At 51.9% G+C, this 97,080-nt stretch carries 82 protein-coding genes and 1 tRNA gene (1 of these 83 only partly in view); 25 read left to right on the top strand and 58 right to left on the bottom strand.

What is annotated here, in order from left to right; all coding sequences use genetic code 11:
* Positions 1-164, top strand: the 3' portion of a protein-coding gene (gene ttcA / locus ACFO3I_RS05485) for a tRNA 2-thiocytidine(32) synthetase TtcA (protein ID WP_377332393.1). It extends 766 nt beyond the left edge of the window; 164 of the gene's 930 nt are visible here — the last part of the coding sequence; the start codon falls outside the window, past its left edge; it ends in the stop codon at positions 162-164.
* Between the two features lie 5 nt (positions 165-169).
* Here the strand turns inward: ttcA and ACFO3I_RS05490 are convergent, their stop codons facing one another.
* The 3 genes from ACFO3I_RS05490 to ACFO3I_RS05500 are packed head-to-tail and all read right to left on the bottom strand — an operon-like array spanning position 170 to position 2,167.
* A complete protein-coding gene (locus ACFO3I_RS05490) occupies positions 170-655 on the bottom strand; it encodes a DTW domain-containing protein (protein WP_377332394.1) in 486 nt (161 codons plus the stop codon).
* Entirely contained in the window at positions 655-1,299 is a 645-nt protein-coding gene (locus ACFO3I_RS05495; protein ID WP_377332396.1) for a DUF2987 domain-containing protein, read from the bottom strand. The genes ACFO3I_RS05490 and ACFO3I_RS05495 overlap by 1 nt, the downstream gene beginning before the upstream one ends.
* Position 1,300: 1 nt before the next feature.
* Positions 1,301-2,167, bottom strand: a complete 867-nt coding sequence (locus tag ACFO3I_RS05500) for a glucosaminidase domain-containing protein (protein WP_377332398.1) — start codon at positions 2,165-2,167, stop codon at positions 1,301-1,303.
* A gap of 224 nt (positions 2,168-2,391) precedes the next feature.
* Here ACFO3I_RS05500 and ACFO3I_RS05505 point away from each other — a divergent pair, with 224 nt between their 5' ends.
* The 4 genes from ACFO3I_RS05505 (at position 2,392) to yfbR (ending at position 5,344) form a co-directional block, all read left to right on the top strand.
* The gene (locus tag ACFO3I_RS05505) at positions 2,392-3,021 is read left to right on the top strand and encodes a hypothetical protein (RefSeq protein ID WP_377332399.1); all 630 of its coding nucleotides are present in this window, start codon (positions 2,392-2,394) and stop codon (positions 3,019-3,021) included.
* A complete protein-coding gene (locus ACFO3I_RS05510; RefSeq protein ID WP_377332401.1) occupies positions 3,018-3,446 on the top strand; it encodes a C40 family peptidase in 429 nt (142 codons plus the stop codon). Before ACFO3I_RS05505 ends, ACFO3I_RS05510 begins: the two co-directional genes overlap by 4 nt.
* A 96-nt stretch (positions 3,447-3,542) precedes the next feature.
* Positions 3,543-4,757, top strand: a complete 1,215-nt coding sequence (locus ACFO3I_RS05515; RefSeq protein ID WP_377332402.1) for a pyridoxal phosphate-dependent aminotransferase — start codon at positions 3,543-3,545, stop codon at positions 4,755-4,757.
* A complete protein-coding gene (yfbR, locus tag ACFO3I_RS05520) occupies positions 4,754-5,344 on the top strand; it encodes a 5'-deoxynucleotidase (RefSeq protein ID WP_377332404.1) in 591 nt (196 codons plus the stop codon). The genes ACFO3I_RS05515 and yfbR overlap by 4 nt, the downstream gene beginning before the upstream one ends.
* Before the next feature lie 46 nt (positions 5,345-5,390).
* On the opposite strand, the gene ACFO3I_RS05525 is transcribed toward yfbR, so the two are convergent.
* Positions 5,391-6,299, bottom strand: coding sequence for a cation diffusion facilitator family transporter (locus tag ACFO3I_RS05525; protein ID WP_377332406.1), 909 nt, complete (start codon positions 6,297-6,299; stop codon positions 5,391-5,393).
* A 258-nt stretch (positions 6,300-6,557) separates the two neighbouring features.
* Between ACFO3I_RS05525 and ACFO3I_RS05530 the strand changes: the two genes are divergently transcribed.
* Complete coding sequence (locus tag ACFO3I_RS05530; RefSeq protein ID WP_377332408.1) at positions 6,558-7,109, top strand: transglycosylase SLT domain-containing protein; 552 nt, start codon at positions 6,558-6,560, stop codon at positions 7,107-7,109.
* Here the strand turns inward: ACFO3I_RS05530 and ACFO3I_RS05535 are convergent.
* The 7 genes from ACFO3I_RS05535 to ppsA all read right to left on the bottom strand — a co-directional run bounded on the left by ACFO3I_RS05535 (position 7,086) and on the right by ppsA (position 21,136).
* Positions 7,086-8,063, bottom strand: coding sequence for a family 8 glycosyl hydrolase (locus tag ACFO3I_RS05535; protein ID WP_377332410.1), 978 nt, complete (start codon positions 8,061-8,063; stop codon positions 7,086-7,088). The two genes, ACFO3I_RS05530 and ACFO3I_RS05535, sit on opposite strands and share 24 nt — an antisense overlap.
* A gap of 19 nt (positions 8,064-8,082) precedes the next feature.
* The gene (gene bcsD / locus ACFO3I_RS05540; RefSeq protein WP_377332412.1) at positions 8,083-8,595 is read right to left on the bottom strand and encodes a cellulose biosynthesis protein BcsD; all 513 of its coding nucleotides are present in this window, start codon (positions 8,593-8,595) and stop codon (positions 8,083-8,085) included.
* Complete coding sequence (locus ACFO3I_RS05545; RefSeq protein WP_377332413.1) at positions 8,588-12,742, bottom strand: cellulose biosynthesis protein BcsC; 4,155 nt, start codon at positions 12,740-12,742, stop codon at positions 8,588-8,590. The genes bcsD and ACFO3I_RS05545 overlap by 8 nt, the downstream gene beginning before the upstream one ends.
* Positions 12,735-17,117: a UDP-forming cellulose synthase catalytic subunit gene (gene bcsA / locus ACFO3I_RS05550; RefSeq protein WP_377332415.1), complete on the bottom strand. Its 4,383-nt coding sequence runs from the start codon at positions 17,115-17,117 to the stop codon at positions 12,735-12,737. Before bcsA ends, ACFO3I_RS05545 begins: the two co-directional genes overlap by 8 nt.
* 22 nt (positions 17,118-17,139) lie before the next feature.
* Positions 17,140-17,919, bottom strand: a complete 780-nt coding sequence (gene bcsQ, locus ACFO3I_RS05555) for a cellulose biosynthesis protein BcsQ (protein ID WP_377332416.1) — start codon at positions 17,917-17,919, stop codon at positions 17,140-17,142.
* A complete protein-coding gene (locus tag ACFO3I_RS05560; protein ID WP_377332418.1) occupies positions 17,916-18,329 on the bottom strand; it encodes a hypothetical protein in 414 nt (137 codons plus the stop codon). The genes bcsQ and ACFO3I_RS05560 overlap by 4 nt, the downstream gene beginning before the upstream one ends.
* Before the next feature lie 431 nt (positions 18,330-18,760).
* Complete coding sequence (ppsA, locus tag ACFO3I_RS05565) at positions 18,761-21,136, bottom strand: phosphoenolpyruvate synthase (protein WP_377332420.1); 2,376 nt, start codon at positions 21,134-21,136, stop codon at positions 18,761-18,763.
* Between the two features lie 126 nt (positions 21,137-21,262).
* Here ppsA and ppsR point away from each other — a divergent pair, with 126 nt between their 5' ends.
* On the top strand, positions 21,263-22,084 hold the full coding sequence (ppsR, locus tag ACFO3I_RS05570; RefSeq protein ID WP_377332421.1) for a posphoenolpyruvate synthetase regulatory kinase/phosphorylase PpsR: 822 nt from the start codon (positions 21,263-21,265) through the stop codon (positions 22,082-22,084).
* Here the strand turns inward: ppsR and ACFO3I_RS05575 are convergent.
* The 3 genes from ACFO3I_RS05575 to ACFO3I_RS05585 all read right to left on the bottom strand — a co-directional run bounded on the left by ACFO3I_RS05575 (position 22,081) and on the right by ACFO3I_RS05585 (position 24,884).
* The gene (locus tag ACFO3I_RS05575; protein WP_377332422.1) at positions 22,081-23,142 is read right to left on the bottom strand and encodes a 2-dehydropantoate 2-reductase; all 1,062 of its coding nucleotides are present in this window, start codon (positions 23,140-23,142) and stop codon (positions 22,081-22,083) included. The genes ppsR and ACFO3I_RS05575 overlap by 4 nt on opposite strands.
* Positions 23,126-24,475, bottom strand: coding sequence for a class II 3-deoxy-7-phosphoheptulonate synthase (locus ACFO3I_RS05580; RefSeq protein WP_377332424.1), 1,350 nt, complete (start codon positions 24,473-24,475; stop codon positions 23,126-23,128). Before ACFO3I_RS05580 ends, ACFO3I_RS05575 begins: the two co-directional genes overlap by 17 nt.
* A gap of 175 nt (positions 24,476-24,650) precedes the next feature.
* On the bottom strand, positions 24,651-24,884 hold the full coding sequence (locus ACFO3I_RS05585; protein ID WP_377332425.1) for a TIGR02647 family protein: 234 nt from the start codon (positions 24,882-24,884) through the stop codon (positions 24,651-24,653).
* 162 nt (positions 24,885-25,046) lie between these two features.
* On the opposite strand from ACFO3I_RS05585, the gene ACFO3I_RS05590 reads away from it, so the two are divergent.
* Positions 25,047-25,979, top strand: a complete 933-nt coding sequence (locus ACFO3I_RS05590; RefSeq protein WP_377332427.1) for a GGDEF domain-containing protein — start codon at positions 25,047-25,049, stop codon at positions 25,977-25,979.
* Positions 25,980-26,042: 63 nt separating this feature from the next.
* On the opposite strand, the gene htpX is transcribed toward ACFO3I_RS05590, so the two are convergent.
* The 5 genes from htpX to bioB all read right to left on the bottom strand — a co-directional run bounded on the left by htpX (position 26,043) and on the right by bioB (position 30,718).
* Entirely contained in the window at positions 26,043-26,903 is an 861-nt protein-coding gene (gene htpX, locus ACFO3I_RS05595) for a protease HtpX (protein ID WP_377332428.1), read from the bottom strand.
* Positions 26,904-27,061: 158 nt separating this feature from the next.
* Positions 27,062-27,745, bottom strand: coding sequence for a dethiobiotin synthase (gene bioD, locus ACFO3I_RS05600; protein WP_377332430.1), 684 nt, complete (start codon positions 27,743-27,745; stop codon positions 27,062-27,064).
* The gene (locus ACFO3I_RS05605; protein ID WP_377332432.1) at positions 27,742-28,515 is read right to left on the bottom strand and encodes a methyltransferase domain-containing protein; all 774 of its coding nucleotides are present in this window, start codon (positions 28,513-28,515) and stop codon (positions 27,742-27,744) included. Before ACFO3I_RS05605 ends, bioD begins: the two co-directional genes overlap by 4 nt.
* Positions 28,516-28,520: 5 nt before the next feature.
* Positions 28,521-29,672 (bottom strand): aminotransferase class I/II-fold pyridoxal phosphate-dependent enzyme, encoded by a 1,152-nt coding sequence (locus tag ACFO3I_RS05610; RefSeq protein WP_377332433.1) that lies wholly within the window; start codon positions 29,670-29,672, stop codon positions 28,521-28,523.
* The gene (bioB, locus tag ACFO3I_RS05615) at positions 29,672-30,718 is read right to left on the bottom strand and encodes a biotin synthase BioB (protein WP_377332435.1); all 1,047 of its coding nucleotides are present in this window, start codon (positions 30,716-30,718) and stop codon (positions 29,672-29,674) included. Before bioB ends, ACFO3I_RS05610 begins: the two co-directional genes overlap by 1 nt.
* Positions 30,719-30,835: 117 nt before the next feature.
* Here bioB and bioA point away from each other — a divergent pair, with 117 nt between their 5' ends.
* On the top strand, positions 30,836-32,143 hold the full coding sequence (gene bioA / locus ACFO3I_RS05620) for an adenosylmethionine--8-amino-7-oxononanoate transaminase (protein WP_377332436.1): 1,308 nt from the start codon (positions 30,836-30,838) through the stop codon (positions 32,141-32,143).
* On the opposite strand, the gene ACFO3I_RS05625 is transcribed toward bioA, so the two are convergent.
* A complete protein-coding gene (locus ACFO3I_RS05625) occupies positions 32,129-32,509 on the bottom strand; it encodes a hypothetical protein (protein WP_377332438.1) in 381 nt (126 codons plus the stop codon). The genes bioA and ACFO3I_RS05625 overlap by 15 nt on opposite strands.
* Positions 32,510-32,606: 97 nt before the next feature.
* On the opposite strand from ACFO3I_RS05625, the gene asnS reads away from it, so the two are divergent.
* Positions 32,607-34,007 carry an asparagine--tRNA ligase gene (gene asnS, locus ACFO3I_RS05630; RefSeq protein WP_377332439.1) on the top strand — a complete coding sequence of 467 codons (1,401 nt, stop codon included), beginning with the start codon at positions 32,607-32,609 and terminating at the stop codon, positions 34,005-34,007.
* A gap of 158 nt (positions 34,008-34,165) precedes the next feature.
* Positions 34,166-34,519: a hypothetical protein gene (locus ACFO3I_RS05635; RefSeq protein WP_377332441.1), complete on the top strand. Its 354-nt coding sequence runs from the start codon at positions 34,166-34,168 to the stop codon at positions 34,517-34,519.
* Positions 34,520-34,785: 266 nt separating this feature from the next.
* Here ACFO3I_RS05635 and ACFO3I_RS05640 read toward each other — a convergent pair whose 3' ends face one another.
* The 4 genes from ACFO3I_RS05640 to ACFO3I_RS05655 all read right to left on the bottom strand — a co-directional run bounded on the left by ACFO3I_RS05640 (position 34,786) and on the right by ACFO3I_RS05655 (position 40,421).
* Positions 34,786-35,349: an NAD(P)H nitroreductase gene (locus ACFO3I_RS05640; protein WP_377332443.1), complete on the bottom strand. Its 564-nt coding sequence runs from the start codon at positions 35,347-35,349 to the stop codon at positions 34,786-34,788.
* Positions 35,350-35,428: 79 nt separating this feature from the next.
* Positions 35,429-36,859 (bottom strand): glycogen synthase, encoded by a 1,431-nt coding sequence (locus tag ACFO3I_RS05645; RefSeq protein WP_377332444.1) that lies wholly within the window; start codon positions 36,857-36,859, stop codon positions 35,429-35,431.
* Positions 36,859-38,091 (bottom strand): glucose-1-phosphate adenylyltransferase, encoded by a 1,233-nt coding sequence (glgC, locus tag ACFO3I_RS05650; RefSeq protein WP_377332446.1) that lies wholly within the window; start codon positions 38,089-38,091, stop codon positions 36,859-36,861. The genes ACFO3I_RS05645 and glgC overlap by 1 nt, the downstream gene beginning before the upstream one ends.
* 311 nt (positions 38,092-38,402) lie before the next feature.
* A complete protein-coding gene (locus tag ACFO3I_RS05655; RefSeq protein WP_377332448.1) occupies positions 38,403-40,421 on the bottom strand; it encodes an oxidoreductase in 2,019 nt (672 codons plus the stop codon).
* A gap of 193 nt (positions 40,422-40,614) precedes the next feature.
* Between ACFO3I_RS05655 and sppA the strand changes: the two genes are divergently transcribed.
* Positions 40,615-42,498: a signal peptide peptidase SppA gene (gene sppA, locus ACFO3I_RS05660; RefSeq protein WP_377332449.1), complete on the top strand. Its 1,884-nt coding sequence runs from the start codon at positions 40,615-40,617 to the stop codon at positions 42,496-42,498.
* Positions 42,499-42,634: 136 nt separating this feature from the next.
* On the opposite strand, the gene ACFO3I_RS05665 is transcribed toward sppA, so the two are convergent.
* Positions 42,635-42,725 (bottom strand) — tRNA-Ser (locus tag ACFO3I_RS05665).
* 169 nt (positions 42,726-42,894) lie between these two features.
* Here ACFO3I_RS05665 and ACFO3I_RS05670 point away from each other — a divergent pair.
* From ACFO3I_RS05670 to ACFO3I_RS05690, 5 genes are all read left to right on the top strand, one after another.
* A complete protein-coding gene (locus tag ACFO3I_RS05670; protein WP_377332450.1) occupies positions 42,895-43,563 on the top strand; it encodes a Bax inhibitor-1/YccA family protein in 669 nt (222 codons plus the stop codon).
* A 72-nt stretch (positions 43,564-43,635) separates the two neighbouring features.
* The gene (locus tag ACFO3I_RS05675) at positions 43,636-43,980 is read left to right on the top strand and encodes a DsrE/DsrF/TusD sulfur relay family protein (RefSeq protein WP_377332451.1); all 345 of its coding nucleotides are present in this window, start codon (positions 43,636-43,638) and stop codon (positions 43,978-43,980) included.
* Entirely contained in the window at positions 43,980-44,333 is a 354-nt protein-coding gene (gene tusC, locus ACFO3I_RS05680) for a sulfurtransferase complex subunit TusC (protein WP_377332453.1), read from the top strand. Before ACFO3I_RS05675 ends, tusC begins: the two co-directional genes overlap by 1 nt.
* A gap of 1 nt (position 44,334) precedes the next feature.
* Positions 44,335-44,586 carry a DsrH/TusB family sulfur metabolism protein gene (locus ACFO3I_RS05685; protein ID WP_377332454.1) on the top strand — a complete coding sequence of 84 codons (252 nt, stop codon included), beginning with the start codon at positions 44,335-44,337 and terminating at the stop codon, positions 44,584-44,586.
* Positions 44,574-44,909: a TusE/DsrC/DsvC family sulfur relay protein gene (locus tag ACFO3I_RS05690; protein ID WP_377332456.1), complete on the top strand. Its 336-nt coding sequence runs from the start codon at positions 44,574-44,576 to the stop codon at positions 44,907-44,909. Before ACFO3I_RS05685 ends, ACFO3I_RS05690 begins: the two co-directional genes overlap by 13 nt.
* A 146-nt stretch (positions 44,910-45,055) precedes the next feature.
* Here ACFO3I_RS05690 and ACFO3I_RS05695 read toward each other — a convergent pair whose 3' ends face one another.
* From ACFO3I_RS05695 to lrp, 7 genes are all read right to left on the bottom strand, one after another.
* Positions 45,056-45,259 (bottom strand): hypothetical protein, encoded by a 204-nt coding sequence (locus ACFO3I_RS05695; RefSeq protein WP_377332457.1) that lies wholly within the window; start codon positions 45,257-45,259, stop codon positions 45,056-45,058.
* Positions 45,260-45,269: 10 nt separating this feature from the next.
* Positions 45,270-46,565, bottom strand: coding sequence for a serine--tRNA ligase (serS, locus tag ACFO3I_RS05700; RefSeq protein ID WP_377332460.1), 1,296 nt, complete (start codon positions 46,563-46,565; stop codon positions 45,270-45,272).
* 6 nt (positions 46,566-46,571) lie between these two features.
* Complete coding sequence (gene crcB, locus ACFO3I_RS05705) at positions 46,572-46,946, bottom strand: fluoride efflux transporter CrcB (RefSeq protein WP_377332461.1); 375 nt, start codon at positions 46,944-46,946, stop codon at positions 46,572-46,574.
* Positions 46,939-48,270, bottom strand: coding sequence for a replication-associated recombination protein A (locus ACFO3I_RS05710; RefSeq protein ID WP_377332463.1), 1,332 nt, complete (start codon positions 48,268-48,270; stop codon positions 46,939-46,941). Before ACFO3I_RS05710 ends, crcB begins: the two co-directional genes overlap by 8 nt.
* A complete protein-coding gene (gene lolA / locus ACFO3I_RS05715; RefSeq protein ID WP_377332465.1) occupies positions 48,267-48,878 on the bottom strand; it encodes an outer membrane lipoprotein periplasmic chaperone LolA in 612 nt (203 codons plus the stop codon). The genes ACFO3I_RS05710 and lolA overlap by 4 nt, the downstream gene beginning before the upstream one ends.
* Positions 48,879-48,925: 47 nt before the next feature.
* Positions 48,926-51,685, bottom strand: a complete 2,760-nt coding sequence (locus ACFO3I_RS05720) for a DNA translocase FtsK (protein ID WP_377332466.1) — start codon at positions 51,683-51,685, stop codon at positions 48,926-48,928.
* Positions 51,686-51,755: 70 nt separating this feature from the next.
* Positions 51,756-52,241 carry a leucine-responsive transcriptional regulator Lrp gene (gene lrp / locus ACFO3I_RS05725; RefSeq protein WP_377332467.1) on the bottom strand — a complete coding sequence of 162 codons (486 nt, stop codon included), beginning with the start codon at positions 52,239-52,241 and terminating at the stop codon, positions 51,756-51,758.
* Between the two features lie 136 nt (positions 52,242-52,377).
* On the opposite strand from lrp, the gene ald reads away from it, so the two are divergent.
* Together ald and ACFO3I_RS05735 are read left to right on the top strand one after the other, a co-directional pair.
* Positions 52,378-53,499 (top strand): alanine dehydrogenase, encoded by a 1,122-nt coding sequence (gene ald / locus ACFO3I_RS05730; protein ID WP_377332468.1) that lies wholly within the window; start codon positions 52,378-52,380, stop codon positions 53,497-53,499.
* Between the two features lie 65 nt (positions 53,500-53,564).
* Positions 53,565-54,023: a DUF192 domain-containing protein gene (locus ACFO3I_RS05735; RefSeq protein ID WP_377332469.1), complete on the top strand. Its 459-nt coding sequence runs from the start codon at positions 53,565-53,567 to the stop codon at positions 54,021-54,023.
* Here the strand turns inward: ACFO3I_RS05735 and ACFO3I_RS05740 are convergent.
* The 26 genes from ACFO3I_RS05740 to ACFO3I_RS05865 form a co-directional block, all read right to left on the bottom strand.
* Positions 54,014-54,265, bottom strand: a complete 252-nt coding sequence (locus ACFO3I_RS05740) for a DUF2960 family protein (protein ID WP_377332470.1) — start codon at positions 54,263-54,265, stop codon at positions 54,014-54,016. The two genes, ACFO3I_RS05735 and ACFO3I_RS05740, sit on opposite strands and share 10 nt — an antisense overlap.
* Positions 54,243-55,376 (bottom strand): 1-acyl-sn-glycerol-3-phosphate acyltransferase, encoded by a 1,134-nt coding sequence (locus ACFO3I_RS05745; protein ID WP_377332471.1) that lies wholly within the window; start codon positions 55,374-55,376, stop codon positions 54,243-54,245. Before ACFO3I_RS05745 ends, ACFO3I_RS05740 begins: the two co-directional genes overlap by 23 nt.
* A gap of 87 nt (positions 55,377-55,463) precedes the next feature.
* The gene (locus ACFO3I_RS05750) at positions 55,464-55,994 is read right to left on the bottom strand and encodes a hypothetical protein (protein ID WP_377332473.1); all 531 of its coding nucleotides are present in this window, start codon (positions 55,992-55,994) and stop codon (positions 55,464-55,466) included.
* A 101-nt stretch (positions 55,995-56,095) separates the two neighbouring features.
* Positions 56,096-57,106 (bottom strand): quinone-dependent dihydroorotate dehydrogenase, encoded by a 1,011-nt coding sequence (pyrD, locus tag ACFO3I_RS05755; protein ID WP_377332524.1) that lies wholly within the window; start codon positions 57,104-57,106, stop codon positions 56,096-56,098.
* 102 nt (positions 57,107-57,208) lie between these two features.
* On the bottom strand, positions 57,209-62,047 hold the full coding sequence (locus tag ACFO3I_RS05760; protein WP_377332475.1) for an NAD-glutamate dehydrogenase: 4,839 nt from the start codon (positions 62,045-62,047) through the stop codon (positions 57,209-57,211).
* Positions 62,048-62,284: 237 nt separating this feature from the next.
* Complete coding sequence (locus ACFO3I_RS05765) at positions 62,285-64,612, bottom strand: efflux RND transporter permease subunit (RefSeq protein ID WP_377332476.1); 2,328 nt, start codon at positions 64,610-64,612, stop codon at positions 62,285-62,287.
* Complete coding sequence (locus tag ACFO3I_RS05770) at positions 64,609-65,610, bottom strand: WD40/YVTN/BNR-like repeat-containing protein (protein WP_377332478.1); 1,002 nt, start codon at positions 65,608-65,610, stop codon at positions 64,609-64,611. The genes ACFO3I_RS05765 and ACFO3I_RS05770 overlap by 4 nt, the downstream gene beginning before the upstream one ends.
* 108 nt (positions 65,611-65,718) lie before the next feature.
* The gene (locus ACFO3I_RS05775) at positions 65,719-67,080 is read right to left on the bottom strand and encodes a DUF1329 domain-containing protein (RefSeq protein WP_377332480.1); all 1,362 of its coding nucleotides are present in this window, start codon (positions 67,078-67,080) and stop codon (positions 65,719-65,721) included.
* A gap of 19 nt (positions 67,081-67,099) precedes the next feature.
* Entirely contained in the window at positions 67,100-69,232 is a 2,133-nt protein-coding gene (locus tag ACFO3I_RS05780; RefSeq protein WP_377332481.1) for a DUF1302 domain-containing protein, read from the bottom strand.
* 304 nt (positions 69,233-69,536) lie between these two features.
* Positions 69,537-69,758, bottom strand: coding sequence for a DUF2835 family protein (locus ACFO3I_RS05785; protein WP_377332482.1), 222 nt, complete (start codon positions 69,756-69,758; stop codon positions 69,537-69,539).
* The gene (gene pepN, locus ACFO3I_RS05790) at positions 69,759-72,338 is read right to left on the bottom strand and encodes an aminopeptidase N (protein WP_377332484.1); all 2,580 of its coding nucleotides are present in this window, start codon (positions 72,336-72,338) and stop codon (positions 69,759-69,761) included.
* A gap of 88 nt (positions 72,339-72,426) precedes the next feature.
* Positions 72,427-73,908: a Na+/H+ antiporter NhaC gene (gene nhaC, locus ACFO3I_RS05795; protein ID WP_377332486.1), complete on the bottom strand. Its 1,482-nt coding sequence runs from the start codon at positions 73,906-73,908 to the stop codon at positions 72,427-72,429.
* 78 nt (positions 73,909-73,986) lie between these two features.
* Positions 73,987-76,008 carry a carboxy terminal-processing peptidase gene (prc, locus tag ACFO3I_RS05800; RefSeq protein WP_377332487.1) on the bottom strand — a complete coding sequence of 674 codons (2,022 nt, stop codon included), beginning with the start codon at positions 76,006-76,008 and terminating at the stop codon, positions 73,987-73,989.
* A 17-nt stretch (positions 76,009-76,025) separates the two neighbouring features.
* Complete coding sequence (proQ, locus tag ACFO3I_RS05805) at positions 76,026-76,739, bottom strand: RNA chaperone ProQ (RefSeq protein ID WP_377332489.1); 714 nt, start codon at positions 76,737-76,739, stop codon at positions 76,026-76,028.
* 6 nt (positions 76,740-76,745) lie between these two features.
* Positions 76,746-77,063, bottom strand: coding sequence for a hypothetical protein (locus ACFO3I_RS05810; protein ID WP_377332491.1), 318 nt, complete (start codon positions 77,061-77,063; stop codon positions 76,746-76,748).
* Complete coding sequence (locus tag ACFO3I_RS05815) at positions 77,060-77,533, bottom strand: GAF domain-containing protein (protein WP_377332492.1); 474 nt, start codon at positions 77,531-77,533, stop codon at positions 77,060-77,062. The genes ACFO3I_RS05810 and ACFO3I_RS05815 overlap by 4 nt, the downstream gene beginning before the upstream one ends.
* 103 nt (positions 77,534-77,636) lie before the next feature.
* Positions 77,637-78,332 (bottom strand): SIMPL domain-containing protein, encoded by a 696-nt coding sequence (locus tag ACFO3I_RS05820; RefSeq protein ID WP_377332494.1) that lies wholly within the window; start codon positions 78,330-78,332, stop codon positions 77,637-77,639.
* A 62-nt stretch (positions 78,333-78,394) separates the two neighbouring features.
* Complete coding sequence (locus ACFO3I_RS05825) at positions 78,395-80,215, bottom strand: M1 family metallopeptidase (protein ID WP_377332496.1); 1,821 nt, start codon at positions 80,213-80,215, stop codon at positions 78,395-78,397.
* A gap of 2 nt (positions 80,216-80,217) precedes the next feature.
* The gene (locus tag ACFO3I_RS05830) at positions 80,218-82,050 is read right to left on the bottom strand and encodes a protein kinase domain-containing protein (protein ID WP_377332497.1); all 1,833 of its coding nucleotides are present in this window, start codon (positions 82,048-82,050) and stop codon (positions 80,218-80,220) included.
* 77 nt (positions 82,051-82,127) lie between these two features.
* On the bottom strand, positions 82,128-83,666 hold the full coding sequence (locus ACFO3I_RS05835) for a dihydrolipoyllysine-residue acetyltransferase (RefSeq protein ID WP_377332498.1): 1,539 nt from the start codon (positions 83,664-83,666) through the stop codon (positions 82,128-82,130).
* Positions 83,667-83,677: 11 nt separating this feature from the next.
* Positions 83,678-84,655, bottom strand: a complete 978-nt coding sequence (locus ACFO3I_RS05840; RefSeq protein WP_377332499.1) for an alpha-ketoacid dehydrogenase subunit beta — start codon at positions 84,653-84,655, stop codon at positions 83,678-83,680.
* Positions 84,655-85,839: a thiamine pyrophosphate-dependent dehydrogenase E1 component subunit alpha gene (locus tag ACFO3I_RS05845; protein ID WP_377332501.1), complete on the bottom strand. Its 1,185-nt coding sequence runs from the start codon at positions 85,837-85,839 to the stop codon at positions 84,655-84,657. Before ACFO3I_RS05845 ends, ACFO3I_RS05840 begins: the two co-directional genes overlap by 1 nt.
* A gap of 251 nt (positions 85,840-86,090) precedes the next feature.
* The gene (gene astE / locus ACFO3I_RS05850) at positions 86,091-87,167 is read right to left on the bottom strand and encodes a succinylglutamate desuccinylase (RefSeq protein ID WP_377332503.1); all 1,077 of its coding nucleotides are present in this window, start codon (positions 87,165-87,167) and stop codon (positions 86,091-86,093) included.
* 109 nt (positions 87,168-87,276) lie between these two features.
* Positions 87,277-88,155, bottom strand: a complete 879-nt coding sequence (locus ACFO3I_RS05855) for an EamA family transporter (RefSeq protein WP_377332504.1) — start codon at positions 88,153-88,155, stop codon at positions 87,277-87,279.
* Between the two features lie 125 nt (positions 88,156-88,280).
* Positions 88,281-89,549 carry an endonuclease gene (locus ACFO3I_RS05860; protein ID WP_377332506.1) on the bottom strand — a complete coding sequence of 423 codons (1,269 nt, stop codon included), beginning with the start codon at positions 89,547-89,549 and terminating at the stop codon, positions 88,281-88,283.
* A gap of 130 nt (positions 89,550-89,679) precedes the next feature.
* Positions 89,680-90,639, bottom strand: a complete 960-nt coding sequence (locus ACFO3I_RS05865) for a LysR family transcriptional regulator (protein WP_377332507.1) — start codon at positions 90,637-90,639, stop codon at positions 89,680-89,682.
* Between the two features lie 97 nt (positions 90,640-90,736).
* Between ACFO3I_RS05865 and ACFO3I_RS05870 the strand changes: the two genes are divergently transcribed.
* From ACFO3I_RS05870 to ACFO3I_RS05895, 6 genes are all read left to right on the top strand, one after another.
* Positions 90,737-91,675 (top strand): sodium-dependent bicarbonate transport family permease, encoded by a 939-nt coding sequence (locus tag ACFO3I_RS05870; RefSeq protein ID WP_377332508.1) that lies wholly within the window; start codon positions 90,737-90,739, stop codon positions 91,673-91,675.
* Between the two features lie 129 nt (positions 91,676-91,804).
* Positions 91,805-92,797, top strand: coding sequence for an LLM class flavin-dependent oxidoreductase (locus ACFO3I_RS05875; RefSeq protein ID WP_377332509.1), 993 nt, complete (start codon positions 91,805-91,807; stop codon positions 92,795-92,797).
* 894 nt (positions 92,798-93,691) lie between these two features.
* Positions 93,692-95,011 carry a tyrosine-type recombinase/integrase gene (locus ACFO3I_RS05880; protein ID WP_377332510.1) on the top strand — a complete coding sequence of 440 codons (1,320 nt, stop codon included), beginning with the start codon at positions 93,692-93,694 and terminating at the stop codon, positions 95,009-95,011.
* A complete protein-coding gene (locus ACFO3I_RS05885; RefSeq protein WP_377332512.1) occupies positions 95,008-95,388 on the top strand; it encodes a hypothetical protein in 381 nt (126 codons plus the stop codon). Before ACFO3I_RS05880 ends, ACFO3I_RS05885 begins: the two co-directional genes overlap by 4 nt.
* A gap of 88 nt (positions 95,389-95,476) precedes the next feature.
* The gene (locus ACFO3I_RS05890) at positions 95,477-95,653 is read left to right on the top strand and encodes a hypothetical protein (RefSeq protein WP_377332513.1); all 177 of its coding nucleotides are present in this window, start codon (positions 95,477-95,479) and stop codon (positions 95,651-95,653) included.
* Complete coding sequence (locus tag ACFO3I_RS05895; RefSeq protein WP_377332514.1) at positions 95,653-96,285, top strand: hypothetical protein; 633 nt, start codon at positions 95,653-95,655, stop codon at positions 96,283-96,285. Before ACFO3I_RS05890 ends, ACFO3I_RS05895 begins: the two co-directional genes overlap by 1 nt.
* Positions 96,286-97,080 lie beyond the last annotated feature (795 nt).

A 97,080-nucleotide genomic window follows, 5' to 3' on the forward strand; every position in this document is an offset into this window, starting at 1 on the left:
ACCTGTTTGATTTCGCCGCAGTCCGTCGCGGTGCCACCCTAGCAGAGGGTGATCTGGCCTTTGATAAAGTGGATGTGCCAAAAATCCCTGTTGGTTTACTGGACGACGAGGATTATCAGGAGCAACAGCAGAAGGTTCAGATCCAAACAGTGGAACTCAGCTAAAGTCCTTAGCGCTGATTAAATTCGGCAAAGCGCTGCGCCAGCTCAGCGCTTATTTCCTTCTGCCCCGCTCGTTCCAGTAACTGCATCACCACTTCGGCTGTGCATAAAGCGCCCTGCTGCTGATTACGTCTTAGCTGATAAGCTGACGGGCCAGCAGCCAGACTCAGTCGGGGAATACGCTGCAAATAGGGACTTTGCCGCAGCATTTTCTGACTTTCCTGCCAGGTCGCATCCAGCAGTACTAAATGATGCTGCTCCCAGCACAAGGGTGTATCAGCACTCAGACTTGGCACCTGCCCGCTCGCCGGATACAGCAACCAAAGGCGGTTTTTCGCCGCTAGCTCCAGCAACGTCGCGTCAGGCGCTTTGCGTTGCCACAGTATCCTGCTTACCTGCAGTTCACGGCATGAATTTGGGCATTCAAGCACCAGCTGGCCAGTGTTTGTTGCTCTGGCCAGTTCGCGCTCATGTGTGAGCAAATACAGTGGCATCAGGGCCGGACAAGCAAAGGCGTCGCGTACAATGGCGTCTGACTAAACTCTATGATGGCGCCCTCTGGCAAAGCGTGAGTCAGCATCAGCTGGCAGCTTTTCTGTTCACACTGCAGCGCAGCCTGCACCTTGGGGTTGGCAGAGCTCGCCACAACCTCAGCAGCAAAATGAAGCGTCAGTCCCTGCACCTCTGGCAGCCAGTATTTGCTGACACCCGCCAGACTATCCAGCAATTGATCAAACTGGCTGTGCATACGCTGCAGCACTTTCAATTCGGTTTTTTCAGCTATCGGTAACCTGGACCGCAGTTTGAAGTTCAGATCGCACTGTGCTTCGCCAGCGGGCTGGATCAGGCGGATCAGCGCTTTGTTATCATTCAGTACCTGGTCGTAAGGCAGCACCAGCTCGCCATTGGCGGCCTGTGTCAGCGGCGCTTCAGAGATATCAGTGGTGATCAGTGCTTTATCGACTACACAGGGCTCTGTGGTGCCGGCTTTTTGCAGCTCGAAGGCCAGCGTAATATCACTGAACTCGGCCTTTTCGCTTTTTTTCATCCGGGCATAAAAACCGTCGTAGTTAAACAAGGTGTCAGCATGCACCGGCAAGCTACACAAGAGTGCAGTAGCAATCAGTAGAGGTTTCATCTTAGCTCTCAATATGCTGGTCGTTTACCCGCAGCATTTTTTGAATTTCATTGACGTAGGCCTGGCCACGCTCAGAATACTTCAGCAAACCCGCCACCAGATGCTGGCCTTTCACCTCACCTGTGGTGCGCTGTTTAGCCCGTAATTCACGCAGCTCTTCGTATTGATAAAAAGTGTTCAGGTTGTAGAAATAGCTGGTGACCGCGGCCGCGACATGAGGGAACACCGCAACCTCGTGGTATTTTCCGGAACTGCGCTGTGAAGGCACCAGACCACAACCGGCCTTAAAGCACCACTGGCCAAAAAAGTTAAAGGCTTCCAGTGCAAAACGACTGCTGCCCCAGCCGGATTCTTTGGCAGCCTGCACCAGTACCAGCTCGGCCGGAATAACATCCACCCGCTTCAGCAGCTGAGCAAAGCCTGTGGCATCGACTTCCGGATAATCCAGTTTGAACTCGTCATACAAGCTGAACAAAAACGCATACTCTTCAACCGTCAGCTCGCGCTGGCTGAATTGCTGCTCCAGCTCAATGATCTGCCGGCGCAGGTTCAATAGGCGGGCGTTTTCGCGTTCGACAAAAGGCAGCAGATAGCCAAAGAATTTTTTCTTTTTCTTCTCCACTTCTTTCATCGCGGTAAAGTCTGGTACTGCACCGAGTTCAGGCATACTGACAGGATAAGCTAGGCGTTTGAGCAACTTCCGCTGATCGGCTGCGTCCAGCGCATCCAGTTTCGACGGCATTTGCCAGGCTTCCAGCGATACGATGTCCTCTACAGGAGCAGGATTTAAAAATGGATAAGCGGCACAGTACAGCACAAATGCTGCAGCTATGCTTTGCCCAACGCTGCGGATGACCTTATTTGGCATCGCCTCTCCTGTAGAATTCCCCTGCACTGAGTCAGACGAATAACTTGGTTTTACTTCACTGGCGCGTATTTTAACCACTTCAAATGCGTTTTTCGACCATTCTGCGGTGAAAAAGCCCGCTTACAGGTCAGCAACAAACCATAGGTCATTGATTTAAATACAATTAAAAACTGGCAAGTTCTATGCATAGTTACTATTAACGTACAACAATAAGGACAGTCATTATGTTTAAACTCACTTTTATTGCCGCCACAGTGTTATGGGCTGGGGCCAGTTTCGCCGCCGATTCAGTGCAACTGCAAGAGCAACTGGACAGCAAAGATTTGCACCGTGTTGAGCTGGATGTGGCTGTTGGTCAGGTGGATATTCAGGTGGTGGAAGGCACAGATATCAAACTGGATGTCGAACTGGAACCCGATAACAACTGGCTGGGTTTCGGACCCGATTTATCCGATGCCAGGATTGAGATGCGCCAGCAAGGCGACAAAGTGAAAATCCGCATTGAACTGGATGCAGATGACGATGACGTCAAACAAAGCTGGACTATTCAATTGCCGCAGCATTTAGCTCTGGCACTGGATCTGGGCGTCGGCTCTATTGATATTGATGGGATGAAGCAAGATGCCAAAGTCGATGTCGGCGTAGGCGATGTCGATTTTACGCTGGATACCCGCCTCTACCAGAGCATTGAACTGGACGCTGGTGTGGGTGACACAGGCATTAGCGGCGGAGCGGGTCGTTATCAGACCGAACGAGCCATGGTGACCAGTAACAGCAAACTCAGTGGCTCCGGCACCTTCACCCTAAAAGCCAATGTGGGGGTGGGTGATATCAAGGTGAAACATCAGCAGTGAAGCGCAATCTGGCTGCATTCATCGCCACAGTCCCGCCTGGAGCTGTGGTGTGCTGTGAAATCTATCATCTGTTTGAACACAGCGGCATTTATGTCGGGGACGGACAGGTCATTGAGCTCGCAGGCTCAGGCCTGGTCCGGGCCTTGTCGTTACAACGTTTTTTGGACCAGCGCAGTGGCGAAGAACTGCACCTGGCCACAGAGCCGTCCGGTAAAATCATCGGGTCAGCTGCAGCGGCAGAAAGGGCCCTGGTTCAGGTATACAGCTATCAGTCCTACGATTTATTGCGCAATAACTGCCACCGTTTTACCTACGCCTGCGTCAGCGGCCAAAGCCTGCCCGTCACCAGTTTTTTCGATTTAAAACAAGAGTTGATGCGCTATTGGCGTTTTTCTCCGGGCTGGCACCAGTTTCGCCTGGACTAAGCACGACTTTTTTTCCAGAGGGTGATTGCAAAAGACGTCTAGATGTGTGAAAACGTCGATACAACAATGACTTTCTGAGGATAAACGGGTAGTGGTATGAAAACGATTGAGCGCTCGGGTAAGTTGGACGGGGTTTGTTATGACATTCGTGGCCCTGTTGCACGTGAAGCGAAACGGATGGAAGAAGAAGGCCAGCGTATTCTCAAGCTCAATATTGGTAACCCCGCCCCTTTTGGTTTTGAAGCACCGGACGAAATTCTCAAACATGTGATCCATAACCTGCCTAATGCGCAAGGGTATAGCGATTCACAAGGTATTTATCCGGCCCGTGTCGCCGTTGCGCAGTATTACCAGCAACGGGGGATTCGTGGCGCTGATGCTGACGATGTCTACATCGGCAATGGTGTGTCTGAACTTATTCTGATGGCACTGCAAGGCTTGTTGGATAACGGCGACGAAGTGCTGATCCCCTCCCCTGACTACCCGCTTTGGACAGCAGCCGTCAACCTGGCCGGCGGCAAAGCCGTTCACTACCGCTGTGATGAACTGTCGGACTGGATGCCGGATTTAGCTGACCTTCGCAGTAAAATCACGAAGAAAACCAAAGCTCTGGTGTTGATCAACCCAAATAACCCGACCGGCGCCGTCTATATCGACGCCATGCTGCTGGAACTGCTGGCGATTGCCCGTGAACACAAACTGGTGGTGATGAGTGACGAAATCTACGACAAAATTTTGTATGACGGCACCACCCATACCAGCACGGCTGCTCTGGCTGACGATTTATTTATTCTGACCTTTGGCGGATTATCGAAAAATTACCGGATTGCCGGTTTCCGCGTCGGTTGGATTTTTCTGTCCGGCGCCACGCATCTGGCGAAATCCTACATTGAAGGCCTGAACATTCTGGCCTCTATGCGCTTATGCGCCAATGTGCCCTGTCAACACGCAGTGCAAACGGCACTTGGCGGTTATCAGAGTATTAACGAGCTGGTGGTACCTGGCGGGCGTTTATACGATCAAATGGACCTGGCGCATAAACTGGTCAGCGAGATTGATGGGTTAAGCTGTGTCCGGCCAAAAGGCGCCATGTATTTATTCCCGAAAATTGATCGGAAGAAAATCAAAGTCAAAGACGACGAGCAGTTTGTGCTGGATTTCCTGCGTCAGCATAAAGTCCTGCTGGTGCACGGTACCGCCTTTAACTGGCCTGAACCAGACCACTTCCGCATTGTGTTTCTGCCGCACAAAGAGCAACTGGAAATGGCGATAGGCCGACTGGGTCAATTCGTCAACGGCTACTCGCAATGAGTAGCTCCAGCCACTTCTTTGCGCATTTGTTCCGGATGAAACTGATCAACCGCTGGCCATTGATGCGCAATGTGACCACTGAGAATGTGGCGGAACACAGCCATCAGGTGGCCGTAGTTGCTCATATGCTGGCCACCATCCGCCGCGAGTTGTTTCAGGGCGACATCAGTCCGGATCGGGTTGCCAGCCTGGCGCTGTTTCATGACGCCAGTGAAGTACTGACCGGCGATTTGCCCACACCGGTGAAATACTTCAATGCGCAAATAGCGCAGGAATACAAAAAGATAGAACAGATTGCCGAGCAGAAACTGCTGGCGATGCTGCCTGCCGAACTGCAACCGCATTACCAAAACCTGCTAGTAAGCGACAGTTATAGTCCGTTGGAGAAACAGCTGGTGAAAGCAGCCGACACCTTATGTGCCTATGGCAAAACGCTGGAAGAAATTTCTGCAGGCAATCATGAGTTTGTGCTGGCGAAAAAACGGCTGGAAGGCATGCTGGCCACCTACGAACTGGCCGAAGTGAAATACTTCCTGCAGGTCTTTGTACCGAGCTTTTCCTTATCTCTGGATGAAATCAGCCAGTAAACCTTGGCAGGCACTGCGCAATGGCAGTGCCTTGATTTTCCCCAACTCAATGGTCGCGGCAAGCTTCTGAGGCGAATTCAAATTCAATGGTGGTGTGCTGCAGCTGGTAAGGCGCAAGCAGTTGCCGGATCTCCAGCTTGTAGTCAGGCAACTGGTGCTCTGCATCAGTCAGCACCAGATGGGCTGTTAACACATGCTTTTCGCCATCGAGTGACCATAAATGCAGGTGGTGCACGTCGCTGACAAAACTCAGCGCTTTGAGTTTATCTTCCAGTTCCTGCGTCATTGCCGGGTCAGGTGATATTTGCAAAAAGAGCCCAAAAGTCCGGCGTAAATTTCGCCAGACATTCAGCAGGATAAATAAGGTAAAGCCGATACTGAGCAGCGGGTCTATCACAGCCCAACCTGTCAGGTAGATCAGCAAAGAGCCTAACAAGACTGCAACCCAGCCAAACACATCTTCCAGCAAATGCCAGGTCAATACCTGCTCGTTTTGGGTTTTGCCCAGTCGCAGCTTCAGCACGGCGGCGCCGTTTACCACCACACCTAACACCGCCAGCGCCATCATACCTGGTGCATGAGGTAATACCGGCTCCCACAGTCGCGGCACAGCTTCAATTAAGATCCACAGGCTTCCTACCACCAGGATCAGACTATTGACCAATGCACTGAGTAAAGACCAGCGCCGATAGCCATAGCTGTAGCGTTGGTTCGGCGCTTTGCCGGAGATTTTGGCGGCAACCCAGGCGAACGCAATCGCCATACTGTCACCCAAATCGTGCATAGCATCGGCCAGAATAGCGACGCTATTGGTCATCAGACCGCCAATCAGCTCGATAATACTGAAACAGAAATTCAGCCAGAACGCGACGGCAATATTGCCTGTTTCTGACCCATGGTGATGACCGTGCGAATGGCCATGATGATGTGAGTGACTGGAATGGTCATGCGGCATAACGTCTCCCGACTCCGGCAGTAGATGCTTGATAAACGGACATTAATTACTGCCAGCCAGACTAACTCAACCATCCTGCTGCTGTCAGTAGCCAAAGCAGCAGAAATACCACAATACGGGTGAAAAAACCGGGCAAGGCTGGTACAGTTTTGCCTGAACTCACCGATATAAGCTGTATCACCACTTGTTTTGTTACTTATGCGCACTCCACTGATCTGTTTTAGCTTTGTTTTTCTGTCCTGCCAGTCACAGGCTCTGATGTCCTATGACTACGCAGCCTGGGCTGGTCACAACAAAGATGGCAGCTGGACCAGGCAGCTGGAACAAGCCGTGCAGCAATCTGAACTGCCCCGCTTAAAGCCAGCCGATATTGGCAAATTTTGCCCTGGCTACGTCAGGTTAACCAATCGCGAGCGCAGTCAGTTTTGGGTGGGTCTGTTCTCCGCCATGGCCAAACCGGAAAGCAATTTTCAACCCTTGACCCGTTATCAGGAGAAATTTCACGACGGCAAAGGCAAACCCGTGATCAGTCGAGGTTTATTGCAAATATCGCAGGAAAGCGCAAACCAGCCACGCTACAGCTGCAATATCCGCCAGGCTGAGCAACTGCATGATCCGGCCACCAACTTAAAGTGTGCGGTGCGGATCATGCAAAAATGGGTAAAAACGGACGGCCACATTAGTCAGCCGGACTGGAGTCGTGAAGCAAAAGGCGGCGCCCGTTACTGGTCGGTGTTAAGACCCGCCAGAGGGCAATTGGCGCAGATCCGCCATTTCACCAGCCAGTTACCTGGCTGTAACCTGAGTTAACGCCGACTGAGCCGCCAATTTGCTTAGCATCAGTAAAGAACTGGCGTAATAATCATCTTCAGCAACCAGAGGCTGCGCCAGAATCCCACTCTCACCATGCAACAATGCCTGAACCGCTTTGATACCGTTCGAGGCCGGGTAAGCCGCCCGCTCGCCTGAGGTGACATCGACCCAGTCAGCAATCACTGCATTCTGTGGCCAAAAGGCTAAAAACGGCTGCTCCAATTCGGCTGTCAGCGCTTTGCCCCAAATAAAGTACATCGGGATCCGCACGGCATCGTAGCTGAACCGGCTTGGTTTGTCGGGAGTAGGTGCAACGCTGGCATTCTGATCCAGCCGTATCCAGTCAGTGGGGAGCCTGGTCTCACCGAAACGGCTTAGCGCCAGCAGCTTCTGACCATCCCGGACCAAAGCCTGCCAGTGCTGATCCGGCTCCAATGCAGCAAAATCGTTAAATGCCGGGATCACCCAATACGACAGGTTGATATCGACATAACTGTCGGAATGAAATCCGTTCAAACCGGGCAAAAGTACCGTATAGCCGGCAAACTGCCGAATCAACAGCTGATGAATGTCGCGACGTATCGCGGCTGATGCAGCTGCGTAATTGGAATTTCCCCAACGCGTAGCGGCTTTGAATAATGCCCAGGCAATCAGCACATCACCATCGCTGGCATTGTTCAAATCGTTCACCGCAGGAACGACCCGGCTGTCGTAACGCCAGGCAAATAACCGGCTGTCCTTGCGGGCAAGATTTTTGCGGGTCCAACGCCACAGCGATTCAAAGGTGGCAGCATCGTCGTTAGCCTGCGCAAACAACATACCCCAGCCCTGACCTTCAGAGTGGCTTATTTTATTAAAGGAATCGATAACCCGGCCTTCCGGGGTCACAAAACGCTGTTTGTAGAGCTGCCAGTCAGAGCCGGTTTGCGCCAAGGCGCTACCGGGCAACACAGTCAATGCTGCACAAAAATTAAAGAAAGCCAGGACTACGGCCCGAGTGAGCAAGCCGGCTTTTCCCATAAACAAACTCAAACACACCTCCGGCTTCTGCGGTTTTCACCCTGACCTGGACATCTGGTTTTCCACCCAGTGCAAGCAACCAACTCTGATACAATCCCTCAAGCAACGCACTGAACAGTCGCGCTTCGAATCGCTGCTGTTGCTCGTTACCATACGAAGGCAACGGGAAGGCTCCGTGTTTCAGCATCAGACTGCTGTCCAGCACCTGGATCCGAAGCCAACCCCACTGCAATTCTTGCAATACCACGTTCATCGAGCGTTCCAGCTCGTCAATGCTGTTGTACTGCGCCAAAGGATAGTCGGCGGCCAGGCGCTTGCCTATCTGTCGAAGGAAAGAATCGGCACCGGCTTCACCCGCCGTTTGCGCAATCTCCGCTACAAAAGCCCGGATAAATGGAACCCAGGCGGCCTTAGTCTGCTGACGGAAGAAATAATCTGTCGTGATATCTGTCATATCAGTCATTTGTGCCTCCCACCAGGTATTTCATATACAAACGGATCACCGATTCGTTGTATTCACCAAAACTGTCGTAGGCCACCTGGCCACCAAACTTCAGATCCGGACTTGGTCTGTATTCCCCATTTAAGCCAAAGCTCATGCCAAAACCGGATTTACTGGAAGGTGCATAACCAGCCTGGTCGAAGGCACCCAACGCATAGAATAAATCCAGCGCTGCCTGTGCTGCTGCATCGGTCGGGAACAGGCTATTACCATCTTCGCTGTAACTCTGAAACCCCGGAGCAAATAACAGGTTATAACTCCAGTCCGACGCTGAGGCGCCATAACTCAGCGGGAAGGCCACGCTGACATAATCCTGCGGACTGAAGTAGCCGCCATGACCAAAGGTAAATTTGCTCAGATTTTTATCAAAACTGTTGTAACTGACATGAATACCCAGTTGCAACTGCTCATCCACCTCATGCACAGGCCGGTAATAGGCGCCCACTTCAGCGGCTTCCGAGCGGTTTGACGCGACATTGTCCCCATCGTATTTGTGTTTAGACACTGCACCATAAGCACCGGCAGCACCATTATCAAAATTAAGACCGACGCTGCCCCCCGTCTTGGTAACCGCACCCCAGCGCTCACCACTGACATGGTCCGTGGTGCCAGCATAAGACAACAAACTGTCTTTCACGGCCCGACGCTCTCCCTGCACCACAATACGGGTGTTTTTGGCAATTTCTGGCTGAACTTTCACACCACCGACCACATTGGTTTTCTCAAACCCCAGAGGGGTGGTGCCAACGTCGGCACTCAGAAAATCATTTTTATAACCAAAGGCTAAAGCCACCCCTGAATTGCGTTGAGTTTGTGGGTTGCCTGTGCTGATCGCTAAGGTATCCAGCTGGTCCTGCGCGGCCGCGATCAGGCTTTCCAACCTGGCTCTGCTTTCACGAAAGGCTTCAACCGACGTCGAGTCCAATGCAATGGTGGACGCCCCATAGTTCTCATTAAGAAACTCGTCGATAAGCTGCAGCTGACTGGCGGACAGGTTACGCCCCGTCAGGTCAAACGTCTGAAATAAATCGATGGCCGCCGCCCGGTCAAACACCGTTTTCGCAGCTGCCGTAACGGCTTCTAGCCTTGCGATGTTTGCTGGCGATTCATTAGGGCTGATCGCTGCAGCATCAGACTCCTTTTTGGCGTTTTCATAGGCCACACCTAAATCATCGATATCATCCAACACATCACCCAACACTTCCATCCGGGCACTTAAGCCACTTGAGGCGTTGACCACGGCGCCGCGGCCAAACAGGTTAATGTCGTTTTCGGATTCCACAGTGCCCGAGTTCAGTGAGACCGGTGTCACACTGGCTTCAATCCGGCCACCTAACAAACCTGTCGACAAGGTGACTGGTGTTTCCACCGCCGCCAGCCCAGATGAGCCATCCGAGCCTTCACGTACCCGAAGTACGACGTCCGTATCAATTCGGGTCTGGGTGTCCTGCTCAATAGCCCCTAACATGCTGTCGATTTGTTCAAACACAGTGGCGGTCGGATTACTGACCTGCGCACTCTGTACATCGGCATTACCAGGTTGACCAGGCAGCCAATCAGGTCTGCTGTTGCGGGTAAAACTGCGGCTCTGTTTGCGGTCACGAAACGGGTTGTTTTCTGTTTGCGCATTGTCACGGAACGGGTTGGCAGAGGTCGACGCCGCTGTCTGCCCCCATACAGCAGTGTTCTGATAAGCCAGCTTACGGGCTTTGACCAGTAACTCTGTGGCCTTGTCGTGATCACCTTCGGCCTGAGCAACCCGCGCCGCCAGGATCAGCCAGTCTGGTTGCTGGTTGTTGTTCCAGTTCAGTTTGTTCAGTAATAACCGCGCCCGCTCCGGGTCATTTTTTTGCAGTGCCAGTTCAACGGCCCCAGAAAGCGCTTCTTTGCTTTGCGGTTTAAGCCGCAGCACATAGTCATAAATTTGTTCAGCTTCTGTGGTCTTTTTGCCGTCCTGATACAGCCTGGCCATCGCCAGCAACAGGCTTTCATCTTCAGGGAAGTCACGTAAGTGCGCCGCCAGCAAATCATACGCCAGCGCCAACTGACCTTCGTTTCTGAGGGTATCCGCTTCCCTGACAGCCAGCCCTCGTTGCAGCTGATCAAAAAGCTCTTTATCCGACAAGCTCAAATCGGATCTCAGCATCAGTTCAGACAACAACAGCTTGGCCTGACGGGCATGTCCCGTTTCGTTCAGTACTGTTATGTGGTTCAGGTACTGAGCCGGCGCATCATTCATGCCGCGCATCAGGTCAGTTTCCACAACCTGGTAGGCCAGCCCGGACTGACCATTTTTTAACAGCTCAGATGCCAGATCACCAGCGGCACTGGCCCCCATAGAACCTTGTTGCATCATTTCAGTAATAATCTGCTGAGCGTGCTGCTGATCGCCGGCCGCCGTGCGCTGCAGTACCCGGCTCAGTTTCGCTCTGGCGGCGGCTTGTGCATTTAACTCTCGCATCGCGGCAGTCTGCTGAGCCAGTGGCACTGTGCCCAAAATCTGCTCCACATCCCGCCAGCGTTGCTGTTCACTGGCAAACATGGCGGCCGCAAAACGTGAATCGGCATCAGGTTTGCTTAACAAAGGTTCAAGCACAGCACGGGCGCGAGCCGGTTCATCTTGCTTTTGCAGTAACCTGGCCAGGTCCAGTCGCACCCATGGATCGTCCGGCGCCAGTTTTAACGCGCGACGCAAGCTGATTTCTGCCAGTAATTCGTTGCTGTTCGCTGCATCGGCGCGCAAGCGCTGCACTTCTGGCTGGGATAAGCCCGCAATTTGGCCACGCTCAGATTCTGACAACTGAGCAGACAACCGCTCTGCATCTTCCCAGCGCCCCATACTTTGCAAGACACCAACCAAACCGAGTTTGGCTGCACTGTGGTTTGGCTTCTTCTGCAGTATCGCCTGGAAAGTGCTTTTTGCTTGTTCTAATTGCCCCTGTTTATGCTGCAACTGGCCAGCAACCACTTGAGCTTCCAGATCAAAAGGAGCCGGGAATTTAGCAAGTGCTGTCACCTCAGTTTGTGCCTGATCGTAACTTTGCTGTTCTATCAGCTGTTGAACCCTGGCCATCCGGCTGTAAAAGTCAGCAGATAAATACGCCTGTCGCCAGTTTGCACTCTTGGCTGGCGCCATCGCCATCGCCCTGCCCAAGGTATCTTTTGCCTGGCTGAACTGTTGCTGCTTCAGTCGGATTAAACCAATGCCAGCTAAAGCCTCAGCATCATTCTGGTTTTCGGTCAGAGCCTGACGGAAGTAATTCTCCGCCTGGCTTATTCTGTTGTTGTCTAATGCACGGTAGCCCAGAGTACGGCTGTTCAATATCGCTGCTGTAGAGCCGGTTTTTGCTTTATTTTTAAAGTAATCCATGACTTCAATGTCGTCAGGATTCTGTTGATTATACTGCTCGTACAAGGCTTTATCTGAGGGCTTTACGTCCAGCCACAACAGGGCCTGACGCCAGTTGCTTCGTGCAGTCTCTGAATTTGGTGCTAAATCAGCAAGGCGCCGGATGCCATCACGGCGGCTGCTTTCGTCATAACTTAATACCTGAGCATAAGCGAGCCGAATACTGCCCGATGCGGGACGTAACTCGTGCAACTGCTTGAGTTCTTTTTTGGCGACCGCTAAGCCGTCCGGTGTGCCGGCTAAGGTCAAATAGTATTCAGCGGCTAAATCCTGTGTTGGCGAATTGCCACCAAAGACATCTCTGTAGCGGCTAATAGCCAAATCGTATTGTCCCGACGCAGCCAGCCGGCGTGCCTCACTTAAGGTGGCCGGGTCTATTTGTCTGGCAACCTGCACCGCATTCAGCTCTTTTAACCGCGGGTCTAACGGCGATAAGCTGGCCAGCATGCCCGACCATTTTTTCAGTTCAGGCTCATTGTTGTCGCGTGCAGCTAACACCCCCATGCGGTAAATGGCTTCCAGATTATTCGGGTCGGCCGCCAGAATTTTCTGTAATGCGTCCCGGGCTAAATCACTGCGATTTCTTTCCTGCCAGAAATCAGCCTGCTCAAATAGTCCGTTAAAGGTGGTCTGATTATCCGCAGCGGCCAGCTGGCCACAGACTGACAAGGCAAGTGCAGCCCACAGTGATTTATTCATTTCTACTCAGTCCTTTATTAATTCTGTTCTCGGCCCGGTGTTTTAGTAAAGGGTATAAAATGGCTGCGCCAGCAAACGCAGCCAGAGCCAGCCCTATCACCATAAAAATAATGTGCTGACCAAAAAACCAACGCAATTCCATGTGCCATGGCATGCGGCCAACAGCGATTTGCTCACCGACTCTGGCACTTCGTACTTTACCACCTGCATCGACCAGCGACATATCCCATAATACTTCGCTGCTGACCAAGGGTTTATTGAGTGATTCAATCAGCGATGGTAATTGTGCCGACGTTTCAGCGGCGACCACAACAACGACCCGCTCCTTGTCGACTGGAGAGACGAAACTGAACAAGCCTTGCACATTCTGAGCGCTGTCCAGCACCCTGGCTGCTGCCTTGGTTTCGCGCGACCAGTCGCCTTGCAGGAACCACAGCATATGGTCAAAAGTACTGTATGACTTGACCTGCATGCGATCGCGTTCAACTGCAAAGGCACTTTGATTTAACACCCGCGAACTTTGCAACTCTCTGAAGTTTGAAATCACCAGTAAATCATGGCCTTGCAGGTCTTGCGAATAGCCAAGCCCCATTTTTACACTTAAACCCAATGCCGGATAGCCTGTATCCCGCCCCATGCGGGCAGCTAACTCAAACAAGGTTTCAATTTCTTCATTGCCTGGTTGTTTTGGCAGTAAGGCCACAGTCTCGGATAAGTCGGCACGCCGGGTAAATGGAAAACCCACCCCAACAAAATAAGACAGATTCGGCAGTTGGGTAAAGTTTTTTGCCGCAGTTAAATCAATGCTCGACTCGCCATGAATGCGCCCGGTGATTTCTTTAGGAACATTCAAATTGCAGCCGGGTGAATTGACCGCGAAATGGTGGTAAAGCCGGAGTTTATTTTCTCCGTACAGCATATAAGGGGGAATGCGCAGCTGAGCCGTTTCTTGCCGGGTGTCACGGCCTAACCAGCGGTTCAACATGGCCCAAACACCGGTTTGATTTACCGGTAATGAAGTCAGAAAACGGCCATTTAACGAGACGTCCAATGACGATTCCCGCTCATCCAGCCAGTCGCCTTCCGGAAAATTGTAGTTAATGGTCATTGGAATATATTCACCATCCCAGAAGAACAGGTCCGGAGAGGCTCGAAAGTTCAGCTCAACAGGCGGATGAAACAGACCTTGGCTAGCCAGTTGCGGCTCCTGCAAGAACTCTGAAAACTGCACCACACGCTGCGTGCTGGTCCAGCGTGGCACTTCATAAGGTTGCATCGGTTCACGCGCGGTCTTTTCTGCCTTCACAACTGTACCTTGCATTGCGTTCGACCGCGTCACCAAATAGGTCGCTGCAGTTTTTAGCTCCTCCGGCGTTCTGCCCATTACCAATAACAATTTGTAAACCGGGCTTAGAGGGTTATCTATCAGCCGCAGCTCAGGCCCATTGATCCGAGGGATAGTCAGCCCCTGAATACTCTGATCAGGGGTGACAAACACAATGGCGTTTTCCATCGGGATCAGATTGCGCATCACCGGGAAATTCAGATGTCGATATTCAGCAACCCGCCCTATATAGGACGCCACAATAGCGCCACTGGTCAGGGTGGCCGCACTGGCATTGGCCGGCAACACCACAGGCACCGTCACTCTGTTCATCGCGCCAGGGTTAAAAAACGGCTCAGGGAATTTGGACAGGTCTGCACTGACTGGCAGACGCTGCACAGACATCGTCAGCAAGGAATCGCGCTGCACTTTTACCCAAATGTCTTTGGACAGCTCATTCTGGCATTCCTGCACAGTGCGCCCGGTCAGACGAAACCCCAGATTATTGCTGCTCAGTATTAATGCCGGTTCAATAGCAATATCGACTTCAAGTGATTTTGCATTAAATGGCGACAACTCGACGGTCTGCAATAGTTGCCCGTTGAGCACCACATCCAAAAAGCTTTCATCTTCCAACAAGGCTTCGGAGTAATTCAGTTTTAGTTTCAAGCGGGCACTGCGGACAAACTCATCGTTGCGCAGAGTAAAGTTCATTCCGGACGCGGTGTTGTTACCAAAAAAATAGATGTCTTCAAAAGCACCCAGGTCTTCAAAACTATACATTTCCGTGCGGCCATCCCTGAAATTCGCAGGTTTGACCGAATTATCCGGGGCCACTGTAGGTGCAGGCGCACTTAACGCCTGATTCGATAAAATGACAGCGCTCACCGCGATCACAACCAATAGTGCCAATCTCGCTTTCCAGCCACTGAGCGGTCGTGCAGCTCCTTCAGCTTCGTAATCCCGCTCTTTCTTCTTGACGATGGATTCCTGGAATAAGCCCGCAATTGAGCGCATCACTCTGAAGCAAGATAACAAAATATTATTGTCTTTATGTTCGGTGTAACTTGGTAACCAGGCATCAGCTCGCCCCATCACCACTTTGACCAATTCGCGGCGTTGAGCAATAGGCAGTTCAGAAAACCTGAAACGGATGCACTCCTCGTCGCGGTAAATGGTCTCTACCGGAAACACCATAGCCGTGTTATTTAACGAGATTTCAATATCAACGATCCGCTCATTTTCCTCTTGTTGCGTCACATTTTCGACCTGAGCTCCGCCCATAGAAAGATTCATCGACTTGGTTTTTCGGGTATGACCTGAATCAAGATGCAAAACGACAGGTAATGAAATATCAAGACGAACAGTCCTGCGTACCTGCTTCATTTCACGGGCAACAGCCACGGACGCAAACAACATAATGCAACTGAAGCCAGCCCAAAACAGGTTAAGCGCCAGTACTTTCGGTTCAATATTGTAATACTCATTCCAAATTAACTGGACAATCCCCGACAAGACGCCACAAATCAGCAGCACAAGAGTAAACAAGTGAGGCTTCACAATATCGTAGTCAAAATATCCATTCTCGAGCAAACCGCCCTTTTCAGTCACGTTAAACTTACCTTTACGCGGATTCAACAAAGTCGCAATGGTCGGGATCACCAGATGGAAAGACAACACAGCTTCATAGATTTCCCCCCAGAAGGTATGGCGGAATCGTCCTTGTAAACGGGAGTTGGTGTAGGTGGTAAACAACAAATGCGGCAGCGCATAAGCCAGAATCATCTCCGGCGATGCATCAATAATGTTCTGGCCAAACAGCAGATAATTCAGTGGTGCTGTTAAGAAGACGATTCGGGGTAGAGCAAACAAAAAGTGCATCATGGCGTTCAGGTAACACAAACGCTGTGGCAATGTCAGCCCGCGCCCCAGCAATGGGTTATCCATCCGTAAAATCTGGATCATGCCACGGGCCCAACGGGCGCGCTGACCTATATGCAGCGCAAGGCGTTCTGTTGCCAGACCTGCAGCAAGCGGTAAGCCCAGAAAAGCGGAGTTCCAGCCACGGCGCTGCAGCTTCAGCGCCGTGTGTGCATCTTCAGTCACAGTTTCAACAGCAAAGCCACCAATTTCCTCGATTGCACTGCGTCGGATCACCGCACAGGAACCGCAGAAAAAGGCTGCATTCCAGAAGTCGTTGCCTTTTTGTACAGGCCCGTAAAACAGCTCGCCTTCACGCGGAATTTCATCGCCAGTGGTCAGATTGCGTTCAAAGGGATCTGGCGAGTAAAAGAAATGAGGCGTCTGCATCAGGGCTAATTTGGGGTCGACAATAAAGGCTCCGACTGTGGCCTGTAAAAAAGCCCGGGTAGAGACATGGTCACAGTCAAAAATACAAATCAGCTCACCGTCAGTCAGACGGATAGCGTTATTCAGATTGCCCGCTTTTGCGTGTTTATTGTCGTCCCTGCTGATATAACCAACACCGGCAGATGCAGCAAAAGCACCAAACTCCGCACGGCGTCCATCATCCAGTATGTACACTTTGAGTTTGTCGCGCGGATAGTCAATATTTTGTGCAGCCAGCACTGTATCTTTCACCACATCGAGACTTTCATTGTAAGTAGGGATGTAGACGTCGACTGTAGGCCAGGCAGAAACATCATCCGGCATAGGGACTATTTTACGCTCCAGTGGCCAGATGGTCTGAAAGAAACCCAGGGTCAGGATAATCCATGCGTAAAACTCAGCCAATAGTAAGCCAACGCCGAGAATGCCCTCGAGCAGGCTATCAAACACCAGAGTTTCCGTGGTACGCCAATAGAGGTAGCGCGTGGATACAATGACGCACATCAGCAGCATGACCATATGGGTCCAATGGTTTTTGATACGCGCAACCAAAAACAACAACAAACCACAGGCAAGGCCAAACAACGTCTGGCTATTTAAATCCAATGGGGTAGTCACTATGACAATGGCTACCAGCAGCCAGAAGATAAAGGCCAGCACACTCAGGCTCTTTGAAGGCGCTTTAGAGTCTCTGTTCGTCATTTAATCCCTTTTGCAACGTTTTTTAAATGGACTTTTTATGTGGACTAAAGACGGCCTTGGGCAGTAGACGATGAAGATTTTTTGCTATTGCATCAAAATCGGCCGCTACTGCCGATGCCTGAGAATATTTAAATACAAGCATTTGGCTCGCATTGGCTTCAGCCACGGCTTCGTCGCGATGTACAGTCCCCAGTAAGGCTGAACCCAGGCGTTGGGTCAGGAACGCCGTAACGTCGGCGTTCAGCTGACTCCGGACATCCACCTGGTTCACTATGTAATAGCAGCGGTCACGCACATCTTCACCATAAAGATTGCCGGATTCGATTTCCGGTAGGCTGCTCAATGACGCGCTGTCAGCCAATAATACGTTGAGAATGATGGGATCAAACTGAGATAAAGCATGCATAGCTTCAGAATAGCCGGGAGCCAAATCAGCCAGTACCACCAGATCCGTTTGGCTTATAAAAGGAGCCAGCCAATTGGCTAACAATTTAGGTTCTTTTGCCAGAGTGTGCTCGTAATGATCTCTTTCAGGCTTCTGAACACGACCAAACGGAACATAGCGCACGCCAGAATCGGACTCCCGAACGTGGTGAGCCCACTCCTGCACTGTATTCCAGTCTCTAACGTGGCCGGACGAATCACTAAGCGGCATACCAAAATGCAGTCGCAACGAGTTTTGTGGATCAAAATCTATAACTAAAACCCGCAAGCCCAAACGTTGCAATGCATGCGCAAGGTTAGCAGTCAAAGTTGTTTTACCCACCCCCCCTTTAGGAGATGCCACGCAAATTAAGTTCATGCGCCTATCCGTTCTAATAATAATGAAAGCGGACTTGCCGACGATTTTTCCGGTGTAGGCGTCTGATTTGGGGTTTTAAGGAACAAATGCGACATATCACGGATTGAATCTTCGCGAGCAGTGCCATTCGTATCCAAATGCTCTTTGGTTGATTCGACAGAGTTTAAACGCGCTACCTGCGCTAACGGCTCTGAGCGAGCGGCTCCATTATCGGTATATGGGTAAGAATTAAACTCCGAAGCAGGAGTCCTGGCAAACTCTGCCGTATCCCGGTCAAATAATGCAACTTGATTGATTAATTTCCAACGGGAATTCCCTGCAGTAAATGCAGCAGATTCAAAGTTCTTGTAATTTAAATTTTGCGCGCCAGTCTTGGTCACAAACTGCAACACATCATCATAGTGCTCCATAATACCTCCGAACAAGGCTACGCTCCCAGCCGTTTTACAAAAATGACAAAAATGAAACAAGCTACAATCCATTTGACTTGGTTCTATTGTCGAAACACCCTAGAAGCCTAAATAATGTATCACTTTTACTAATTTAATGAAAAAAACATCAATGCGCAAGCGGGAATATGAAAAAATAGGTAAACTTTATCATTTCTGCATTTATTTGTGCTGGAGTCTGACTTTTCTGGCGAATTAAAGTCAATACGGATGAATTTATTTTGACTATATGATAAATCTTGCACATTCATCAGGACAGGTTGGTCACACAGCATGAATGAGCAATCGTCATTTGTAACATCGGCGTGACTGTGGGTTTCTGAAGCAAATTCTGCTGTTAAAATGTGAAGTGCCGGGCAATAGAGCCCGGCACTTTAAGTAAAATACGACACCTACTCGCCGTATTTTTCACCGAGATACAGCCAGGTTTCCAGCACGGTATCCGGGTTCAGTGACACTGAATCAATGCCCTGCTCCATCAACCAGGCGGCAAAGTCTTCGTGGTCTGAAGGGCCCTGACCACAGATCCCGACATATTTGCCTTTGGCTTTGGCAGTAGAAATGGCCATTTCCAGCAGCTTCTTAATGGCTGGGTTACGCTCGTCAAACAGATGCGCAATCAAACCACTGTCGCGGTCCAGACCCAGAGTTAACTGAGTTAAGTCATTCGAGCCGATGGAGAAGCCGTCGAAGTACTCAAGGAACTGCTCTGCCAGCAGGCAGTTCGAAGGCAGCTCACACATCATGATGACTTTCAGACCATTTTCGCCACGTTTCAGTCCATGCGCTTCGAGCAGTTCGATCACCGCTTTGGCTTCTTCCAGCGTCCGCACGAATGGGATCATCACCTCCACATTGGTAAAGCCCATTTCATTGCGGACCCGCTTCAATGCTTCACACTCCAGCGCAAAACAATCACGGAAGTCAGTGCTGATGTAGCGTGAAGCACCGCGGAAACCGATCATCGGGTTTTCTTCGTGTGGCTCATACTGCTGGCCACCGACCAGGTTGGCGTATTCGTTGGATTTAAAATCGGACATCCGCACAATGACACGTTGTGGCGAAAATGCCGCGGCCAGTGTCGAAATGCCTTCGGTCAGCTTAGTGATGTAGAACTCGACCGGCGATGAATAGCCAGCCATCATCTGACGGATGGTTGCCTGCAGCTCAGCACTTTGTGTATCGAAATTCAGCAAGGCTTTCGGGTGCACACCAATCATCCGGTTAATAATAAATTCCAGACGGGCCAGACCAATACCGGCATGTGGCAGACGGGCGAAGGAAAATGCCCGTTCCGGGTTACCGACGTTCATCATGATTTTCATCGGTAGTTTTGGCATCTGGTCGACCCGGGAACGGATCACTTCAAATGGCAGCACGCCCTGATAAACATAGCCGGTATCGCCCTCGGCACAGGAAACAGTGACATCCTGACCATTTTCGATACGACTGGTCGCATCACCACAACCCACCACAGCCGGAATACCCAGCTCACGGGCGATAATAGCTGCGTGGCAGGTGCGACCACCGCGATTGGTCACAATAGCAGAAGCCCGTTTCATGATCGGTTCCCAGTCCGGGTCTGTCATGTCGGTGACCAGCACATCGCCTGGCTGAATTTGGTCCATATCGGCAATGCTGGCCAGCACTTTGGCCTTACCGCTGCCAATTTTATGACCGATAGCACGGCCTTCGGTGAGCACCGCTGAACTGCCTTTGAGCTGGAAGCGCTCCATCTCATTGCTGTCTTCACGGCTGCGGACCGTTTCTGGACGGGCTTGCACTATATAAAGTTTACCATCCACACCATCTTTGGCCCATTCGATATCCATTGGACGGCCATAGTGCTGCTCAATAATAATGGCTTGTTTGGCCAGCTCCTGAACTTCGGCGTCGGTCAGAGAAAACTGTTGCCGCTTGCCGGCGGCCACATCCTGCACCAGCACTTGTTTGCCATGGCTCAGATCGGATGAATACACCATTTGCAGCAGTTTACTGCCCAAGGTACGCCGAACAACAGCAGGACGGTCGGCAAGAACTGTGGGTTTGTGGACATAGAACTCGTCCGGGTTGACGGCGCCCTGCACCACCATTTCGCCCAAACCGTAAGACGAGGTGACAAAGACAACATCTTCAAAACCGGATTCGGTGTCGATACTGAACATCACACCTGAGGAAGACAAATCAGAGCGAACCATGCGCTGAACACCGGCAGAAAGTGCCACGCCGCGGTGGTCATAGCCCTGGTGAACACGATAGGAAATGGCGCGGTCATTAAACAATGACGCAAACACATGCTTCACCGCTTCATGCACCTGTTCATAGCCACGCACGTTCAGGAAAGTTTCCTGCTGGCCGGCAAATGACGCGTCTGGCATATCTTCAGCAGTCGCAGAGGAACGAACTGCAAAAGACACATCCCCCACACTGTCTGAAACCAGTTGCTGATAGGCCTGCTGCAGCGCCTGTTCAAACTCACTCTGAAACGGCGTATCAATCACCCATTGACGGATTTGCGCACCGGCTTTGGCCAGTGCATTGACGTCATCGACATCCAAACCATCCAGCAGTTGATAAATTCGTTCGTTCAGTCCACTCTGATCCAGAAATTGGTTAAAGGCATACGCAGTAGTCGCAAAGCCGCCTGGAACCTGTACCCCAGCGTTCGCGAGGTTACTGATCATCTCACCCAAAGAGGCATTTTTTCCGCCGACGCGTGGAACGTCATGCATGCCTAAGTCCTGGTACCAAACAACGAATTCTTGCACGATAAGTCTCCAATTTGTGTTGCAGGTTCTGTAAGCTTACATGGCTAGCCACATAGCCATCTCATTCTACACTGGGGTTAGAATGAATTAAAACCTTAATTTCTAATGTAATTTTATAACGACAAAATGAGGTTTCCCGTGCGAACTGCTTTCTATATATCTGATGGAACTGGAATTACTGCCGAAGTGTTTGGACATGCATTGCTGTCGCTGTTTCCCGCAGAATTTGACCATATCACCATCCCATTTGTCGAAACCGAAGAGATTGCCTTACAGGTCAAACAACGAATTAACGATCGTTATAAAACTACCGGAGTTCGGCCTTTAGTGTTTCAAACCTTTGTCGACGACAAGCTCCGCTTGATCATTAACAGCAGCGAAGGCAGCTGCTACGACTTTTTGAACGCCTTTGTCGAGCCAATGCAAAAGGAATTGGGGTTGTCGGCCATGCCAAAAACACACCGCACCCACAGTATTCATGAAAAGACTTACGATTTTCGAATTGATGCGGTGAATTTTGCTCTGGCCAATGACGATGGTTCCAATTTAAAAGATTACGCCAAAGCCGACATTATTCTGGTCGGCGTCAGCCGCTCTGGCAAAACCCCCACCAGCTTATACCTGGCCTTGCAGTACGGTATCAAAGCCGCTAACTACCCCTTTGTGCCAGAAGATTTGGATCATTTGAAATTGCCAGCAGAGCTGCGGCAACACAAAAACAAACTGTTTGGCCTGACCATTACGCCGGAGCGACTCAGTCAAATTCGTGAGCAGCGCCGCCCCGGTAGTAAATATGCATCCCTGCGTCAATGCAAACTGGAGCTGGATGAAGTGGAAGCTTTGTATCAGCGCGAGCGCATGGCTTATCTGAATTCAACCCATCTGTCGATTGAAGAGATTTCTGCAAAAATCATGGCTCAGACGGGTCTGAAGCGACAAAAATACTAAAGCGCGAGTAATTGCTGGGCCTGTTGCGGGGTCAGGCTAACCGCCTGCCCTTGCTGCTTTTGTCGTACCAGGCTGACCAGTGCCTGATTCAGCGGTGCCGTAAGACCGGCTTCTTCAGCCAGCGCAACCACCGCACCATTAAGGTAATCAATTTCTGTTGGTCGTCCAGCCTGTAAATCGTCCCACATTGATGAGCGGGCTTGCGGGTTAATGTCCAGCATGGAGCGGGCTATTACCCGAAACAGCCCGTCGGGTAAGCGCAGCAACACAGGTAGCAACCTGTTGGGCACTTTGGTGTAACTGTGCAGGCCCAGCTTTCTGCGCCGGCACAACCTTAACAGTTCATCCATGGCACCAGCCAAAAGCTGACGGTAAGGGCGCTGCATCAGTTGCTCACGCAGTGGCAAACCACAAAGCGCATTAATGGCGTTATTCAGATTCAGCAACAATTTACCCAGCTCTGCGGCCTGAATATCCTCTGTCGCAGCGGACGTCAAATCGGCACTGCTGAGCGCAGACATCAGTTGGCGCTGCAATACGGTTGCCGGCTCAGACCAGACCATGGCTGCACCACTGGTGCGGGCATACAGACCAGGGCCGGCTTTCACCACATTAAATGGCACTATGGCTCTGGCCACCTGCTGCGGTAAAAATTGCTGATACCAGGTTTGAATGGCGACGCCGTTTTGCAACGCGATGATTTCGGTGTCGGGGCGCAGAAAATCAACCAATTGTGGTAGTAGTTCATTCAGTGCTACGGCTTTGACAGCACATAACACCAGGTCGGCGCCACGGAGAGCTTCGAGCGAGGTAAATACAGCGGGACTACCCAGAGTATGGCAACGTAAATCCAGGTCCTGCGCGGTGAAACCATACACAGCGGCCTCTAGTGCTAAGGCTTCCCGGCCTATAAAACTAACCTGAAAACGGCCACTTTGGGCCGCCAGCACCCCGAGGTAACAACCGATACTGCCAGCGCCCAGTACCACCAGACGTGGCAAAGCCGCCCCAATAGCGGCGGCTTTGTTATCGGTTTGACTATTACTTACGGACGGCACGCAGTGTGTCTGCGATCAGGAACGCCAGTTCCAGTACCTGATCGGAGTTAAGTCGTGGGTCACACTGAGTGGTGTAACAACGGCTCAGGTCGTTTTCAGACAAGCCATAAGCCCCGCCGGTACATTCAGTGACATTTTCTCCGGTCATTTCCAGGTGAATACCGCCTGCATGGCTGCCTTCGGCCTGGTGCACCGCGAAGAAATAGCGGATTTCACGCAAAATGGCTTCGAAATCACGAGTCTTGTAGTCATTGCTTGCTTTGACTGTGTTGCCGTGCATCGGGTCTGAACTCCAAACCACTTTGCGGCCTTCACGTTGCACCCGGCGAACCAGAGCTGGCAGCTTTTCAGCCAGTTTGTCGGCGCCCATGCGGGTGATCAAGGTTAAACGGCCAGGCGTATTGTCGGGGTTCAGTGCATCAATCAGACGGATCAGATCCATTTCATCCATGCCAGGACCAATTTTCACACCAATCGGGTTTTTAATGCCTTTGAAAAACTCCAAGTGAGCGTGGTCCAGTTGACGGGTGCGTTCACCAATCCACACCATGTGGGCGGAGCAGTCGTACCAATCACCAGTCAATGAGTCACGGCGGGTCAGTGCCTCTTCGTAATTCAGCAGTAATGCCTCGTGTGAGGTATACAACGAGGTTTCACGAATAGAAGGCGAATTTTCCGAAGTAATGCCACAGATTTCCATAAAGCGTAACGCTTCCTGAATACGCTGAGCAATGTCCTGGTAGCGGCCTTTCAATGGATTAGATTCCACGAAGCCCATATTCCAACGGCTGACCTGGTGCAAATCGGCCAGCCCGCCTTGGGCAAAAGCTCGCAGTAAGTTCAGTGTTGCCGCCGAGTGGTGATAAGCCGTTAATAACCGGTTAGGGTCCGGACGGCGAGACGCCTCGGTGAACTCAAAGCTGTTAATGATATCGCCACGGTAGCTTGGTAAGGACACACCATTGATGGTCTCCAGATCGCTGGAGCGTGGTTTAGCGTACTGACCCGCCATCCGGGCCACTTTGACCACGGGACAACCACCGGCAAAAGTTAATACCACTGCCATCTGCAACAGCACCTTAAAGGTGTCCCGGATCTTCGGCGCATTAAAGTCGCTAAAGCTTTCCGCACAATCGCCACCCTGCAATAAAAAGGCTTTGCCCTCGGCCACCTGGCCGAGCTGACTAAACAAATCACGGGTCTCCTGCGCAAATACCAATGGTGGGTATTTATGCAGTTGTTGCTCTACAGATGCGAGCAGTGATTTGTCATCGTATGAGGGTTGTTGTTGGATTGGAAAAGCTCGCCAACTTTGAGGCGTCCAGGTCGTCACTTTTAAGTTTCCTATTACTGATTAATTACATTCTTCGCTTGGGTTATGAATCCGCAGACAAGGTAAATAGATTGCCGCTGAAATTCAATCAGAAATTAGCCGGAAAGCCATTTAGACGTCAAAAAAGTGGATGGCCAACCGGGTAAGCAGCTGGCCAGCAGTAACAAGCTCGTCATTAAGGGGTAAGAATGCGTAACGCGGATTGAATGTGCTCAGCACAGTTGCGCCCCAAATCGGTCAGGTAACCGCCGTCTGGCTGCGTCAGTAAACCTTTGTGATACAAGCGCCCTATCGCTGCTTTGTATTCACTGGTTGCATCTTTATGCGCTTTTATTCCTTCGAGTGAAGTGTCGAGATTAAACAGGTTGAGGATCCGGATTTCGTCATTCAGTTCTGCGCTGACCGCCATATGCATCTCCTTGTTGTTCTGGTTTGAAGTTAGCCCAGACCAAACCAAAGTGCCAGTAACGACCGCAATGCGACCGCTGACGGCAGAAGACAGTTTACTTTTTTTCATTTTGCGGTATTTTTAACCTCCTTCTATAGTTGCAGAGCAAGGAGGCTCGCAACAGTGGTCAGCAAATTTCAGCTAAGCCAGCAACAATGGCTGGTCAGTTTTTTCCAACATCTGCCAAATCCTGCGTTTATTCTGCTGGACGATGCCGCACATCAGTTACAACTGGTCGCCGCTAACCAAGCATTTTTAGGCCTGTTGCCTGACATAGTCAGCTTGCCTGCCTCTTTGGCGGATATCCGCTTACCAGCTGATTGGTCAACCCAGCTAAAAAATCAGCTGAACCTGCTTTCAATCGATGTCCCCTGCTCATTGGAGCTGAAAATCCGCAGTCAGGACAGTTATCGCTGGTTTGCGTTGTCTTTGCAGCTGCATCTGGTGCAACAGCAACGGTTTTATTACGCCGTACTGACCGAAGTCACAGAGTGGCGACAGGAATGCAAACAACTGCAACAGAAGCTGTCAGACATTGAACGGCTGAAAAACCGGATCCGTGAACAGGCCATTCGCGACCCGTTGACCAATTTGTTTAACCGCCGCTTTCTGAATGAATTTATGGAACGCGAGTTGGCGTTGGCGCGACGTAATCAAAAACCACTGTCACTGGTGATGTTGGACTTGGACCACTTTAAGCAGTTAAACGACCAACACGGCCATCAGACCGGTGATCAGATTATTGAACTGGTCGCCCGCAATTTGCTGCGCCAGAGTAGGCGTAGCGATATTTTGTTTCGATACGGCGGCGAGGAGTTCCTGATCCTGTTGCCAAACACCACAGCACTTCAGGCTGGTCATCTGGCCGAAGGCTGGCGGGCCCAGATTGAACAGGCCCAGGTGTTTGCCCGGGAGCAACAGATCTCCGTCACCATTTCTGCTGGTGTTGCCTGCTACCCTGAACATGGCACCACAGCCTTTAATTTAATCCACGCTGCCGATCAGGCGCTGTATCAAGCCAAAGCGGCAGGCAGAAATCAGGTCGTGCTGTTATAAAGCCAGGACCTTTCGCAGCTATAAAAAAGGGCTGGTTCATTCAGCCCTTTTTTGTCCGTGACATTAATATCCGCGCAGTGCGGCAATACGTTTTTCCAGTGGCGGGTGGCTTAAAAAGAGCTCGGAAGTAGCTGGTTTGCTGGCAATACCAAAGGCCATCATAGACCCTTCCAGCCGGCTTTCATGGTTATTACGCAGGCGCTCCAGCGCCGCAATCATTTTGCCAGCCCCAGCCAGTTTGGCGGCGCCCGCATCAGCGCGGTATTCGCGCTGACGCGAGAACCACATCACAATCAGGCTGGCCAGCACGCCAAAGGCCATTTCCAGCACCAGCACAGTCAGCATATAGACCACACCATTATTGCTCTGCCCTTCACCTCGGTTGCCACTGATAGCACCGGCAATCAGCCGGGCAAAGAAAATCACGAAGGTATTCACCACCCCCTGGATCAGCGTCAGTGTCACCATATCGCCATTGGCCACATGAGAGACTTCATGTGCCAGCACTGCTTCCACTTCATCTTCACGCATATTGCGCAATAAACCGGTACTGACAGCCACCAACGCGTTATTACGGCTTGGTCCGGTGGCAAAGGCATTCATTTCCGGCGAGTCGTACAGCGCCACTTCAGGCATTGCAATCCCAGCCTGCTGGGCCTGACGACGAACGGTCTGCACTAACCACTGTTCAGTCGCATTGCGCGGTTGTTCAATCACCATGGCGCCGGTGGAGCGTTTTGCCATCCATTTGGACATAAACAGCGAAATAAACGAGCCACCAAAACCAAAGACGGCGGCAAACACCAATAAGCCACTGATGCTGCGGCTGTCTATTCCCAAAACACTAAACACTAAGCTAAGCACCACACTCAGTACCAGCATGACGGCCAGGTTGGTTGCCAGGAATAGCAAAATTCGTTTCATACACACCTCATTTACTCAGCTACCACTTTGAGTCAGGTTCACGCGAAGCGACAGAACAAGCTTCGGTTCACACTTGCTACTATAGGGGTTAGAAAGGCGAATTCAATGGAGGTGCGACAGGCATTTGTAAGAAAAGATAACCGCCATAAAAACTGCGTTTAACGGCGGTGAATAACAGAATTTATTACAGCATCAGCCAGTTGCAGTTGCATCGCGGAAGCGACTCCTTCAGCAGCAAAGGGCAAAACTGCCAGACAAGGCGCAGGAATACGCTGCTGTAGTGAGGCAATATTCTCATTTGCAGACAACATATCCGGGTCAATGCAGTTGGCTATCCAGCCGACTAACGGCACGCCAGCGTGCTGAAGCGCCTGCACAGTGAGTAGTGCATGGTTCAGACAGCCCAGTTTCATCCCTACCACCAAAATCACCGGCCAGCCCAATTCCGCTACCCAGTCCGACAGGTAGTCATCGTCGGTCATCGGCAGCATCCAGCCGCCTGCACCTTCCACCAGAGTAAAATCCGTCTGGTAGTGTTCAACCGCACGCACCGCGTCCGTTAGCTGGGAGAATGTCAGCGTAAGCCCCTGCCTTGCTGCGGCGATATGGGGCGCTATGGGATCCACTAAACAGACCGGATTCACCTGCTGATAGGTCAGTGGCAGATCGGTGGCACTTTGCAGCGCCAAAGCGTCAGTATTCTGCCCGTCAGCATTTACACCGGCAGCAAAGGGCTTTAGACCCAAAGCTTTCAGTTGGCGTTGCTGTAAGCCTTGTAGCAAAGCGGCTGTACAATAGGTTTTGCCGGCATCGGTGTCGGTGCCCGTAATAAAAATCTTCATCGACGTTCCAATCGGATATAAAGCAGTTGGTAACTGGCCAGCAGTTCGCCGTGACGGCGCGGATAATTCTGTTCCAGCTGCTGCCAGTATCCTTTGCCGGTCAGGCCGTGCCGCCGTTCTCCCAGCACTGTATTGGCGCCCAGCCCCTTAAGTTCCCGGGCAAGTTCGCGCACAGTGGCGTAGGGCAACTGCACCAGCTCAGACTCCAGCGTTACAGTCACGCCCATCGCATCCAGCCCCGGGCGCAATTGCTGAAAATACTGCAGAGGTAAAAATTCATTGATATGGCGATAGCTGTCCAGCTGAGCCCAGGCATGCTCCAGCTCTGTCAGCGTGCCTTGCAACAAGGTACTGAATACTGCTACAGCACCAGGCTTCAATGCGTGCGCCACCTGTTGCAGCACCAGCTCCGGCTTGGCACACCACTGCAACATCAGGCTTGAATACAAAGCATCCAGACTCTGCGGTAACAGCGGCAATAAGGTCGCATCCCCCTGCACCGCATCCACACCTTGAGCCGAAGCCTGAGCCAGCATGGACCAGCTTAAATCAAGCGCCAGTAACTGGTCACAATGGCGCTGCAATTGCTCGCGGTACCACAAAGGGCCTGTGCCTAAATCGACCAGCCATGGCAACTGCCGCGGTAGCCAGGCCATTAAACGCGCCGCCGCATGGCGTTGCAAACGGGCATGTTGCGGGTAACTGGTGGCGGCAAGACCAAACTGCGCCGCCACACGCCCGGCACTATTTGTGAAAGAGACTTCTGGCATCACCCTCACCACAAACTCCGTAATACGTTGATTAACTGTTGAATATCTTTCGCTTCATGCTGCGCGGACAATGTCACGCGTAACCTGGCGCCGTGCCGCGGCACCGTCGGAGGCCGGATGGCCGCCAGCCAAATCCCTTGTTGTTTCAGCTGTTCACTCAGTACCAAAGCTTTATTGGTGTCACCTACCAGCACAGGTTGAATGGCTGTCGCTGACGGCAACAGTGGCAAATCGGCCTGCCGGGCCAGAGCACGAAACAACGCGATATGTTCAGCCAGTTTGTCGCGCCGCCACTGTTCACGTCTGCATACCTGCACTGCAGTACGCATGGCCCAGCACATGGCCGGTGACATTGCGGTGCTGTATACATAATGCCGGCCAAACTGGCGTAAATAATCAATCAGCAACTGAGAACCCGCGACAAATGCTCCCTGGCCGCCCAATGCTTTACCAAAATTGGCCATCAGGGCTGAGATCTGCTGTGGCGCAACCCCAGCGTCCGCCCAGCTGCCCCGGCCTTGCTCGCCGCATTGGCCCAAGCCATGAGCATCGTCAAGGATCAATCCGGCCTGATGCTGGTGACAGAGTTCTGTCAATCGGCTCCAGTCCGGACTGTCGCCATCCATACTGAACACCCCTTCGGTCACCACCCAGGCATTGGCTTGATCAGAAAGCTTATTGCCAAGCGCCACATAATCCTGATGCACAAAGCGGCTGTAGCTGCAGGGTGCCGTCAGCGCCGCGTCAATCAGTGAGGCATGACAGAGTTTGTCCAGCAACAAATGATCCTGCGCGGCCGGCAAGGTGTGCAGCAATAATTGATTAGCGGAAAAACCAGAAGACAACAGCAACACGTCGTCCATTTGCAACCAGTCGCGCATTTCGTCCGTTAAGGCCTGATGGGCATAATGAAACCCCGTCAGCACCGGCGAACCTGAGCTGCCACAGCCAAACCGCAGCGCACCGTCGGCCAGCGCAGCGGTCACCTCAGTACTTTGCGCCAGCCCCAGGTAATCGTTACCAGAAAAGTTCAGGTAACTGCGCCCGGCCAGTTGCAGCAGCCTGCCCTGATACTGTTCAATCAGCGCTGACTGCCGGTATAGCTGCGCCTGCTGGCGCTCTGCGATCGCCTGGCGAAACCGGCTCGATGCGTGCATCAGACCGCCGAATGAAACAAGGACGGGGTTGCCTGTTCTTTCAAGGCATCCACCAGTGCGGCCTCGTGCGCTTCATCGGACACATCGTGGCGCTGTTCCAGCACCAGGCCCAGCTTGGCAAACAACAGCATATCCGCGTCCGCTTCCGGGTTTTCAGTGGTCAGCAGTTTGTCGCCATAGAAAATGGAGTTGGCGCCCGCCATAAAACACAGAGCCTGCATTTGTTCATTCATCCGCGAGCGGCCAGCCGATAAACGCACATGGCTTTTCGGCAGCAGAATTCGGGCTACTGCTATGGTGCGTATAAATACAAATGGGTCTAAATCGTCGGCGTTATCCAGTGGCGTACCCTGCACTTTCACCAACATATTGATGGGCACACTCTCCGGGTGTTCGGGCAGGTTGGCCAGTTGGCGCAGCAGCCCGGCCCTGTCATTTGCGCTTTCCCCCATACCGACGATACCACCACAACAGACTTTCATCCCGGCATCACGCACATGCTGCAGCGTGTCCAGCCGGTCCTGATAGGTACGGGTGGTAATAATTTCGCCATAAAATTCAGGCGAGGTGTCGAGGTTATGGTTGTAGTAATCAAGACCAGCCTGAGCCAGCTCTGAGGCCTGGCCCGCATCCAGCTTACCCAGTGTCATACAGGTTTCCAGACCTAACTCTTTCACGCCTTTGACCATTTCCATCAGAAATGGCATGTCACGCTGTTTAGGGTTACTCCAGGCTGCGCCCATACAAAAACGGGTGGCGCCTTTGTCTTTCGCCGCTTTGGCCTGGGTCAGCACTTTTTCCACTTCCAGCAGACGCTCACGCTCCAGTCCCGTATTGTAATGACCGCTCTGCGGGCAGTACTTACAGTCTTCCGCACACGCCCCTGTTTTGATCGACAACAGCGTGCTGACCTGAACTTCATTGGGCTTGAAATACTGGCGGTGCACAGTCTGCGCCTGAAACATCAAATCATTAAAGGGCAAAGCAAATAACGCCTGCACTTCGGGTAAAGACCAATCGTGACGCACGGTAGCAACAGCTGACATAAATTTCCCTGACTGAAGAAAGGCCTGTTTGTCGGCCCTGAAATTTTCCGTTAGTCTATCGGCCCGGCCTTCTCTGTCAACGCCAACCAGTTCACAAAGTTTACTTCAGGTTATTTTATGAGCAACTCACTCGAGTTCGACCGTGTCCACCTGTGGCACCCCTATACCTCGCTGGCGGATCCGCTGCCGGTGTACCCGGTTGCCAGTGCATCCGGTGTGCGGATCCAACTGGAAGATGGCCGCAGCCTGATTGATGGCACCAGCTCCTGGTGGGCTGCAGTGCATGGCTACAATCACCCGGAGCTCAATGCCGCCTTAACGACGCAAGCCAGTCAGTTCAGTCATGTGATGTTTGGGGGCTTTACCCATCAGCCCGCCATTGAACTGGGTCGTTTGCTGCTGGCGATGGTTCCACAGGGATTAAGCAAAGTCTTTTACGCCGACAGTGGTTCTATCGCGGTGGAAGTAGCACTGAAAATGGCGCTGCAATACTGGCTGGGGCAACAAAAGCCTGAAAAGCAGCGCATTCTGGCGCTGCGCAAGGCTTACCATGGCGACACCTTTGCGGCCATGTCGGTCTGCGATCCGGTAGACGGTATGCACAGTTTGTTTCAGGGGCAATTGGCCCGGCAGCTGTTTGCGCCTGCGCCGCTAAGCCGTTTTGACGGTCCGTTCCTGCACCAGGATGCACAGGCGCTGCGTCAACTCTTTGCAGAGCACCACCAACAACTGGCCGCTTTTATTGTTGAGCCGGTGCTGCAAGGCGCCGGTGGCATGCGGTTTTATCATCCAGAGTACCTGCGGCTGGCCCGGCAGTTATGCGATCAGTACGAGGTGCTGCTGATTGCCGACGAAATTGCCACTGGCTTTGGCCGCACCGGCGCCCTGTTTGCCTGCAATCACGCCGGAGTCAGCCCGGATATTCTCTGTCTGGGCAAAGCCTTGTCCGGCGGCTACCTGACACTGGCCGCGACCCTTTGCAGCGACAAGATCGCCAGCGGTATCAGCAGTGCCGAAGTGCCCGCCCTGATGCATGGCCCGACCTATATGGCGAATGCCCTGGCCTGCGCCGTGGCTTGCGCCAGTGTACGGCTTATACAGCAGGGCCACTGGCAGCAGCAGGTCAGCGCCATTGAGGCTCAGCTACGTGAAGAATTAGCGCCTTGCCAGACCTTCGCCGGGGTAAAAGAGGTGCGGGTGTTGGGAGCCATTGGTGTGGTTGAAATGCAGCATCCGCTCAATGTTGCTGCGGTGCAAAAGCGCTGTGTCGACTTGGGAGTCTGGGTACGGCCTTTTGGTAATTTGCTGTATCTGATGCCACCTTTTGTAATTAACCCGGCCGAACTTAGCCGCTTAACTACGGCGCTATGCCAGTTATCGCAGCAGCCAGACTGGAGCGACGCCGCCGTGTTACCGGGCGCTTAGCCCGGAGAGCAACCAAAGTGCGACGGCGCTGAAGAGTACCAACAAATAAAGGTTTAGCCGCAAGCTGTCGGTCTGGCGTTTGTTGCGGCGCCAGTGCAGCCCCAGGGTAAACAGGCTGAGCGCCAGACAACTGGCAAATAACGGATTGCTGTAAGAAAGTAACGTCTGATCCCAATTGGGGTCGAGCGGAATTTGCCAGTAACGCACCAGGCCAGAGTCAAAATCCGGCTCGGCCAAATGGGCCAGGGCCAAAGCCGTGATCAGTAAAATCCAGCACAGCCAATCCAGCCAGGACAGCAGTTTTAACCACAGATCCGGCCCCTGTCTTCTGTTGCCTGAGCCCAGCGCCTGCTGGCGATCCGTCATTTTCACCCCTCCCTAAAAGTTTTACTTGTGTTCAGGCCTTGCCTGCGTATCATGTTGCCTTTTAACATTTTGACAAAGGCAAGTTGGAGCAAGTTGCATGACGCATGCAGTAATTAAAGATGTACTTGCTGGTCAGTATGAACTGGGCAGTACAGTGACAGTCAAGGGTTGGATCCGCACCAAGCGCGATTCCAAAGCAGGGATTTCCTTTTTAGCCGTGCACGACGGCAGCTGCTTTGATGCAGTGCAGGCCGTTGCTCCGGCTGAACTGAATAATTACGAATCAGAAATCAAAAAACTGACCACCGCCTGTTCTGTGATTGTCACAGGGGTGATCGCCCGTTCTGAAGGTCAGGGTCAGGCCTTTGAAATTCAGGCCAACACAGTTGACGTAGTCGGCTGGGTAGAAAACCCGGACACCTACCCAATGGCGCCCAAACGTCACAGCATGGAATACCTGCGTGAACAAGCCCACCTGCGTCCGCGCACCAACGTGATTGGCGCTGTGGCCCGTGTCCGTCATTGTCTGGCGCAAGCTATTCACCGCTTCTTCCATGAGCAGGGTTTCTATTGGATCAGCACCCCGCTGATCACCGGTGCTGATGCAGAAGGTGCAGGTGAAATGTTCCGTGTCAGTACACTGGATTTGGAAAACCTGCCACGCACAGACAAAGGCGCTATTGATTACAGCAAAGACTTCTTTGGTAAAGAGACCTTCCTGACCGTTTCTGGTCAGTTAAACGGCGAAACCTACGCCTGTGCTTTGTCGAAAATCTATACCTTTGGCCCAACCTTCCGTGCTGAAAACTCGCATACCAGCCGTCACCTGGCCGAATTCTGGATGATTGAACCGGAAGTCGCCTTTGCGGAACTGAAAGACATCGCTCAGCTGGCCGAAGACTTGCTGAAGTACGTATTCAAAGCCGTATTGACCGAACGTGCTGACGATATGGCGTTTTTTGCCGAGCGTATTGATACCGACGCCATCAGCCGTCTTGAAAAAGTCATTGATTCATCCTTCGTGCGGATGGATTACACAGACGCCATTGAGATCCTGAAAAACTGCGGTAAAGAATTTGAATACCCGGTGGAATGGGGTGTCGACCTGCAGTCTGAACACGAGCGTTACCTGGCCGAAGTCCATGTGGGCGCGCCAATCATTATGCAAAACTATCCAAAAGACATTAAAGCCTTCTATATGCGCCTGAACGAAGACGGCAAAACCGTAGCGGCGATGGACGTATTAGCGCCAGGTATTGGTGAAATTATTGGCGGTAGCCAACGTGAAGAGCGTCTGGACCAGTTCGACAAACGTCTGGATGAAATGGGTCTGCACAAAGAAGATTACAGCTGGTACCGTGACCTGCGCCGTTACGGCACAGTACCACACGCTGGTTTTGGTCTGGGCTTTGAGCGTCTGGTGTCTTATGTCACAGGTGTTGGCAACGTCCGTGACGTCATCGCCTTTCCTCGCACACCAGGCAACGCCGAGTTTTAATTCACACCTTTCCAGTAAAAGCCCCGGTTCCGGGGCTTTTTTTATGGCGTTTTTCAGCATCGCACAGGCAGAGTGAAATTTCCCCACTTGACAAACAAGTAAACATAATTTTTACTTTTGTTGCCATTTTGGAAAAATTCAATGAAAAGGGAATCATGATGAAAAAACTGTTTTTACCTTTGATCTTACTGAGCGGCGCTGCTTCTGCGGCTTCGATGGAATGCATGGTCGACACCGCGGCTTACGATGAATGGCAGGTGGGCTATTGCTCCGCAATGGAATTCACTTTTGATAACAATACGAATTTGGCGCTGTGGCGTATTACCGGGGTAACCAAAACCGTGAGCCAGGTGCTCTGGTCGGACGCGACATCCGGCTGTGCCGCTTCAGCTTTAAGCTGCAATAAACAAATCCGGCCTTATCATGAACATCTGGGTAAAGCCACTATCTTGTACAGCGATGGCACTTGGGAGCAAGTGCAGGCGACTGCACATTTTGAGACCGGTTTCTAAGTAAAAAATCATGCTCCGAGAGGAGTACTGCCGATCAGATAAGCAGTTTTTATTCAAAAACTGCTTATCTATTCACGAGTTGGTTCAGCTGCAGCGGAAAAGGCAAAGCCCACGCAGACACGCCGTGAATACGTTCCCTGTAGGCTCGGCTTTGGCATCCCTGCCAAAGACGGTCTGCTTAGTTCTTTACCTTTCCTCGCTTTGGATAGATTCAGTTCGTTTACTGTTTTAGTTCAGGTGAATTCTGATACTGTGCGGTAAAAAGATTAGCCCTGAAAATCCTGAAAGTAGCTTTCAGGACTTAATGGCTGACGGGGCGGCACGTCTAAGGCACAAGTGCCCAGGTACAAATAACCGACAATTTCGTCATCTTCGCCCAGACTCAGCGCCTGTTTGACAAAATCATACTGAGTGTAAGCGCCGCTGCGCCAAATTCCGCCAAAACCTAAGGCAAAGGCCGCTTGTTGCATCGCCATCACTGCACAGGCAGCAGATTGCACCTGTTCAGAAAACGGCACTTTCGGGTGTTCAACACATTTGGCAATGCAGGCAATCACCATAGGCGCCCGCAGCGGCAACTGACGAGCCCGCTCCACCACTTCATCAGACACCGACGGGTCGTCTTCCAGCGCGGCTTCGGCAAAGATGTCGCCAAGTTTCTGCAGTGCACTGCGGCCGTTAAACACCACAAAACGCCAGGGCCGCAGGTGACCATGATCCGGCACTTGCAATGCGGCCTGTTTAATCAGCTGCAAGTCTTCACCAGCAGGTGCCGGCTCAGTCAGGCGTGGCGAAGAATAACGCGTGGTTAAAAGGGTCACTGCATCCATAATTGCTCTCCAGCTAACAGATAACCAAGGCTAACAGACTTTATTTTGTGGCGACAACAGCTTTCTCTGGCTCAGGCACTCAACCGCCTAAGCCCTGCTCAGTGCGGCACTCTCTAAGCTGTTGATACAGCGCCAGGTAAGCCGCGGCAGCTGTCTTCCAGTCAAAACGTTGCTGCATGGCTCTTTTGCGGATTTGCTGAAATTTCTTCGGCTGCGCATACAACTGCTGTGCCTGGTTCAGCGCCTGCAGCAGCGCGTCCGGCGTCGGTGCATCAAAACTGATCCCGGTCGGCGCAGGCTGTTCCAGCCCCTGCACTGTGTCTTTTAATCCACCGGTGGCCCTGACCAATGGCAAGGTGCCATATTTCAGGCTGTACAGCTGGTTTAAACCACAAGGTTCAAACAAGGATGGCATCAGGAAAAAATCCCCCGCCGCTTCCAGCAAATGCGACAAGCCTTCGTCAAAACCATGGATAAAACGCACTTGCTCCGGGTAACGACTCGCCAGCCGCTGCAGAGCCTCAACATAACGTGACTCACCTGTGCCCATCATCACCACATAAGCAGATGCTGAGATTAGCCACTGCTCCAAGGCAGGAATTAAGTAGTCATAGCCTTTTTGGCTGGTTAGCCGGCTAACGGCGACGTAAAGCGGCCAGTCAGCCTGCGGCAACTGATATTGAGCATGCAGCTGTTGCTTGCAAAGGGCTTTCCCTGCCAGTTTGGCCGCACTGAAATGATGCGTCAGGTAAGGGTCAATCGCCGGGTCCCAAATTTGGTCATCCACCCCGTTCAGAATGCCACTGAAATCCTGCCGGCGCTGCTGATAGATCTGGCTCAGACCATTGGCGGCAGGTTCTTCCAGCAATTCGGCGGCATAGCCCTGGCTGACCGTCACCAGTTTATCGGTATAACTCAAACCATAAGCTAACAGACTGGGCCGCACAGCCGGATGCAGGCCCGACAGCTCATTGGCCTGCACTTCCTGACTGGATAAAGGCTGTTGGTAAGCCCCATTGTGTACGGTAAAAACAAAACGGCAATTCGGTAACGCAGCACGATACAAGGTTTTCAGGTAGCAGGCGGCAGCGCCGGTCTGCCAGTCATGACCGTGGATCAGGTCCGGCGTCCAGTCTTGTTCTATGCACCATTGGAGCGCGGCTTTGCAAAAAAAACTGAAACGTCGGCTGTTATCCTGATAGCCGTGCTGTCCATCATCGTAAGGCCGCTCGCGGCCAAACAACTGGTGATGCTCCAGCAGATAGACTGGCAGCTCCTGGCCAGCCAGTTGCCGCACCGCGCAGCCCATTGGCTCACCGCCCAGACTCAGATAGACAGACTGCCAGTACGGCGCCAGTGGTTTGCCGTACAAACTGCCATAACGGGGCAACATCACCCGCACATCCACGCCTTCTTGCTGCAACGCCATGGCCAGAGCCCGGGTTGCGTCCGCCAGGCCGCCGGTTTTGATCAGCCCTTCGTATTCACTGCATAAAAACAATACGCGCATCAGTCAAACCCTATGACAGCCCCTTTCGGTATTACAATAACCCCTTCTGCGGAAACATGAAAACGTTGTTTATCCAGCACTTCATCTTCGCCAATCACAGTGCCGGGCGCAATTTTGACATCTTTGTCGATAATGGCCTTGCGGATGCGACAGCCGCGGCCAATGTCGTTGTTGCCCATCAACACGGACTTCTCAACGTAAGCGTGGCTGTGCACATGGGTGTTGTAACCCAAAATAGAGTGGTAGACGATAGAGCCGCTGACAATACAGCCAGCTGCCACCATAGAACTAATGGCCTGACCCGTTCTGTTGGCTTCATCATGTACAAACTTGGCAGGCGGCATCGGCGGTGTGTAGCTGCGAAGCGGCCAGTGTTTGTTGTACATATTCAGCGGTGGCTCAATAGCGATGAGGTCCATATTGGCGTCGTAGTAGGAATCAATGGTGCCAACATCACGCCAGTAGCCTTTGGACTCTTCCTTTTCCCCCCGGATCATATTGCTGGAAAAGTCATACACGTAGACATCGCCTGCCGGATACAGGGTCGGGATAATGTTGTGTCCGAAATCGTGTTTGGAATCAATTTTGGCCGCATCTTCGTGCAACACATCCACCAGGGTTTTGGCTTCAAAAATATAATTACCCATAGACGCCAGCACATAATCTGGCCGGCCAGGGATGGTTTTGGGGTTTTGTTTCGGCTTCTCTTCAAAGCCAATCATTTTGCCGGTAGCATCGACTTCAATCACACCAAACTCATGGGCCTGCGACACTGGCACCGGAATGGCGGCGACAGTCAAACGAGCCCCCATTTGACGATGAAAATCCAACATTTGCCGGACATCCATCTTGTAGATATGGTCGCCACCGAAGACACACACATGCTCCGGATCCAGGCCATGGATCAGATGAATATTCTGATAGACAGCATCCGCCGTGCCCAGATACCAGTGCTTACCGGTTTGCATTTGGGCCGGGATCGGATCGATAAATCTGTTGGTCAGGCCTGTGACCCGCCAGGCTCTGCTCAAGTGTTTCATCAGTGAATGGGATTTAAACTGGGTAATCACGAAGATTTGCAGCAAGTCTGAATTAACAAAGTTGTTCAGCACAAAATCGATAATGCGGTAATTTCCACCAAAAGGCACTGCAGGTTTAGCTCGCACGCCAGTCAAAGGTGCCAGCCTCGTTCCTTCTCCACCTGCCAAGATCATTGTAAGTACGCCTGACATCGAACACTCCCCTGTATGACATTATCTAGTTGCTAAGCAAGGCCGGGGCCAAAGTCCCAGAATGCATCATACATCCTTGCAGCCTGCAATCTTCCGCGCCTCCACGCGTCATGCTGCATTCGAGTTGCACTGAGATCAGGCGTTGAAGTTTTAAAGCAGTGCAACGCGAAAAAATTGCACCTTTATCAAGCACCTTGTCCCTATGCATTCGTATGCAGAGTACAGAGTAAGGGAAAGCGGGCAAAAAAAAACAGGGGAAATCCCCTGTTTTTACAAAATAATGTTTTCAGGCTGGCTTACAAAGCTGCTGCTTACAACCGCGCGGCTAGTTCAGCCCCTTGCCTGATGGCACGTTTGGCGTCCAATTCGGCGGCCACATCGGCCCCGCCAATCAGGTGAACTGACTGGCCAGAATCTTTCAGCTGGTCAAATAAGCTGCGCTCACTCTCCTGTCCGGCACAGACCACCACATGGTCCACCGGCAAACAGCGTTGCTGGCCATCCAGAGTGATCCAAAGCCCGGCATCATCCACTTTGTCATACTGAACTGCGCTCAGCATTTCGACGTTCTTTTTTTTCAGCGAACTGCGATGGATCCAGCCAGTGGTTTTGCCAAGGCCTGCACCTACTTTGCTGGTTTTGCGCTGCAGTAAAAACACTTTCCGGGGCGCTGGCTCTGAGCCTGCGTCAGCTAACAGCGCACCACGCTGCTGATAGCTTTTATCAATGCCCCAGTCTTTTAACCAGTGCTCAGGCTGCAGCGTCAATGAATGCGGTTCAGTCAGGTATTCGGCCACGTCAAAGCCAATACCACCAGCGCCAATAATAGCGACTGTTTCGCCAACAGGCGCATGGTCCCGCAGTACATTGAGGTAACTTAATACTTTCGGGTGATCACTGCCTTCCAGCTTCAAACTGCGCGGCTTAATACCAGTGGCGAGCACGATGTCGTCAAAGCCAGCGTTTTTCAACTGCTCGGCCGTTTTTTCCTGGCCAAGCTCCAGCTTCACCTGATGCAGTTTCAGCATTTCGGAAAAATACCGCAGCGTCTGATAAAACTCTTCTTTGCCCGGCACTTGCTTGGCGTAATTAAACTGACCACCAATTTCGCTTGCTCTATCAAACAAGGTCACCTGATGGCCTTTAGCCGCGGCATACACACTGAATGCCAGGCCTGCCGGACCTGCACCGACCACCGCAATCTTTTTCGCTGTGCTGGCGCTGTCGAAATTCAGCTCGGTCTCGTAACAAGCGCGCGGATTCACCAGACAGCTGGCTCTTTTGTTCTGGAAGATGTGGTCCAGACAGGCCTGGTTACAGGCAATGCAGGTATTGATCAACTGCGATTGCCCGGCAGCAGCTTTGTTCACAAAGTCAGCATCCGCCAAAAACGGTCGCGCCATACAGACTAAATCGGCCTGGCCGCTGGCAAGAATTTGCTCAGCCACTTCGGGGGTATTGATCCTGTTGGTGGCAATCACCGGTATGCCGACCTTGCCACGAACCTGTTCGGTGATCCAGCTAAAGGCCGCTCGTGGCACCATGGTGCCAATGGTCGGTACCCTGGCTTCATGCCAGCCAATGCCGGTATTGATCAGCGTCGCGCCCGCCTGCTCCACCCATTTGGCCAGCTGTACCACTTCGTCATAACTGGAGCCTTGTTCGACCAAATCCAGCATCGACAGACGGAAGATAATAATGAAGTCCGGACCACAGGCCTCACGGACTTGTTTAATCACTTCTAAGGGCAACCGGCAGCGGTTTTCAAAGCTGCCGCCCCATTGATCGGTGCGGTGATTGGTCCGGCTACAAATAAACTGGTTCAGCAAATAGCCTTCTGACCCCATAATTTCCACACCATCATAGCCGGCTTTTTTTGCCAGCTTCGCGGAATGGGCAAAGTCAGCAATAGTGCTACGAATGGTCGAATCGGACATGGCCTTCGGTTTAAAAGGCGTGATTGGCGATTGAATTGCACTGGGTGCCACACTAAAGGGATGATAACCGTAGCGGCCTGCGTGTAATAACTGCAGACAAATTTTGCCACCATGCTGATGCACGGCCTGGGTCACCTGTTTATGCTTGCCCGCTTGCCACCACCAGGTGAGCTGGCTGCCAAAAGGCACCAGATTGCCGCGAAAATTCGGGCTGATACCGCCGGTAATAATCAAGCCAACGCCACCTTTGGCCCGTTCAGCGTAAAAAGCTGCAAGTTTGCGAAAACCCTGTTTTTCTTCTTCCAGGCCCGTATGCATCGAGCCCATAATGACGCGGTTTCGCAGTTGTGTGAACCCCAAATCCAGGGGGGCTAATAAGTGTGGATACGCCACGGCACTCTCTCTGGTCATACCTGTTGAATGCGCTGAATGTAGCTGTTTTACCAGCGCGGTGCAAGTTATCAGGCGATGCAGAACTAAAGCCAGAAACAGATGGCACACATTTGGTTACAAATTCCATCTGAGCTTTACGCTGACATTGGTTAGCATGAAGGATAGACAGGATTTTTATTGAAGGAATGGTTCTATGTCTGAACAAAAACAAGGTTTTATCCGCCGGTACTTCGGCGCAATCTGGCGCGGCATCAGTCTGCTGCGCCACTTCACCTTTAACATCATTTTTCTGTTAATTCTGGTGGTGATCCTGACCTCTATTTTCTCCGGTGGTGACGAAGTGGAAATTGCCCCCAGCTCAGCATTGGTGCTGAACCTGGAAGGCAACCTGGTTGAAGAAAAAACCTATGTAGATCCGCTGGACGCTGCCATCAGCGAAGGCATGGGAGGCCAGGAGGAAAATCCTGAAGTGCTGGTATCTGAGGTCGTGAAGACGATTGAAGCAGCCACGAAAGACCAGCGTATTAAAGCCATAGTGCTGGATTTGTCTGCGCTGGGTTCTGGCTCTATGGACAAGCTGACCCGTGTAGGTGCCGCACTGCAACAATTTAAAGCAGACGGAAAAAAAGTCTTTGCCACTGGCGACTACTACAGCCAAAACCAATATTTCCTTGCTTCTTACGCAGACAGCATCAACCTGAATCCAATGGGCACTGTGCTGCTTGAGGGCTTTGGCAGTTACCCTATGTACTACAAATCAGCGCTGGAAAAGCTGAAAGTCACCACCCATGTGTTCCGCGTCGGCACCTACAAATCTGCAGTGGAACCTTTCATTCGCGATGACATGTCAGAAGAAGCCAAAGAAGCCAACCGTGCCTGGTTGACCGAGCTGTGGAGCGGTTACAAAGTGCAAGTGGCTGAGCGTCGTGGCTTTGACAGCGCCAATTTCGATGAAACCGTGGCAGGCCTGTACCAGAAGTTGCAAGCCGTTTCAGGCGACATGACACAATACGCATTAGATGCCAAGCTGGTCGATACCGTCAAAACCCGTGAAGAATTCCGTCAGGATTTAATTGCCCTGGTCGGTGAGAATCAAAAGAACAGCTTTAATCAAGTGAGCTTTGACGATTATGCGTCGCAGATGCTGATGCCTGCCTTTGATAACCCAATGACAGATAAAGTCGCTGTGGTCGTTGCCCGTGGCACTATTATCGATGGCAACGCCAAAGCCGGTACTATCGGCGGTGACAGCACAGCAGCCCTGCTGCGTCGCGCGCGCCTGAATGACAAAGTGAAAGCTGTCGTCTTGCGTATCGACAGCGGTGGCGGCAGCGCCTTTGCCTCTGAAGTAATAGGTCAGGAAATCAAGTTACTGAAAGCGGCAGGTAAACCTGTGATTGCTTCTATGGGCGCGGTTGCAGCCTCTGGCGGCTACTGGATTGCAGCGCCGGCCAATGAAATTTGGGCGGCCCCTACCACTATTACCGGTTCCATCGGTATTTTTGGCCTGTTCCATACGCTGGAAAACGCCATGCCGGTACTGGGTCTGAACACTGACGGTGTAGGCACCACTGAACTGGCCGGTTTAAGTGCAGGTTTACCCTTGTTTAAAGGTCTGACTCCAGAGATGTCAAATATCTTCCAGTTGCTGATCAACAAAGGCTACGACGATTTTATCAGTATGGTGGCCGAGCACCGCGGCATGACCAAAGAAGCCGTCGATAAAGTAGCTCAAGGTCGGGTCTGGACTGGCACCAAAGCGCTGGAACTGGGACTGGTCGATAAACTGGGTACCTTTGACGAAGCCATTGCCTCGGCTGCAGAAAAAGCTGGCCTCGCTCATTACGACGTCACAGTGATTGAACAGGAACTGAGCCCAAGTGAGCAAATGCTGAAGAATTTGTTTGCGTCAGACGCCATGGCTGCCCTGTTGCCGCAGAGCAAATCTGAGCTGGCCTTTGCGCCACTGCTGCAACGCATCAGCACGCAGATTAAGTCGGACTTTGCGCAATTGCAGCACTTCAACGATCCAAAAGGCATGTACTCAGTCTGCTTCAGCTGTACCGCTGTGCAATAACCAGACAGGGTAAGCCTTTAGCTGCCAAGGTGTTAAGACCCGCTTTTTAGCGGGTCTTTTTTTGCCCGCTCCTCTTTTTGGTCCGCCAGAACGCAAAAAACCGCTTAACTTTCGTTAAGCGGTTTTTTTTAAATAATGGCGGAGGAAGAGAGATTTGAACTCTCGGAAGGCTACTAACCTTCGCCGGTTTTCAAGACCGGTGCATTAAGCCGCTCTGCCATCCCTCCAGCGCCGCGTATATTAATCAGATTGGCGGAGAAAGTAAAAGTATTTTTTCAATTTGACGAAAATAAGATAACTGTCTGAATTGATTTACAAAGTACTGGCTGGCTCTTTCTGAACTTCCCACGTAATATAAGGTCAGAGCAATTAACATACTCATAGAGGGGAAAGTCTATGTCTTATCAACCAACGATGCACAGCAGTACCTACAGTCAGGTCGGTGATACCAACAAGGTGCTGCGCAATACCTATTTCTTATTAGCCATGACGCTCGCGTTTTCGGCAGTGACTGCCGGTCTCGCGATGGCAATGAATTTTGGTTTCGGCGTTGCACTGGTGTTATCACTGGTTGGCCTGGGCCTGGTGTTTGTGGTGCAGCGTAAAGCGGACAGCGCCAGCGGCATCTTTTGGACCTTCGCCTTTACTGGCGTGATGGGTGCATCTATTGGCCCTATGCTGAATCGTTTTGCCGCCATGGCCAATGGTCCAGAACTGATTATGCAGGCCATGGGTCTGACCGCGGTCGCATTTTTCGCCCTGTCTGCCATTGCACTGTCCAGCCGCAGAAACTTCAGCTTTATGGGCAATTTCCTGTTTGTCGGTCTGATTGTGGTGATTGTGGCGGGCCTGGCCAATCTGTTCTTCCAGATCCCAGCTCTGCACCTGGCCATTAACGCCGCCGTTGTGCTGATCATGTCAGGTCTGATCCTGTTCGATACCAGCCGTATTGTGCATGGCGGCGAAACCAATTACATTCGTGCCACCGTCAGCCTGTACCTGAACGTATTTAACCTGTTCACGTCATTGCTGCAATTACTGGGCATTATGGGCAGCGACGACTAAAAGCATTGAGCTCTGCTGTGTTTTTTGTACAATGCCCCGCTTAGTCGGGGCTTTGTTTTTTTCGGGGGTCATATGATTGCTGTGTTGCTGCAATCTGCAGTGCTGCAAGGCCAGGGCTTTGCATCGGCGCTCAGTTTTATTCAGCAGTCTGCTGCACAAGGACAATCCATCGATTCCGTCTTTCTGTATCGCGACGCCGTGTATGCAGCGTCATCTGCCATTGATTTACCCTCAGACGAGCCCGACTTAGCGGCCTTATTACGCGACTGCTGCAGGCAACATCAAATCCCATTGCTGTACTGCGTTACCGCTGCGGAAAAACGCGGCGTCTGTCAGATAGCAGCCCCTTGTATCGCTGCCGGCCTGGCCGAATTTGCGATGCGGTTATCTCAGGTCAACCAACTGGTGCAATTCTGATGAAAATTGCCGTGATCCATACCAAAGCGCCTTTTGACGGCGTGTATGCCAGAGAGACCCAGGACCTGGTGCTGGCGTTGGCTGCCGTCGATTATCAGCTGAGTCTGGTGTTTACCGATGATGCTGTCTACCAGCTATTGCAAGGTGAAGACAGTCGTCAGCTATACATTAAAGACGTGCGGCCGCGGCAGAAGCTGTTTGAGCTCTATGAGATTGACCAGCTGTATGTCTGCGCCGAATCATTGCGCCAACGTCAACTGAGTGCTGAACAGCTGCAAGGTCAGGTCCAGCTGCTTGAAGGCCCGGGGCTCAGGCAGCTGCTGTCTGAACAGCACCATCTGATAGGAGCCTGAGATGCTGGTTATTTTGCAGCAAAATAAACTGCCCACCTGCCTGCACTGGCTGAGTGCAGAAGACCAGGTGTTACTACGCCATGACGCTGTCTATCTGCTCTCTCAGCTGACAGCATGCGCAGCCTCTGTGGTGGTGGCAACCAGAGATCTTGCCGTCAGAGGGCTGCACCCAGTTGCGACTGTGCACTATTACGACGAATCACAAATTCACCAATTGATGTTGGAGAACCCGCTAAGTTTATGTCTGAGCTGACAATTGAAGGGGTAAGTTACCCGCTGGATAAACATGGTTACCTGGCCGATTTGAGCCTGTGGAATGAGCAGTTGGCATTGGCATTTGCCGAGCTTGAACAGATCCGGATGACGCAGCCACATTGGGAAGTGGTGCATTTTGTGCGGAATTTTTATCAGGAATACCAAACCTCTCCCGCCATCCGATTGCTGGTAAAAAGCATGGGTGAGAAGCTCGGGCCGGACAAAGGTAACAGCAAATACCTGTTTTTGCTGTTTCCGGAAGGACCAGCGAAACAAGCCACCCGCATAGCTGGCTTACCTAAACCGGCCAAATGCCTGTAATAAACGCGCACTAGCGTCCGACCTACCACACATCCTGTACATCGCCGGAAAATGCTCCTGCTATTCCGGCATACCGTACATCCTGTACATCGCAGGAAAATGCTCCCTGCCATTCCGGCATACCGTACGTCCTGTACATAAAGCTGCTAGTGCAGCTTTTTATACATGGTCATTGCAGCTTCGAGGCTGATCACCAGCACCAGCACGGCAATAGAGATCAGAATGATCCAATACAACCAGCGCAACAGGATTTTGGTCGGGCTGGGCCTGACTTTACGCACCACCTTGTGCTGAGGTATCGGTCTCTGAGCCGGGCCAGACGCCAGCCATTTAATCAGGTACTGCAACACCGTCAACCCCTTAGCTCAGGCTGATTTTGTCTTTGCCACCCATGTATGGGCGCAATGCTTCAGGAACCACAATGGACCCATCAGCTTGTTGGTAGTTTTCCAGCACAGCGACCAAAGTACGGCCCACAGCTAAACCTGAACCGTTCAGCGTGTGCAGCAGCTCTGGCTTTTTGCCTTCTTCCGGACGGAAACGGGCTTGCATCCGGCGGGCCTGGAAATCCCACATATTGCTGCAGGATGAAATTTCACGGTAGGTGTTCTGCGCCGGTAACCAGACTTCCAGATCATAGGTCTTGCAAGCACCAAAGCCCATATCGCCGGTGCACAGCAGCATCACGCGGTACGGCAAGCCTAACAGTTGCAGCACTTTTTCAGCGTGGCCAGTCATCTCTTCCAGCGCAGTGAATGAATTGTCCGGATGAACCAGCTGCACCATCTCCACTTTATCAAACTGGTGCTGACGGATCAGACCTCGGGTGTCACGGCCGTACGAACCGGCTTCACTGCGAAAACACGGGGTGTGAGCGGTCATTTTGATTGGCAGTTCGGCCAGGTCAAAAATCACATCACGCGCCAGGTTGGTCAGCGGCACTTCAGAGGTTGGGATCAGTGACATACCCTGACCTTCTTCGGTCGCTGGCTTGGTGTGGAACAGATCCGCACCAAACTTAGGTAACTGGCCTGTGCCAAACAGCGAATCAGAGTTCACCAGATAAGGCACATACATCTCGGTGTAACCATGCTGCTCGGTATGCAGGTCCAGCATAAACTGGGCTAAAGCGCGGTGCAGGCGGGCTATCTGGCCGCGCATCACGACAAAACGAGAACCGGCAATTTTCACAGCACTTTCAAAATCCAGACCTTTATCCAGCGCTTCGCCTAACGCCACATGGTCTTTGACATCAAAGTCAAAACTGCGGGCTTCACCCCAGCTACGTACCAACTGGTTGCCGCTTTCATCTTTGCCTGTCGGTACCGACTCATGTGGCAGGTTTGGAATCGCCTGAATAATGGCGTCCAGTTGAGCCAGCAGGCTGTCCAGCTGCTGCTTGGCTGCATCCAGCTCAGCACCTAAACCATCCACTTCAGCCAGCAATGGCGCAATGTCTTCACCACGGGCTTTCGCCTGACCAATCGACTTGGATTTGGTATTGCGCAGGTTTTGTAAATCCTGAGTTTTTACCTGCAGATCACGGCGTTGCTGTTCCAGCTGTTCAATGGTGGCGACGTCCAGCTCAAAGCCACGTTCAGCCAGGCGGGCCGCAGTTTGGGCCAATTCAGAGCGTAAAAATTTTGCATCTAACATAAGTAATTACTTCATTGTACCCAGCTTTACACCCAGCCAGGCTAAGGTTAAACACAACACCAGATTCAGCATAACATTCAGCGCCGCCTTCGGCAGCTCGCCCTGTTGCACTAACAGAATGGTGTCCAGTGAAAAAGTGGAAAAGGTGGTAAAAGCGCCAAGAAACCCAATGCTTATCAGAGCTTTCCAAGGACTTACCGCCAGATGTTCTGTCAGAAACAGCCCATACAGAACCCCCAGCACAAAAGACCCCAGAATATTAACCAGCAAAGTCGCAAAAGGAAATGCTTTGCCAAAAAGATGCAGGATAAATTCGCCAAGGCCGTAGCGGCAGCAAGCACCTAAAGCGCCACCTATAGCGACAGCCAGATAATTACCCATGGTCATCACCTCGCGCTGCAGCATCGAGCTGCTGCAGGTAATTCATTTTCTCCAGTAACTGCTTTTCCAGCCCCCGGTCGCTGGGCTGATAAAAGCTCAAGCCAGCCATCTCAGAAGGCAGATAACGCTCACCGGCGGCATAAGCACCGGGTTCGTTATGGGCATAGCGGTAGTCCTGGCCATGCCCTTGTTGTTTTGCCAGTTGAGTGGGCGCATTACGCAAATGGTTCGGTACCTCAAACGACGGCTGCTGGCGGACAAAGTCCCGCATCTGGTTAAAGGCGCTGTATACGGCATTGCTCTTTGGCGCCAACGCCAGATAAATAGCTGCCTGCGCAATGGCCCGCTCTCCTTCTGCCGGGCCAACCCGGGTAAAGGTGTCCCAGGCATCCAACGCCAGCGTTAAAGCTCTGGGGTCGGCATTGCCGATGTCCTCACTAGCAATGGCCAATAAACGCCGCGCGACATACAGCGGGTCACCGCCGCCTTCCAGAATACGGCAATACCAATACAAGGCGCCGTCCGGGTTTGACCCCCGCACCGATTTATGAAAGGCCGAAATCAGGTCGTAATACAAATCGCCCTGCTGATCGAAGCCCGGCAGCTGACGCGGAACCAATTGTGTCAGCAAGCTCGCATCGATCAACGCAGCGCCATCCACCAGCGGCGCCGACTCCACCGCCTGCTCCAGTAAATTCAATAAACGGCGGGCATCGCCATCGGCCAGCCGTAACAGCAAACGGCTGGCATCGGGCGTCAGGCTAACCTGTTGCTGCTGATTGGCGTAATGCGCCAGTGCACGCTGAATCACCTGCAGCAAGTCTTGTTCAGTCAGCTTTTTTAAGATACAAACCCGTGCCCGCGACAACATGGCATTGTTTAGCGCAAAGGCTGGGTTTTCGGTGGTAGCGCCGATAAAAATAATGGTGCCGTCTTCAATATGCGGTAAAAACGCATCTTGCTGTGCCTTGTTAAAACGATGCACTTCGTCGACAAACAGCAGGGTGCGCTGATTTTGCGCCAGTCGCTGCCTGGCAGCCTGAATTTCTTCGCGAATTTCTTTCACACCGGCAGTGACCGCCGATAAGCGGGCAATACTGGCTTTGGCATAACGGGCAATCAGTTCGGCCAGGGTGGTTTTGCCTGTACCTGGTGGGCCCCAGAGGATCAAAGAGGAAATACGACCGGCTTCCACGGCTTTGCGCAGCGGTGTGCCAGGCCCAAGTAAATGCGACTGGCCGACATAGTCGGCCAGGCTTTCCGGCCTCAGCAAAGCTGCCAGCGGCCGGATATCGTCGTGAAAATCAAAACCCAGGTTTGTCACTTTTTGCGTTGGTCATCCACTTCGGCTGTTTTAGGAATGCTGAACTGAAACAGCTCCTGTGCCAGCGGGGTGTTGTATTGCACCAGGGTAAACTCAAAGTCGCTTTGCTGGCCGTTGCTGTCCAGCACCGTCATTTGCGACAACGCCAGACCAGAGAATTTCAGGCTCAGCTTTTTCACGGCGTTGTTCGGATCTTTCGGCACAATATCAAATTGTTCATTCTGGCCTGTTACCTGGTACTGAGCCCATAATTTCGGGTCGTGTGAGGTCAACAGCACAAAAGGTGTTTTTTGCACCTGTTCTTTCGCATCAAAAATGCTGACCTGATCCAGCACTTCGGCATAAAACCATAAGGTCGTGCCATCGCCAATAAACAGGTTAGGTTCAGGCGTCTGGGTTTCAAAACGGAATAACGACGGCTGCTTCAGTGACAGCATGCCTTCACCCTGCTGGATCAGCTTTTTGTTGGCGTCCACCACGGTCTGGTTAAAGCTGGACTGAAAACTGGTCAGGCGCGCCAACTTGTTTTGCAGCGCAGCCGCCTGATCTGCCAGCACCTGAAACGAACTGATCCCACACAAGGCCACACTTAACAGCAAATACTTCATCATTTCCTCAATGAACCCCAAGGGTTCCTTGTTACATTTTGGCTGGCTTACATGCGTGGCGGCGGAGGCGCCAACACTTCGCGATTACCGTTATGACCGGCGCCACTGACAATACCGCTCATTTCCATCTGTTCTACCAGACGCGCCGCGCGATTATAGCCAATACGGAAGCGGCGTTGAACACTGGACACTGAGACTTTGCGCGCTTCGGTGACAAAAGCAACAGCCTGGTCAAACAATGGATCCGATTCCGCGTCTTCGCCTTCTAAAGTTTCGCCTGGCAGCAAGCTGTCTTCGGTCGGTTCGCCATTTAGAATTTCAGCGATGTAGTTCGGTGTGCCGCGTTTTTTCCAGTCCGACACCACGTTGTGTACTTCATGGTCGTCAACAAAGGCGCCATGCACCCGGGTCGGCACGCCTGAACCCGGAGGCAGATACAACATGTCGCCCTGACCTAACAGGCTTTCAGCGCCTTGTTGGTCCAGAATGGTTCTGGAGTCAATTTTTGACGACACCTGGAACGCAATACGGGTTGGAATATTGGCCTTAATCAGACCGGTGATCACGTCGACCGACGGCCGCTGGGTGGCGAGGATCAGGTGAATACCTGCCGCCCGGGCTTTTTGCGCAATACGGGCAATCAGCTCTTCTACTTTTTTACCGACAATCATCATCATGTCGGCAAATTCGTCAATGACCACCACAATGGCGGGCAACTTGTCCAGTACAGGCGGCTCAGAGCGCATATCGTCCGACGGCTTCCAAAGCGGGTCTTTAATCGGCGTACCAGCGTCCTGTGCATCCTGAATTTTTTGGTTGTAGCCTTTTAAGTTCCGTACGCCCAGCGCCGACATCAGCTTGTAACGGCGTTCCATTTCACCGACACACCAGCGCAGGCCATTGGCCGCTTCTTTCATATCGGTGACCACTTCAGTCAGCAAATGCGGAATGCCTTCATACACCGACAACTCAAGCATTTTCGGATCAATCATCAGGAAACGCACATCTTCCGGCGTGGATTTGTACAACAGACTACAAATCATCACGTTAACCCCAACCGACTTACCCGAGCCTGTGGTACCGGCCACCAGTAAGTGTGGCATCCGGGCTAAATCAGCCACCACAGATTTACCTGCAATGTCTTTGCCCAGCACCATGGTCAAAGGCGATTTCGATTGGGTAAAGACTTCATCACCAATCACTTCAGATAAACGCACGATTTCACGGTGCTGGTTCGGCAACTCCAGGCCTATGTAGGATTTGCCTGGAATGACTTCCACCACCCGCACGCTAATAGCAGATAACGAACGGGCCAGGTCTTTTGACAAGCCAGTAATTTTGCTGACTTTCACCCCTGGCGCTAAATCCAGTTCAAAGCGGGTCACCACAGGGCCAGGGTAAACACCGACCACTTTGGCTTCGACGCCAAAGTCCAATAATTTCACTTCCACCAGTCGCGACACCCGCTCTAAATCAGCAGGGTCAATCGGGTTGGTGGCTTTGTCCGGTCTGTCCAGCAAGGCCAGCGCCGGTAAATCATCGCTGCTGAACCCGGCTTTACGAGGCAGCGGCGTGTCGTCTTCTTCATCGTCGTCTTCAGCCGGTTCAGCTTGCTGGTAGCTTTGTTGCTGCAGCGCAGCGAAACGTTGCTCGAGCTGCGTCAGACGCTGTGCATCCTGGCCATCATCGGCCGCACTAAAGCTCAGATCATCATCGGCCAGAGTGTCCACGGCAACAAAAGCGCTGGCCTGGGTTTGCGCATCAAGCGGACTGAATGGCAGTGGTGTCACCTCATCCTGCTCAGCAAAATAGCCGCGCTTGGGCGCGCTGACAGGCTCAGCCCATGGCAAGTCAAAATCATCATCGTCAGCGCCGGTTAACCGCACCACAGGCAGCTCGACCGCCTGTGTGGCAACAGCAGCCAGACTGCTGGTCGGTGCCGGCTCAACAGCGACAACTGATGGCTCTGCAACAAATACAGGTTCTGTTCTATCGCTGCTGAAGTTGGTCGGTGCCGCCTCAAGCGTGTCAACGGACGCTGAAACCGCCGCAGCCATTGCCGCAGGTGCTGACACAGACGGTTGCACTGCCGCAGTCGCTTGCGACGCAGGCACAGTGGCAGCCTCAGGCTGATGAAATACAGACTGTTGGTCACCCTGGTACTTGCGGCTCAACCATTGATTCAGTCGGGCTGGCAATTGCATCAAGCCAGCCAGGGCCGCCCAGACCAAAGCACCTAACTCATCGGCGACAGTGACCCAGGAAATCCCTGTCGCCAATGTCAGCCCCGTACTCAGGCCACAGAGCAACAACAAGGTAGTGCCAATAAAATTAAAGTTGGGCAACAGCATATCAGCGACCACGTCGCCAACCACACCACCGGATGAGAAGTAATAAATGTCATTGAAGTTGATGCTGCTGATGGCACTGGCCGTGAATACCGTCAGCACCAAACCAAGCAGACGTAACCCCAGGATCATAAAATCCATCTGCAACAGGCTTTTGGCCCGGCGCAACAACAGAAAACCACCCAAGGCCACCAAGGGCGGCACTAAAAAGGCAATCCAGCCAAAACTAAATAACAGGATATCGGCAAACCAGGCGCCTTTAGGCCCGGCGTAATTGCGGATTTCAGCCTGGTAACCGGCTTGCGACCAGCTTGGGTCAGCGGGGTCAAACGACAATAACGCCAACAACACAAAAGCCGCAAAACCAAAGCACAGGATTAACCCGACTTCGGACAGACGTTGCATGGCATTTAACGAAAACAATACCTGGGCGCGCACCCTGATGGCCTCATTCAACACAAATTTATTCCATTTACTTCTTAGAATTCTACGGTTTAAAGATACCAGAGACAGCTTTAGCTTGCACCCTTTACGTCACGGCAACAAAGCTGGTCTGCTTTACTTCTTCCATCACCACGTAAGTACGGCTTTCCCGCACGCTGGGCAATCGGAGTAAGGTTTCGCCCAGAAGTTCACGGTAGGCTGCCATATTGGCCACCCGGGTCTTTAATAAAAAGTCAAAACTGCCAGACACCAGATGACACTCCTGAATTTCATTGAGCTTCTGCACCGCTTTACTGAACTCGTCAAAATCTTCCGGTGAGGTCTTACTTAGGGTGATTTCAACAAAGACCAACAGCTGTGCCCCTACCTTGTTCGGGTCGACCAGTGCCGTGTAACCAAGAATGTAGCCTTCAGCCTCCAGCTTGCGCACCCGCTCCAGACAAGGAGTGGCGCTGAGCCCTACCCTCTTCGCCAGCTCTACATTGGCTAAGCGACCGTCATGCTGCAATTCTGTCAGAATTTTTCTGTCGATCCGGTCAAGCTTCTTGACACTTTTACTGGTCTCATACATGGCAGATAAAAATATGTTTTTTAATATGAATGCAGGATTAATAACTTAGATTAAGCCTAAAAACAACAGGTAATTCTGCAAATCTAACTCTATACTAGCCAAAAATTTTACCAACCCCTACAGAGGCGGAATAATTATGATTATTGGCGTACCAAAAGAGATTAAAAACCACGAATACCGCGTTGGTATGACACCATCCAGCGTGCGTGAACTGGTTGCTCATGGCCATCAGGTGTTTGTAGAACACAACGCCGGTGCTGGTATAGGTTTTGGTGATGACGCTTACCAGGCCGCTGGTGCTCAGGTGTTGCCAACTGCAGCTGAAGTTTTTGCCAAAGCAGAAATGATTGTTAAAGTGAAAGAGCCACAAGCCGTTGAACGCGCCATGCTGCGTGAAGGCCAAATTCTGTTTACTTACCTGCACTTAGCACCAGACCTGCCGCAGACCGAAGACTTAATCAAATCAAAAGCCATCTGTATCGCCTATGAGACAGTGACAGACAATCGCGGTGGTTTGCCGCTGCTGGCCCCAATGTCTGAAGTGGCTGGCCGGATGTCCATTCAGGCCGGTGCCCGTGCCCTGGAAAAATCCTGCGCTGGTCGCGGCATGTTGTTAGGCGGTGTGCCTGGTGTGGAACCTGCAAAAGTGGTGATCATCGGTGGTGGTATGGTCGGTACCAACGCCGCACAAATGGCTGTCGGTATGGGTGCCGATGTGACGGTGCTGGACCGCAGCATCGACGTGTTACGTCGTATTGATGCCCAGTTTGTTGGCAAAGTCAAAGCGGTGTATTCAACAGCTGACGCACTGGAAAAGCATGTACTGGCTGCTGACTTAGTCATTGGTGGCGTGCTGATCCCTGGTGCTGCCGCGCCTAAACTGGTCACTGCGGATCACATCAAACGAATGAAACCAGGTTCAGCCATTGTTGACGTGGCGATTGACCAGGGCGGCTGTGTTGAGACATCCCATGCTACCACCCACGCGGATCCAACCTACATCGTGGACGACGTGGTGCATTACTGCGTCGCCAACATGCCAGGTGCGGTACCACTGACGTCGACCTTCGCACTGAACAATGCCACACTGCCATTTATCATCCGTCTTGCCAACAAAGGCTACAAGCAAGCTTTACTGGACGACGCGCATCTGTTAAATGGTCTGAACGTGATCAACGGTCAGGTGGTGAATCAACACGTTGCCGAAGCGCTGTCTCTGCCATACACTGACCCACGTCAGGCGTTAGCCGCAGTCTAAGCGTCTATTTTTAAGCGAAAAAGCCGGACTATGGTCCGGCTTTTTTATGTTCACAAGGAAATTCCATGTCTCGTTTGATTGTTTTATTTGCCCTGCTGGGGATCACCGCCTGCCAGGCGCAGCAAATCCAGCCCGAGTCGGTGCAGTTTGACAAAGAGTGGTTGCAACTGGGGACAGAGCAGATAGAAGTCGAGCTGGCCATTAGCCCTGAGCAGCGGGCGCAGGGCCTGATGCACAGACTGAATGTGCAGACCGGCATGTTATTTATTGGTGACGAAGTGCGCCCTATGGCGTTTTGGATGCTTAATACACCATCTGCGCTGGATTTGGCTTATATCAAAGCGGACTGGACCATTGAACAGGTGATTGCGCTGAAACCTTTTGATCAAACCAGCCGTCCGTCAGCTGGCCCTGTGCTGGGAGCCTTGGAAATGCCACTCGGCTGGTTTCAAGCGCATGGCATAAAAGCGGGCGATTCGATTAAGCGTTGCGGCAAAACCGCCTGCGACAAGGCTCAGGATTGAGCCTCGTCTTTTAACAACACTACTTCGGTAAAACCCAAGGCGGCAAAGGCATTACGGCGATAGTCTTTTAATGCCCCTTTGCCTTTTGCAGTCATCGCCACTTGCTGCTCCATCTTGCGAAATGCCGTTAAATCAATGCCTTCAGCGGCAGCTGCCGCTTCAAAGGCATCATGGTATTTGTCATAACTGAATGGCTGCTGCTTCAGCACGCCTTTGAATTTATACTGCAGCGTTCTGGCCATAACTTTCCCGTTGTTTAATTGCAGGTGCAGCGTACATCTGTTCGACATAAGGCCGCAGGCCAGACGACAAGGCCGCCAGCTTTTGTTGATACTGTTGTTGTTCAGTCAGGCTGACGGACGGATCCGGCACACCTGCCGCTAAATAGTTGACCGGGAACAGTTTGTAACCTGCCCAGATCTGCCGGTCAATTTCATCCGCGACCTGTTCAGGGCTGTTGAAATCGCCACTGAGCGGCGTACCGAAATGCACATGAATACGGCCTTTCTGACCTGTAATACCACGCACTATGCTTTGAATATCTTCAAATTCGGATTTTTTGTATTGGCCGGTACTGGCCAGTTGATGCAGCTCATTGGCTTTGGCTTCATCCAGCGGATCAAACTCATAAGACAAGCAAACAGGCACCAGTTTTAAATCCTGGATATAAGCGCTGAACTCCTCACCGCGTTTTTTACCTTCGATAAAAAACATTTTCAGAATGGCATCGTCGGTCTGGTCCAAGCCATCTTTAGCCCGGCCTTCTTTTTGCGCTATCCAGATTGAATGACCCGTCTCCAGTGAATGCTTGATATAGGCCGACAACTGGCTTAACGCTTTGAGCATTTCACGTGGCGCTTTGATTGAGCGTTTGACGATAAAGCTTTTGTTCAGCTTCATCAGCTCTGTGGCACAGGGCATTTTTAATAAATTGTCGCCAATGGCAATACGCACTGTGTCCATGCCTTTTTGGTGCAGGCACCAATTGACCAATGCCGGGTCCATTGCAATGTCCCGGTGGTTAGACACAAACAAATAAGATTGCTTCGGGTCCAGATGTTCCAGACCAGACACCGTCATGCCACTTGAGCTTTGCCGCAGACTTTGTTCCAAAAAGTCAGCAACCAGATGCTGCACATCCGACACCGTCTTTAAGCTGCTGGCTTTGCGTTTCAACATCCAGCGCAGCAAAGGAGTAAACAAATAACGAATAGCTTTGGGCCAGCTGGCCAGACGGTAATTCAGAATAGCGTGTAGGAAGTCCTGATCATCCAACAGGCGGCTGATCGCCCCCTGCACTTCGTCATCATGATAAGGACGGATTTCCAGAAAAGGATCCGATTGAGTAGACACTAATGATTCATCCAGCACAAAAAAAGAAGCTGTATTCTACCGACAGCTACGCGACTGGCTAGTCCGATCAGGCAAAATACTCCAAAACTAGGCGGACAGCAGATAAGCCGAACCTGAACTGAACGGGCTTAATCTGTTCGCCAGCACTCTGACATGACTTAGCGCCGAAAGTTCTTTGCCGGTTAATGTGTGAACAGATTCGAGTAACAGACAGTCAGCCGTCTGACCTTCGCAGGCAAACAGCAGCGCTTTGGCCGGACTTTGCCCTGCCAGCAGCACCAGGCTGTAATCCGCCATCGCACGCGATGCAGTGCCAAATTGAAAGTAATGACTTTTTTGCACCGCGGCCGCGGCAAAATGACGAATGGCCATTAAGCGCAATGCACATGGCATCGCTAGCTCAGCAGGCACCAGGGATTCAAGCTGCTCCAGTTGTTCCATCAACAGACCGGCATGCTCCAGCGTCAAGGCCGCAACGTCGCCCTGTTGCACCGGGCAATGCCGCAGCTGCTTTTGTGTCAGCCCGGAGCACAGCACAGTGGACGCATCCAGGCACAGTTGCAAGGTGCCTTGTTGCGGGCAAAACTGCCAGCGCCAGTTGGGGTTGATAAACAGCATTCAGAGCATCCTTATTCAGTGATTGCTGTTTGTTCTACCCCAGCCTATCGGGCTTGCCAAAGATTATTTGGTGCTAAGTTTTCAGGATCAGAAACTGATCCTTATAAGCTCTCAACGATCTCTTTAATCAACTGTGGACCGCGGTAAATAAAGTTGCTGTAGACCTGCACCAGGTTAGCACCGGCGGCCAGTTTCTCTTGCGCTGCTGCCGCAGAATCAATGCCACCGACGCCAATAATTGGCAGCTTTGGACCCAGCGCAGAGCGCAGCTGGCGGACGATTTCCGTGCTTTTCTGCTGTACTGGCAAGCCGCTTAAGCCGCCCATTTCGCCGCCATGCTTCAGGTGTGCGACAGCGGTTTTATCCAGGGTGGTATTGGTGGCAATCACGCCGTCCATTTTACTGGCCAACAAAGTTTCAGCCACTTGCTGCACAGCCACAGGATCCATGTCCGGCGCAATTTTTACAAAGACCGGCACATACTTATCCTGCTGAGCCTGTAAATCCAGCTGCTCGTTTTTCACCGCCTGCAACAAATCCAGCAAGGCATCGCCAAACTGCAGATCGCGTAAGCCCGGCGTATTGGGTGAAGAAATATTGACCGTGATATAGCTGGCATGGGCATAGACTTTGCGCATGCATTCAATGTAATCGTCTTTGCCTTTTTCGTTCGGCGTGTCTTTATTCTTGCCAATGTTGATGCCAAGCACGCCTTTGTAACTGGCTTTTTTTACGTTTTCGACCAGGTAATCAACCCCCTTATTGTTAAACCCCATGCGGTTAATAATGGCGCTGGCTTCTGGTAAGCGGAATAAACGCGGTTTGTCATTGCCAGCCTGAGGCCGCGGTGTGACAGTCCCGACTTCGATAAAACCAAAACCCATCTGACCGAAGGCATCAATGCAATCGGCATTTTTATCCAGACCGGCGGCCAGACCGACCGGGTTGTCGAAATGCAGCCCTGCCACTGTCACAGGTTTTTTCGGCAACTGCTGGCGCCACAATAAAGAAGCTGGGGTGTTTTTCAAATGTTTAAGGCTGCCCAGTGCCAGGTGGTGAGAAAACTCGGCATCAGTACAAAACATCAAAGAACGGGCTAATGAATAAAACATAGTCAACAGGCTTCTCTTGGTTGCAGCGGCTATCCGCAGTTAAACAGGTTCAGGCAAAAAAATACCCCGGCAATAACCGGGGTATTTTAGCGACTTCTGTGATTATTTCACAGGATCACAGTGATGGCTCAACAGCATCAGTTCACGCAGTGCCACCGAGAACTTGGCAAACTCGTGGCTCTTGGTGGTTTTGAACTCCGCCAGCATCAGGCGCCAGCGGGCCAATACGGCTTCGTGATCGCTGATCCACTGAGTGATCACCGCATCCGCGTCACAACCGCCATTGCAGCTACGCACCACCACGGCCGACAAGGCACGTTGTTGCCAATCCAGCTCTTCACGGTAAGAAGCGCGGGCCAGCGCCTGCCAATGGTTGGTGACCGGCTGCTGAGTGATTTGCTCCAGGAACCAGTGCAGATCTAACCGATCGCCCAGCTTGAAGTAAATTTCCGCCGTCAGCAGCAGGTCGTTGTTTTCGGTCGCTGCAACCTGCGCAATGTCCATGATGGAGAACAGGCTGCTCAGTTGTGCCATATAACGTGCCAGGCTGGCTGGCACGCTCTTGTCAACCAGCTTCTCCGCATTGGCCGCAATTTGCTCAGCTTCAACCGGCGCCATCAGGCGTGGCAGATGTTCAGACACTGCCTGGTAAGCAGGCTTGAAGAACTCAACCGTCTGCTGAATATCCAGCGCTTTGTTACGGTGACGCAGGAACCAGCGTGTGGTGCGGCGCATGGTACGACGCAGTTGATGCAACAGACGAATTTGCACATCAGCGGCAATCTTGTTGTCCAAGTCTTCAATCTGTGCCAACACAGTTTCGGCATCAAACAAGTCGCGGGCAATGGCGTAACACAACGCGACTTCACCAATGGACGAGCCGGTCTCTTCCATCATACGGTGCGTGAAGTTCGCGCCCATATCGTTCACCAGCATATTAGCCAGTTTAGTGGCAATAATTTCGGCTTTCAGCGGGTGCGTTTCCATCTGCGCCGCAAACTGGTCTTGCAGCACTTGCGGGAAAGCTTTGAACAGGTGGCGCTTGAAGTAACTGTTCTCATAGATCTCAGGCAGCACCAGCCATTCTTTCAGTACCATTTTGCCGTAGGCGGTCAGAATAGACATTTCCGGACGTGTCAGGCCCTGACCTTTCGCCGTGCGTTCTGCCAGCGCATCATCGGACGGCAGGAACTCCAGCTCGCGGTTCAGTTTGCCATCTTTTTCCAGTGCATGGATAAAGCGGGTATATTCCTTCATCTGCTCAGCGCCCAGCACCATAGACACAGAAATACTCTGGGTCTGACGGTAACAGTCGTTGATCACAATGTCGGCCACGTCATTGGTCATGCTGTACAGCAGTTCGTTGCGCTGCTTCAGTGTCATATCGCCACTGGACACCAGCGCGTTCAGCAGGATCTTGATGTTCACTTCGTTATCTGAACAGTCCACACCACCCACGTTGTCGATAAAGTCAGTGTTAATGCGGCCACCATGCATGGCGTATTCGATACGGCCACGTTGGGTGGTGCCCAGGTTACCGCCTTCACCAATCATCCTGGCTTTGACTTCTTTTCCGTTGACCCGCACCGGTTCTGATGCACGGTCACCGACTTCGGCATGGCTTTCATCGGACGCTTTGACATAAGTGCCGATACCACCGTTCCAGATCAAGTCGACCTGCATCATCAGCGCCGCACGAATGAATTCATTCGGAGTCAGGCTGCTGGCGGTAGTGCCCAGCATTTCCTGCATCTGTGGCGTCAGCTTGATAGCCTTAGCACTACGCGAGAAAATACCACCGCCTTCAGAAATCAGCGACTTATCGTAATCATCCCAGGTCGAAGTCGGCAGGTTAAATAAACGCTGACGCTCAACAAAGGATGTCGCCGACACCGGGTTCGGGTCGACAAAAATATGCATATGGTTAAAAGCAACCTGCAGACGAATGTGTTCAGACAGCAGCATACCGTTACCAAACACGTCACCGGCCATATCACCAATACCCACCACGGTAAAATCTGTGGTCTGGCAGTCAATGCCCACTTCGCGGAAGTGGCGTTTGACGGATTCCCAACCACCGCGGGCGGTAATGCCCATGCCTTTGTGGTCGTAACCGTTCGAACCACCTGATGCAAAGGCGTCACCTAACCAGTGGTTGTATTCCAGTGAAATGCCGTTGGCAATATCCGAGAAGGTTGCAGTGCCTTTGTCGGCAGCAACCACCAGGTACGGGTCATCTTCATCCAGACGAACCACAGACTTCGGCGGCACAATCTGGCCAGCGACTATATTGTCGGTCACATCCAGCAAACCACGGATAAAGGTGCGGTAGCAGCTCTTCCCTTCGTTCAGCCAGGCTTCGCGGCCACCCGTCGTTGGTAATTTCTTACAGACGAAACCACCTTTAGCACCAACCGGGACTATCACGGTGTTTTTCACTTGTTGGGCTTTTACCAGACCCAATACTTCGGTACGGAAGTCTTCACGACGGTCAGACCAGCGCAGGCCACCGCGGGCAACCTTACCAAAGCGCAGGTGCACACCTTCTACTTTCGGTGAATAAACGAAAATTTCAAAGAATGGCAGAGGTAACGGCATGTCCGGAATTTGCGCCGGGCGCACTTTGAATGAAATATACGGCTTCTGTGAACCGTCTTCGGCGTTCTGGAAGTAGTTGGTGCGGACAATGGCCTGAATAATCGACAGGAAACGGCGGAAGATCCGGTCGTCGTCCAGGTTCGCTACCTGCTCCAGTTGCGCCAGAATTTCCGCTTCAATAACAGCAACCTGTTCAGCTGAAGCCGCCGCTGCCGGGTCAAACTTGCTGTTAAATAAAGTCACTAACAGTCGAGCCAACTGCGGGTAACGGGCAAAAGCTGACTCTACATAAGCCTGGCTGAAGGTACCGCCAATCTGGCGTTTGTACTTAGCAAAAGCACGCAGTAACGAGGCTTCACGGCCCGTCAGGCCAGAACCCAGGATCAGACGGTTAAAGCCATCATCTTCCAGCTCGCTGTTCCAGACTTTGGCAAAGGAATCCTGGAAGGACACCTGCGCAGTTTCGAAGTCAGCCGGCATATCGCCATTCACTTCCATCGAGAAGTTTAAGATCCAGCTGACGCTGCCATCCGGGCAACGCACGGCATAAGGCGTTTCACCAATGACCCGCAGACCGAAGTTCTCCAGTATTGGTAACACGTCCGATAAATGGATTGGGTGATCTTTATGGAACAGGTTCAGACGCACCGCTTTGCTGTCGTCGCTCTCTTCCTGTGGTTTGTAGAACAGCATGTCCAGCTTGTGGTCATCGTTCAGTGCTTCCAGCTTCTGGATATCGACCAGCGCATCGTTTGGCAGCATTTCATCTTTGTACGCACGCGGGAAGGCATTCAGGTACTTGCGTGACAGCTCACGGCCACGGCCTTCGCCATAATGGGCCAGCAGGGCCGTTTCCAGTTTATCTTCCCAGGTACGGGCCGCTTCGACTAAATTACGTTCAATTTCTTTCACATTAAACTCGATACTGTTGTCGTTGATCCGGACAAAATAATGAGTCCGGGCCAAAACCGATTCAGAGAAGTAGGTGGTGAATTCAACCGGCTCAGTGCTGCCGAGCGATTGTGCCAGAATGGCCTGCGTGTCTTTGCGCAGTTGAGTGTTATAACGCTCACGTGGTACATAGACCATCGCCGAGACAAAACGACCAAAGGCATCTTTGCGCACAAACAAACGGGTCATGTCGCGTTCCTGCATTTGCAGTACACCGGTCGACACGTCCAGCAAATCATCCACTGTTGCCTGGATCAGTTCATCGCGTGGGTAGGTTTCCAGAATATTCAGTAAGGCTTTGTAAGCATGGGTGCCGACGGCAAAACCAGACTTGGCCATCACCTTCGCCATCTTGTTTTTCAGCAAAGGAATGTCGGCCGCGCTGTTGTTGTACAGCGTTGAGGAATACAAACCGATAAAGCGGTCTTCACCAATCACCTGGCCATTGGCATCAAACTTTTTCACACCGACATAATCGATGTACGCAGGCCGGTGCACTCTGGACTTATTATTGGTTTTGGTCAGGATCAGCAGTGATGAATTGAGCGCCTGCTTGCGAGCCTGCGCCGGTAATTCAGACAGCATCAAATCACGGGATACGGAACGGCGCATCAGGCCCATTGCGCCTTCATTGACGCCTTCAATCTTATGGTCGCCTTCAACGGCTTTGATGCGGTATTCGCGGTAGCCCAGGAAAGTGAAATTGTCTTTCACCATCCAGTTTAAAAATTCTAAGGTTTGATTCAGTTCTTCGCTGTCGCTGTGGCGGGCCTGCTGTGGTAGCCCGGCAATCACTTGTTTCAGTTTTTCCCGTACCGGACGCCAGTCCTGAACAGCGTGAGCAACGTCTTCCATCACCGACTGCAATTCAGCTTTCAGCGCGTCAATGGCCGCTTTGTCGGTCATCCGGTCAATTTCAATATGAAATACCGTTTGTTCCGAGGTGGCGTTGTCAATAGTGCCTAATTTGTGGAACTGAGTAATGTCGCCGTTTTCAGCACGAACCGTTTGCAATGGATAATGCAGCAACAGATGCGAGGTAATGGACTGACGGTTCAGCGCCATCCGCACAGAATCCACTAAAAACGGGCTGTCTTTCACCACTATTTCAACAATAGTGTGCCGGGATTCCCAGCCATGTTTGGCAATTTCTGGGTTGAACACCCGGATCAATGCTTTGTCATCGGTATGGCTGTTCAGACTCTGCCACAGACTCAGGGCAGCGCCGTACAAATCGCTGTCGTTACGACCGAATAAATCTTCGTGCGACATGTCGCCATACAGGGTAGATGCAAAGCTTTCCACCAGGTCGACCTGGTTTTTTACTTTGGAACGGATCAGTTTACTTACGTTTTGGAGTAATACAGAGGGTTGACCGTCTATGAGAGCCATTTTGTAGTCCTTGTTTGAAACCTCAGTGCCAAACACCGGGTTTTCTTTACTTGCAGAGCGTGTCAGGTGCGAAGTTTATTGACTATTATCCGCCTTTTCGAGCTTTATTTATAGCTTTTGTGCTGGTTGGTCCAGCAAAGAAATTGCTGATTTGACAAAGTATTCATCTGCTTTAAATAGAAAATGGCCAAAAGGCCATTTTCGTGTTTAATCATGCAAAAAAATAATGATTAGATTTTAGTCGGCTGTTTTATTTTTGCGCCAGAACAACGCTGCGATTGCCGGTAATACCAACACAGCACCCAGCATATTCACCAGGAACATAAAGGTCAGCAGTATGCCCATATCCACCTGAAACTTCAGCGCAGAGAACACCCAGGTGCTGACACCTATGGCCAGAGTCAGGCCGGTGAACAACACGGCGCTGCCGGTTTCTTTTAACGCTGTAAAATAAGCCTGACGCAAAGAGGTACCATTTCTTAACAGCTGCGTCATATTCGACAGAATATAAATGCCGTAATCCACACCAATACCTACACCTAACGCGATGACAGGCAAGGTGGACACTGTCAAACCTATTTGCAGATGTGTCATCAACGCGGTCGCCAATACCGACACCACATACAGAGGGATAATCACCGCCACTGTGGCCCGAATGGAGCGGAAACTCAGCAGACACAGCAGCACCACGGCGCCATACACCCACCACATCATCGGAGTCTGTGCAGCAGAGACCGCTTCGTTAGTGGCCGCCATCACGCCAACCGGGCCAGACGCCAGTTTAAACTTCAGTGTGTCAGTCTCCAGTTCAGCTCCCACCCGTTTGGCTTCAGCCACCACTTTTTCAATGGTCTCGGCTTTGTGATCCTGCAGGAACAACATCACTGGCATCACCGAACAATCGGTATTCAGTAACCCTGTGCTGGTTTCTACCCGGCTGGACGCCTGCACCAGGCTTTCGGTGGTACGTGGTAACACCCGCCACTTCATATTGCCTTCGTTGTAGGCACCATTGATGACTTTGGACACTGACGCCAGCGACACCGCAGACTGAACCCCTGGCACGTTTTCCATTTGCCATTGGAACTGGTCAATCCGCGCCATCACATCATGGAAAGTACAGCCGTTGGCCGGGGCTTCCACCATCACATTGATGTAATCTACCGAGATGGCATAGCGGTCAGTGATCAGAAAGGTATCCTGGTTATACACCGAGTCTTCATGCAAGGCCGGTGCTCCTGCGTGTAAGTCGCCAATCTTCAGCTGAGCACTTTGCTGCCAGCCGTAAGCAAAAAGCGCAGCGGTAACCGCCAGGATCACGGCGGCATATTTAGGCGTGGCGCAGGCCGACATCCGATGCCAGAACTGGTCAATACCAGGATGCGGCTGGCGAATTTTCTGCTGATAGCGGTCACTGAACTTCACATAGGACATCAGGACCGGCAGCAAAAACAGATTGGTCAGGATAATGACCCCCACCCCTAAACTGGCGGCAATGGCCAGTTCACGGATCACACCGATATCGATAATCAGCAGAGTGAGGAAACCTACAGTGTCTGACAGCAGTGCCACACCGCCCGGAACCAGCAGCTTACGGAAACTGGCCTGAGCGGCTGCTTTTGCATCCATGCCGGCTGCGACAAACTTACCTGTGGCATTAATCATCTGTACGCCATGACTGACACCAATGGCGAACACCAGGAAAGGCACCAGAATCGACATCGGGTCTATGCCAAAACCTGCTGTACTGAGCAAACCCATTTGCCAGATCACTGCAATCAATGAACAGCTGATTGGCAATAAGGTCAGCATGACTGAACTGCTGAACAGGTACACCATCACACTGGTAATGGCGATAGCAACGGCGAAAAACAGCAACACGCCTTTGGCACCGTCGGCCACGTCGCCGACCATTTTGGCAAAACCAATAATATGGATGCTGGTTTTGTCGTCCTGGTACTGGCCACGCACTTGTTGCTCCAGCTCGGAAGCAAAAGCAATGGTGTCGAGTTTCTGCTGGGTATCCGGGTCTACTTCGAGCAGCTGAGCGGTGATCATGGCGCAGCTAAAATCATCCGCCACCATCCGGCCGACAATGCCGGCTTTTTCGATATTGGCTTTGACTTCTGCCAGGCCTCTTTCGGTTGGCGCAAACTCTGCTGGGATCACCGGACCACCGGCAAAGCCATCTTCAACCACTTCGACAAAACGGGTCGACGGGCTGAATAAAGATTTAACCAGGCTCCGGTCGACGCCCGGCAGGTAATACAGCTGGTCGTGCACTTTCTTGAAGGTCGTAAAAAAGTGTTCGTTAAAAATCGAACCACTGCTGTCACAGACCGACACCAGAATATTATTGGCCCCACCAAAATCTTTGGCGTGCTTCATATAGGTCTGCATGTAGCTGTGTTGCAGCGGGATATTTTTGGTAAAGGCCGCGTCCAGTTTGATCTGGCTGGCTTTGAATAACAACACCAGAGTGGCCAGCGCAAACAACAGGATCACAGCTAATCTGTGGCGGAATAACACCTGCTCACAACGGGTGACAATACTATTCAGACTCATAAGGCTTGGTCTTCTTTAAGAGGGGTAAAACGCACACCGGCTTCAGTCACCTGCACCAGCTGCTGTCCAATCACCAGCGCATTGAGGATAGCTTTGCTGTCTTCGGTCGCCACTTTGCTGAACGTCAGTCCATCGTCAATGCTTTTTAATAAAGTGCCGGCGTTACCGGTCAGGTACAAGCTGCCGTCATCAGCAGAAAAAGCGCTGTTCAGCGTCGCTTCGGATGGTAAGGCAATGGCCTGCCAGTTCTGACCTTCATCAGTGCTGCGAAACGCGTGGCCCCGCAAGCCGACAGCTATCAGGCTCCCCTTGAGCGATTTAGTCAAACCAAACAAGGAACCATTATAAAACTCGCTCTGACGCACCCAGCTTTTGCCGAAGTCCGTGCTGGTGGCAAAAAAGCCCGCTTCGCCGACCAGATACAAAGTGCCCTGATGCATATACAGCCGGTTAAAATGAGGCAATATAGACGCCTTCTCAGCTTCATAGCCTTCAGGGTCTGTTTCTTTTAACTCCTGCAAAAACTCACGATCTTCATCCCCAACCAGCTCTTCATGAAACTCCGCCAGCCAGCTCTTACCGGCGTCTGTGGTGCGGAAAAACATGCCGTAGGCCCCCACCGCAATGCCATGGCTTGGGCTTTCAAACAAAATGTCGAACAGTGGTTTGTCGGTTTCAGGTTTGAATTGCTGCAGCGACCAGTGGTGGCCACCATCGTCGGTCGCAATAATGCTGGCGTCATGCCCAACCGCCCAACCATGCTTCTGGTCGGCAAAATACACCGAGGTTAATAAGCTTTGAACCGGCGTCACCGCCTGTGTCCAGTCGGTGCCAGTTTGGCTGGTCAGCACATGGCCACGGTCGCCCACTGCCACATACAACTGATCAGAAACCTTGACCAGATCCGTCAGAAGGGTGTGCTGCGCCAACGGCAGCTGATACGCAGGTTGAGCTTCGACTATAGGTTCGGCAACTGCGGCCTGTACGGACAGACTCATTACAACTGCAAGGGAGAATGTTGTTAACTTCATTAGAGTTTTCACTCAGTATTTGTTCTGAAACAAAAACGGTTGGCCCAAGCCAACCGTTTCTCTTGCGGCTCCGGTTTAACGGGTGCCTTCGCGGCGCAGAGCGGCCGGCGTAAAGTCGTTGTCAGTCAGTTTGACACCGAAGTCGTACATCTTGTCTTCGTTGTCCAGACCAATCGCCAGGTAACGGCGGGTGTTCAGGTCGTGGTAAACCTCTAACGTACTCCAGTGTGTTGGCACTTCGTAGTAGTTCAGACCATGGGCAACCGCAACACGGTACAGTTCACCACGGTTGTCGTACAGGTCGGCCACATGGATTTGCCAGCTGTCTTCGTCAATAAAGAATACCCGTTTGCCATACACATGGCTGGTGCCCTGCTTCAGTGTGGCTTCTACTTTCCAAACCCGGTGTTTCTCCCAGCGTACATACTCTGGGTTGATATGACCAGGTTTGATCAGATCGGCATATTTCACTGTGTCGCTGTGCAGCTTGTAGCTGTTGTACGGGATCAGTAATTCCTGCTTACCGACTAACTTCCAGTCATAGCGGTTTGGAGAGCCGTTAAACATATCAAAGTCATCTGTGGTACGCAGGCCGTCAGACGCTGTACCTGGCGCATCGTAAGCCACGTTTGGCGCACGACGGACCCGGCGCTGACCTGTGTTGTAGGTCCATGCCTGACGAGGGGTTTTAATCTGATCCATGGTTTCATGCACCAACAGCGCCGTACCGGCCAGACGGGCTGGTGTCGTCACTGCCTGTTTGAAGCGGAACAGAATGTTTTCTTTTTGCAGCGCGTCCACTGTTGCGTCCGGTGCAGAGTACTTAAACATGATCTGCTCATCGAAACCTATAGTCACGAAGTCGCCAGAGGCTGTTGGCGCTACCTGGCCGCCGTTACGGCTGGCTGCCACGCCGCGGTAACGCAGTAAGTGGTTCCAAATCGCTTCCAGACCATTTTGTGGCACTGGGAATGGAATACCAATGGCTGCATTCACGATACCGTTACCGCCTTCCACCAACTCGGCATTCGGGGCGATTTTTTTGGTGGCATCATACACATACTGTGGGAAAGAGGCCGTACGGCGGGTTTGGTACACATTCATTTTGTAGCTGTCTGGGTAGCTTTCGAACAGGCGGATCTGGCCTGGGCTCAGTAAAGCTTTGTACTGATCCAAATTGGCTTTCGTAATGGTATACAGCACTTTGTCGCCAGAGAATGGGTCCTGATGGTGATCGCCCACTTTGTAACCAGCCGGTGGCGTTTTAATACCACCATCCCACGCCGGGATACTGCCATCGGCATTACCGGCTTTTTCTGCACCCAGCGGAGTCAGATCGGCGCCTAAACGGGCGACCTGATCCGCAGGAATTTTTGCCATTGCGCCACAGCTCAGTACGAGCGCTATGGTCGACGCGACCAGGGTGATTTTTTTCATAGGTTTATATCCCCGTCCCTTAGATAGAATACTTAATGTTAAACGAGACAAAATCGCGGTCTGCGGTGTTGTTGGTAGTACCTACACCACCCCAGAATGCGTTGTAAGAAAATTCAGCTGACCACTGGTTCAGGTAGTCAAAACCAATGGTGTAGCCCACTGATTTTTTGTCTTTGGAGAACATAAACAGCGGATCTGGCGTAATACCATTTACGTCATGTGAGAACACCAGACGGTGATTCATATTCACACCAGCAAACACGTTGTTGAAATCTGCTTTGGCTAACAAACGATAACCCCAGGCAGAAGCCGTCGGGAACGGATTGGTCTCCGCGCCGTTGGACAATGCGGTATGCACACCGTCTTTATTCACCAGTGGACCGCTGTTGATGGTGCCCAGCAGCGGGCCACCACTGCGGTCTGTGTTCGGACCATTTAAACGCAGTACCGACGGGTCCGGCATGTCGTGAATTTTAATACCGCCAACTTCGGCTAACATGGTGAAGTTGTCGGCAAACAACAGCGGGCCAAACAGATGCGTTGCTGTCACCTGAGCCTGTGAGGTATCAGTCAGGATATAACCCTGAGCAAATTCACCCGGCATCACTTTATTGCCGTCGGCACGGCCAACCTGGCTGATGCCTTCCAGTTCAGGACGTAAACCCGCATTGGCTAATTGTTCCGGCATACCGGCGTACAGAATTTCTACGTCGTCAATTTGCAGAGGTTCGTCGGTACGATGAGCGAACTCCCCGGCAACCGAGGTATCGCCCACTGTGGTGTTAAAGCTGAAACCGTAGAGTTTGATATCTTCCGGGTATTGGATCAGTGCTTTAGAGAACACATCCATACCGGCGATATTGTCTTCTGTGATGTTGCCAGCGTTCTGCTGCAGATACAGCAAGGACTGCACCACACCACGGTCGGCTGCACCCACAGTGAAGTCAGACGCAATACCTGAGATCAGCGGCGTACGGCTGTGGTAATTCATGTAATAAAGCGCAAATTCGGTGTCGTTCAGTTCAGACGAGAAGTAGTTCAGTTTCACACCGTATTGGCCACCGTCTTCCGGCTCAATTTCACCGGCAGAACCTTTTGGACGTAAGGTCACTTTAGTGGAGTACGCCAGCATCGCATTCACCACCGCAGCTTTCTGTGCTGCAGTTGCATTTGGGTTACCCAGAATTTGTAGCATGCCACCGGCCTGCGTCGACAGGCCATTCATTTCCTGCACCAGGAAATCTAAATCAATATCCGGGTAACCAGCAAAACCTAACTGCACGTTCTGGGCATAACCGCCCTCACCGGCAAAGTCGTTGGTGGAGAAGTAAGTACCAGGCACCGGCAGGTAACTGTTCTGCCACTCGTACTGGTAGAAGACTTCCGCAGAGAAGTTCTCGGTTATACCTAAAGAGGCCCAAGCCATCCCCACAGGGATAAAGGCTTCTTTTAAATCAGCGCCTGGCGTACGTAAGGTGCCAACGTCAACCGGCGTAATGTTAATACCATGTGGAATGAAGGTGCTCTCACCCCAGCTCAGCACTTGCTGACCAATACGAATCGATAACGGGTTGGCTCCGTCATTTAATGCGAAGTTACCGTAGACATAAGCGTCCAACAAGCGGATGTCGCGGCACGCCAGTGCACGGGCATCGCTATCCGCACAAGGGTCAACTTTATTGCCTGATACCGGGTTAGTGTAAGCACCGTCTTTGTCCATCAGCGCTTTGTCATAAAAATACGTGAAACGGCTGAAGAAACCTAAATCGTCTTTGGCAATCGACAGCTCGTGGGTGCCACGGAACACCTCTGAAAACATATCGCCTTTATCAAAGTTCAGATTACCAGCATCACCGTTACTTGAATAGGAACCAGGTTGGGCCCAGATTTGTGACGTGGTGTAAATTGGGTTGCCAAAAGCTGAGTAACCGGACCAGTCAAAACGCGGGTGGTTCACTTTGCTGATGGTGTCAAAATCACGGTTCTCAGCACGCCAGCTGGCACCGTAAGAAAAGGTTGAGTCAAACACGACATCGACATCGTCGAAACTGAAAGTGGCGGCCTGAGCGGAGCCTGCGGTTAACGCAAACAACGCTGAAGCAACGCCGGTTGCTAATTTGTGTTTAGCAAAGGCAAGTTGCTGTTTATTCATTGGTTAGTCTCCCCCCTGTCCCTGCAGGTTTTTGTTCTTTTTTATTTATCAGGCCAGCCAACTGCTCGGAGCACAGCCCATTTCAAGGAAATCATTGCATCATTTTGATCAGGGCGCAAGGCTTGGCTCGGACCAAATCCCTTGATTTCTATTCAGTTTTTCACCACTGGGGGGGACCTTAGTGGTTGCACCAGTTTGAGGCATTCGCTTTTACCTGCCACTGAGCAGCTAACTTAATGAAAATACTGATTAAAGTATAAAAAAATAGGGGCGTTGTTTTAATCTTCCGTTTAAAGTAATAGCTCTAATTAATTTTCTGTAACTGCTCAAACTTGCCGTCATCCGACAGTGTTAACACAAAGTAACCCTGCAAGCCGTCATGTTGCATATAAGGGCGAAAATACCGCAGTGGTAATTGCACGGTCTGGCCGTTTTCGGCATACACCACCACGTCAGTAATACGGCCCTGATAAAAGGCCAGACACTGGCCTTTATCCAACAGCACAGGAAAACGGTAGTGGCGCATTTAGTCGCTCAGGCTCTTGCTTAATTTTTCATACAGGTCGTTACTCAACCCCTGCTGTGCCAGCATTTGTGACAACACAGCCTTTAACTGAGCCGCCCTGTGCGTTTCAAAGCGGCGCCATGACAATAGGGGCGTCACCAGCCGCGCCGCCAGCTGTGGATTGATCGGGTCCAGTTTCAGCACCACCTGTTGCAGTACCTGATAACCTTTGCCGTCAGCGGCATGGAAAATCGTCGGGTTTTGCTGAGCAAAGGCCATGTAAACCGCCCTTACCCGGTTTGGATTTTGCCAGCTGAATTGCGGGTGCTGCGTCAAATGCGGCAACAGGTACACCGTATCTTTGGTCGGCAAACTGGCTTTAAGTGCAAACCATTTGTCGAGCACCAGTACATCCTCTCGCCAGCGCTGTTCAAACTGTGCGGTCAGTGTTTCGAACAGTGGGTGGGTTGCATTACGGCAGGCTTTCAGCACCGCCAGTTGATCGGTCAGGTTATCCGCACTCTGGTAGGCCTGTAGCAATAACTCTGCCTGTTGGCCGGACTGCGCCAGGTAATCCAGGCAAAGCGCGCGTAACGCGCGCGCTGCCACCTGCTCCTGCCGATAGGCGTATGGAGCTGGTATCAGTTGCTGGTAACAGTTCAGCCAGTCCGCCGCCAGTTCGTCCGCCAGCTGCCGCCGGATTTGCTGCAGCGCCTGCAACAAGGCATCGACCGGCACCGGCTGGTACTGCTCCGCCAATAAATCGAACGACGGTGGCGTGAGCAGCTCAGCTAAAAATGCCAGGTCCCCCTCTGGCGTTGCCAATAAAGCGCGGTAAAGGGCGACTACCTCGGCAGGCACCTGCAATGGTTCAGAGCTCCGCACCGCCTGACGCACTAAATCACTCCAGAGTTGCTGCATTGCATCCCAACGGGCGACCCCGTCAGAGGCATGTTGCACCACGGTCAGCAACTGGCTGACTGACTGCGGGTAGTGCAGCCGTACCGGCGCAGAGAAATCGGCCAGGATCACCGCCACTGGCGGTTCTGCCACGGCAAAACTAAAGCTTTGTTGCTCTTCGCTGACCACCAATAAGTGCTGTTGCTTCTCGTTCTTCGCAAGCAGTTCAATCCGCACCGGCAGCAACAGATTGCGCTTGTCCTGCTGATCAGCAGTAGCGGCCGTATGCTGGCTGAATACCAGCTTGAATTGTTGCTGCTCAGCGTCAAACGACGACTGCACCGTCAGCTCCGGAGTACCGGACTGGCTGTACCAGCGACGGAACAGACTTAAATCGCGGCCGTTGGCATCCTGCATCGCACTGACGAAGTCATCACAGGTGACCGCCTGACCGTCGTGACGGGCAAAATACAAGTCCATACCCTGACGAAAACCCGCCGCGCCTAACAAGGTATGCAGCATGCGGATCACTTCAGCCCCTTTGTCATACACAGTCACTGTATAGAAGTTATTCATCTCCAGTACTTGTGCTGGCCGGATCGGGTGCGCCATTGGTCCGGCATCTTCGGCAAACTGGTGGGTACGAATGGTCTTCACTGCATCGATACGGCTTAACGTGGCAGAAGCCATATCGGCACTGAATTGCTGATCACGAAACACCGTCAGGCCTTCTTTCAGACTTAGCTGAAACCAATCCCGGCAGGTTACACGGTTCCCTGTCCAGTTATGGAAGTATTCATGGCCAATAATGGACTCAATGTTATACAGGTCGGTATCGGTGGCTGATTGCTGATCGGCCAGCACGTACTTGCTGTTAAACACGTTCAGCCCTTTATTCTCCATCGCGCCCATATTAAAGAAGTCGACGGCCACCACCATATAACTATCCAGGTCGTATTCCAGGCCATAGGTCTGTTCATCCCAGCACATCGCCCGCTTTAAGGCCTCCAGCGCAAACTCGGCCCGTGCTGCATTGCCTTTATCGACATAAAACTCCAGCGACACAGTGCGCCCAGATTGGGTGACGTACTGCCCTGTCAGGCAGTCGAAATCCCCCGCCACAAGCGCAAACAAATAACAGGGCTTTGGGAAAGGATCGACCCAGCTGACCTGCACGCGACCATCAGGTAACTGCTGCTCGGCCACTTTATTGCCATTGGACAACAACGCCGGGTAGCGCTGTTGATTGGCAATAATATGAGTGGTAAACCGGGCCATCACATCAGGCCGGTCTAAGTAATAACAAATCCGTCGAAAGCCTTCGGCTTCACACTGAGTGCAGAAGGCGCTATCTGACAAATACAGACCTTCCAGCGCCGTATTGGCAGCAGGATTTAAGCGTACCTGCAATTCAAGTTCGGCCTGCGCAGGCATTTGGTCAATACGCAGATGGTCGTCTGTCACCTGATACTGCGCTGGCGTCAGTTGCTGGCCGTTCAGTTTCACCGACAGCAACTCCAACTGCTGGCCGTCCAGCACTAACTCCGTAGCGCCCTTACGCTGTGATTTAAGCTGGTAACGCGCTGTCAGCAACGTAGTGGCCGGTTCCAGTTCAAACCAGAGCTCCACATCGGTGATGGTAAAGTCAGGGGCCTGATAGTCGGCCAGTCGTTTGGCCTGGCGTAAGGTGTTTTGCGTCATAAGTTCAGTTCCAAATTCCGTTGTGCGGGCTGTCAGCCTGTTGGCAAGTCACAGCTAAAAACAAGGCCAGTCGCCTGGCCTTGTCTGATTATTTCTGTTGCACCGCAGCGCTATAGGGTGTGTCAGGTGGTGTCAGTTTCAGCACTTTAATCCCCAGGTAGGCATAGATAATGGCCAGTACCGGGTTAATCAGGTTAAAGAATGCGTAAAAAGCATAGTCCAACGGGTTCACATTCAGCACACCGTGCATATAAGCACCGCAAGTATTCCACGGGATCAACGGGCTGGTGATGGTACCGCCATCCTCCAGCGTACGGGACAGGTTCACCGGCGCCAGACCACGACGTTCATACTCTTCTTTGTACATACGCCCGGGCATCACAATGGACATGTACTGGTCAGCAGTCAGGATATTGGTGGCGAAACAAGTCACGATGGTGCTGGTGATTAACGAGCCGGTACTCTTGGCCCAGACCAGAATGCCCTGGATAAATTTACGCAGTAAACCAATATGCTCCAACACAGCACCAAACATCATTGCAGAAAAAATCAGCCAGCAGGTGTTCAGCATCTTGACCATGCCACCACCGTTTAGCAGTTTGTCCAGCTCGACATTGCCGGTTTCAATCACGAAACCACCGTGCAAGGTACTCCAGACCACTTTTAACTGTGCCAGTACAGGGTTCAGTTCAGGGTCAGACATTTTTTCGACCAGTTCAGGCTGGAACACCACAGCCCAAGCGGCGCCCAATAAAGCACCGATAAACACCGTTGGGAAGGCCGGCACTTTTTTCACCGCCATCGCCATTAACACCAGTAGTGGCACCAACATCAGCGGGCTGATGTTGAAATGCTGCAGCAAAGTTTCACTGATGGCGCGGATGGCAGAATCGTCCGCGCTGCCTTGTGAGTTAAAACCAACCACTGCAAACAGGATCAGCGCCAACACCATGCTTGGCACTGTGGTCCAGGTCATATGACGGATATGGTCAAACAAATTCGAACCGGCTACTGCAGGTGCCAGGTTAGTGGTTTCGCTGACTGGAGACATTTTGTCACCAAAATAAGCACCGGATACGATGGCGCCAGCGGTGATTACCGGCGACATGCCCAGACCTGAAGCAACGCCAATTAGTGCCACACCAATAGTGGCTGCTGTGGTCCAGCTGGAACCAATGGCCAAGGCAACGACAGCACAGAGCAAGCAGCTGGCAGCATAAAACCAGGATGGATTCAGAATTTGTAAGCCGTAATAAATCAGTGAAGGTACAGTGCCGGACAACAACCAAGTGCCAATCAGCGCGCCCACTGAAAACAGGATCAATAAAGCGCCAAGTGACAAGGAAATGCCTTTCACCATCGCCTGCTCTATTTCGGTCCAGCTGTAGCCGTTTTTCAGACCGATAATGACGCCTACCCCAGACGCCACAAAAAGTGCAATCTGATTCGGGCCGTAAGACGAGTCGCTGCCGTACAGAAACACAGATAGGCCTAACAAAAATACCAGCACCACAAGTGGCAGGCTGGCATCGAGGAAACTGGGTTCTTTGACTGAGGTGTTGTGTTCCATGGTCTGTCCTGACTGGCTTGGGCCAGTTCTTTCGTTTAGTTTTAATCAGAAAAAAGGCGGTGTTCACACCGCCTTTCTTTATTCAGCGCGTTTGGCTGTCTGGCCAAGACTGAGTAAATCAATGGTGATTTGCGCAGTCTCCTCCAGCAGAGGATCCAATTTTTCCAGAACTTCAGGCAAGTCGTCCAGCGTTTTTACCGGTGGTAACTTCAGACGGGCCAGACGTTCGTTCACCCGCTTTAAGTCTTTCGCCGAGTTTTCGTCTTTGCGCGCCAGACGTTCTTTTTCATTCAACGAGATGGTTTTCTCGTCTTTGTCTTTGTTGTACTGCGCTATGTCTTCCATCAGGTAAGCATATTCTGGCGTTTTGCTAAAGCGCTCTTCGTGCTTACGTAACAAGACCGGAATATCTTTACGGATTTCATCAGAGGCGCGGTACTGGGCCGCCGGAATGCTGTCCCATGGTAAAGCGTTTTCTTCTTTGCTTTCGCCCCACTCGCCTGGTTCAATCGGTGACGGGAACACGATGTCCGGCGTTACGCCTTTGTGTTGTGTACTGCCACCATTGATGCGGTAGAACTTGGCAATGGTAAATTGCACCGATCCTAATGACTGTTCGAACATGTCATAGACACGGCCCAAACCTCGGTGTTGTTGCACAGTGCCTTTACCGAACGTGTGCTCGCCCACAATCAGCGCACGGCCATAATCCTGCATCGCAGCCGCAAAAATTTCAGAAGCAGAAGCGCTGTATCTGTCCACCATCACCGTCAGCGGGCCATCATAGAAAACCGACGGGTCCTGATCCTGACTGACACTGATCCGGTTGCCTGCTTCACGGATTTGCACCACGGGGCCACGTTCAATAAACAGACCGCTCAGAGAAATAGCTTCAGGTAAGGAGCCACCACCATTGCCGCGCAAGTCAATGATCACACCATCCACTTTGTCCTGCTTCAGTTTGGCCAGTTCTTTTTTCACATCTTCGGTCAGGTTGTTGTAGAAACTCGGGATATTAATCACACCGATTTTCTTCCCTAAAGGCGCCAGTTTAGGATCCAGCACTTCGCCTTTGGCTGCTCTGTCTTCCAGACGGATTTTGTCACGAACTATGGTCACCTGCGCCGGAGTCCCTGTAGTGGCATCGCCACCTGGCAGCACCTGCAGACGCACCGTTGAGCCTTTCGGGCCTTTAATCAGGTCCACCACGTCATCCAAACGCCAGCCCACTACGTCGACAAATTCATCTTCGCCTTGGGCCACACCAATAATGCGGTCTTTGACTTTGACTTTTTTGCTTAAATCAGCCGGGCCGCCTGGGACCAGGCTCATAATGACGGTGAAGTCGTCATCAGCCTGCAACACGGCGCCAATGCCCTCCAGTGACAGATTCATTTCCTGCTGGAAACGTTCGGCATTGCGTGGTGATAAATACGAGGTGTGCGCTTCGATGCTGCGGGCATACGAGTTCATCACAATCTGGAACACATCTTCGCTTTCCGTCTGAGTCAGGCGCTTCTTGGCGTTTTCATAACGTTTGGTCAGCAGTTTTTTGGTTTCTGCATCGTCTTTGCCAGCCAGCTTCAGGTTCAGTGCATCGTACTTCACCTTCTGCCGCCACAACTCATTCAGATGCGCCAGATCAGTCACCCAAGGCGAATCTTCCCGTTCAAACTCATACGCGTCCTTTTGAGTAAAATCAAAAGGCTTATCCAGCAGCGTCAGCGCATAGTCAAAACGTTCCATCCGGCGTTTTAACGTCAGATTAAACATTTCATAGGCTATGGAAAAATCGCCGGACACCATCGCATCATCAAACTTGGTTCTGTACTTTTCAAAACCATCGATGTCGGATTTCAACAACACATTTTTGAAGAAATCCAGGCTTTTCAGGTAACGGTCAAACACCTTGGACGACAATTGATCATCCATGCGAATCCCAAGGTAATGCTCGCGGCTAAAGTAGTTACTGACTCGTTTTGAGGCCGTCGCGTGTTGGGGTTCCTGTTTCAGTTCAGGGGTTGGATCAATCACAGGTGCTGCAATCACAGCGCCCGACATCAGCATCACCAGAGCTGCAACAGCGGATAATCTATTCATGAGTCTCTCGTATTTGGTTACAGGCGGAACAATTTGTCGCTGGTGGTTTTAATCACCATGCCTGAGTTCAGTTGTACCACAACGTCATTCTTGGAGATTTCAACCACAGTGGCAGGAACAGGTCTCTGACCCACTTTCAGTTGCACAGCGGCACCAGCTTGTAATGAGGCAAAATCCACCGCTAAAAGTTCAATTTCTGGTTTGGATTCAACCGCTTTGGCTTTGTGCTCAGGCCGCTCTGATTGTGCGCCCTTTGCTTTAGGTTTGGCAGCTGCTTTTTTGTAACCAGCTTTGTCAGTGCCTGCGGCTTTGCGTTGTTCTTTCTGTTGTTCGCGCTGTTTCGCGCGCTCTTCGGCTTGGCGGGCTTTACGGCTTTCGGCGGCTTTGGCTTTGCTTTGCTCAAGCGTCTGAGCCGCATGCTGTGCCTGTTGCTCGTCAATCAGCTCACCGGCCTGGCCGTCCAGGTCAACCCGGGCTACCCCCAGTTTCACGCCGGCAAGGTAGCGCCAGCTGGAGGTGTACATGCGCAGTGCATGACGGATCTGCGTTTTACTGATGCCATCTTCTTCGGTCAGACGTTCAGTTAAATCCTGAAAAATACCAATTTTCAGCGGTTTAGCTTCACCCGTCAGATTAAAACACAGCGGAAATTTTTCGCTGAGCTGGGCCAGCACTTGCTTTACGTCCTTGCCAGCGCTCTGAGCCGGGTTTTGTTCAATCGCAGTTGTCATGCAAAATTACTCTTCTTCATCATCATCTTCGGCAAGATCGTCAGGATCCACACCTTCTTCTAATCGTTGGTCGACATAGGCCAGCGCCCAGTCAACCAGCTCATCTTCATCAGCTTCCAGCAGCACATAACCACCACGCAGCTCGTTCCAGACACTGTGCATCAGCTCGTCGATCACGGCCAATGGGCTGTCATCAGGCAAATGTTGCCACAGGGCATGGAACACGGCGTTAATTTTATCTGCGACCAGTTCTTCTTCACCTTCCCAGTCGCCGACATCATTCGGGCTGAGCAGGTAATCATGAACGCTGGTTAAATCTTTCATAGAGTGGCAGCCAAATGCTGTTCAAACACAGCGACCAGTTGCTCCAGTCCCTGCTGATCCTCAGCATCAAACCGCGCCAGACTCGGACTGTCGATGTCCAGTACGGCAATAATGTCGCCGCGCAGACGCACAGGCAACACGATTTCTGAATTGCTGGCAGCATCGCAGGCGATATGGCCGGGGAATTCGTGCACATCTTTAACCAGCTGCACCTGACCGCTGGACACTGCAGTGCCACACACGCCTTTGCCTACCGGGATACGAACACAAGCGGGTTTGCCCATAAAAGGCCCCAGCACCAGGGTGTCGTCTCGCAAAATATAAAAGCCTGACCAGTTCAGATCAGGCATTTCATTAAATAACAACGAACTCAGATTGGCCATATTGGCAATCAGATCCGATTCATCTTCAATCAGCGCTTTGGCCTGTTGGACCAGCAGCGTATAAAATTCAGCTTTGCTTTCGCTCATGAACTCTTTTACTACCCAGACTTCAAAGGCCCTTACATTACTTGGTTTAACGGCAAATTTAAACCTCTTGGCAGAAAAGTTTATACGCTGCATGGCTCCTTAATCAGGGTTTGCTTAATTCAAACTCAACCATCACTTCAGCACGGATATCGGTCTGACCAAAAGCCACTTCGGCTCCATCCGCCATGGCCTTGGCCATGCGCATCACCGGCGCCGGTGCATTGCCCTGCTCCTGGATACGTTGTGGTTTGCCTAAGCTCATCTGGCTGGCTTTGGCCAGCAATTCGGCTTTGCTGCGCGCGTTGGCATAGGCATCCAACAGCGCTTGCTGGTAGAGCTTAGGTGCATCACTGACCAGAAATTCAGTCTGGTTCAGCTGCGTGACACCCAAGTCTGCCGCTTTTTGCAGCACAGTGCTGTACAGGCTGAGGTCCTGCAACGTCACATTGACTTCGCGGGCGACCAGATAACGCTGCGGCAGCTTTTGCTCTGGATCATGCTGATAATCCGGCTGAATACGCAGTGGCGCATTACTGAAATACTCAGGTTTTATGCCCAGTTTCAATAAGGCTTTACTCAGTTGATCCGTCTGCTCATCGACCCGGGTTTTAGCGCTGCTGACCTGCTCCGATTTTTGCTGAATTTGCATGGTCAACTTGACCGCGTCCGGTTTAGCCTGCAGTACGGCAGAGCCTGACACAGACACCAGTGGCGTTGGCGGTTCAGCCGCCCACAGCGGACTGCTCAGCAGCAATGCAGAAACCAATGCAGCAGACATCAATTTTGGATAAGTGTTCATAGGTCGTCTCCTTTCGTGATTCAGGTGCAGTCTGGCAGGTGCTGACTGAACCTGACCTGAAATCAGCGCTTCAGTACCCGCTCCACTGCCACCTGCGTTAATGGGTGATAGCCCGCTTTGGCTTGCTGATAAATCTGCGTTGCCATCGCTTGGCCACCTGGCATCGACGCCAGTTGCTGGTACAAAGGCACCACAAACTTACGCCGCCCCACCTGCAGTAAAAAAGTTTTAATATGCGGCAGCGCGCTCTGGTAATTGCGGCTGATCGCCTGCGCAAACCATGCCGAGGCAATCTCGGCATTCTGGCTCTGGCTCAAACCAAAGGTCTGATCCAAAGCCGCCAGCTGGTCAGGCCGGACACTAGCAGACAGCTGATTAATAAAATGTAACCATTGGTGAATCGACCAGTCAGTTGTCTGCAATTTGCTCAGGTCGTCGCTTTGTTGCCACTGGCTGGCCTGACGATCAACCTGGGCGAAGGCATCCGACTGCGGCGCCACAAAGGTGCTGGCTAGACCGGGTTGATTCAGCCATTCCAGTACTTCACCAAAACTGACGGTATCCGGGTCTTGCAATAAGGTCTGGCGCAAATAACGTAAAAAGCGCTCTGTGGTCATGCTTTGAAAAGCAAAGTTGGCGAAATAGTGCTTTAAAAAGGCATCGAATTTTTCGCGGCCAAAGCGCTGTTCCAGAAACTGCAGCAGCAACATGCCTTTGACATAGGGCACCTGGGTAAAGGCTTCATCCGGGTCTCGCCCAGAGTAATCGGTCACCAGGCGGGTATCGGCTGGGGCCAGATCAGGGAGTTCAGCCTGAAGTTCCTGTACCGCCAGCTGACGCTCCAGCAAGGCGCGCTCTTCACCATACACAGCCGCCATAATGCGGTTTTCCACATAGTTGGTGAAACCTTCATTCAGCCATAACTCATGCCAGCTGGCATTGGTGACCAGATTGCCCGACCAGGAATGCGCCAGTTCATGCGCAATCAAACTGACCAGACTTTTGTCGCCAGCGATCACTGTCGGTGTAATAAAAGACAAGCGTGGGTTTTCCATGCCACCAAAAGGGAAGCTGGCTGGTAACACCAGAATATCGTAACGACCCCAGGCATAGTCGCCGTACATCCGCCCAGCCACCTGCATCATCTGTTCGGTATCGCCAAACTCGGCCACCGCTTTGTCCAGCCAGGCTCGTTCGGCATAAACACCGGTCCGCTCAGACATGGCTTTAAAATGCAGGTCGCCAACCGCCAGTGCAATCAGATAAGCCGGGATAGGTTGCGGCATCTCAAATTGATAATCCCCGTCGCGTTCCAGGTTGGCACTGTTATCGGCACCCATCACGGCAAGCAAAGTTTTCGGGGTATGGATGCGGGCACTGAAAGTCAGCCGCCGTTCTGGCGTGTCTTGCAGCGGGATCCAGCTGCGGGCATGAATGGACTGCGACTGGCTGAACATAAAGGGTTGTGTTTTTTCGCTGGTCTGCTCTGCGCTTAACCATTGCAAACCCGACGCATTGGGACTGGTGTGGTAATACACCCGCACTTTGTTGTACTGCTCAGGGCAGCCAATGATCAGCGCCTGACCGTGGTCGGCCTGTTTTTTACCGAACTGGTGCGACAGCGCCTGCCATTGGCCTTCGGCGGTGCGCCCCATCACCCGCTGGACAGTTAAATCCCGGCTGTCCAGCACCAGTTCGCGGGCTTCTGGCAGATGCCATTCCAGGTCCAGTTCAACAAAACCTGACAATTGTTTTTTGTCAAAATCGGCGGTCAGATCCAGCTGCAGATGCGGGTGCGAAACGATATCCGAATTACTGAAACTATGAGGGTCCGCTTTGGCGACCACGGCAAAAAACACTAACAAGACAACAAGCAAACGCATGACTAAACTCCGGGTTGCACATAGGCCAGTGGATTGGCCGGGTAATAACAGACTTCTTGCTGAGCCTGATGGTTAAAACGTCGGGTTTCTTTGTGTGGCAGTTTCATAAAACCGCCAACCCCTTCGCCCTGGATCAGCGGCACTTTGGCCAGAATATCGGCCAGCAAGGACGCAAACTCCTGCTCCCTGGTCGGATCGAGCAGACGGAAATAATTGTGTATTTTCATGTAGAAGGCCGTCACTTCAAAAATAATACAGCCGGTGTGACGGATCAGATTGAGCGCAGCCAGGTCGGCCATAATGGCGTCTGGCAGCACCAGTTGCTCATCCGGGTCTTTACCGTCTTCAAAGTAACTGTGCTGAGCACTGGGTTCATCCGGCAAACTTTGCCCGATCTGGTACTGGATCTTGGTTCCCTTGGCCACCACAAAGGCCTGGTCCATCTGATCCCTGGCTAAGTGAATGGTCTGGCGCGCATCAAACAAACAGGCCTTAAAGACCCCGACTTTGGCGATGGAGCGCGCCAGCTGCACCATATTATTCACAGCAACCGCAAAGGCTTGTTGCAGCTTATCGTCAAACAGGTTCAGGCTTGAATCAATAAAAACCCCGTCCGGCCGCCAGTGAATAGCGAGGCCCCCAGTCACCGGATAACGACCGAGCCGGCTGACCGCTGCGACAAAGGCTTTTTCAGTTTCGCCCATGCCCTCGAGGTAGTTTTTGTAGTAACGCTCCAGCTGCACGTCGTCAACATACTGAATGCCTTCTTCATCACTGTGTTCACGCAGGAAGGACTTGCGCGACGAATACACCACAGTGTCGAGTTCGGCCGTTTTGGCTTCCACCCGCACCGGCAGCACTGCCGCCGTTGGCAATAAAGGCAAGTCTGGCGTCACCAGTTGTTTCAGTTGTGGCATGCGCTGCAGAAAATAATCGCCGGCCTGGGCCCTTAATTGCGGGTCGTCGGCCAGCAGGCTGTCGAGTAAAGTGGCAAACTCGACCGGTAAGCCCAGGCTTCTGGCCGGAATGGCCTTACGGCCAAAACGACAGGATTGGCCGGACGCCAGCGCATACAAGGTACTGGCGACCCCTTGCTCGTCAAAACGTGGGCTCGACAAGGCGCCACTGCGCTGCTCAGGTCCGATAAAATACACGTCACCCAGCCGGGCATTGGTACTTTGCAAATCGGACGACATCAGCTGCATCACATTGTTGCTGATGTACTGGCCTTGTGCGTCTAACTGGGCAAATACCGAAGAGCCCCAGTCCACAAGGCTGATTTGGCCTGTGCTTTCGTCATAGACAATATTGGACGGTTTCACATCGCCATGTACCAAAGGCGCAGGCTCGCCATCTTTTTGATGTGACCGCAGCACCTGCAACAGACTGGCCAGCTGAGCCGCAATATTGAGCAATAAACGCACCGGTAAGCGGCCATGACGCAGACTGTAGTGTTCCAGATCGATGCCTTTGGCCCGGCCCATCATCAGAATGCCCTGCTTTTTCACCAACTGATAGGTCAGGTAGGGCGGTACATTCGGGTGCTGTAGCTGCGACAGCATATAGGCTTCGTCGGCCAGCCGCTCCTGTATATGCACGGGCAAATTCACCCGGCTGAATTTAAACACCACCTGATTGTCTTTGGCATCGAGCCCAGCAAACACAAAGCCGTACGCGCCTTTGCCCACCAGTTCGATTTGGCGGTAACCGAGTTTTTCCAGCTCCGACATACAAAGCGCCACCCAGTCCTTTAACTTTTTCGCATCGTTGGCGTTGAGCAGATAAACCGACTGTTCTTCCGGAATATAAAAATTGCGTAACTGATGTTTTTCCATCGAATGCTCTGTACTGGCGCCATAAAAAACCCTGCAATTGCAGGGTTTTAACAAAAATACCGGGTGGAAGCCAGCGCTTAACGCAGACTCAGCAGCATAGACGCCGGTTGCTCCAGATAGCTCTTCCATAAATTGGTAAAGCGGGCGATGGTACCACCGTCAATCACCCGGTGATCGCCAGACCAGCTGATTTGCATCAGCGAGCGGGCTTCCACCTCACCATTGGCGTTAAAGCGTGGCAGCTGCTGGGTTTTGCCCAAAGCCACGATGGCCACTTCCGGCTTGTTGATAATAGGCGTCGCCACAGTGCCGCCAATAGCGCCAATATTGGAAATGGTAATGGTGCCGCCTTTTAAGTCGGCCGGACTGACACGGCCTTCGCGCGCCGCTTCGGTCAGCTTGGTCAGTTCAGTGGCAATTTGCAGAATCGACTTCTCCTGACAGCCTTTAATATTTGGCACCAGCAGGCCCACTTTGGAGTCCACCGCGATGCCAATATTGTGGTCATCAAAGTACGTCAGTTCAGTGCAATCGGCATTGACCTGGCTGTTTAAAATCGGGAACTGTTGCAACGCCAGCGACATGGCTTTCATAAAAAACGGCATCATCGTTAGTTTTACGCCTTGTTTGGCATACTGGTCTTTGAGCTGCAGGCGCAGCGCAATCAGGTCGGTCAGGTCAATTTCTTCACAGTAGGTGAAATGCGGAATGGTCGACACAGATTCCATCATTTGCCGTGCCATCGCCGCTTTCACGCCTTTAATTGGCTCTTTACGGCTACCGCCCGTACCTGTGCTGGTGGCAGGTGCCGCCGCAGCCGGGGCTGGGGCCGCTTTCACTTCAGGTGAGGCACCAGAGGTAAAGGCCTGCACATCCTGTTTATAAACCCGGCCTTTGTCGCCGGAGCCTTGCACTTTGGTCAAATCAACACCCAGCTCACGGGCGAGGCGTCGCACCGCAGGGCTGGCCACCGCTTTGCCAGAGCCAACAAACACGGCTGGCGCTGCGGCAGTTTTTGCCGCTAACGGGCAGACAGCAGCAGGTGCAGATACAGCGCTGGCAGCAGTGCCTGCGGCGCCTTCAATTTGCTGCTGGAACAGCGGGCTGTGAACTTTGGCAATGTCGCCTTTGGCGTAATGCAGCTTCACCACTTTACCGGCATGTTTGGCCGGAATTTGCACCAGGGCTTTGTCCGTCATCACGTCACAGACCGGCTGATCTTCCGCCAGCACGTCGCCTTCTTTGACCAGCCATTCGACGATTTCACACTCCACAATGCCTTCGCCAATATCCGGCAGAATAAAGTCTTCCAGCACTGTGCCCGAAGCGGCTGCTGGTGTTGGCTGTGGAGCCACTGCAGCAGCGGCTGGCGCAGTACCGGCCAGTTCCATTTCAAACAGCGGTGCATGCACTTTGGCAATGTCGCCTTTCTGGTAATACAGTCTGGTGACCACACCGTCGTACACAGCCGGAATTTGCACCAGCGCTTTGTCGGTCATTACGTCACAAACCGGCTGGTCTTCTTTGATGGTATCGCCTTCTTTAATCAGCCACTCCACCACTTCACATTCAACAATGCCTTCACCAATATCCGGCAGAATAAAATCTTTTTTCATCAGTTCTGCCCTCAGAAATGGTACGAACGTTTAATGGCTTCGTAGGTTTTCAGGTGGTCGGCCACGTATTCTTTTTCCAGCGCCAGCGGATAAGGCGTATCCAGACCACAGACCCGTTCAATCGGGCTTTCCAGGTGCAGGAAACAGCGCTTTTGAATGGTCGAGGCAATTTCCGCGGCAAAACCGCCAGTCAGTGGCGCTTCATGGTTAATCACCAGGCGGCCGGTTTTCAATACGGATGTGGCGACAGTGTCGGCGTCCCACGGCTGAATGCTGCGCAGGTCAATCACTTCACAGCTGATGCCATCGGCTTCGGCCATGTCTACCGCTTTTTGGATAATTTCCATCTGAGCGCCCCAGGCCAGTACTGTCACGTCTTTGCCTGCTTTGACCACTTCCGCCTGACCAATAGGCAGCTCGTAATACTCTTCCGGCACTTCGCCAACTGAAGCGCGATACAGCTTTTTCGGTTCAAAGAAAATCACCGGATCCGGGCAGGCAATGGCCGCCAGCAATAAACCTTTGGCTTGTGCCGGGTCACGTGGCACCACAATTTTCAGGCCTGGCGTGTGGGCAAAATAAGCTTCTGGTGACTGGCTGTGGTAATGACCACCGGCAATACCGCCGCCGTAAGGGCTACGAATGACCAGACCACCCACGTTAAACTCATTGCCTGAGCGGTAACGGAACTTGGCAGTTTCATTCACCAGCTGGTCAAACGCCGGGAAGATATAATCAGCAAACTGAATTTCAGCCACTGGTTTCATGCCCTGAGCCGCCATGCCATTGGCGAAACCGGCAATGCCTTGTTCGGTCAGTGGCGTATTAAAACAACGGGCTTTGCCATATTTTTCCTGCAGTTTACTGGTGGCACGGAATACACCACCAAAATAACCGACGTCTTCACCAAAACAGACCACAGCGTCGTCTTTGGCCATCGCTAAATCCAGGGCGTTGTTAATCGCCTGCAGCATATTCATCTTGGCCATTAGTCTAATCTCCCCGCCGTGACCGGATAGGCATCCGGGTATTTTCTGATATGAGCTTTCAGTTCTTCCAGTTGTTCGTTCAGCAGTGGGATAGGCTCGGCATAGACGTCAGACATCAGGTGTTCAATACCTGGCTTCGCCACTTTCTCCGCCACTTTCAGTGCGTCGAGGATTTCCTGACGCAATAAATCCAGCTTGGCTTTGTCGGCTTCTTCATCCAGCCAGCCCTGTTTGACTAACCACAAACGGAAACGCGACACCGGGTCGTTTTTGCGCCACAGTTCTTCTTCTTCTTTCGAGCGGTAACCACTTGGGTCGTCTGACGATGAGTGAGCCCCTAAACGGTAAGCAATAGATTCAATCAGCACAGGTTCGTTGTGTTCCAGCGCGTAGTCACGCGCCAGTTTGGTGGCCTGGTACACCGCCATAATGTCGGCACCGTCCACCCGAATGGACTTCATGCCATAGCCCACAGCACGGCAGGCAATACCATCGCCTTTAAATTGCTCATTGGCTGGAGTTGAAATGGCGTAACCATTGTTACGGCAGAAGAAAATCACCGGCGCTTTGTGCACTGCGGCCATATTCAGACCCGCGTGGAAGTCACCTTCTGACGCTGCACCTTCACCGAAATAACACAAAGTGATGTTGGACAAGCCACGCAGCTTTTGTGCATAGGCATAGCCTGCGGCTTGTGGAATTTGGGTGCCCAGCGGCGATGAAATGGTCATGTAATAAATGTCTTTGCTGCCGTAATGCACCGGCATCTGACGCCCTTTCCCCAAGTCTTTTTCGTTGGAGAACAGCTGGTTCATAAACTGTTCCAGACTAAAACCACGGTAACGCAATGCCCCCTGTTCACGGTACTGAGCCATGATCATGTCCTGGTCATGCAAAGCGGCCGCGCTGCCAATGGTGGCGGCTTCTTCACCCAGACACTGCATGTAAAAGCTGATACGGCCCTGACGCTGAGCCGCCAGCATACGTTCATCCAGCACCCGGATAAACTGCATGGTGTCGTACATTTTCAGCGCATGTTCTTTACTCAGTTCAGGTAAGGTTGCGCCTTCATAGACAGTGCCGTCATCTTTGAGCACACGCAGGGTTGGAATTTCTAATGCATAGCCGCTGACAAGCTCAGCACTGTGCACCGTGGATATGGTGGCATTATTCGGGTTCGTCATAGGTGTCTCTTTTGGTTGTTTCCGTCAGACGATGGTCACCCAGGTACAAAACAACACTGAGCGTCTTGTTTGCCCCTGGAGAGCTGACAATTTGAGGCCTGAACCGACCTTCTATAGTTCTTTCTATTTAGAGTAAACGGCGGCAACTTTACCTTTACGTAAACTGCATTGCAACCGACAGCGCATAGAAAAGCAGCCCTGAAGGCTGCTTGCTGTATGGCATTTTGTACTGAGTGCGTATTTTTTCGCCGTCAGCTGACTTTGCCAGCAACAGAAACCGGCTTTACCAGCAACATGGCGCGCTGGCCAATAGCGACCTTGGGATTAGGGAAAATAACCGCCTCGCCCTCCACCTCGACTTTGTATTGCACGCCCTCGTCTTGGGCCAGCACGGTGCCAACAGGGAAAGTGGTGAAGTTTTCAATCGCATCTTCAAAACACAAGCGAAAGGCGTCCGTTTGTTTGTTAATGGCGCGGCGCACTTCGTAAAAGTTAAATTCGGCCTCCACAAATGCTGACAATGACAGCGGCTGACCACTGACGAGCGCCCTTAGTGCCTTGTCTGTAGCACTGAAGCGACTTAAATCGTTCTGGCCAAAAGGCCGTACTTTGCCAAGCTCCAGCGTAAAACCATGCGCCTGACAGCTTTGGGCGGCGAAATAACTAAAGGTACTGGCCGGGCTTTGCATCAGCAAAAAGGTGTCGATGTCACAGGCTTTGAGAAATTGCAGTTCAGTTTGGCTCCAGTCCTTACCATGCAAAAACGGATAGACGGCAAATTTCTCAAACCGGGAGCCGCGGATCGCGGTGTGCAGGTCATAAAGCTTGCGAACCCGCTCGCCTGCAGGTGCCTGCTGGTAAAACTTCAGCACACTTTCTTCCAGCAGTTTGGCCCGTGCACGTTCTTTACTGAGTCCACCTTCGCTGGTCAGGCCATCGTCTTTGCTGTGATGGCCGGAAAACAGCCGGTTTAAATTGTCTTCAATTTCGCGGACCCCGGCATTGATGGCCCAAGGGTTACCGAATAAAAACAACACCCGCTCGGTCAGCTGCAGCTTTTGCGCAAGTACGTCAGACAAAATGCCATTACAAATTTCGATAGGTGCGGTTTCATTGCCATGAATGCCAGAGGACAGCACTATGTCCTGCTGACCAGGCACTGCAGGTTCCGCCAGCAGCACGCCAGTGTGCCAGACTGCAATGCGGGTGCCATTAGCTAAGTGAAATTCAAAGGCGGGCAGCTGGTCCGGCTGCTCGAGGGTCAGCGCGAGAAAATCGGCGGTCGACTGCAGTTGGCTGAATGCCTGTTCGGCAGGAATTAACGACATGGTACTGGGGCTCCATTCTGACTGCGCCTTGTTGTGGTGAAAAAGCTGTCGGGTGCAGGCGCTTGAATCGGCTCTAGTGTAACGACAAATACATCAAGCGCAACCGCACTCAGGCCCAAATCACCAGCACTGCAGCCGCCACTACCAATAACAAACCCGTCAGATCGCCGGTTTTTAGCCGCTCTTTGAGCACCAGAGTGGAAATCACCAGGCTGAACAGCACTTCCACCTGCCCCAGCGTTTTGACATAAGCCACGCTTTGCAGGCTCATCGCGGTAAACCAGCCCAAAGAGCCCAGTGCACTGGTCAGGCTGCTGAAAAAAGTCAGGCGCCGACAACGCCATAAGGTGATGAGGGTGGCGGGCTCTTTAAACAGCACCCAACTGCCCAGCAACAGGCTTTGCGTCAAAATCACCGCCAGCAAAATCCAGGCCGCAGCGGGCAAAAACACCAAGCCTGTCGACAGCGCCGCTTCACGCACCCAAAGCCCGGCCAGGGCAAAAGCAAGGCCAGAGCCTAAACCCAAACCAAGCACAGGCCAGCTGAGCGCTTTGGTTTTGCTGGCTCCGGCCAGTAAAAATACCGCCACACTGCCAAGTACTACGCCGCACCAGCCAAGGGCACTCAGTTCAAGTTGCCAACAGGCCACGCCAAGCAGTGCGGCCAACACAGCTTCGCTTTTAGCCAGTCCGACCCCAATGGCATAGTTTTTCCAGGTAAAGAGTTTCACCATCAGCGCCGTCGCCAGAATTTGCATCACCGCTGCGCCCAGCACATAAGCGACAGTCGCAGGCGAAATTTCTGGCCAGTCATAGGGTTGCCATTGATACAACCCCAGCAGGTAGAGCAGCGCCAGGGGGCTGGCAAATAAGAAACGGGCCAGGGTGGCACCCAGCACTGAGGTCTGCGTTGATAAGGTCTTTTGCAGCGCATTGCGAATAGCCTGCATCAGTGCGGCCAACAAGGTAAAAGGGATCCATAAAGACATAAAGAAGTCCAGACGTACAAAACAACCATAATGCCCGCAGCCACTGTCGCTCACAAGCAATAAAAAAGTAACACAGAAAAAAGCCCACCACAGTGGGCTTTGTATGTTCAGGCGTTTAGTGCAGGTTACAGGCCACAGGCGGCGCCGTAAATGGATTGAGCCCACTGCGGGTTATCAATAAATGGATTGCGGTTCTGTTGCAGCTCATAGATGCGGTTGTTGCGCCGGGTTTCTGTAGCGTCCACCGGGTCTTGCAGGTGCCACTGCAATAACACGCAGAGCTTACCCATCTCCGGGGCGCTGCTGCCGGTTGGCGCATAGTTGCGCAGCACCAGGTCCGGCACCCCGCTGTCGTCGCCGCCTTCATAGCGCACGTCCATATAAAACATCATGCGGGCCACATCACCTTTCACCGCATTGCGTGGCTCAAAGCTGTCGCTGTCGGTGTTATTACCGGGCGCTTCGCCGATTTCTGTGCCGCCGAGATCAAAGTCCTTGTTTCCACGTGCCGAGTTCACCGACACATCGGCCGGTCGTAAATGGTGAATATCGGTGTAGCCATACTGACTTTCATTGGGGAAACCGTGACTTTTTGCCCAGACATGTTCACGGTTCCAGGCGTCCTGCGAATTGCTGGCTCCGGCGCGGAAACTCTTGGCCTGGGAGCGGCCCGTGTAGAGCAAAATAACATTGTTGCTGTTGGCCGGATCTTCGTCTGTGTATTCCAGCGCAGTCCAGACTTCGGCATAACTCAGCCGCAAGTGGCCGCGCAAAATACTGTTCAGCGCCGACTTCAGCTGGCTACCGGTTTTGCCTGCCGCGGCAGCATAATAAGTGGACTGGTTAACAGGGTCGCCACTGCCGCTATCGCCGCCCGAACCGCCACAGCTGTTGCTGAATACCCCTGCCCCCGGGTTGCCTGTGCTGGCAGATACTCCCCAGTCAGATGGCGAATTGCTGTCCGTGCTGCTGGTGCGGCTGATGGATTTGTCTACTGCATTGAGGTTCCAGCCAGACAAACCGCCTTCCCAGCCCACCACGTCGACTTCGGTGCTGCCATTCGTAAGCCGGACATAGTCGCCGCTGTTCCCAAACGCCAGTGTCATGCCAGCTAACTGTGGGCTTTGACCAAACAAGGACTGAAAAGCACTGGCACTTTTTGCCACCAGGAAATAGCTGCGCGCTGGCACTGTGCCGGATAAAGCAAAGCTACCTCCGTTATCCTGCAGGCTATAACCTTGCAGATTAATGCTGCTGCAACTGGTGTTAAACAGCTCGACGAATTCTTCGGTGTTGTCATTGTTCGGTGCGTCATACAGCACCTCGCTGATCAGCAAGTTGGCGGAGCTGGCGGCGCTGAACAGGGCCAGGCTCAGTAAAGCAAATTTAGTCATTCATCTTCCCTTTCTATAGGTCTGTGTAAACCTCCCTGGCCGTTTTATGCGCCTTCCTGGCACCCTGTCATCATAGATTGAGAATTTGACAACCCAATTACTTTATAAACTTTATTTTTACATTTAATTTTCAATCCAGTGAGAAATGTGCCGGCAACTGGCGGATATCGTCCACCAGCTGGGTCGGTTCGACACAGTGCTGCAGTTGTGTGGCCAAAAACTGAATAAAACGCCGTGCCGGTGCGCTCAGCCGTTTGTCTTTGCGTGCCACCAGGTACCAATGGCTGTTCAGTGGAAAGCCTTGCGTCTGGATCTGTGCTATCCCCTGTAGGTCGTGGCTTAAGGTGTAGCTCGACAACACCGCCAGGCCAAGCCCGGACGCTACGCCCAGACGAATGGCTTCATTGCTTTCAATTTGCATAGTGCGGGTCAGTTCAATGCCCTGGCCGCTTAACCAGGCTTCAAATTGCATCCGGGTGGCCGAGCCTGGTTCGCGCATCAGAAAACGCTCATTTTTCAGCTGGGAAAAAGCTAAAGGCCCGGCTTGGTGCGCCGCCCAATGACTGGCCGGCGCGATCAGTTGCAGTGGATTTTTCATTATGCGTCCGGCCTGCACCAACTCTCCACTGGGTGGCTGACTGAACAGATACAAATCGTCTTCCTGTGCGGCAAAACGCTGCAGAATATGGGCGCGGTTTCCCACATTCAGGGTGACCTGCAGTTTTGGAAAAGCCCGGTCAAAGGCGCCAAGAATGGTCGGCATCACGTATTTGGCGGTGGTGACAATACCTATGCTGAGCCGGCCAGCCTGACCGCCTTTGGCTTCGGCCAGTTCGTCGGCTAAATCGTCAAAGCGGCTAAACAGATCGCTGGCCGCCTGATACAAGGCCTGACCGGCAAAGGTCGGCACCAGTTTACCTCCCTGCGATTCCAGCAAGGGTTCACCCAACTCTTCAGTTAACTTTTTTAGCTGCAAAGACACGGTCGGCTGGGTTAAATGCAAGGCCCGGGCGGCCGCCGACACTGAACCGGTGCGAACCACTTGCTGGTACACCTGCAACAAACGAAAGGTCAGATGGCGAATATTCATATTGATAATTATCTATACAGTGATGCAAAACAATTAATTATCCAATATATCGAATCGCAGGCAGAATGCCCAGCCAGTTTTAGCCTGGAGCCTGATGATGCCTGATATTGTGATCGCTTTTTTCGCCTTCGGTTTAGTGGCCGGACTGCTGAAATCTGATTTGAAAGTACCGCAATCCATTTATGAAACCCTGTCCATTCTGCTGATGCTGGTGCTTGGCCTCAAAGGCGGTATGGCACTGCACGGCCAGGCGAGTCTCAGCATGTTGCCCGACCTGCTCAGCGTGGCGGCGATGGGCATTGCCCTTCCGCTATTGTGTTACCCGCTGCTGCGTTGCGCCGTCCGGCTCACCAATGCCGATGCCGTCAGTATTGCCGCGCACTATGGCTCGGTCAGTGCCGGTACTTTTGCGGTGGTGCTGGCGCTGGCGGAAAAATCCGGTTTGGTATTGCTGCCAGAAACCACTCTTTATCTGGTGATGCTGGAACTGCCGGCCATTGTAGTGATGCTGGGCTTGTATGGCGCGCTGACCCAGCAGGGCAAACAAGGTCAAATTTGGCGTGAAGCGCTGACCAGCCGTGGCGTATTGCTGCTTGGCGGTGGCGTGCTGATTGGTTACCTGTATGGGCCCGAAGGCTTGGCGCCAATTGAGCCTGCGTTGATTGGTGGCTTTAAAACCATGCTGGCGCTGTTTTTGCTGGAAATGGGCTTGTGTACCGCCAAAGTCTGCCATCCCCTGCCTTGGGCTTACTGGCGTTTAATGGTCTTTGCTGCGCTGGCGCCCTTTGCCCTGGCCACTATTGGCTTCGGCATTGGCGTTTGGCTGAACCTGCCTGCCGGCTCTTTGCTGGTGCTCACCACGCTGGCCGCCAGCTCATCCTATATCGCCGCTCCGGCCGCGGTCAGAGCCAGTATCCCGGATGCCAATATAGGTCTGGCGATGCTGGCGTCCCTCGGCATTACCTTTCCGGTCAATGTGCTGCTTGGTGTGCATATTTACCAGGGCTGGGTCGAAGCCTGGATGGTCGCGGCTTAGGCTCACCATCCAACGTCATAGTTCGGGGATTGAACGCAACATGGTTGAAAGCGGCTTTGCTGGCCCCTATAGCCTCTGTAGTTTTATACCAAGCGGTCAATAATTCATTGGCCGCAGGACGGAGCACCAATGATCCCATTATCAATTCTTGATTTAGCCCCAGTCTCCAGCGGCCACAGCATTGCCGACAGTTTTGCTGCCAGCAAAGCGCTGGTTCAGCTGGCGGAACAACAAGGTTATCACCGTTACTGGCTGGCAGAGCACCATAATATGCCCGGTATTGCCAGCGCTGCGACGTCGCTGCTTATCAGCCATCTGGCCGCCGCTACGTCAAAAATCCGGCTGGGTGCGGGTGGCATTATGCTGCCGAATCATTCGCCTTTAGTCATTGCCGAGCAATTCGGTACGCTGGCTACCCTGTACCCGAACCGCATTGATTTAGGCTTAGGCAGGGCGCCAGGCAGCGACCAGGCTACGGCCCGAGCCCTGCGCCGCCACCAGCTCGACTCGGATCAGCACTTTCCTGCTGACGTACTGGAGCTGCAACGTTATTTCGCCGATGCCGATCAGCCACAAGCGGTACAGGCAGTGCCAGGTCGAGGCCTGCAGGTGCCGCTGTGGATTTTAGGCTCTAGCCTGTTTGGCGCTCAGCTGGCGGCGCGGCTTGGATTACCTTATGCCTTTGCGTCCCATTTTGCCCCAGCCATGATGAGTCAGGCGGCCGCCTTGTATCGCAATGAATTCAAACCCTCATCTCAGTTGGACAAGCCTTATTTGATGCTGGCGATGAACCTGTACGCAGCCGATAGCACACCTGAGGCCAAACGGCTGTTTACCTCGGCGCAACAGCAATTTGTTAACCTGACACGAAACCAGGCGGGATTATTACCTGCGCCTGTCGACGACATGAATACTATCTGGCAACCTCACGAGAAAGCCTATGTTGACCAAGCGCTTTCCTGCACCGTGGTTGGCGACCATCTCACTGTCAAGCAAGGCATTGAAGCCTTCATTGACCGTCACCAGCCTGATGAGCTGATGCTGACCTGTATGATGCATGACCCCCAGGCTCGTCTGCGTAGCTACCGCATTGCGGCAGAGCTGATGCTGCAGGCAAAGTAAACCCCCTCATAGTTTGTGAGGCTGTTGAGCGCCCTTGCCGATGCAAGTGGCGCCCGCTTAACCGCCGTAACAGATACCTGAATAAAATCAGCTACTTAATTGATCATTATCGGTTTGCTGTCAGTATTAACAAATGCAGCCCCAGCCCAAGGCAGTTCGATGAAAACAGCCATTCATGTTCTAACCTTGCTGTGTTGCGCCAGTGCACAGTCGGCTGTGATTTGGCAGGATTTTAGGGTCAGTGCTCAGACGGGTGATCACTTCCGAGTCGGTGACAAAGAGCGTGACATTTACACAGTCGAACACGCCGCGGCGACCTGGGGAGACAGTTTTTTCTTTCTGGACATGACCTTTCCCCAAGTACGCTGATAACTCCAACTACGCCGTATGGGCGCCGCTCTCTGCGTTAGTCAATGTAACTGAAAGGTATCCAGGAATTTAGTGGCGATTCAGATGTTTGTTGCGGAATCCATTTCAGGCAGTTTGAAACATTATCAAACTAAGTGAAACGTTTTTATCAAACTAGGTAGCGCGCTACACCAGCGGAAACTAATTCACCTAAATTGGGATCTTTCCCAAACTGAGTGATGCGCTAAAGTATGATTTTTAGAGGGATTAAATGGTCGGTACGGCGGGATTTGAACCCACGACCCCTGACACCCCATGACCAAACTATCCATTTTTTCCTACTGAGCGAATCTTTTATCTAAGGAAAAATAAAGTTTCGTGACCTCTCGTTAGTAGTCGTTAATATCATGTTTTTCAATCGCTTGACCTCTTTTTTTACTGAGTGCTATACATCGTTTGAGTTCGGGAGCAAAAGTGAGTGTTTTGCGGTGCGAGCGAAATGGGTGCGAAAAATTCAGTTAGCACGATCAGGTCGGAGCGAAAAAAATGAAGGTCTCTCAAAAAATCACAGACGCTGTTATTGCGAACGTACCAGCCGAAGTTAAGCGCGTGGTAGATACCGAGATCAGAGGTTTTTACCTTGATGTGGGTGCGCAAAAAGCCGATGGCAGCCGCAGAATGAGTTATTACCTGTATTACCGCATTGGTGGCCGTAATGGTACTGAACGCCGCTACAAGATTGGGGAAGCCGCTGTGATGACGGCAGGCCAGGCAAGGGCTGAAGCCAAAAAGCTGAAAAGCCGAGTGATCCTGAACGAAGATGTATTTTTAACCCGCAAGAATGAACAGAGACGGCTTGAGCACGAAGAAGATACAGGGCCAGATATAAACCTGCTGGCTGACGAATTTATGCGTATTTATGTTGCCAATCAACGTAAACGACCCGAAGAGGTTGAACGCATGTTAAAAGCTGACATTAGGCCAACCTTGGGCGAGTTAAAGCTAGGAAAACTAAAAGCCAGAGACATCATTACGCTTGGCCTTGATCCTATCGTTGCGCGGGGTTCCAGAGTTCAGGCAAATAAAACGCTGTCTTTGTTAAAGCAAATGCTGGGCTTTGGCATTGGCCGTGGCTTACTCGAAAGTAATGTACTATCTCATGTACAACGGGTAAATATTGGTGGCAATGAGATACCCCGTGATCGAGTGTTGAGCCATGAAGAGATTGAGAAAGTGTTTAAAAAACTGCCTCAACTAAACATACATCACCAGATCATCACTGTGCTGAAGCTCATCGTATTAACAGGCTGTCGCTCTAATGAAATTTGTCAGGCACGGTGGAGCGAGGTCGACTTTCAGCAAAATATTTGGGTCATCCCTAAGGAGCGGGTAAAAGCAACGCTGTCCAGGGCCAAGGTGCATAAGGTGCCATTGACTCCTATTGTTGTTTCTATCCTAGCCGAACTAAAAGCTGCTTACGGCTATTTAAATTCACCCTATATTTTGCCGTCACTGACACCGGCATCCTGCTTGCCTGGGCAAAAAGCGTTGGATAAACGCTCTGTAGCCCGCGCTATTAAGCGGAACCTGTCAAAGCTTGGTGTCGATCCCTTTGTACCACATGATTTACGCGCAACTTTTGCGACGCGATTAGGTGATGATGGCTTAGACGTTGACCCTTTTATCGTCGAAAAGCTGCTGAATCACTCGCTAGGAGGTGTAGCAGGTAAATACAACCGCAACGAATACCTTGAAAAGCGCAGCAATGCTCTAAATCGCTGGCACGAGAGCATTAGCCCTTCGTTAGGTAAAGTTGCAAATGATGAAATAGCAGACTTAGTTCCAAGGTTGATAAAAACCAGATGAAAGACTTTGAAGAGTTGTTAGCAAGCCCTGAACTACGGCCGTTCATTCCGGCCATTCACGAATTACAACAGCGCCTTGCAGGAATGGAAAATTACCATCCTGAGTTGGCTTTTACTTTAGACGGTCACTATCAGACAGAGGAAGAGTTGTTCTCAGCCCTGTTGAGCCAAAGTGCCTTTTCTGCTGATGTAACCAATGAGTGTGGATATACTTGGGATGTTGTTGTCGAGTCTTTTCAGGTGTTTGCTGAGCGAAGCGCAGAAATTAAATTTTGTGTTGGAGATTGTGATGCCGACAAGATATGTGGCATTAGCTTATGGTTAATTAAGCTGTGCAATTGGGTAGACACTGGCCTATATAGTCTGGTTAAACACTAATCATGACTGCACCGATTTTAATGCGGCTCAGATTCTTGTCTTTAAACACTCTGTCGATTACCATGTAACCTTGATTAAGGGAGGCCTTATGTCAATTTATGAACTAACACAAAAAGTCAAAACAGCAGGTCAGACACGCACACATGAGCAACGCATCAAATTGCTTAAGGATGCACATGTGCTCGATTCAAAAGGCCGTTTTGATGAAAGATTCTTCAGATCTTCAAAAACTTGCGACGCTCAAACATCGTCTGACAAGACCTAATGTATTCGTCAAAGCCTGCGATTGTCTATGGTTTCCACGGTCTGGATAAAGACGTAGCCATCAAAATCCTAAATCAAAAATCTGAGTTTAAGCACAGCAACAATAAGTATGATTGGCTGGGTAATGGGGTTTATTTTTGGGAAAATAACCTAGAACGAGCTCATCAGTATGCCGTTCAAGATAGTCAGCGTGATAATTCTAATGTTAAATCTCCTTTTGTTCTTGGCGCTGTAATTGAGCTTGGTAACTGCTTGGACCTTCTCGATCAAAAATACAATGACTTCCTCAAAGTTGCTTACGAACAACTAAAAAATGACTTAGTGGCTGAGGGCAAACTACTACCGGAAAATAAGCCTTTTGGAACAAAAGATTTCGATTTCAAAGCTCGCGAGCTTGATTGTGCAGTAATTCGTTATGCGTGTGCATTGGCCAAAGAACAAGGTGAGCCTTTTGACTCTGTGAGGGCCGCTTTTATCGAAGGCAATCCACTTTACGAAGGTGCAAGATTTTTTTCTGAAAATCATATTCAACTAGCCATCATTAACCCTGACTGCATTAAAGGCATCTTTCTTCCAAGAAAGTCGACTCAACAAATTGAATTTGCAGAAGAAAAGCCAAGCGCCAAAGGTTAAATCTTCTTTTTAACGCACTAATGTTAGTTAGGATGATGTGCATCACGCGTTTACTGTACAATTTCTTGGGTAATCTTCGGTAAAAGTTCTCCAATAGGAGCAACCGCCAATGAAGCGCATATTGACCAAGCGAAACAAAGCCCGGCAATCCCGGGCTCTGTCATTGTTTGGCTTTCCCACCAAGCCTGTTTTATTCAGACCGATTGGCCCCTGGCCGAAAGTAGAAGTCGATAATTTCTTTGTCTGTCGACGACGCCAAAAGCGGATGGACAGAAAGAGTGCTGCGCTTGACGTAACTCCAGAAATGGTAACCGCATTTCTGCAGGGCCAGCCATCTGAGCTGCTAATGCAACTGTTGCCAAGTGAACAAACAGCTTAAGGTAGTTGTATACCATGTGCAGTTTAGGGTAGATGTGCCACCAAAGCGGCAGTTGTGTAGTTGTGCGTCGCATGACGTCTCCTCAAATTCAATTATATTCATTTGCTCTGCAGGCCGTGGACCAGCTGCAATGCAGTCTGGCATCACGACAAATTCAAGCGATACCTATGCTACACATCTGAAAGGGCAATATTGTCCAGCAAAAAAATAAAGTTCCTGGCTATTAAGGCTGTTCTACATGTGGAATTTGGACGGTAAGCAGGAAGGGTGAATAGAGCTGAAAAAACGTTAGCGAAGATAAACCTCTGTAATATCAGTGCATGCTTCGGCTGATTCCGATCACTCATTTCGGTCCAATCCGATCACCCATTTCGGTTTAATCCGATCGCCTATTTCGGTTTTATCCGATCACTTTT

The organism is Rheinheimera marina (assembly GCF_042654345.1).
GTDB classification, from domain to species: domain Bacteria; phylum Pseudomonadota; class Gammaproteobacteria; order Enterobacterales; family Alteromonadaceae; genus Pararheinheimera; species Pararheinheimera marina.

Bases quoted from the DNA above. Each gene is read 5' to 3' on its own strand.
- ACFO3I_RS05500 (WP_377332398.1), bottom strand. From the start codon at position 2,167: ATGCCAAATAAGGTCATCCGCAGCGTTGGGCAAAGCATAGCTGCAGCA.
- ACFO3I_RS05845 (WP_377332501.1), bottom strand. From the start codon at position 85,839: ATGACGAACCCGAATAATGCCACCATATCCACGGTGCACAGTGCTGAG.
- serS (WP_377332460.1), bottom strand. From the start codon at position 46,565: ATGTTAGATGCAAAATTTTTACGCTCTGAATTGGCCCAAACTGCGGCC.
- ACFO3I_RS05735 (WP_377332469.1), top strand. From the start codon at position 53,565: ATGTCTCGTTTGATTGTTTTATTTGCCCTGCTGGGGATCACCGCCTGC.
- htpX (WP_377332428.1), bottom strand. From the start codon at position 26,903: ATGAAACGAATTTTGCTATTCCTGGCAACCAACCTGGCCGTCATGCTG.
- ACFO3I_RS05490 (WP_377332394.1), bottom strand. From the start codon at position 655: ATGCCACTGTATTTGCTCACACATGAGCGCGAACTGGCCAGAGCAACA.
- ACFO3I_RS05560 (WP_377332418.1), bottom strand. From the start codon at position 18,329: ATGGAGCACTATGATGATGTGTTGCAGTTTGTGACCAAGACTGGCGCG.
- bioD (WP_377332430.1), bottom strand. From the start codon at position 27,745: ATGAAGATTTTTATTACGGGCACCGACACCGATGCCGGCAAAACCTAT.
- ACFO3I_RS05825 (WP_377332496.1), bottom strand. From the start codon at position 80,215: ATGCGTTTGCTTGTTGTCTTGTTAGTGTTTTTTGCCGTGGTCGCCAAA.
- ACFO3I_RS05545 (WP_377332413.1), bottom strand. From the start codon at position 12,742: ATGAATAAATCACTGTGGGCTGCACTTGCCTTGTCAGTCTGTGGCCAG.
- ACFO3I_RS05785 (WP_377332482.1), bottom strand. From the start codon at position 69,758: ATGCGCCACTACCGTTTTCCTGTGCTGTTGGATAAAGGCCAGTGTCTG.
- ACFO3I_RS05775 (WP_377332480.1), bottom strand. From the start codon at position 67,080: ATGAAAAAAATCACCCTGGTCGCGTCGACCATAGCGCTCGTACTGAGC.
- ACFO3I_RS05530 (WP_377332408.1), top strand. From the start codon at position 6,558: ATGTCCTATGACTACGCAGCCTGGGCTGGTCACAACAAAGATGGCAGC.
- ACFO3I_RS05685 (WP_377332454.1), top strand. From the start codon at position 44,335: ATGCTGGTTATTTTGCAGCAAAATAAACTGCCCACCTGCCTGCACTGG.
- ACFO3I_RS05495 (WP_377332396.1), bottom strand. From the start codon at position 1,299: ATGAAACCTCTACTGATTGCTACTGCACTCTTGTGTAGCTTGCCGGTG.
- bioA (WP_377332436.1), top strand. From the start codon at position 30,836: ATGAGCAACTCACTCGAGTTCGACCGTGTCCACCTGTGGCACCCCTAT.
- sppA (WP_377332449.1), top strand. From the start codon at position 40,615: ATGTCTGAACAAAAACAAGGTTTTATCCGCCGGTACTTCGGCGCAATC.
- ACFO3I_RS05690 (WP_377332456.1), top strand. From the start codon at position 44,574: ATGTCTGAGCTGACAATTGAAGGGGTAAGTTACCCGCTGGATAAACAT.
- astE (WP_377332503.1), bottom strand. From the start codon at position 87,167: ATGTCGTTAATTCCTGCCGAACAGGCATTCAGCCAACTGCAGTCGACC.
- lolA (WP_377332465.1), bottom strand. From the start codon at position 48,878: ATGAAGTATTTGCTGTTAAGTGTGGCCTTGTGTGGGATCAGTTCGTTT.
- ACFO3I_RS05830 (WP_377332497.1), bottom strand. From the start codon at position 82,050: ATGGAAAAACATCAGTTACGCAATTTTTATATTCCGGAAGAACAGTCG.
- ACFO3I_RS05855 (WP_377332504.1), bottom strand. From the start codon at position 88,155: ATGTCTTTATGGATCCCTTTTACCTTGTTGGCCGCACTGATGCAGGCT.
- ACFO3I_RS05525 (WP_377332406.1), bottom strand. From the start codon at position 6,299: ATGCCGCATGACCATTCCAGTCACTCACATCATCATGGCCATTCGCAC.
- ACFO3I_RS05770 (WP_377332478.1), bottom strand. From the start codon at position 65,610: ATGAGTCTGTCCGTACAGGCCGCAGTTGCCGAACCTATAGTCGAAGCT.
- ACFO3I_RS05885 (WP_377332512.1), top strand. From the start codon at position 95,008: ATGAAAGACTTTGAAGAGTTGTTAGCAAGCCCTGAACTACGGCCGTTC.
- ACFO3I_RS05625 (WP_377332438.1), bottom strand. From the start codon at position 32,509: ATGACGGATCGCCAGCAGGCGCTGGGCTCAGGCAACAGAAGACAGGGG.
- nhaC (WP_377332486.1), bottom strand. From the start codon at position 73,908: ATGGAACACAACACCTCAGTCAAAGAACCCAGTTTCCTCGATGCCAGC.
- ACFO3I_RS05635 (WP_377332441.1), top strand. From the start codon at position 34,166: ATGAAAAAACTGTTTTTACCTTTGATCTTACTGAGCGGCGCTGCTTCT.
- ACFO3I_RS05645 (WP_377332444.1), bottom strand. From the start codon at position 36,859: ATGCGCGTATTGTTTTTATGCAGTGAATACGAAGGGCTGATCAAAACC.
- ACFO3I_RS05740 (WP_377332470.1), bottom strand. From the start codon at position 54,265: ATGGCCAGAACGCTGCAGTATAAATTCAAAGGCGTGCTGAAGCAGCAG.
- bcsQ (WP_377332416.1), bottom strand. From the start codon at position 17,919: ATGAACTTAATTTGCGTGGCATCTCCTAAAGGGGGGGTGGGTAAAACA.
- ACFO3I_RS05515 (WP_377332402.1), top strand. From the start codon at position 3,543: ATGAAAACGATTGAGCGCTCGGGTAAGTTGGACGGGGTTTGTTATGAC.
- ACFO3I_RS05765 (WP_377332476.1), bottom strand. From the start codon at position 64,612: ATGAGTCTGAATAGTATTGTCACCCGTTGTGAGCAGGTGTTATTCCGC.
- pyrD (WP_377332524.1), bottom strand. From the start codon at position 57,106: ATGTTTTATTCATTAGCCCGTTCTTTGATGTTTTGTACTGATGCCGAG.
- pepN (WP_377332484.1), bottom strand. From the start codon at position 72,338: ATGACGCAAAACACCTTACGCCAGGCCAAACGACTGGCCGACTATCAG.
- ACFO3I_RS05605 (WP_377332432.1), bottom strand. From the start codon at position 28,515: ATGCCAGAAGTCTCTTTCACAAATAGTGCCGGGCGTGTGGCGGCGCAG.
- ACFO3I_RS05890 (WP_377332513.1), top strand. From the start codon at position 95,477: ATGTCAATTTATGAACTAACACAAAAAGTCAAAACAGCAGGTCAGACA.
- ACFO3I_RS05895 (WP_377332514.1), top strand. From the start codon at position 95,653: ATGTATTCGTCAAAGCCTGCGATTGTCTATGGTTTCCACGGTCTGGAT.
- bioB (WP_377332435.1), bottom strand. From the start codon at position 30,718: ATGTCAGCTGTTGCTACCGTGCGTCACGATTGGTCTTTACCCGAAGTG.
- ACFO3I_RS05820 (WP_377332494.1), bottom strand. From the start codon at position 78,332: ATGAACACTTATCCAAAATTGATGTCTGCTGCATTGGTTTCTGCATTG.
- ACFO3I_RS05585 (WP_377332425.1), bottom strand. From the start codon at position 24,884: ATGGCGGTCAGCGCAGAACTGAATGACGAAATCCGGATCCTCAACCTG.
- ACFO3I_RS05860 (WP_377332506.1), bottom strand. From the start codon at position 89,549: ATGACTAAATTTGCTTTACTGAGCCTGGCCCTGTTCAGCGCCGCCAGC.
- ACFO3I_RS05505 (WP_377332399.1), top strand. From the start codon at position 2,392: ATGTTTAAACTCACTTTTATTGCCGCCACAGTGTTATGGGCTGGGGCC.
- lrp (WP_377332467.1), bottom strand. From the start codon at position 52,241: ATGTATGAGACCAGTAAAAGTGTCAAGAAGCTTGACCGGATCGACAGA.
- ACFO3I_RS05870 (WP_377332508.1), top strand. From the start codon at position 90,737: ATGCCTGATATTGTGATCGCTTTTTTCGCCTTCGGTTTAGTGGCCGGA.
- bcsA (WP_377332415.1), bottom strand. From the start codon at position 17,117: ATGACGAACAGAGACTCTAAAGCGCCTTCAAAGAGCCTGAGTGTGCTG.
- ACFO3I_RS05780 (WP_377332481.1), bottom strand. From the start codon at position 69,232: ATGAATAAACAGCAACTTGCCTTTGCTAAACACAAATTAGCAACCGGC.
- ACFO3I_RS05610 (WP_377332433.1), bottom strand. From the start codon at position 29,672: ATGCACGCATCGAGCCGGTTTCGCCAGGCGATCGCAGAGCGCCAGCAG.
- ACFO3I_RS05835 (WP_377332498.1), bottom strand. From the start codon at position 83,666: ATGAAAAAAGATTTTATTCTGCCGGATATTGGTGAAGGCATTGTTGAA.
- proQ (WP_377332489.1), bottom strand. From the start codon at position 76,739: ATGACAACTGCGATTGAACAAAACCCGGCTCAGAGCGCTGGCAAGGAC.
- ppsR (WP_377332421.1), top strand. From the start codon at position 21,263: ATGAGGTTTCCCGTGCGAACTGCTTTCTATATATCTGATGGAACTGGA.
- ald (WP_377332468.1), top strand. From the start codon at position 52,378: ATGATTATTGGCGTACCAAAAGAGATTAAAAACCACGAATACCGCGTT.
- asnS (WP_377332439.1), top strand. From the start codon at position 32,607: ATGACGCATGCAGTAATTAAAGATGTACTTGCTGGTCAGTATGAACTG.
- ACFO3I_RS05875 (WP_377332509.1), top strand. From the start codon at position 91,805: ATGATCCCATTATCAATTCTTGATTTAGCCCCAGTCTCCAGCGGCCAC.
- ACFO3I_RS05815 (WP_377332492.1), bottom strand. From the start codon at position 77,533: ATGAGCGAAAGCAAAGCTGAATTTTATACGCTGCTGGTCCAACAGGCC.
- crcB (WP_377332461.1), bottom strand. From the start codon at position 46,946: ATGGGTAATTATCTGGCTGTCGCTATAGGTGGCGCTTTAGGTGCTTGC.
- ACFO3I_RS05840 (WP_377332499.1), bottom strand. From the start codon at position 84,655: ATGGCCAAGATGAATATGCTGCAGGCGATTAACAACGCCCTGGATTTA.
- ACFO3I_RS05675 (WP_377332451.1), top strand. From the start codon at position 43,636: ATGATTGCTGTGTTGCTGCAATCTGCAGTGCTGCAAGGCCAGGGCTTT.
- prc (WP_377332487.1), bottom strand. From the start codon at position 76,008: ATGAATAGATTATCCGCTGTTGCAGCTCTGGTGATGCTGATGTCGGGC.
- yfbR (WP_377332404.1), top strand. From the start codon at position 4,754: ATGAGTAGCTCCAGCCACTTCTTTGCGCATTTGTTCCGGATGAAACTG.
- ACFO3I_RS05760 (WP_377332475.1), bottom strand. From the start codon at position 62,047: ATGGCTCTCATAGACGGTCAACCCTCTGTATTACTCCAAAACGTAAGT.
- ACFO3I_RS05810 (WP_377332491.1), bottom strand. From the start codon at position 77,063: ATGAAAGATTTAACCAGCGTTCATGATTACCTGCTCAGCCCGAATGAT.
- ACFO3I_RS05750 (WP_377332473.1), bottom strand. From the start codon at position 55,994: ATGCTGTTTATCAACCCCAACTGGCGCTGGCAGTTTTGCCCGCAACAA.
- ACFO3I_RS05670 (WP_377332450.1), top strand. From the start codon at position 42,895: ATGTCTTATCAACCAACGATGCACAGCAGTACCTACAGTCAGGTCGGT.
- ACFO3I_RS05640 (WP_377332443.1), bottom strand. From the start codon at position 35,349: ATGGATGCAGTGACCCTTTTAACCACGCGTTATTCTTCGCCACGCCTG.
- ACFO3I_RS05865 (WP_377332507.1), bottom strand. From the start codon at position 90,639: ATGAATATTCGCCATCTGACCTTTCGTTTGTTGCAGGTGTACCAGCAA.
- bcsD (WP_377332412.1), bottom strand. From the start codon at position 8,595: ATGACTGATATGACAGATATCACGACAGATTATTTCTTCCGTCAGCAG.
- tusC (WP_377332453.1), top strand. From the start codon at position 43,980: ATGAAAATTGCCGTGATCCATACCAAAGCGCCTTTTGACGGCGTGTAT.
- ACFO3I_RS05880 (WP_377332510.1), top strand. From the start codon at position 93,692: ATGAAGGTCTCTCAAAAAATCACAGACGCTGTTATTGCGAACGTACCA.
- glgC (WP_377332446.1), bottom strand. From the start codon at position 38,091: ATGTCAGGCGTACTTACAATGATCTTGGCAGGTGGAGAAGGAACGAGG.